Source organism: Nocardia sp. NPDC102475 (assembly GCF_055584605.1).
On the sequence record NZ_JBVJLS010000005.1, the window covers coordinates 230,687 to 344,273 of the forward strand.

The 113,587-nt window shown below is 65.7% G+C and carries 113 protein-coding genes (2 of these 113 cut by a window edge); 55 read left to right on the forward strand and 58 right to left on the reverse strand.

Going from position 1 to position 113,587, the window contains the following annotated elements:
- The 13 genes from ACZ60G_RS11475 to ACZ60G_RS11535 form a co-directional block, all read right to left on the reverse strand.
- Nucleotides 1–1,521, reverse strand: the 5' portion of a protein-coding gene (locus tag ACZ60G_RS11475) for an NADH-quinone oxidoreductase subunit M (RefSeq protein ID WP_465809490.1). It extends 99 nt beyond the left edge of the window; 1,521 of the gene's 1,620 nt are visible here — the first part of the coding sequence; the start codon lies at nt 1,519–1,521; the stop codon falls past the left edge of the window.
- Complete coding sequence (gene nuoL, locus ACZ60G_RS11480) at nt 1,518–3,404, reverse strand: NADH-quinone oxidoreductase subunit L (protein WP_465809492.1); 1,887 nt, start codon at nt 3,402–3,404, stop codon at nt 1,518–1,520. The genes ACZ60G_RS11475 and nuoL overlap by 4 nt, the downstream gene beginning before the upstream one ends.
- Before the next feature lies 1 nt (nt 3,405).
- Nucleotides 3,406–3,705: an NADH-quinone oxidoreductase subunit NuoK gene (gene nuoK / locus ACZ60G_RS11485; protein ID WP_387283521.1), complete on the reverse strand. Its 300-nt coding sequence runs from the start codon at nt 3,703–3,705 to the stop codon at nt 3,406–3,408.
- Nucleotides 3,702–4,586 carry an NADH-quinone oxidoreductase subunit J gene (locus ACZ60G_RS11490; protein WP_465809494.1) on the reverse strand — a complete coding sequence of 295 codons (885 nt, stop codon included), beginning with the start codon at nt 4,584–4,586 and terminating at the stop codon, nt 3,702–3,704. Before ACZ60G_RS11490 ends, nuoK begins: the two co-directional genes overlap by 4 nt.
- Entirely contained in the window at nt 4,583–6,391 is a 1,809-nt protein-coding gene (nuoH, locus tag ACZ60G_RS11495; protein ID WP_465809496.1) for an NADH-quinone oxidoreductase subunit NuoH, read from the reverse strand. The genes ACZ60G_RS11490 and nuoH overlap by 4 nt, the downstream gene beginning before the upstream one ends.
- On the reverse strand, nt 6,384–8,906 hold the full coding sequence (locus ACZ60G_RS11500; protein WP_465809498.1) for an NADH-quinone oxidoreductase subunit G: 2,523 nt from the start codon (nt 8,904–8,906) through the stop codon (nt 6,384–6,386). The genes nuoH and ACZ60G_RS11500 overlap by 8 nt, the downstream gene beginning before the upstream one ends.
- The gene (gene nuoF / locus ACZ60G_RS11505; RefSeq protein ID WP_465809499.1) at nt 8,903–10,216 is read right to left on the reverse strand and encodes an NADH-quinone oxidoreductase subunit NuoF; all 1,314 of its coding nucleotides are present in this window, start codon (nt 10,214–10,216) and stop codon (nt 8,903–8,905) included. The genes ACZ60G_RS11500 and nuoF overlap by 4 nt, the downstream gene beginning before the upstream one ends.
- A 2-nt stretch (nt 10,217–10,218) precedes the next feature.
- Complete coding sequence (gene nuoE / locus ACZ60G_RS11510) at nt 10,219–10,926, reverse strand: NADH-quinone oxidoreductase subunit NuoE (RefSeq protein WP_465809501.1); 708 nt, start codon at nt 10,924–10,926, stop codon at nt 10,219–10,221.
- Nucleotides 10,923–12,257, reverse strand: coding sequence for an NADH-quinone oxidoreductase subunit D (locus ACZ60G_RS11515; RefSeq protein WP_465809503.1), 1,335 nt, complete (start codon nt 12,255–12,257; stop codon nt 10,923–10,925). The genes nuoE and ACZ60G_RS11515 overlap by 4 nt, the downstream gene beginning before the upstream one ends.
- A complete protein-coding gene (locus tag ACZ60G_RS11520) occupies nt 12,257–13,027 on the reverse strand; it encodes an NADH-quinone oxidoreductase subunit C (protein ID WP_465809504.1) in 771 nt (256 codons plus the stop codon). The genes ACZ60G_RS11515 and ACZ60G_RS11520 overlap by 1 nt, the downstream gene beginning before the upstream one ends.
- On the reverse strand, nt 13,024–13,578 hold the full coding sequence (locus tag ACZ60G_RS11525) for a NuoB/complex I 20 kDa subunit family protein (RefSeq protein WP_040690435.1): 555 nt from the start codon (nt 13,576–13,578) through the stop codon (nt 13,024–13,026). Before ACZ60G_RS11525 ends, ACZ60G_RS11520 begins: the two co-directional genes overlap by 4 nt.
- 77 nt (nt 13,579–13,655) lie before the next feature.
- A complete protein-coding gene (locus ACZ60G_RS11530; protein ID WP_373283164.1) occupies nt 13,656–14,024 on the reverse strand; it encodes an NADH-quinone oxidoreductase subunit A in 369 nt (122 codons plus the stop codon).
- A gap of 417 nt (nt 14,025–14,441) precedes the next feature.
- Nucleotides 14,442–14,852, reverse strand: a complete 411-nt coding sequence (locus ACZ60G_RS11535; protein ID WP_063046111.1) for an Rv3143 family two-component system response regulator — start codon at nt 14,850–14,852, stop codon at nt 14,442–14,444.
- 154 nt (nt 14,853–15,006) lie between these two features.
- On the opposite strand from ACZ60G_RS11535, the gene ACZ60G_RS11540 reads away from it, so the two are divergent.
- From ACZ60G_RS11540 to ACZ60G_RS11550, 3 genes are read left to right on the forward strand one after another with little or no spacing between them, the layout of a single operon-like run.
- The gene (locus ACZ60G_RS11540; RefSeq protein WP_465809506.1) at nt 15,007–16,548 is read left to right on the forward strand and encodes a hypothetical protein; all 1,542 of its coding nucleotides are present in this window, start codon (nt 15,007–15,009) and stop codon (nt 16,546–16,548) included.
- A gap of 3 nt (nt 16,549–16,551) precedes the next feature.
- Complete coding sequence (locus tag ACZ60G_RS11545) at nt 16,552–16,995, forward strand: hypothetical protein (RefSeq protein WP_465809508.1); 444 nt, start codon at nt 16,552–16,554, stop codon at nt 16,993–16,995.
- Entirely contained in the window at nt 16,992–18,416 is a 1,425-nt protein-coding gene (locus tag ACZ60G_RS11550) for an FHA domain-containing protein (RefSeq protein WP_465809510.1), read from the forward strand. Before ACZ60G_RS11545 ends, ACZ60G_RS11550 begins: the two co-directional genes overlap by 4 nt.
- A 44-nt stretch (nt 18,417–18,460) precedes the next feature.
- Here ACZ60G_RS11550 and ACZ60G_RS11555 read toward each other — a convergent pair whose 3' ends face one another.
- The 3 genes from ACZ60G_RS11555 to ACZ60G_RS11565 form a co-directional block, all read right to left on the reverse strand.
- Nucleotides 18,461–18,766 carry a hexameric tyrosine-coordinated heme protein gene (locus ACZ60G_RS11555; protein WP_465809867.1) on the reverse strand — a complete coding sequence of 102 codons (306 nt, stop codon included), beginning with the start codon at nt 18,764–18,766 and terminating at the stop codon, nt 18,461–18,463.
- 77 nt (nt 18,767–18,843) lie between these two features.
- Nucleotides 18,844–19,701 carry a class I SAM-dependent methyltransferase gene (locus ACZ60G_RS11560; RefSeq protein WP_465809511.1) on the reverse strand — a complete coding sequence of 286 codons (858 nt, stop codon included), beginning with the start codon at nt 19,699–19,701 and terminating at the stop codon, nt 18,844–18,846.
- Between the two features lie 268 nt (nt 19,702–19,969).
- Entirely contained in the window at nt 19,970–20,836 is an 867-nt protein-coding gene (locus ACZ60G_RS11565) for a LysR family transcriptional regulator (protein ID WP_465809869.1), read from the reverse strand.
- Nucleotides 20,837–21,072: 236 nt separating this feature from the next.
- Between ACZ60G_RS11565 and ACZ60G_RS11570 the strand changes: the two genes are divergently transcribed.
- The 7 genes from ACZ60G_RS11570 (at nt 21,073) to ACZ60G_RS11600 (ending at nt 27,915) form a co-directional block, all read left to right on the forward strand.
- Nucleotides 21,073–22,515, forward strand: a complete 1,443-nt coding sequence (locus ACZ60G_RS11570) for a form I ribulose bisphosphate carboxylase large subunit (protein WP_465809513.1) — start codon at nt 21,073–21,075, stop codon at nt 22,513–22,515.
- A 17-nt stretch (nt 22,516–22,532) separates the two neighbouring features.
- Nucleotides 22,533–22,955: a ribulose bisphosphate carboxylase small subunit gene (locus ACZ60G_RS11575; RefSeq protein ID WP_387283486.1), complete on the forward strand. Its 423-nt coding sequence runs from the start codon at nt 22,533–22,535 to the stop codon at nt 22,953–22,955.
- Complete coding sequence (locus ACZ60G_RS11580; protein ID WP_465809515.1) at nt 22,945–23,967, forward strand: AAA family ATPase; 1,023 nt, start codon at nt 22,945–22,947, stop codon at nt 23,965–23,967. Before ACZ60G_RS11575 ends, ACZ60G_RS11580 begins: the two co-directional genes overlap by 11 nt.
- A gap of 15 nt (nt 23,968–23,982) precedes the next feature.
- On the forward strand, nt 23,983–25,047 hold the full coding sequence (locus ACZ60G_RS11585) for a class 1 fructose-bisphosphatase (protein ID WP_465809517.1): 1,065 nt from the start codon (nt 23,983–23,985) through the stop codon (nt 25,045–25,047).
- A 16-nt stretch (nt 25,048–25,063) separates the two neighbouring features.
- Nucleotides 25,064–25,942: a phosphoribulokinase gene (locus ACZ60G_RS11590; RefSeq protein WP_465809519.1), complete on the forward strand. Its 879-nt coding sequence runs from the start codon at nt 25,064–25,066 to the stop codon at nt 25,940–25,942.
- A 122-nt stretch (nt 25,943–26,064) separates the two neighbouring features.
- Complete coding sequence (locus ACZ60G_RS11595) at nt 26,065–27,231, forward strand: thiolase family protein (RefSeq protein WP_465809521.1); 1,167 nt, start codon at nt 26,065–26,067, stop codon at nt 27,229–27,231.
- 45 nt (nt 27,232–27,276) lie between these two features.
- On the forward strand, nt 27,277–27,915 hold the full coding sequence (locus ACZ60G_RS11600) for a Uma2 family endonuclease (protein WP_465809523.1): 639 nt from the start codon (nt 27,277–27,279) through the stop codon (nt 27,913–27,915).
- A gap of 7 nt (nt 27,916–27,922) precedes the next feature.
- Here ACZ60G_RS11600 and ACZ60G_RS11605 read toward each other — a convergent pair whose 3' ends face one another.
- The 3 genes from ACZ60G_RS11605 to ACZ60G_RS11615 form a co-directional block, all read right to left on the reverse strand.
- On the reverse strand, nt 27,923–28,300 hold the full coding sequence (locus ACZ60G_RS11605) for a PLD nuclease N-terminal domain-containing protein (RefSeq protein WP_465809525.1): 378 nt from the start codon (nt 28,298–28,300) through the stop codon (nt 27,923–27,925).
- 119 nt (nt 28,301–28,419) lie between these two features.
- Nucleotides 28,420–29,673, reverse strand: coding sequence for a DNA polymerase IV (gene dinB, locus ACZ60G_RS11610; protein WP_465809527.1), 1,254 nt, complete (start codon nt 29,671–29,673; stop codon nt 28,420–28,422).
- A 68-nt stretch (nt 29,674–29,741) separates the two neighbouring features.
- Complete coding sequence (locus ACZ60G_RS11615) at nt 29,742–30,293, reverse strand: dihydrofolate reductase family protein (RefSeq protein WP_465809529.1); 552 nt, start codon at nt 30,291–30,293, stop codon at nt 29,742–29,744.
- 262 nt (nt 30,294–30,555) lie between these two features.
- Between ACZ60G_RS11615 and ACZ60G_RS11620 the strand changes: the two genes are divergently transcribed.
- From ACZ60G_RS11620 to katG, 3 genes are all read left to right on the forward strand, one after another.
- Nucleotides 30,556–31,290: a dienelactone hydrolase family protein gene (locus tag ACZ60G_RS11620; RefSeq protein WP_465809531.1), complete on the forward strand. Its 735-nt coding sequence runs from the start codon at nt 30,556–30,558 to the stop codon at nt 31,288–31,290.
- A 481-nt stretch (nt 31,291–31,771) separates the two neighbouring features.
- Nucleotides 31,772–32,176 carry a Fur family transcriptional regulator gene (locus ACZ60G_RS11625; protein ID WP_465809871.1) on the forward strand — a complete coding sequence of 135 codons (405 nt, stop codon included), beginning with the start codon at nt 31,772–31,774 and terminating at the stop codon, nt 32,174–32,176.
- Nucleotides 32,177–32,221: 45 nt separating this feature from the next.
- Nucleotides 32,222–34,453, forward strand: a complete 2,232-nt coding sequence (katG, locus tag ACZ60G_RS11630; protein ID WP_465809533.1) for a catalase/peroxidase HPI — start codon at nt 32,222–32,224, stop codon at nt 34,451–34,453.
- A gap of 39 nt (nt 34,454–34,492) precedes the next feature.
- Here the strand turns inward: katG and ACZ60G_RS11635 are convergent, their stop codons facing one another.
- Nucleotides 34,493–35,710, reverse strand: a complete 1,218-nt coding sequence (locus ACZ60G_RS11635) for a metallophosphoesterase (RefSeq protein ID WP_465809535.1) — start codon at nt 35,708–35,710, stop codon at nt 34,493–34,495.
- A gap of 338 nt (nt 35,711–36,048) precedes the next feature.
- On the opposite strand from ACZ60G_RS11635, the gene ACZ60G_RS11640 reads away from it, so the two are divergent.
- The 9 genes from ACZ60G_RS11640 to ACZ60G_RS11680 all read left to right on the forward strand — a co-directional run bounded on the left by ACZ60G_RS11640 (nt 36,049) and on the right by ACZ60G_RS11680 (nt 41,284).
- Nucleotides 36,049–36,195 (forward strand): BBE domain-containing protein, encoded by a 147-nt coding sequence (locus ACZ60G_RS11640; RefSeq protein WP_465809537.1) that lies wholly within the window; start codon nt 36,049–36,051, stop codon nt 36,193–36,195.
- 73 nt (nt 36,196–36,268) lie between these two features.
- Complete coding sequence (locus tag ACZ60G_RS11645; protein ID WP_040690485.1) at nt 36,269–36,649, forward strand: BlaI/MecI/CopY family transcriptional regulator; 381 nt, start codon at nt 36,269–36,271, stop codon at nt 36,647–36,649.
- Complete coding sequence (locus tag ACZ60G_RS11650) at nt 36,646–37,593, forward strand: M56 family metallopeptidase (protein WP_465809540.1); 948 nt, start codon at nt 36,646–36,648, stop codon at nt 37,591–37,593. The genes ACZ60G_RS11645 and ACZ60G_RS11650 overlap by 4 nt, the downstream gene beginning before the upstream one ends.
- Nucleotides 37,594–37,662: 69 nt before the next feature.
- Complete coding sequence (locus tag ACZ60G_RS11655; RefSeq protein ID WP_465809541.1) at nt 37,663–38,775, forward strand: winged helix DNA-binding domain-containing protein; 1,113 nt, start codon at nt 37,663–37,665, stop codon at nt 38,773–38,775.
- A gap of 214 nt (nt 38,776–38,989) precedes the next feature.
- Entirely contained in the window at nt 38,990–39,346 is a 357-nt protein-coding gene (locus tag ACZ60G_RS11660) for a GNAT family N-acetyltransferase (RefSeq protein ID WP_465809543.1), read from the forward strand.
- A 169-nt stretch (nt 39,347–39,515) separates the two neighbouring features.
- Complete coding sequence (locus ACZ60G_RS11665; RefSeq protein ID WP_465809545.1) at nt 39,516–40,007, forward strand: winged helix-turn-helix transcriptional regulator; 492 nt, start codon at nt 39,516–39,518, stop codon at nt 40,005–40,007.
- A 25-nt stretch (nt 40,008–40,032) separates the two neighbouring features.
- The gene (locus ACZ60G_RS11670; RefSeq protein WP_465809547.1) at nt 40,033–40,449 is read left to right on the forward strand and encodes an NUDIX hydrolase; all 417 of its coding nucleotides are present in this window, start codon (nt 40,033–40,035) and stop codon (nt 40,447–40,449) included.
- A gap of 39 nt (nt 40,450–40,488) precedes the next feature.
- Nucleotides 40,489–40,986: a hypothetical protein gene (locus ACZ60G_RS11675; protein WP_465809549.1), complete on the forward strand. Its 498-nt coding sequence runs from the start codon at nt 40,489–40,491 to the stop codon at nt 40,984–40,986.
- Between the two features lie 124 nt (nt 40,987–41,110).
- Entirely contained in the window at nt 41,111–41,284 is a 174-nt protein-coding gene (locus ACZ60G_RS11680; protein ID WP_465809551.1) for a hypothetical protein, read from the forward strand.
- A 6-nt stretch (nt 41,285–41,290) separates the two neighbouring features.
- Here ACZ60G_RS11680 and ACZ60G_RS11685 read toward each other — a convergent pair whose 3' ends face one another.
- The 7 genes from ACZ60G_RS11685 to ACZ60G_RS11715 form a co-directional block, all read right to left on the reverse strand.
- Nucleotides 41,291–41,899: a GTP-binding protein gene (locus ACZ60G_RS11685; protein WP_465809553.1), complete on the reverse strand. Its 609-nt coding sequence runs from the start codon at nt 41,897–41,899 to the stop codon at nt 41,291–41,293.
- Entirely contained in the window at nt 41,880–42,254 is a 375-nt protein-coding gene (locus ACZ60G_RS11690; RefSeq protein WP_063046087.1) for a DUF742 domain-containing protein, read from the reverse strand. The genes ACZ60G_RS11685 and ACZ60G_RS11690 overlap by 20 nt, the downstream gene beginning before the upstream one ends.
- The gene (locus ACZ60G_RS11695; RefSeq protein ID WP_465809554.1) at nt 42,251–42,646 is read right to left on the reverse strand and encodes a roadblock/LC7 domain-containing protein; all 396 of its coding nucleotides are present in this window, start codon (nt 42,644–42,646) and stop codon (nt 42,251–42,253) included. Before ACZ60G_RS11695 ends, ACZ60G_RS11690 begins: the two co-directional genes overlap by 4 nt.
- On the reverse strand, nt 42,624–45,080 hold the full coding sequence (locus ACZ60G_RS11700) for a sensor histidine kinase (RefSeq protein WP_465809556.1): 2,457 nt from the start codon (nt 45,078–45,080) through the stop codon (nt 42,624–42,626). The genes ACZ60G_RS11695 and ACZ60G_RS11700 overlap by 23 nt, the downstream gene beginning before the upstream one ends.
- Nucleotides 45,081–45,196: 116 nt before the next feature.
- On the reverse strand, nt 45,197–45,388 hold the full coding sequence (locus tag ACZ60G_RS11705) for a hypothetical protein (protein WP_465809558.1): 192 nt from the start codon (nt 45,386–45,388) through the stop codon (nt 45,197–45,199).
- A gap of 194 nt (nt 45,389–45,582) precedes the next feature.
- Entirely contained in the window at nt 45,583–45,735 is a 153-nt protein-coding gene (locus ACZ60G_RS11710; protein WP_465809560.1) for a hypothetical protein, read from the reverse strand.
- A gap of 242 nt (nt 45,736–45,977) precedes the next feature.
- Nucleotides 45,978–46,346 carry a DoxX family protein gene (locus ACZ60G_RS11715; protein ID WP_465809561.1) on the reverse strand — a complete coding sequence of 123 codons (369 nt, stop codon included), beginning with the start codon at nt 46,344–46,346 and terminating at the stop codon, nt 45,978–45,980.
- Between the two features lie 174 nt (nt 46,347–46,520).
- Between ACZ60G_RS11715 and ACZ60G_RS11720 the strand changes: the two genes are divergently transcribed.
- Nucleotides 46,521–48,074 (forward strand): succinic semialdehyde dehydrogenase, encoded by a 1,554-nt coding sequence (locus tag ACZ60G_RS11720; protein ID WP_465809563.1) that lies wholly within the window; start codon nt 46,521–46,523, stop codon nt 48,072–48,074.
- A 151-nt stretch (nt 48,075–48,225) separates the two neighbouring features.
- On the opposite strand, the gene ACZ60G_RS11725 is transcribed toward ACZ60G_RS11720, so the two are convergent.
- The 3 genes from ACZ60G_RS11725 to ACZ60G_RS11735 form a co-directional block, all read right to left on the reverse strand.
- Nucleotides 48,226–48,630, reverse strand: a complete 405-nt coding sequence (locus ACZ60G_RS11725; protein ID WP_465809564.1) for a DUF779 domain-containing protein — start codon at nt 48,628–48,630, stop codon at nt 48,226–48,228.
- Nucleotides 48,630–50,147: an acetaldehyde dehydrogenase ExaC gene (gene exaC / locus ACZ60G_RS11730; protein WP_465809566.1), complete on the reverse strand. Its 1,518-nt coding sequence runs from the start codon at nt 50,145–50,147 to the stop codon at nt 48,630–48,632. Before exaC ends, ACZ60G_RS11725 begins: the two co-directional genes overlap by 1 nt.
- A gap of 88 nt (nt 50,148–50,235) precedes the next feature.
- Entirely contained in the window at nt 50,236–51,456 is a 1,221-nt protein-coding gene (locus ACZ60G_RS11735; RefSeq protein WP_465809568.1) for a transcriptional regulator, read from the reverse strand.
- Between the two features lie 146 nt (nt 51,457–51,602).
- Here ACZ60G_RS11735 and ACZ60G_RS11740 point away from each other — a divergent pair, with 146 nt between their 5' ends.
- Nucleotides 51,603–52,028, forward strand: coding sequence for an MmcQ/YjbR family DNA-binding protein (locus ACZ60G_RS11740; RefSeq protein WP_465809569.1), 426 nt, complete (start codon nt 51,603–51,605; stop codon nt 52,026–52,028).
- 23 nt (nt 52,029–52,051) lie between these two features.
- Here ACZ60G_RS11740 and ACZ60G_RS11745 read toward each other — a convergent pair whose 3' ends face one another.
- The 3 genes from ACZ60G_RS11745 to ACZ60G_RS11755 are packed head-to-tail and all read right to left on the reverse strand — an operon-like array spanning nt 52,052 to nt 54,240.
- Nucleotides 52,052–52,939 (reverse strand): TIGR03621 family F420-dependent LLM class oxidoreductase, encoded by an 888-nt coding sequence (locus ACZ60G_RS11745; protein ID WP_465809571.1) that lies wholly within the window; start codon nt 52,937–52,939, stop codon nt 52,052–52,054.
- A 26-nt stretch (nt 52,940–52,965) separates the two neighbouring features.
- A complete protein-coding gene (locus ACZ60G_RS11750; RefSeq protein ID WP_465809573.1) occupies nt 52,966–53,181 on the reverse strand; it encodes a hypothetical protein in 216 nt (71 codons plus the stop codon).
- A 9-nt stretch (nt 53,182–53,190) separates the two neighbouring features.
- Nucleotides 53,191–54,240 carry an SDR family oxidoreductase gene (locus ACZ60G_RS11755; protein ID WP_465809575.1) on the reverse strand — a complete coding sequence of 350 codons (1,050 nt, stop codon included), beginning with the start codon at nt 54,238–54,240 and terminating at the stop codon, nt 53,191–53,193.
- 111 nt (nt 54,241–54,351) lie between these two features.
- Between ACZ60G_RS11755 and ACZ60G_RS11760 the strand changes: the two genes are divergently transcribed.
- The 4 genes from ACZ60G_RS11760 (at nt 54,352) to ACZ60G_RS11775 (ending at nt 56,956) form a co-directional block, all read left to right on the forward strand.
- Nucleotides 54,352–54,966, forward strand: coding sequence for a TetR/AcrR family transcriptional regulator (locus tag ACZ60G_RS11760; protein ID WP_465809577.1), 615 nt, complete (start codon nt 54,352–54,354; stop codon nt 54,964–54,966).
- Between the two features lie 85 nt (nt 54,967–55,051).
- Nucleotides 55,052–55,363 carry a nuclear transport factor 2-like protein gene (locus ACZ60G_RS11765; protein WP_465809579.1) on the forward strand — a complete coding sequence of 104 codons (312 nt, stop codon included), beginning with the start codon at nt 55,052–55,054 and terminating at the stop codon, nt 55,361–55,363.
- Between the two features lie 106 nt (nt 55,364–55,469).
- Nucleotides 55,470–56,570 carry an alkaline phosphatase family protein gene (locus ACZ60G_RS11770; RefSeq protein ID WP_465809581.1) on the forward strand — a complete coding sequence of 367 codons (1,101 nt, stop codon included), beginning with the start codon at nt 55,470–55,472 and terminating at the stop codon, nt 56,568–56,570.
- A gap of 71 nt (nt 56,571–56,641) precedes the next feature.
- Complete coding sequence (locus tag ACZ60G_RS11775) at nt 56,642–56,956, forward strand: hypothetical protein (RefSeq protein ID WP_364351237.1); 315 nt, start codon at nt 56,642–56,644, stop codon at nt 56,954–56,956.
- Nucleotides 56,957–57,035: 79 nt separating this feature from the next.
- Here ACZ60G_RS11775 and ACZ60G_RS11780 read toward each other — a convergent pair whose 3' ends face one another.
- The 3 genes from ACZ60G_RS11780 to ACZ60G_RS11790 form a co-directional block, all read right to left on the reverse strand.
- Nucleotides 57,036–57,242 (reverse strand): DUF397 domain-containing protein, encoded by a 207-nt coding sequence (locus ACZ60G_RS11780; protein WP_465809584.1) that lies wholly within the window; start codon nt 57,240–57,242, stop codon nt 57,036–57,038.
- An 80-nt stretch (nt 57,243–57,322) separates the two neighbouring features.
- Nucleotides 57,323–57,529 carry a DUF397 domain-containing protein gene (locus ACZ60G_RS11785; protein ID WP_465809586.1) on the reverse strand — a complete coding sequence of 69 codons (207 nt, stop codon included), beginning with the start codon at nt 57,527–57,529 and terminating at the stop codon, nt 57,323–57,325.
- Nucleotides 57,519–58,430, reverse strand: a complete 912-nt coding sequence (locus tag ACZ60G_RS11790; RefSeq protein WP_465809588.1) for a helix-turn-helix domain-containing protein — start codon at nt 58,428–58,430, stop codon at nt 57,519–57,521. Before ACZ60G_RS11790 ends, ACZ60G_RS11785 begins: the two co-directional genes overlap by 11 nt.
- A gap of 296 nt (nt 58,431–58,726) precedes the next feature.
- Here ACZ60G_RS11790 and ACZ60G_RS11795 point away from each other — a divergent pair, with 296 nt between their 5' ends.
- The 4 genes from ACZ60G_RS11795 to ACZ60G_RS11810 all read left to right on the forward strand — a co-directional run bounded on the left by ACZ60G_RS11795 (nt 58,727) and on the right by ACZ60G_RS11810 (nt 61,881).
- Nucleotides 58,727–58,936 (forward strand): hypothetical protein, encoded by a 210-nt coding sequence (locus ACZ60G_RS11795; RefSeq protein ID WP_465809590.1) that lies wholly within the window; start codon nt 58,727–58,729, stop codon nt 58,934–58,936.
- A gap of 2 nt (nt 58,937–58,938) precedes the next feature.
- Nucleotides 58,939–59,169 carry a hypothetical protein gene (locus ACZ60G_RS11800; protein ID WP_465809592.1) on the forward strand — a complete coding sequence of 77 codons (231 nt, stop codon included), beginning with the start codon at nt 58,939–58,941 and terminating at the stop codon, nt 59,167–59,169.
- A gap of 185 nt (nt 59,170–59,354) precedes the next feature.
- A complete protein-coding gene (locus tag ACZ60G_RS11805) occupies nt 59,355–61,640 on the forward strand; it encodes an ATP-binding cassette domain-containing protein (protein ID WP_465809594.1) in 2,286 nt (761 codons plus the stop codon).
- A gap of 100 nt (nt 61,641–61,740) precedes the next feature.
- Nucleotides 61,741–61,881 carry a hypothetical protein gene (locus ACZ60G_RS11810; RefSeq protein WP_465809596.1) on the forward strand — a complete coding sequence of 47 codons (141 nt, stop codon included), beginning with the start codon at nt 61,741–61,743 and terminating at the stop codon, nt 61,879–61,881.
- A gap of 261 nt (nt 61,882–62,142) precedes the next feature.
- On the opposite strand, the gene ACZ60G_RS11815 is transcribed toward ACZ60G_RS11810, so the two are convergent.
- Entirely contained in the window at nt 62,143–62,715 is a 573-nt protein-coding gene (locus ACZ60G_RS11815) for a CGNR zinc finger domain-containing protein (RefSeq protein WP_465809598.1), read from the reverse strand.
- 103 nt (nt 62,716–62,818) lie between these two features.
- On the opposite strand from ACZ60G_RS11815, the gene ACZ60G_RS11820 reads away from it, so the two are divergent.
- Nucleotides 62,819–63,997, forward strand: a complete 1,179-nt coding sequence (locus ACZ60G_RS11820; RefSeq protein WP_465809599.1) for an epoxide hydrolase family protein — start codon at nt 62,819–62,821, stop codon at nt 63,995–63,997.
- 79 nt (nt 63,998–64,076) lie between these two features.
- On the opposite strand, the gene ACZ60G_RS11825 is transcribed toward ACZ60G_RS11820, so the two are convergent.
- Together ACZ60G_RS11825 and ACZ60G_RS11830 are read right to left on the reverse strand one after the other, a co-directional pair.
- Nucleotides 64,077–64,808, reverse strand: a complete 732-nt coding sequence (locus ACZ60G_RS11825) for an arginase family protein (RefSeq protein ID WP_465809601.1) — start codon at nt 64,806–64,808, stop codon at nt 64,077–64,079.
- 133 nt (nt 64,809–64,941) lie between these two features.
- Nucleotides 64,942–65,850: a Rossmann-fold NAD(P)-binding domain-containing protein gene (locus tag ACZ60G_RS11830; protein ID WP_465809603.1), complete on the reverse strand. Its 909-nt coding sequence runs from the start codon at nt 65,848–65,850 to the stop codon at nt 64,942–64,944.
- 81 nt (nt 65,851–65,931) lie between these two features.
- On the opposite strand from ACZ60G_RS11830, the gene ACZ60G_RS11835 reads away from it, so the two are divergent.
- Nucleotides 65,932–66,342 (forward strand): winged helix-turn-helix transcriptional regulator, encoded by a 411-nt coding sequence (locus ACZ60G_RS11835; protein ID WP_465809604.1) that lies wholly within the window; start codon nt 65,932–65,934, stop codon nt 66,340–66,342.
- A gap of 60 nt (nt 66,343–66,402) precedes the next feature.
- Complete coding sequence (locus tag ACZ60G_RS11840; protein WP_465809606.1) at nt 66,403–67,059, forward strand: hypothetical protein; 657 nt, start codon at nt 66,403–66,405, stop codon at nt 67,057–67,059.
- A gap of 18 nt (nt 67,060–67,077) precedes the next feature.
- On the opposite strand, the gene ACZ60G_RS11845 is transcribed toward ACZ60G_RS11840, so the two are convergent.
- Together ACZ60G_RS11845 and ACZ60G_RS11850 are read right to left on the reverse strand one after the other, a co-directional pair.
- Nucleotides 67,078–67,431 (reverse strand): VOC family protein, encoded by a 354-nt coding sequence (locus ACZ60G_RS11845; RefSeq protein ID WP_465809608.1) that lies wholly within the window; start codon nt 67,429–67,431, stop codon nt 67,078–67,080.
- Nucleotides 67,432–67,701: 270 nt separating this feature from the next.
- Nucleotides 67,702–68,550 carry a helix-turn-helix transcriptional regulator gene (locus tag ACZ60G_RS11850; protein ID WP_465809610.1) on the reverse strand — a complete coding sequence of 283 codons (849 nt, stop codon included), beginning with the start codon at nt 68,548–68,550 and terminating at the stop codon, nt 67,702–67,704.
- Nucleotides 68,551–68,651: 101 nt separating this feature from the next.
- Here ACZ60G_RS11850 and ACZ60G_RS11855 point away from each other — a divergent pair, with 101 nt between their 5' ends.
- Nucleotides 68,652–69,371 (forward strand): SDR family oxidoreductase, encoded by a 720-nt coding sequence (locus ACZ60G_RS11855; protein WP_465809611.1) that lies wholly within the window; start codon nt 68,652–68,654, stop codon nt 69,369–69,371.
- A 162-nt stretch (nt 69,372–69,533) separates the two neighbouring features.
- On the opposite strand, the gene fabG is transcribed toward ACZ60G_RS11855, so the two are convergent.
- Complete coding sequence (fabG, locus tag ACZ60G_RS11860) at nt 69,534–70,286, reverse strand: 3-oxoacyl-ACP reductase FabG (RefSeq protein ID WP_465809613.1); 753 nt, start codon at nt 70,284–70,286, stop codon at nt 69,534–69,536.
- Between the two features lie 35 nt (nt 70,287–70,321).
- The gene (locus tag ACZ60G_RS11865; protein WP_465809615.1) at nt 70,322–71,470 is read right to left on the reverse strand and encodes an acyl-CoA dehydrogenase family protein; all 1,149 of its coding nucleotides are present in this window, start codon (nt 71,468–71,470) and stop codon (nt 70,322–70,324) included.
- A 129-nt stretch (nt 71,471–71,599) separates the two neighbouring features.
- On the opposite strand from ACZ60G_RS11865, the gene ACZ60G_RS11870 reads away from it, so the two are divergent.
- Nucleotides 71,600–72,247 carry a TetR/AcrR family transcriptional regulator gene (locus tag ACZ60G_RS11870; RefSeq protein WP_465809617.1) on the forward strand — a complete coding sequence of 216 codons (648 nt, stop codon included), beginning with the start codon at nt 71,600–71,602 and terminating at the stop codon, nt 72,245–72,247.
- On the opposite strand, the gene ACZ60G_RS11875 is transcribed toward ACZ60G_RS11870, so the two are convergent.
- Nucleotides 72,244–72,843, reverse strand: coding sequence for an HAD family hydrolase (locus ACZ60G_RS11875; protein ID WP_465809618.1), 600 nt, complete (start codon nt 72,841–72,843; stop codon nt 72,244–72,246). The genes ACZ60G_RS11870 and ACZ60G_RS11875 overlap by 4 nt on opposite strands.
- Nucleotides 72,844–73,019: 176 nt before the next feature.
- Here ACZ60G_RS11875 and ACZ60G_RS11880 point away from each other — a divergent pair, with 176 nt between their 5' ends.
- On the forward strand, nt 73,020–75,128 hold the full coding sequence (locus tag ACZ60G_RS11880) for a serine/threonine-protein kinase (protein WP_465809620.1): 2,109 nt from the start codon (nt 73,020–73,022) through the stop codon (nt 75,126–75,128).
- Here the strand turns inward: ACZ60G_RS11880 and ACZ60G_RS11885 are convergent.
- A complete protein-coding gene (locus ACZ60G_RS11885; RefSeq protein ID WP_465809622.1) occupies nt 75,125–76,249 on the reverse strand; it encodes a BTAD domain-containing putative transcriptional regulator in 1,125 nt (374 codons plus the stop codon). The two genes, ACZ60G_RS11880 and ACZ60G_RS11885, sit on opposite strands and share 4 nt — an antisense overlap.
- A gap of 183 nt (nt 76,250–76,432) precedes the next feature.
- On the opposite strand from ACZ60G_RS11885, the gene ACZ60G_RS11890 reads away from it, so the two are divergent.
- Nucleotides 76,433–77,821 (forward strand): phenylacetate--CoA ligase family protein, encoded by a 1,389-nt coding sequence (locus tag ACZ60G_RS11890; protein WP_465809624.1) that lies wholly within the window; start codon nt 76,433–76,435, stop codon nt 77,819–77,821.
- A gap of 5 nt (nt 77,822–77,826) precedes the next feature.
- Here ACZ60G_RS11890 and ACZ60G_RS11895 read toward each other — a convergent pair whose 3' ends face one another.
- The 3 genes from ACZ60G_RS11895 to ACZ60G_RS11905 all read right to left on the reverse strand — a co-directional run bounded on the left by ACZ60G_RS11895 (nt 77,827) and on the right by ACZ60G_RS11905 (nt 80,953).
- Nucleotides 77,827–78,867, reverse strand: a complete 1,041-nt coding sequence (locus tag ACZ60G_RS11895) for a crotonase/enoyl-CoA hydratase family protein (RefSeq protein WP_465809625.1) — start codon at nt 78,865–78,867, stop codon at nt 77,827–77,829.
- 108 nt (nt 78,868–78,975) lie between these two features.
- Nucleotides 78,976–79,389, reverse strand: a complete 414-nt coding sequence (locus tag ACZ60G_RS11900) for a YybH family protein (RefSeq protein ID WP_465809627.1) — start codon at nt 79,387–79,389, stop codon at nt 78,976–78,978.
- 139 nt (nt 79,390–79,528) lie between these two features.
- On the reverse strand, nt 79,529–80,953 hold the full coding sequence (locus ACZ60G_RS11905; protein WP_465809629.1) for an APC family permease: 1,425 nt from the start codon (nt 80,951–80,953) through the stop codon (nt 79,529–79,531).
- Between the two features lie 368 nt (nt 80,954–81,321).
- On the opposite strand from ACZ60G_RS11905, the gene ACZ60G_RS11910 reads away from it, so the two are divergent.
- Complete coding sequence (locus tag ACZ60G_RS11910; RefSeq protein WP_465809631.1) at nt 81,322–82,839, forward strand: flavin-containing monooxygenase; 1,518 nt, start codon at nt 81,322–81,324, stop codon at nt 82,837–82,839.
- A 21-nt stretch (nt 82,840–82,860) separates the two neighbouring features.
- On the opposite strand, the gene ACZ60G_RS11915 is transcribed toward ACZ60G_RS11910, so the two are convergent.
- Both ACZ60G_RS11915 and ACZ60G_RS11920 read right to left on the reverse strand, forming a co-directional pair.
- Nucleotides 82,861–83,823, reverse strand: a complete 963-nt coding sequence (locus ACZ60G_RS11915; protein WP_465809633.1) for an NADP-dependent oxidoreductase — start codon at nt 83,821–83,823, stop codon at nt 82,861–82,863.
- Between the two features lie 577 nt (nt 83,824–84,400).
- Complete coding sequence (locus ACZ60G_RS11920; protein ID WP_465809635.1) at nt 84,401–85,012, reverse strand: TetR/AcrR family transcriptional regulator; 612 nt, start codon at nt 85,010–85,012, stop codon at nt 84,401–84,403.
- Between the two features lie 49 nt (nt 85,013–85,061).
- On the opposite strand from ACZ60G_RS11920, the gene ACZ60G_RS11925 reads away from it, so the two are divergent.
- Nucleotides 85,062–88,328 carry an acetyl-CoA carboxylase family protein gene (locus ACZ60G_RS11925; protein WP_465809873.1) on the forward strand — a complete coding sequence of 1,089 codons (3,267 nt, stop codon included), beginning with the start codon at nt 85,062–85,064 and terminating at the stop codon, nt 88,326–88,328.
- 21 nt (nt 88,329–88,349) lie between these two features.
- Here ACZ60G_RS11925 and ACZ60G_RS11930 read toward each other — a convergent pair whose 3' ends face one another.
- Entirely contained in the window at nt 88,350–89,516 is a 1,167-nt protein-coding gene (locus ACZ60G_RS11930; protein ID WP_465809637.1) for a serine hydrolase domain-containing protein, read from the reverse strand.
- A gap of 321 nt (nt 89,517–89,837) precedes the next feature.
- Between ACZ60G_RS11930 and ACZ60G_RS11935 the strand changes: the two genes are divergently transcribed.
- The 5 genes from ACZ60G_RS11935 to ACZ60G_RS11955 are packed head-to-tail and all read left to right on the forward strand — an operon-like array spanning nt 89,838 to nt 93,292.
- Entirely contained in the window at nt 89,838–90,506 is a 669-nt protein-coding gene (locus ACZ60G_RS11935; RefSeq protein ID WP_465809638.1) for a DUF998 domain-containing protein, read from the forward strand.
- A 51-nt stretch (nt 90,507–90,557) separates the two neighbouring features.
- Nucleotides 90,558–90,962, forward strand: coding sequence for a YciI family protein (locus ACZ60G_RS11940; RefSeq protein ID WP_465809875.1), 405 nt, complete (start codon nt 90,558–90,560; stop codon nt 90,960–90,962).
- Nucleotides 90,963–90,971: 9 nt separating this feature from the next.
- A complete protein-coding gene (locus ACZ60G_RS11945; protein WP_465809640.1) occupies nt 90,972–92,216 on the forward strand; it encodes an RNA polymerase sigma factor in 1,245 nt (414 codons plus the stop codon).
- A gap of 10 nt (nt 92,217–92,226) precedes the next feature.
- Nucleotides 92,227–92,592, forward strand: coding sequence for an NYN domain-containing protein (locus ACZ60G_RS11950; protein WP_465809642.1), 366 nt, complete (start codon nt 92,227–92,229; stop codon nt 92,590–92,592).
- 55 nt (nt 92,593–92,647) lie between these two features.
- Nucleotides 92,648–93,292: a pentapeptide repeat-containing protein gene (locus ACZ60G_RS11955; protein ID WP_465809644.1), complete on the forward strand. Its 645-nt coding sequence runs from the start codon at nt 92,648–92,650 to the stop codon at nt 93,290–93,292.
- Here ACZ60G_RS11955 and ACZ60G_RS11960 read toward each other — a convergent pair.
- Nucleotides 93,289–94,668: a bifunctional lysylphosphatidylglycerol flippase/synthetase MprF gene (locus ACZ60G_RS11960; RefSeq protein WP_465809646.1), complete on the reverse strand. Its 1,380-nt coding sequence runs from the start codon at nt 94,666–94,668 to the stop codon at nt 93,289–93,291. The genes ACZ60G_RS11955 and ACZ60G_RS11960 overlap by 4 nt on opposite strands.
- Nucleotides 94,669–95,198: 530 nt before the next feature.
- On the opposite strand from ACZ60G_RS11960, the gene ACZ60G_RS11965 reads away from it, so the two are divergent.
- Entirely contained in the window at nt 95,199–96,059 is an 861-nt protein-coding gene (locus tag ACZ60G_RS11965) for an SDR family oxidoreductase (RefSeq protein WP_465809648.1), read from the forward strand.
- Between the two features lie 243 nt (nt 96,060–96,302).
- Nucleotides 96,303–96,452: a winged helix-turn-helix transcriptional regulator gene (locus ACZ60G_RS11970; protein ID WP_465809650.1), complete on the forward strand. Its 150-nt coding sequence runs from the start codon at nt 96,303–96,305 to the stop codon at nt 96,450–96,452.
- 5 nt (nt 96,453–96,457) lie between these two features.
- On the opposite strand, the gene ACZ60G_RS11975 is transcribed toward ACZ60G_RS11970, so the two are convergent.
- On the reverse strand, nt 96,458–97,180 hold the full coding sequence (locus ACZ60G_RS11975; protein WP_465809651.1) for a CAP domain-containing protein: 723 nt from the start codon (nt 97,178–97,180) through the stop codon (nt 96,458–96,460).
- A gap of 123 nt (nt 97,181–97,303) precedes the next feature.
- On the opposite strand from ACZ60G_RS11975, the gene ACZ60G_RS11980 reads away from it, so the two are divergent.
- A complete protein-coding gene (locus ACZ60G_RS11980; RefSeq protein ID WP_465809653.1) occupies nt 97,304–98,644 on the forward strand; it encodes a serine/threonine-protein kinase in 1,341 nt (446 codons plus the stop codon).
- Between the two features lie 366 nt (nt 98,645–99,010).
- On the opposite strand, the gene ACZ60G_RS11985 is transcribed toward ACZ60G_RS11980, so the two are convergent.
- The 5 genes from ACZ60G_RS11985 to ACZ60G_RS12005 are packed head-to-tail and all read right to left on the reverse strand — an operon-like array spanning nt 99,011 to nt 105,318.
- The gene (locus ACZ60G_RS11985; protein WP_465809655.1) at nt 99,011–101,467 is read right to left on the reverse strand and encodes an ATP-binding cassette domain-containing protein; all 2,457 of its coding nucleotides are present in this window, start codon (nt 101,465–101,467) and stop codon (nt 99,011–99,013) included.
- A gap of 14 nt (nt 101,468–101,481) precedes the next feature.
- Nucleotides 101,482–102,570, reverse strand: a complete 1,089-nt coding sequence (locus ACZ60G_RS11990) for a hypothetical protein (RefSeq protein ID WP_465809657.1) — start codon at nt 102,568–102,570, stop codon at nt 101,482–101,484.
- Between the two features lie 9 nt (nt 102,571–102,579).
- Nucleotides 102,580–104,037, reverse strand: coding sequence for a protein phosphatase 2C domain-containing protein (locus ACZ60G_RS11995; protein WP_465809658.1), 1,458 nt, complete (start codon nt 104,035–104,037; stop codon nt 102,580–102,582).
- A gap of 6 nt (nt 104,038–104,043) precedes the next feature.
- Nucleotides 104,044–104,778 carry a vWA domain-containing protein gene (locus ACZ60G_RS12000; RefSeq protein WP_465809660.1) on the reverse strand — a complete coding sequence of 245 codons (735 nt, stop codon included), beginning with the start codon at nt 104,776–104,778 and terminating at the stop codon, nt 104,044–104,046.
- 12 nt (nt 104,779–104,790) lie between these two features.
- Nucleotides 104,791–105,318, reverse strand: coding sequence for a hypothetical protein (locus tag ACZ60G_RS12005; protein ID WP_465809661.1), 528 nt, complete (start codon nt 105,316–105,318; stop codon nt 104,791–104,793).
- A 386-nt stretch (nt 105,319–105,704) separates the two neighbouring features.
- On the opposite strand from ACZ60G_RS12005, the gene ACZ60G_RS12010 reads away from it, so the two are divergent.
- The 6 genes from ACZ60G_RS12010 to ACZ60G_RS12035 all read left to right on the forward strand — a co-directional run.
- Complete coding sequence (locus ACZ60G_RS12010; protein WP_465809662.1) at nt 105,705–106,574, forward strand: IclR family transcriptional regulator; 870 nt, start codon at nt 105,705–105,707, stop codon at nt 106,572–106,574.
- A gap of 99 nt (nt 106,575–106,673) precedes the next feature.
- Entirely contained in the window at nt 106,674–107,945 is a 1,272-nt protein-coding gene (locus tag ACZ60G_RS12015; RefSeq protein ID WP_465809663.1) for a hypothetical protein, read from the forward strand.
- The gene (locus ACZ60G_RS12020; RefSeq protein ID WP_465809664.1) at nt 107,942–108,931 is read left to right on the forward strand and encodes a glutamate ABC transporter substrate-binding protein; all 990 of its coding nucleotides are present in this window, start codon (nt 107,942–107,944) and stop codon (nt 108,929–108,931) included. Before ACZ60G_RS12015 ends, ACZ60G_RS12020 begins: the two co-directional genes overlap by 4 nt.
- A gap of 4 nt (nt 108,932–108,935) precedes the next feature.
- Nucleotides 108,936–110,114: a hypothetical protein gene (locus tag ACZ60G_RS12025; protein ID WP_465809665.1), complete on the forward strand. Its 1,179-nt coding sequence runs from the start codon at nt 108,936–108,938 to the stop codon at nt 110,112–110,114.
- Nucleotides 110,111–112,534 (forward strand): serine/threonine-protein kinase, encoded by a 2,424-nt coding sequence (locus ACZ60G_RS12030; RefSeq protein ID WP_465809666.1) that lies wholly within the window; start codon nt 110,111–110,113, stop codon nt 112,532–112,534. The genes ACZ60G_RS12025 and ACZ60G_RS12030 overlap by 4 nt, the downstream gene beginning before the upstream one ends.
- Nucleotides 112,531–113,587: the 5' portion of a PP2C family protein-serine/threonine phosphatase gene (locus ACZ60G_RS12035; protein ID WP_465809667.1), read on the forward strand. It continues 5 nt past the right edge of the window; the window shows 1,057 of its 1,062 coding nt (coding positions 1–1,057); it begins with the start codon at nt 112,531–112,533; its stop codon lies beyond the right edge, outside the window. The genes ACZ60G_RS12030 and ACZ60G_RS12035 overlap by 4 nt, the downstream gene beginning before the upstream one ends.

The following is a 113,587-nucleotide window of genomic DNA, read 5'->3' on the forward strand; positions in this document are numbered from 1 at the left end:
CGCGGGATTGATGAAGTCCAGCACCGGTTTCGGATAGATGCCGAGGAACAGCAGCGCCGCGATCAACGGCACCACCACCGCCAACTCGCGCGGCACCAGATCATAGAGGCGCTCGTTGCCCTCCTTGACCGGTCCGGTCATCATCCGCTGGTACATCCACAGCACGTACAGCGCGGCCAACACCAGCGCTCCGGTCGCGATCACCGCCGCGAACCCGTACCGGCTGAATGTGCCCAGCAGCACCAGGAATTCGCTGATGAACGGCGCCAGACCGGGCAGTGACAGGGTGGCGAGACCGGCGATGAAGAAGGTGCCCGCCAGCACCGGCGCCACCTTCTGCACCCCGCCATAGGCGGCGATGGCCCGAGTTCCCCTGCGCGACACCAGGAATCCCGCGATCAGGAACAGTGCCGCGGTCGAGATGCCGTGATTGACCATGTACAGCGTGGCCCCGGTCTGGCCCTGACTGGTCATCGCGAAGATGCCCAGAATGATGAATCCGAAGTGCGAGATCGAGGTGTAGGCGATCAGCCGCATCACATCGGTCTGCCCGATGGCCAGCAGCGCGCCGTAGATGATGCCGATCACCGCGAGCGTGATCACCAGGGGCGCATAGGTTCCCGAGGCATCCGGGAACAGCAGCAGGCAGTAGCGCAACATGCCGAAGGTGCCGACCTTGTCGACCACCGCCATCATCAACACCGCACTCGACGGCGTCGCCGCGACCGCCGCATCCGGCAGCCACGTGTGCAACGGCCACAGCGGCGCCTTCACCGCGAAGGCGAACATGAACCCGAGGAACAGCGCATTCAGCACCGCCGGACCGGCGCCGAGCTGTCCGGCATTGGCCGCCGCCACCACGGTGCGGAAGTCGAAGGTCCCCGACGATCCGGATCCGAGGCCCTGCCGCGCGGTGAGCACATACAACCCGATCACCGCGGCCAACATGATCAGACCGCCGAACAGGTTGTACAGCAGGAATTTCACCGCCGCCCGCGAGCGCTGCTGACGATGCGCCAGATCGGCACTGCGCGGCCCGAATCCGCCGATGAGGAAGTACATCGGGATGAGCATCGCCTCGAAGAACACGTAGAACAGCAGAATGTCGAGCGAGACAAAGGAAATCAGCACCATCGCCTCGACGAGCAACGTCAACGCGACATAGGTGTGCGACACCCGCCGCCCGCTGCCGACCTCGCGCTCATCGTTCCACCCGGCCAGGATCAGCAGCGGTACCAGCGCCGCGGTGAGCAGCACCAGCACCAGCGCGATCCCGTCCAACCCGAGCGTGTAACCCGCGCCGAAGGCCGGAATCCACTCGTGCGATTCGACGAACTGATATTGCGCCCCACCGGGTTCGAAGCGCACGGCCAATACGATGCCGAGCACCAGCACCGCCAATGCGACAACGAATGCCAGCCCGCGCGCCAGGGTGCGCTGCGACGCGGGCAACAGCAGCACCACCACCGCGCCGACAACCGGCAATAACCACAGTGTGGTCAACCAGGGAAAGTCACTCACCAGAGCCTCACTGCCAGCAGGGCGGCGGCCACCAGTGCCGCGCCGGTGAACATGGACAGGGCATACGACCGGACGAAGCCGGACTGCACTTTCCGGATTCGCCCGGACAGTCCGCCGATCAGCGCGGCGGTCCCGTTGACGATGCCGTCGATGCCGCGATTGTCGAGGAAGACCAGCGATCGGGTCAGATACGCACCGGGACGCATGAATACGCCCTCGTTGACCGCGTCGCCGTAGAGATCCTTGCGAGCCGCGATCGTCAACGCCGACACCGCTTCCGGTGCGGTCTCGGGAATCTCACGCTGCGCGAACTGGTTGTAGGCCAAGCCGATTCCGACGGCGACCACCAGCAGCGCCAGGACGGTCACCACGCCCGCGGGCACGACCTCCTCGCCGTGATGCGCCCCGACCACAGGTTCGAGCCAGTTCTGCAGCGACGACCCGAAGACGAACAGCCCACCCGCTGCCACCGAACCGATCGCGAGCAGAATCATCGGGCCGGTCATCACCGCGGGCGCCTCGTGCGGATGGGTGTCAGGCTTCCAGCGACGCTCGCCGAAGAACGTCAGCATCATCACGCGTGTCATGTAGAACGCGGTCAGCCCGGCACCGAACAGCGTCACCGCGCCCAGTGCCAAGCCGCTTGCGCCGCCCTGGTTGAACGCGGCCTCGATGATCCGGTCCTTGGAGAAGAATCCGGCGAACGGCGGCACGCCGATGATCGCCAGATAGCCGAGCCCGAAGGTGACGTAGGTGACCGGCAGCAGTTTGCGCAGTCCGCCATAGCGGCGCATATCGGTCTCGTCGTCCATCGCGTGCATGACCGATCCGGCACCGAGGAACAGCCCGGCCTTGAAGAAACCGTGGGTGAGCAGATGCATGATGGCGAACGCGTATCCGGCCGGCCCGAGGCCTGCGGCCAGCACCATATAACCGATCTGGCTCATGGTGGAAGCCGCGAGTGCCTTCTTGATGTCGTCCTTCGCGCAACCGACGATCGCACCGAACAGCAGCGTCACCGCGCCCACGAGCACGACTCCGAGCCGCGCATTGGGCGCGAGATCGAAGATCGGCCCGGAGCGCGCGATCAGATACACACCCGCCGTCACCATGGTGGCCGCGTGGATGAGCGCGGAGACCGGTGTCGGACCCTCCATGGCGTCACCGAGCCAGGACTGCAGCGGCACCTGCGCGGACTTACCGCACGCCGCCAGCAGCAGCAGCAACCCGATCGCTGTCAGTGTGCCCTCGCCCGCCTGCGGTGCGGTCGCGAACACCGAGCCGAAGTCGATCGAGCCGAAGGTCGCGAACATGGTGAACATGGCGATCGCCAACCCCATATCACCGACCCGGTTGACCACGAACGCCTTCTTGGCCGCGGTCGCCGCGGTCGGCTTGTGGTACCAGAAACCGATCAGCAGGTAGGAGGCCAGACCGACGCCTTCCCAGCCGAGGTACAGCACCAGGTAGTTGTCCGCCAGCACCAGCAGCAGCATGGCCGCGAGGAACAGATTCAGGTAGGCGAAGAACCGCCGCCGTCCCGGATCGTGATTCATATAGCCGACGGAATAGATGTGGATCAGCGATCCGACGCCGGTGATCAGCAGCGCGAAACACACCGACAGCTGGTCCAATTGGAGGCTGAAGTCCACCTGCAACCCGTCGACCGGCACCCAGCTGAAGAAGTCCTGGTGGATTGCGCGGGCGGCATCATCACGGTCGAGCATGTGGAAGAACGCGACCACGGCGAAGCCGAACGAGGCCAGCGCGGTGGCACAGCCGAGCAGATGCCCCCACTTATCGCTGTAGCGCCCGATCAGCAGCAGCACGACGGCACCGGCCAGCGGCAGTGCGGGCAGCACCCAGAGCGTTGCGGTATCCACGTCAGAACTTCAGCAGGTTGGCGTCGTCGACCGAGGTCGAACGGCGGGTGCGAAAGATGGTCATGATGATGGCCAGTCCGACGACGACTTCGGCCGCGGCCACCACCATGGTGAAGAACGCGAACACCTGACCGTCCAGATTCGAATGCAGCCTGGCGAAGGTGACGAAGGTGAGATTGACCGCATTGAGCATCAGCTCGATGCACATGAACACCACAATGGCGTTGCGCCGCAGCAGCACACCGGCCGCGCCGATGGTGAACAGCAGGGCGGACAGGAACAGGTAGTTCTCAGGATTCACCGCTTGCCTTCCTCGTCTGCCTCGCGGGCGGGGGTTTCGGGCTCCTCGACTTCCGAGGCGAAGGTCGGGGTCGTGCCGACCGAGATGACCGCCGCCTCGGTGAGCGCCCTGGTGCGGCGATGCCGCAGGATGGTGCTGACCGACAGCTCCTCGAAGGATCCGTCCGGCAGCCGCGCCGGAATATCGACCGCGTTGTGCCTGGCGTACACACCGGGCGTCGGCAGCGGGGTCGCGCGATCGGAGGGCCGGGCCGGGTCGTACGTGGCGCGGAAGCGGCGGCGTGAGAGCTCCCGCTGATCCAGGCGCGGCCCGAAATTCTCCCGGTGCGCCAGGATCATCGCGCCGATGGTGGCGGTGATGAGCAGTGCGCCGGTGAGTTCGAAGGCCCACACATAGCGGACGAAGATCAGTTCGGCGAGTCGGCCGATCACGTCTTGATATGCGAATCCCTTTGCCGGATAGGTTATTCCGGAGTTGCGGATGCCGTTGGCGATACCGCTGATCAGCAGCAGCCCGAAGCCGAGTGCCACCGCGCCCGCGGCGAGCCGCTGCCCGCGCAGTGTTTCCCCGAGCGATTCGGGGGAGTCGACGCCGACGAGCATGAGCACGAACAGGAACAGCATCATGACCGCGCCGGTGTAGACGACGATCTGCACTACGCCGAGGAACAGGGCGTCCTGTGCCATATAGAAGGTCGCGAGCACGATCATGGTGGTGGCCAGGCAGATCGCCGAATGCACGGCCTTGCCCGCGAATACCATGCCGAGGGCGCCGATCACGGCGAGCGGGCCGAGGATCCAGAATTGGACGGCCTCGCCGATGGACGTATGAGTCAGTGGCTCTGCCGCTAATGTCTGGGCGGCCAGAATGAGTTCGGTCACCGCACGCCTCCTTCCGCGCCCGCGGCGGCGGGCTTCCTGGGATCGGAACCGCTTTCACCGCCGGGGACATTGCCGCGGTAGTAATCGCCTTCCGTGGCACCGGGATACATCGCGTGCGGCGGTGCGGTCATGCCGGGTTGCATCGGGGCGAGCAGCCGGTCCTTCTCGTAGATCAGGTCGGCGCGATTGTCATCGGCCATCTCGTACTCGTTGGTCATGGTCAGCGCCCTGGTCGGGCATGCCTCGATGCACAATCCGCAGCCGATGCAGCGCAGATAGTTGATCTGATAGACCTGTCCGTAGCGCTCGCCGGGCGAAAAGCGTTCGGTCTCGGTGTTATCGGCGCCCTCGACGTAGATCGCATCCGCGGGGCAGGCCCACGCGCACAACTCGCAGCCGATGCACTTCTCCAGCCCATCCGGATGCCGATTGAGCTGGTGGCGGCCGTGATAGCGGGGCGCGGTCGGCACCTTCTGTTCCGGATAGGACTCGGTATTGGGCTTCTTGAACATGGTCAGGAAGGTGACCGCGAAGCCGGTCAACGGTTCCAGCAGTCCCGCCTTGGGTTCCGGGCGCCGCGTCGATGGATCCGGCAGCGGTGGCGTCGGGAAGCCCAGGAATACCGCGCTGCCCGATTCCGCCGAGGCGGGTTCCTCGACTGTCGGCGGCGCACTCTGTTTGCGTCCGGCCCGCAGGAACATCAGCACGATCAGTCCGGAAATGATGATTCCGCTGATCACCAGCAGCGGCGTCTGGATCCCGTAGCCCTCGTTCTGCAGCACCCGGGCGGTAGCGACCAGCATCACCCACAGCAGCGAGGTCGGAATCAGCAGCTTCCAGCCGAGATTCATGAACTGGTCGTAGCGCAGGCGGGGCAGCGTGCCGCGCAACCAGATGAACACGAACAGGAACGTCCACATCTTGGCGATGAACCACAGCGCCGGCCACCAACCGGAATTCGCGCCGTCCCACAGGTTGATCGGGAACGGTGCGTGCCAGCCACCGAGGAACAGCGTGGTGGCGAGCGCGGAAACCGTTGCCATATTGATGTATTCGGCCATCATGAACATGGCGAATTTGAGCGAGGAGTATTCGGTGTGGAAGCCGCCGACCAACTCGCCCTCGGCCTCGGGCAGGTCGAAGGGCGCACGGTTGGTCTCACCGACCATCGACACGCAGTAGATCAGGAACGACGGCAGCAGCAGGAAGACGTACCAGGTGCCCTCCTGGGCCTTCACGATCCCGGAGGTAGCCATGGTGCCGCCGAGCAGGAACACCGTCGCGAAGCACAGCGCCATCGCGATCTCGTAGGAGATCACCTGCGCGGTCGAGCGCAATCCGCCCAGCAGCGGATATGTCGAACCCGACGACCAACCCGCCAGCACGATGCCGTACACGCCGATCGAGGTGATGGCCAGGATGTAGAGCACCGCGACCGGCAGATCGGTGAGCTGCAGAGCGGTCCGGTGGCCGAGGATCGAAACTTCCGGCCCGATCGGGATGACCGCGAACGCCATGAACGCGGGCACCACCGAAATGACCGGCGCCAGAATGAAAATCGGCTTGTCGACGATGGCCGGGACGATATCTTCCTTCAGCGCCATCTTCACGCCGTCGGCGACGGCCTGCAGCGTGCCCTTGGGGCCGACCCGGTTCGGGCCGATGCGCATCTGCATCCAGGCCACGATCTTGCGCTCCAGATACACCGCCATCATCGGCGTGAGCAGCAGGAAGGCGAAGATCGCCAGGGATTTCCCGATGACTAGCCACAGCGGGTCGTGGCCGAAAAGAGAGAGATCACTCATGGCGGTGTTCCTTCATCCTCTCGTCGGCGCGGTGCAGTTGCACCACGCCGCCCGGCTGGGTGGCGAGCTGTTCGTTGACCGAGCAGCCCGGCGAGTTCAGCGGCAGCCACACCACCCGATCGGGCAGGTCGGTGATCAGCAGTGGCAGCGTGATGGTGCCGCGATCGGTGGCGACGATGATCGGATCGTCATCGGCGGCACCGATTTCGGCAGCGGTGGCGGGGGACAGCCGCACCACCGGCGGCCGCGCGACACCCGCCAGATTCGGCTCGCCGTCCTGCATGCGGCCCTGATCCAGCAGCATCCGCCAGCCGGACAGGATGGCCGTGGCGGGATTGGGTTGGGTCACCGGATGCGGCCGATGCGCGGGGGCGGGCACCGGCGGGCCGTCCCAGGCGCCGAGTTCGGCGAGTTCGGCGCGCGCGGATTCGGTATCGGGGAGGCCGAGCGCCACCGTCATCTCGGTCGCGATGGCCTGCAGCACCCGCTGATCCGACAGTGGTGCGGGTTCGCGGCGCACCATCGAATCGCCGAGTGCCGCATCGAATTGCCGCGGCCTGCCCTCCCAGGTGCGGAAGGTGCCGGATTTCTGCATTGCCGAGGCCACCGGGAAGACGACATCGGCGCGTTCGGTGACCGCGCTGTGCCGCAACTCCAGGCTGACCACGAACCGTGCGGCGTCGATGGCCTCGAGCGCTGCCTTGGGGTCCGGCAGGTCGGCGATCTCGACGCCGCCGATGACCAGTGCGCCCAAGGTCGGCGCGGCCTCCAGAATTGCGGCGGTATCGCGACCGGCGGTGACCGGCAATTCCGCGACATTCCAGATCGTGCGGACCTCTTGGCGCGCACGGGGATCCACGACCGGTCGACCACCGGGCAGCAGGCCGGGCAGCGCACCCGCCTCGACCGCACCGCGTTCACCGGCGCGCCGCGGTACCCAGGCCAAGGCGGCACCGGTTTCTTCGGCGAGCCGGACGGTCGCGGACAGTGCGCCGGGGATTCCGGCCATCCGCTCACCGACCAGCACCACCGCACCTGGCTGACGCAACAGCTGTGCGGCCGTGGCCAAAGCGGCGGCGTCCGTCTCGCCGGTGCGCATGGCATCGAGCAGATGAGGCTCGGCCCCGGGAACGGCTTGCAACAGCGTGCCCGACATCCGATCCAGCCCGCGCGAGGAGTAAGCGGCGAGCGAGAAGATCGGCAGACCGCGCTTGCGCGCCGCCTTGCGCAGCCGCAGGTAGACGATCGGCGACTCCTCTTCCGGCTCGAGTCCGGCCAGCAGTACGACCGGTGCGTTCTCCAGGGCGTCGTAGTCGACGGTGACACCTTGTCCGGCGATACGGGCGGCGAGGAAGTCCGCTTCTTCGGCGGAATGCACTCGGGCGCGGAAGTCGATGTCATTGGTGCCCAAGGCAACTCGGGCGAATTTGGCGTAGGCGTAGGCGTCTTCCTCGGTGACGCGACCGCCCACCAGTACGCCCGCGCTGCCGAAGGCCGATGCCAGACCCTCGGCGGCTGCGGCCAATGCCTCGGACCAGGACGCGGGGGCTAGGTTGCCGTCCCAGCCGCGCACCAGCGGTGTGGTGAGCCGGTCACGTTCGGTCGCGTAGGTGAATGCCCACCGGCCCTTGTCGCAGTTCCACTCCTCGTTGACCTGCGGATCGTCACCCGCCAAGCGGCGCAACACTTTTCCGCGCCGATGGTCGGTGCGCTGTGCACAGCCCGATGCGCAGTGCTCGCAGACGCTCGGGCTGGAGACCAGATCGAACGGGCGGGCCCGGAACCGGTAGCTGGTGCCGGTGAGCGCACCCACCGGGCAGATCTGCACGGTATTGCCGGAGAAGTAGGAGTCGAACGGCTCGGCCTGTGCGGTGCCGACCTGTTCGAGCGCACCGCGATCCATGAGTTCGATGAACGGATCCCCGGCGACCTGCTGCGAAAAACGGGTGCAGCGGGCGCACAGCACGCAGCGTTCCCGGTCCAGCAGAACGGCCGTGGACAGCGGAATCGGCTTGGGATAGGTGCGTTTCACGCCGTCGAACCGGGTTTCGGGCCGACCACTGGACATCGCCTGGTTCTGCAGCGGGCATTCACCGCCCTTATCGCAGACCGGACAGTCGAGGGGGTGGTTGATGAGCAGCAGCTCCATCACCCCCTCCTGGGCTTTGGCGGTGGGAGCTGAGGTCAGCTGGGTGCGCACGATCATGCCTTCGGCGACGGCCATGGTGCAGGACGCGACCGGCTTGCGCTGCCCCTCCACCTCGACCAGACACTGACGGCACGCGCCGACCGGGTCCAGCAGCGGGTGATCGCAGAAGCGCGGGATCTGGATGCCGATGAGTTCGGCGGCCCGGATCAGCAGTGTGCCCGCGGGCACACTGACCTGGGTGTCATCGATGGTGACGGTGACCAGGTCAGCGGGTACGAGTCCGCTGGTATTGGTATTCACAGTGGCGGGCCCACCCGTCACCCGGCCGCCACCCCCCACGGAATCGCTGCGCGATGCTGTACTCATTTGACTCCTTCGGCCCAGGCGGTGGATCGCGCGGGATCGAACGGGCAGCCGTCGAGCCGCAGATGGTCGACGTATTCCTCGCGGAAGTACTTCAGCGAGGAGATGATCGGGCTGGCCGCACCGTCGCCGAGTGCGCAGAACGATTTGCCGTTGATGGTGTCGCTGATATCGAGGAGCTTCTCCAGATCCGATTCGGTGCCGCGGCCCGCCTCGATCCGCTTCAACAGTTGGACGAGCCAGTAGGTGCCCTCCCGGCAGGGCGTGCATTTGCCACAGGATTCGTGGGCGTAGAACTCGGTCCAGCGCAGCACCGCACGCACCACACAGGTGGTGTCGTCGAAGATCTGTAATGCTTTGGTGCCCAACATGGATCCCGCTCCGGCCACACCCTCGTAGTCCAGAGGGACGTCGAGGTGCTCGTCGGTGAACAGCGGCGTCGACGAACCGCCCGGGGTCCAGAACTTCACCTGATGTCCGGCGCGCACACCACCGGCATAGCCGAGTAGTTCGCGCAGCGTAATGCCCAGTGGCGCTTCGTATTGCCCCGGCCGGGTGACATGTCCCGACAGCGAGTACAGCGTGAAGCCCGGTGACTTCTCACTGCCCATGGACCGGAACCAGGCCGTGCCGTTCAGGATGATGGGCGGCACGCTCGCAATGGATTCCACATTGTTGACCACCGTCGGGCAGGCATACAGACCCGCGACGGCCGGGAACGGTGGCCGCAGTCGAGGCTGACCGCGCCGCCCCTCCAGCGAATCCAGCAGCGCGGTTTCCTCACCGCAGATGTAGGCGCCGGCGCCCGCGTGCACGATGAGTTCCAGGTCATAGCCGGACCCGAGAATGTTCTTCCCGAGGAATCCGGCCGCGTATGCCTGCGCGACCGCGGCCTGCAGTCGCCGCAGCACCGGTATGACCTCACCGCGCACATAGATGAACGCGTGTGCCGCCCGAATCGCATACGCCGCGATGATGACGCCCTCGATGAGGGTGTGCGGAGTGGCCAGCATGAGCGGAATGTCCTTGCAGGTACCAGGTTCCGACTCGTCGGCGTTGACCACGAGATAGTGCGGTTTGGTGACGCCGTCCTGGCCCGTGCCCTGCGGGATGAAGCTCCATTTCATCCCGGTCGGGAAGCCCGCTCCGCCGCGCCCGCGCAGACCGGCGTCCTTGATGGTCTGGATGACCTGATCGGGTTCCATCCGCAAGGCCTTGCGGATGGCCTGATAGCCGTCGTGGCCGCGGTAGTGCTCGATGGTCCACGACTGCGGGTCGTCCCAATACCGGGTGAGTACGGGAGTCAGTGCCATGTTCACTCCTCGCCCGGCGTCGGTTCCGGCGCTTGCATATTCTGTTCCTGCGCAACCCGCAGACCGGCCAGCGTCGCCTCGCCCGCCGCACCGTCGAGCACCCCGGGGCGCTCGTCCGGGAAGCCCGCGAGGATGCGCGCGGTCTGCTTGAACGTGCACAGCGGCGCACCGCGCGTCGGTGTCACCTGCTCGCCGCGGCGCAGCGAATCCACCAGTGCGGCAGCCGATTCCGGGGTCTGGTTGTCGAAGAACTCCCAATTGACCATCACCACCGGCGCGAAATCGCAGGCCGCATTGCATTCGATGTGCTCGAGGGTGATCGACCCGTCCGCCGAGGTCTCGCCGTGCCCGATGCCGAGCCGGCGCTGCAGGGTTTCTAGAATGGCGTCGCCACCCATCACCGCGCAGAGCGTGTTGGTGCAGACACCGACGTGATAGTCGCCGGTCGGAGTTCGTCGATACATCGAATAGAAGGTCGCCACCGCGGTGACCTCCGCACCGGTCAGCCCCAGCTGTTCGGCGCAGAATTCGATGCCGGTTCCGGTGACGCAGCCCTCCTCGGACTGCACCAGATGCAGTAGCGGTAGCAGCGCCGAGCGCGGCTCCGGATAGCGGGCGATGATCTCCTTGGCATCGACCTCCAATCGCTCGCGCACGAACGGCAAGAAAGGCTGCGGCCGGGTGGACAGCTTCAACAGGATCTCGGTCATCGGTCAACTCCGCCCATCACCGGGTCGATGCTGGCGACGGAGGCGATGACGTCGGCGACCATCCCGCCCTCGCACATCGCCGCCACCGCTTGCAGATTCGTGAACGAGGGGTCGCGATAGTGAACCCGATACGGTCGGGTGCCGCCGTCGCTGACCATATGCACACCGAGTTCGCCACGCGGCGACTCCACCGCCACATACACCTGCCCCGCAGGGACCCGAATGCCCTCGGTGACGAGTTTGAAGTGGTGGATGAGCCCCTCCATGGACGTGCCCATGATGCGGCCGATGTGCTTGGGGGAGTTGCCGAGCCCGTCCGGACCCAGCTGCAGATCTGCGGGCCAGGCGAGCTTCTTGTCGTCCACCATCACCGGACCCGGCCGCAATTTGTCCAGGCACTGTTCGACGATCTTGAGTGATTCCTTCATCTCCGCGACCCGAATCCAGTAGCGGCCGTAACAGTCACAGCCGGTGGTCGTTGGCACATCGAATTCGTAGTTCTGGTAACCGCAATACGGCGCTGACTTGCGCAGATCGTGCGGCAGCCCCGTCGAACGCAGCACCGGACCGGTGATGCCGAGGGCCATGCAGCCCGCGAGATCCAGGTAGCCGATGTTCTGGGTGCGTGCCTTCCAGATCGGATTCTGGGTGAGCAGATGATCCATATCGCGCAGCCGCTTGGGCAGAAGCTTCAGCAGCTCACGGACCTTGGCGACCCCGTCGTCGGGCAGATCCTGGGCCAGACCGCCGGGCCGGATGTACGCGTGATTCATGCGCAGTCCGGTGATGGTCTCGAAGACATCCAGAATCAGCTCGCGTTCCCGGAAGCCGAACAACATCGGGGTGAGAGCGCCCAGTTCCATACCACCGGTCGCCAGCGCGACCAGGTGGGAGGAGATCCGGTTGAGCTCCATGAGCATGACGCGCACGATGGTGGCGCGCTCGGGAATCTGGTCCTCGATATCGAGCAGGCGCTCGACGCCCAGGCAGTACGCCGTTTCGTTGAAGAACGGGGACAGATAGTCCATCCGGGTGACGAAGGTGGTGCCCTGCGCCCAATTCCGGAATTCGAGATTCTTCTCGATGCCGGTGTGCAGATAGCCGATGCCGCAGCGGGCCTCGGTGACCGTCTCGCCCTCGATTTCCAGGATCAGCCGCAGTACGCCGTGCGTGGACGGATGCTGCGGACCCATATTGACGACGATGCGTTCCTCGCCCGCGCCGTCGAGGGTTTCGGTGACCGCGTCCCAGTCCTGGCCCGCCACCGTGACCACAGCGGGTTCGGGCCCGGTGTCGTTGTGGACGCCGGGCCGGGTGTCGATGTCGTTCATTACTTGTACGCCCTCCGCTCGTCGGGCGGCGGGATACGCGCGCCCTTGTACTCGACCGGGATCCCGCCGAGCGGGTAGTCCTTGCGCTGGGGGTGGCCACGCCAGTCGTCGGGCATGGTGATGCGCGTCAGCGATGGGTGGCCGTCGAAGATGATGCCGAAGAAGTCGTAGGTTTCCCGCTCATGCCAGTCGGTGGTCGGGTACACGCTGAACAGCGACGGAATATGCGGGTCGGCGTCCGGAGTGGAGACCTCGACGCGCAGGCGCCGGTTGTGGGTGATGGATATGAGGTGGTAGACCGCGTGCAATTCGCGGCCCGCGTCATCCGGGTAGTGCACGCCGTTCACGCCGAGGCAGAGCTCGAAACGCAGTGCGGCGTAGTCGCGTAACGCCTTGGCGACCGTCACCAGATGTTCGCGGCGCACGTGCAGGGTGAGTTCGCCGCGGAAGACGATCACCTTCTCGATGACGGTCTCCCAGCTCGTGCCGACCGCGCCGAGTGCGGCATGCAATTCGGTGACGAGCTCGTCGAAGTAACCGCCATAGGGTGCCGGGGTGCTGCCGGGCAGTGTCACCGGACGGACCAGACGGCCGTAACCGGAGGTGTCGCCGGAGCCGGTGACACCGAACATGCCGCGGCGCACGCCGATCACCTCGGCCGATGGCGAATCCTCTTCCGGCGGTGTGCCTTCCGGGCCCGCGGTAGCCGCGGCGTCGACGAACTCCTGCGGTGTCCTGATTTCGGTATTTTCGGGGGAGTCGAAAGTCATCGCAGCAGACCCTCCATCCGGATGGTCGGCGTGGACGCCAGCGCCGCCGCTTCGGCGGCGCGGATGGCCTCCTCGCGGTTGACGCCGAGCGGCATCTGCTGGATCTTCGCGTGCAGTGTCAGGATCGCGTTCAACAGCATCTCCGGCCGCGGCGGGCAGCCGGGCAGATAGATATCGACCGGCACCACATGGTCCACGCCCTGCACGATGGCGTAGTTGTTGAACATGCCGCCCGAGGACGCGCAAACGCCCATGGCCAGCACCCATTTCGGTTCGGTCATCTGGTCGTATACCTGGCGCAGTACCGGCGCCATCTTCTGGCTGACCCGGCCCGCGACGATCATCAGATCGGCCTGCCGCGGTGAGGCGCGGAACGCCTCCATTCCGAAGCGGGCGATATCGAAACGTCCTGCGCCGGTGGCCATCATCTCGATGGCGCAGCAGGCCAGCCCGAAGGTGGCCGGCCACAGCGAGCCCTTGCGCAGGTATCCGGCGAAATCTTCTACCGTGCTCAGCAGAAAGCCGCTGGGCAGTTTTTCCTCGAGACCCATGTTCGACTAACTCTCACTTCCACTGTGCGTACGGCCCGACGCGGCGAAATGCCTTGTGGGCCAGTGCGTATGGGCGATCAGTCCCAGCTGAGACCGCCGCGGCGCCATTCGTAGGCGTAGGCCACCGAGACGTTGAAGATGAACAGCGCCATCGCGGCGAGACCGAAGAGACCGAGCGCATCGAAGTGGACAGCCCACGGGTAGAGGAACACGATCTCGATATCGAAGATGATGAACAGCATTGCGGTGAGGTAGTACTTCACCGGAAAGCGCTGTCCGGTAACGCTTCCCGGCCCACCCGCGACGGCGTGCGGTGTCGGTTCGATGCCGCACTCGTAGGCCTCCTGTTTGGCCCGGTTGTAGCGCTTGGGGCCGACGAGGGCCGAGAGGATGACGGAGAACACCGCGAACGCGGCGGCGACCGCGCCGAGGACCAGAGTGGGCATCTCGATATTCACGACTGCACTTCCCCTCCTTGCGAGCTGTAGCTGGCGGTTGGGCGTCATGTCCCCCGACTGCGGCCCGGGGATGTGATGGTCGGCGTCGGAATCATGACGGCAGCTTCCGAGGCGGGCTGACGTCGTTGTCCGCCTCGGTCAGACTCGCCTCATGGCCTGCTCGCACCGCGCGGGTCTGTCATATCGAGGCCCGCGCTCATGTGAGCTACGGCACAGCCTACAACTGACGCGGCGGTTCGACCGTTTATTCGATTGGGGTCTTTGATCGAAAACGGGACTGCTATTCATGACTGAATCGGGGGTAATCCGACCCGTCGGATCGCTAAGTGATAGCGCTGTCGCGTGACACGAAAGTGCCCGCGCCCCTGGGGCGCGGGCACGATGTGACGAATGGGGAAGATGAGGTCAGGCTGCCGGTCGGTTGTGCAAAACCGTGACGACGGCCTCGGTGAGCCGGATCGGATCGATCGGATGGGCCACGGCGGCCTCGGCGCGCGACCAGTTCGCGAGCCAGGCATCGTCGGGGCGGCCGGTGAGCACCAGAACCGGTGGGCACTGGGCGATCTCGTCCTTGAGCTGTTTGGCGATACCGAGCCCACCCGCCGGGGCTGATTCCCCGTCCAGGATGGCCAGGTCGATACCGCCCGCATCCATCTGCTCGATGACTACGGGTGCGGTCGCCACCTCGAGGTATTCGAAGGCGGGCAGCTCGGGGTGCGGGTGTCTGCCCAGTGCCAGCATTACTTGACGCCGGGTATCGGCGTCGTTGCTGTAGACCAGGACCCGCAGTGGGGTGGAACGAATCGCGTCGGCCACGCAGGGATGGTACGTCGGGGCGGGGGTGCGGCGTGGCAGGTTGGCGCAGATTGCTCCGCGCGCGTCGCGCTGTCGCCGGTCGGCGGTGTGGAATCAGTGCCGGGGCAAGGTAATCGAAAGCGGTTGCTAAGTTTCGGCCGGTAGCATCCCGAAAATGCGGGGAGATATCACGCGCGAACTCGTCGAAACCGACGTGTGGACCGACGAGATGGTGGGCCGGGCGGGCATTCCGGTGGTTGACGTTCCGTTCGTGACCATCGGTAGCGGGATCGGATCCTTCGTCACCTACGACACCCTGCGGATCTACGGCGTTGCGGCGGCGGCGATGGCGGTGCTCGGGCCGCAGGAGGTGCCGTGGTCGTCCTATGAATATCTGACGCGGGTGTCGCAGATTCCACGCGGGCAGCGATTGCGCAGCGACTCGGCCTCGATGCCGGACAATATCTGGGGCTTTCCGTCCTATGCGGTGCGCGAGGCGCTGGCGGAGAAAACGATCCGACCGCTGTGGAATGTGTTCACCGAGCCGATCTTCAGCAATTACTACACGCCAAGGGCGGGGCAGGCGTTCCTCGCGATGGAACGGGAGTTCCATCGGATCGGATATGCGGGTTCGTTGCGTAAAGGGCATGTGCGCATGGTGCGCAAACGCTACGGCGGTGGGTATTTCAGCGTCCTCACCCCGCCCGCCGGTGCGGCCCCGACCAAGCGGATCGCGTATCGCAGCACGTATGTCCACGTGGGCGTGGGTTATCCGGGGCTGAAGTTGCTGCCGGATCTGCAGGAATATCGGGAGAAGTACCGGGATCCGACGCGTGTGGTCAATGCGTATGAACCGCATGAGCACGTGTATCAGGCACTGCAGCGCAGGCCGGGGAAGGTAATGATCCGCGGCAGCGGGATCGTGGCCAGCCGGGTGTTGCAACGGCTCATCGATGACCGGGACAAGCTGCGGCTGAATACCCAGATCCTGCATCTGTTTCGGCATTATGTGGCCGCTGCGCACGGACGGAATATTTTCAGTCGGCGCAAGGGCGGCGACGGATGGTCATATCAGGGATTCAACTACCCGAAGTCGGTATGGGGCGGGCAGCTCAAAGCGAAAATGCGCACGCTGCAAGGGGAACAGCGCGCGCAGGCCTACCAGGAGATGGGCGGGACCAACACCCCGGTGCGCTCGAATTGGCAGGAGCAGTTGCGCCGCGGGCGTAAGGAGGGGTGGTATCAGGTGATGGCGGGCAGTGCGCGTGATCTGCGGCCCGTGCGGGGGCAAGGTGGGGTGATCACCACGATCGTGCCGGATCCCACGGCGGCGCTGCCGTTTCCGCCGCCTTCCCAGCCCTTCGATATTTCGGCCGATTACATAATCGACTGCACCGGGTTGGAGGCCGATGTGCGCGAACATCGGTTGCTGGCGGATCTGCTGGATCATGCCGGTGCCGGTCGTAATCCGGTGGGGCGCATGGATGTGGCGACCACCTTCGAGTTGATCGGCACGCGGAGTGGCAGCGGACGCATCTATGCATCAGGTAGTGCGACGCTGGGTGGACCGTTTCCGGGAGTGGACACCTTCCTGGGGTTGCAGATCGCGGCGCAGGAGATCGCGGACGACCTTGCGGCGCTGGGTTTCTGCCAGCGGATGGGGCCGCTGCGGTCGACTCGGCAATGGTGGTTGTGGGCGACGAACAAGAAGATCTGATCGATGCTGCTTACCCTGAACGGGCGGATTCAGACCCGCATACTCGTGCTCGGCGTTATCGGTTTGCTGGTGGCGGTGATCATTACGCCGGTCTTGCCGACCGGATCGCTATCACTCGGCGATGCCTATCGGGTGACGTTGTCGGTGCTGCTGGCGACCGTGCTCGTCGGCGTACTGTGGGAATTGCTCTACCATTTTCTGCAGCAATTCCGGTGGGAGAAGGACTGGCCCACGCTGTTCGGCTTCTGGACGGTGATCAACGAGGCGGCGCTGATGTGGGTCCTCGTAGACCATACGACCATCGTGCTGCCGCGCGCGTTGCATCCGTCGCTGACGGCATTCCTCATCCAGTTCATCGTGACGTGGATCGTGTTCTGGCTCGTCGTGAACGGGCCGATGCGCGTGGTGTTCCATCGCTGGCGGTTCCAGGGTGGGCGATTCCTGTGAGTCGGCAGCTCGAGGTGCTGCCGGGTGGTACGCATCTGATCGCGAACAGTGACGGCGTCGTGCTCGTTGTCGCGCACCGTTCGGAGATTGCGGCCGATGCCGAATCGCCTGCGGCGCGGACGATGACGGCATTGCTCGAGCTGGTGCGAGAAGCGGGTGTCTCGGAGATACCGCGCAGCGGACGCATGTTTGCACGACTTGCCACCACCTGGTTGATGAGCCTGGACGACGAGGACCAAGTGGAATTCGGGGTGATCACCCCTGGCGCGACGGGGGTGGCGTTATTTCTGCACGGCGGTGTGACTGCGGTGCTGGAGAGCTCGGATCGCACAGAAGTATTGCGCGGCAAGGATGCCGGATTCACGGTCGATCGCGTGGTGATCCCGGCACCCGAGATCGGGATCGGGCTGTTCGTGGACGAGGACGGGATGACCGAGTCGGCGCTACCGGGTCGCGGTATCGCGGGACTCGGTGCGGGAACGGTGCCCGGTGCCGGGGCGGTGTTGTGGTTGGGAGTGCCTGTGTCGGCTCGTGTACCTGCGGTGCGGAGGTCTCCTGGCGTCGAGTCGGTGCGCGATGGTGTGCTTCAGGTCGTGGTATCGGCGGACGGTGTGGGAGCAGCGCCGAGTGTCGAGGATGTTGAACGGGGCGAGTTTGCGAGGCAGCCGGTCGAAGTCATCGATCCGGTGACGGTCAGGTCGGGAGGCGAGGTCGAGCCACAGCCGGAAGGCGGTGCGGTGCGCCCGCCGATCGGGGGCGGATCAGCGGGGAAGGCGGCACCGTGGGAGCGCGCGTCCGCGATGGGCATGGGAAACCTGCCGCCGAGGAATGCGGTGTCGAGCGTCGGGGAACGGCGACGAGTCGGGCTGCAGAAGGGTGCGCAGTATGAGAACGGTGTGGCCGGAGCGTCGCCGAAGCAGTTGGACAATGGGGTGGCCGGGAGCGGTAGGGCTGTTGTTCGGGGGTTCATGTGTTCGCGGCAGCATTTGAACGATCCGCGGGTGTCGTTCTGCGCGGTGTGTGGGATTCGGATGGATCAGATGACTTGCGTGTTGACCGAGGGAGTGCGTCCACCACTGGGGTTGCTCATGCTCGATGACGGGACGTCGTTCGTACTCGATAACGACATCGTCCTCGGGCGGGAACCCGAACTTGCCGAGGCGGTGCGGCGCGGTGCGCGGCCGATCCGGTTGCCGGACAGCTCGGGGGCGATGTCGCGGGCGCATATGGAGGTTCGGCTGGTCGAATGGGATGTCGCCGTGGTCGACCATGGCTCGGCCAACGGCACCTACATCCGGATGCCCGGCCACCAGGAATGGCTCCGCGCCATGCCGAACCAGCTGACCACCCTCGCCGCCGGTGCCCAGATCCTGCTCGGCGGCCGCATCCTCACCTTCGACTCCCAGCACAGCCAGTTCTGAAACCGCGAGGAACCTGTGTGTACTTCGCAGGGCAGCTGGCAGGGTCAGCTCCGCCAGTAGTTGTCGGCGGCTGCGATGGTTTGGAATTTCAGCGCGACCACCGGGGCGGTGGCGTCAGGCTGTCCGGGTTCATCTGCGTCGTCGTCACCGTCACGGGCGGGCGGCTGCCACGGCGGATTCGATGAACTGCCGGAGCAGCGCCGTTGCGGCTGTCGGGAGGAAAACGAGGTATACCGGGACGGTCGAGGCTCCCGACAGTGGAAGGAACCGAACGGCCGGGTGGTTGCTGCGGCGTGCTGCGGTCTCGGGGACGACCCCGATGCCGCTACGGCTGCGTCTATGCTCCCGATGCATAGCTCGCGGCGTACGGCCCGTCATTCACGAGATGTGAGCCCGGTGTGGTCCAGAATGAGGCGCCGTAACGGCACTAGTCACGCTCGAAGCGGACGATTCCGGACCAGGGGTTACGGCCCGGTTTGCGCGGGTTGGGCTGGGGGAGATAGGTGAACGGGCGCAGGTACCAGGGTGCGCGGTGAAGTTTGCGGGCGTGCACGAGGAGGTGTTCGATTTCGCGGGGGTGCCAGCCGAGATCTTCGAAGTAGGCGATGCCGTTGGCGGGTTCGAATTTGAGGGGCGCGTTCTCGAACATCGAACTCGAGCGCATGCGATTCATCGACACGGTGACGTCCATGACCCACCAGCGGATCCGCGGCCGGGACAGGGCGGCCGCGATGGTGCGGACCGTCTCCTCCTCCAGGTACATCAGCAGACCCTCGGTGAGCACCAAAGCCTTTGTGGCGGGGGTATTTTCGGGACCGAGCGGGCCGAGTGCCCAGTCCAGGAAATTCGTCAGCGCGGCCGGATCGGCCAGGTCGACACCACGGCGGATGAGCACACAGTGCGGCTTCTCATGCGCGAGAGCGGCCTCCTTCTCCGTGGTGAGTGCGGGCAGATCGGCCTCCACCCAGACGAAATCGGCGGGCAGGCCCAGGCGGTAGGGGCGGGTGTCGAGTCCGGCGGCGAGATTGAGCACACGGTCGCAACCCTCGGCGATGGCGGTCGCGATGAGGTCATCGATGATTCTGGTTCGGGTGACGACCGGCCAGCCATTGCGCAACATCCGCGGTGCGGCCGCCACCATGGCGTATCCGCGCTCTCCGGCCAGACGTTCGGCGAGCGGATCGTGGAACAGCGCATCTTCGCGCGCGGTCTCCATTGCGCGGTAGGCGGCCACCCAGCGCGCGGTATCGGACACATTCGAAATCAACGCTTCCCCACCAGCCATGCGCGCCAGTCTGGCACAGCGTTGCTCCCTTGTCGGGGCAGGGTGCACCGCTGGCGTGGCGATGCCATCCGATAGAATTCGGGTGCGGAATCGGGCCGTGCGGAACACGATATTCACCGGCCTGTAACAGTGAAACGTCCTGCTGAGCGGGCATTCGGTCCACAATCAACCCAATGGCGAATTCATCGCCGAAAACCTGCGCGATCATTTCGATCGCCAGTTGGGTGGAGCCCGGGTGTCGTGTCCCCGGACTCCACCGCCCAGGGTTCTAGCCGGGGTGGAAGGCGTGGGCGCCCACTTCGGCTGGATCGAGGATGTGGGCGAGGAAGAGGCGGGTTGTGGGGGTGGGGGTGCGAGTGGTGACGGCGTGCCATGGACGGTCCATGGGGGTGCCGTCGACCGGAAGTACTTGCAGCAGACCTGATTCCAGGTCTGCTGCAAGGGCGTCGGTGTGGATGAGCGTCACGCCCAAGCCTTCACGGGCGGCGGCCAGTACCGCACCGTGGCTGCCGAGGGTGAGGGTGGGCGGGGAGATTTCGAGGCGGTCGATGAGGCTGAGGGTGGCGTCGCGGGTGCCGGAGCCGCGACCGCGTAGCAGCCAGGTGCTGCGCAGCGGATCGGGACAGTCGGGCGCGCCGACGACCACGAGCTGACTGGGGCGACGAGCACGGATGACCAGCCCGGTGTCGCGCGGTGGGCGGCCCGCGATGACGAGATCTGTTTCGTGGTGGTGCAATTCGAGGAACAGCACGTCGCGCGGGTGCACCGACAGGCTCAGTTCGATATCCGGATGGCGATTCCGGAATGACGCCAGCGGCCCCAGCAGCACATACTCACCCGCCGTAGCGACGACTCCGATCCGCAGCTTGCCGGTTTCGGCCCGGCGTACCGCGGCATTGGCCTCCTTCATCAGGCCGAGGATGGTGCGGCAGTATTCGGAGTAGATGCGCCCGGCCTCGGTGAGCGCGATACCGCGCCCGGCCTTCGCGATGAGCTTTGCGCCGAGCTGCTTTTCGATGTGCGCGACGGCCGCCGAGACGGCGGCCTCGGTGATGTGCAGCTGGGTGGCGGCGCGGCGAATGCTGCCGTGGCGAGCCACGGCCAGGAATGTTTCCATCCTTGCCGCACTCACCATGCCCACAATTCGACGGTATCAAACTCAATGAATCCGTTGAGTATTCCGAGGAACAATCAAATTGTTTGTCATCGACAACGCCGTCATCCTTGAACTCAGTAGGCGTTCACCCCACGTCTCAGGCGCAGCATCCCGCACAACACCCGAGCCGAGGTGTCCTGCCCGATATCCGGGCGCGGGTGCCTCGCGCGACAGTTCCCGAGCGCGGATCACCCGCAAAACCGAGCGGAGCAATGATGACCGACGAAACCGAACCCAATCGCTGGGATCCGGGTGTCCACTCCTACGCCTCGATGGGGTACTACGCCCCGGATTATGTACCCAAAGATACCGATGTCCTCGCCGTCTTCCGGGTGACCCCGCAGAAGGGCGTGGATCCGATCGAAGCCGCGGCCGCCGTCGCGGGCGAATCATCCACTGCCACATGGACTGTCGTATGGACCGACCGTCTCACCGCGCACGACCGCTACCAGGCCAAGTGCTACCGCATCGATGAGGTTCCCGGCCGCCCCGGCGAGTACTTCGCCTATATCGCCTACGATCTCGACCTCTTCGAAGAGGGTTCGATCACCAACCTCACCTCCTCGATCATCGGCAATGTCTTCGGGTTCAAGCCGCTTCTGGCACTGCGCCTGGAGGACATGCGGATTCCGGTGGCCTACGTCAAAACCTTCCAGGGCCCGCCGCACGGCACCGTGATGGAGCGCGAGTACCTGAACAAATACGGCAGGCCGCTGCTCGGTGCGACGGTGAAGCCGAAACTCGGTCTGTCCGCGCGGAATTACGGCCGGGTGATCTACGAGGCGTGCAAGGGCGGCCTGGATTTCACCAAGGACGACGAGAACATCAACTCCCAGCCGTTCATGCGATGGCGCGACCGGTATCTGTTCGCCATGGAGGGCGTCAACCGCGCCACGGCCGAAACTGGTGAGATCAAAGGCCACTACCTCAATGTCACCGCGGCGACCATGGAAGACATGTACGAGCGCGCCGAGTTCGCCAAGCAGCTGGGCAGCGTCGTGATCATGATGGACCTGACGGTGGGATTCACCGCCATGCAGTCGATGTCGCACTGGGCGCGGCGTAACGGCGTGCTGCTGCACCTGCATCGGGCCGGGCATTCCACCTACACTCGGCAGAAGACGCACGGCGTGAGCTTCCGGGTACTGGCCAAATGGTGTCGGCTGATCGGCGTCGATCACCTGCACGCGGGCACCGTGGTCGGCAAGCTCGAGGGCGATCCGGCGACCACCAGGGGCTTCTACGACACGTTGCGGGAGAACCACATTCCGACCAACCCGGGCAACGGCATCTTCTTCGACCAGTATTGGGCCAGCCTCGGCGGTGTGATGCCGGTCGCCTCCGGCGGGATTCATGCCGGCCAGATGCACCAGTTGCTCGACCTTTTCGGCGATGACGTGGTCTTGCAATTCGGCGGCGGCACCATCGGACATCCGCTCGGTATAGCGGCAGGCGCGGAGGCGAATCGGGTGGCGCTGGAGGCAGTGGTGAAGGCCCGCAACGAGGGGCGCGATTTGCTGAAGGAAGGTCCGGATGTGCTGCGCAAGGCCGCCGAGATCTGCCGCCCACTCGATGTCGCGCTCTCGACCTGGGGCGATGTCACCTTCGACTACACCTCCACCGACGCGCCGGATGCCGTGCCGACGGCCAGCCACTGAACGACAGGACTCCGCACATGTATCTGCGCCACGGAACCTTCTCGTATCTGCCCGAACTCACCGATGCCGAAATCGCGGCGCAGGTGCGTTACGCCCTGCTCAACAACTGGCCGGTGTCCATCGAATACACCGATGATCCGCACCCCCGCAACGCCTATTGGGAGATGTGGGGGCTGCCGCTGTTCGATCTCGACGAGCCCGACGGTGTGCTAGCCGAGGTCGACGCATGCCGCAATACCTTTCCGCGTCACTACATTCGGGTGCTCGCCTACGACGCCCGCTACGGCAGGCAGACGACCGCACTGAGCTTTCTGGTGCAGCGTCCCGTCGACGAGCCCGGATTCGTGTTGACCCGCACCGAGGGACCGGACCGGCGCCAGACCTACGGTCTGCACTCGTATGCCACCGACGAAAGGCCGGGTACCCGGTATGGCGGCTGAAAGGTCGAGCGCGGCAAGCGGTTTCCGATTGCACCGGCCCGGTGCGGACGACGGCAGGCCGGTGCGGGCGGTGCCGGCGGACGCACCGCCGGAGGAGCTGCTGGCCGAGGATGCGGTACTGGATCTGTCCACCGATATCGCGGGCAATGACGTCGCGGACGTATTGACCAGGCTCGATGCCGAACTCGTCGGTTTGGCGAATGTGAAGCGGCGGGTGCGCGAGATCGCGGCGCTGCTGCTGATCGATCGGGCCAGGCAGCGCTTCGGCTTGGAAGCCTCCCGGCCGACCATGCATATGAGTTTCACCGGCGGCCCCGGCACCGGCAAGACCACCGTCGCCCTGCGGATGGCCGAGATGCTGCATGCGCTCGGCTATATCCGTAAACCCAAGGTGCATACGGTAACTCGTGACGATCTGGTCGGCCAGTTCATCGGGCACACCGCACCCAAAACCAAGGAGGCCCTGGCCAAGGCGGCCGGGGGAGTGCTGTTCATCGACGAGGCCTACTACCTGTTCCGCCCGGAGAACGAACGCGATTACGGACAGGAAGTCATCGAAATCCTGCTGCAGGAGATGGAGAGCGAGCGCACCAGCCTGGTGGTGATCTTCGCGGGCTATCCGGACCGGATGGACAAGTTCTTCTCCGCGAATCCGGGATTGTCCTCGCGGGTGGCCCATCATCTGGAATTCAGCGACTACACCCACGACGAGTTGGTGCGCATCGCCGAACTCATGGTGGCACGGGACAACTTCCGGTTCGACGACACCGGATACGCCGCCTTCGGCGAATATCTCACACTGCGAATGAGCCGCCCCCGATTCTCCAATGCGCGCAGCGTGCGCAATGCCCTGGACCGCTGCCGGTTACGGCAGGCCAAACGGCTGGTCGAGCTGCGGCGACCGCTCACCAAGACCGACCTGATCACGCTGACCGACCGAGATGTATACGGCAGCAGCGTATTCGGGACAGGACAGCAGCCGGATGGGCCGACCGCAAGGGCCCCCGCGTGACGAGATCGAGAACTCATGCCAGAAGGACTGAAGACCCTCACCCGATACACGATCGAGGAGGAGCACCGGCATCCCGGATCGTCCGGTGAATTCTCCGCTCTGGTGAATGTCGTCGCGACCGCGACGAAAATCATCGCCAACCAGGTGACCAGGGGTGCCATCGTCGGCTCACTGGGCGCCTCCGAACCCGATAACCTGCCGCCGACGGTGCACCGCAAACTCGACGCCATCGCCAATGACATCATGGTCGCCGAGACCCAATGGACGGGGCATCTGTCGGCGCTGTTATCGGAGCAGATGACCGATATCCATCCGGTGCCCGACGTGCACCGGCGCGGCAAATATCTGCTGGCCTTCGATCCATTGGACGGATCCTCGAATATCGATGTAAATCTGCCTGTCGGAACGATTTTCAGTGTGCTGCGGGCACCGGACAACGCTGCGCCGAGTACCGCGGACTTCTTGCAGCCGGGGGTGCGGCAGGTTTGCGCGGGATTCACGCTGTACGGGCCGGCGACCATGCTGGTGCTCACCACCGGCAGTGGCGTCGACGGATTCACCCTGGATCGGGAGATCGGTGCTTTCGTATTGACCCACCCGCGGATGCGAATCCCGGAGGATACTTCGGGATTCGCGATCAATGCCGCCAATGAGCGGTTCTGGGAACGACCGGTGCGGCGGTATGTCCACGAATGTCTCGACGGTGTGGACGGGCCACGGGGGCGGGATTTCAATATGCGCTGGGTCGCGTCATTGGTCGCCGATACCTTCCACATCCTCACCCGCGGCGGGGTCTACCTCTATCCATACGACACCCGGCGACCGGGGCGGGTGTCGTTGCTGTACGGCGCGAATCCGATCGCCTACATCGTCGAACAGGCCGGGGGCTGGGCGACCACCGGCGGTGATCGCGTGCTGGAGGCCGTGCCGGAGCAGGTGCATCAGCAGGTGCCGCTGATCTTCGGTTCGCGCAATGAGGTCGCGCGGATCGAGCGCTATCACAGCGAGCCCGAGGAAGGGCCCAGCTTCGACAGTTCACTGTTCGGGTCGCGGTCGCTGTTCCGTCCGGCCGGGCGCTGACAATCGAGGAGATGTCATGTCGGTCAAACATCCTGTCGTCGCCATTACCGGCTCATCCGGTGCGGGCACGACCAGTGTCACGCGGACCTTTCAGGAGATATTCCGCCGCGAAGGCATCAGTGCGGCGATCGTGGAGGGGGATTCGTTCCACCGCTACGACCGCAACGAGATGAAGCTCGCGATGGCCGAGGCGGAGCAGAGCCACAATCGCACCTTCTCGCATTTCGGTGAGGAGGCGAATCTGTTGAAAGAGCTGGAGACGCTCTTCCGTGACTACGGTGAGACCGGCGTCGGTTCGGTGCGGAAATATCTGCACGACGAGCTGGAAGCCAAACCCTATGGGCAACCCGCGGGCAGCTTTACGCCGTGGGAGGATCTGACGCCGGGCAGCGATCTGCTGTTCTACGAGGGATTGCACGGCGCCGCCGTCACCGATTCGGTGAATGTCGCGCAATACGCGGATCTGCTGGTGGGGGTGGTGCCGATCGTCAACCTCGAATGGATCCAGAAGGTGATCCGGGACAAGACCGAACGCGGCTATTCCAGTGAGGCCGTCATCGATACGATCCTGCGCCGCATGCCCGACTACGTGAAATACATCTGCCCCCAGTTCTCCCACACCTACGTCAACTTCCAGCGCGTCCCTACGGTGGACACCTCGAACCCCTTCATCGCCCGCACCATTCCCACCGCGGACGAAAGTTTCGTCGTCATCCGCTTCGCCGACCCCAAGGTCATCGACTTCCCCTACCTGCTGTCCATGCTGCACGACTCCTTCATGTCCCGCCCCAACTGCATCGTCGTCCCCGGCGGGAAGATGGATCTGGCCATGCAACTCATCTTCACCCCGCTGATCCTGCGGTTGATGGACAAGCGCCCCAAGCGTTCTCGCTGATCGATGTAGCAGTATGCCGGCGCACGACCATCGTGGGTCGCGGGGGTGAGACGTGGCGGCGTACAGTGTTATAAGTTAATCATCATTCACATAGGCGATCGCAGACACAGTAGGGAGCCGTCATGACATCCGCGGTCATCGTCGACGTTGTTCGCACACCCTCCGGGAAGGGGAAACCCGGTGGCGGGCTGTCGGATGTGCACCCGGCGACACTGCTGGCCGATGTGCTGCGGACCCTGATCGAGCGCAATGACCTGGATCCGGCACTGGTCGATGATGTGATCGGCGGTTGCGTCACTCAAAGTGGTGAGCAGGCGTTCAATATTTCGCGCACCGCTGTGCTGGCCGCCGGGTTCCCGGAGTCCGTGCCCGCGACCACTGTCGACCGGCAATGTGGATCCAGCCAGCAGGCCGCGCATTTCGCGGCGCAGGGGGTGATCGCCGGGGCCTATGACATCGCGATCGCCTGCGGCGTGGAGTCGATGAGCCGGGTTCCGATGTTCTCCAACGCCCAGGGGAAGGACGCCAACCGAGGTCCGCTGGCCCATCGCTTCCCGGAAGGTCTTATCGGACAGGGCATTTCGGCCGAAATCATCACCCAGCGCTGGAAACTGGACCGCGAGACCCTCGACGCCTTCGCCGCCCGCTCGCACCGGTTGGCCGCCGAAACCGCCGCGGACGGCGGGTTCGACAACGAACTCGTCCCCGCGGGCACGCTCACCGCCGATGAGACCATCCGCCCGAGCACCACCGCCGAAGGTCTGGCCGGACTTCGCCCCGCCTTCGCCGACGATGAGCTCGCGGCACGCTTTCCGGAAATCGAATGGTCCATCACCCCGGGCAATTCATCCCCGCTCACCGATGGCGCATCGGCCGCCCTGATCATGAGCGAGGAAAAAGCGAACGCCCTCGGTCTGCGCCCACGCGCCCGCTTCCACTCCTTCGCGGTCACCGGCGACGATCCGCTGCTCATGCTCACCGCCGTGATCCCCGCGACCCGCAAAGTCCTCGCGCGCGTCGGGCTGACCATCGATGACGTCGATGCCTACGAAGTGAACGAAGCCTTCGCCCCCGTCCCACTTGTCTGGCAGCACGACCTCAACGCCGACCCCGCCAAACTGAACCCCCGCGGCGGCGCCATCGCCCTCGGTCACCCCCTGGGCGCCTCCGGCACCCGCATCCTCGCCACCCTGGTCAACCACCTCGAGCAGTCCGAAGGCCGCTACGGCCTGATGACCATGTGCGAAGCAGGCGGCCTCGCCAACGCCACCATCATCGAACGCCTCTGACGCGACATCGATGGTTGCGACGATCGTGCTGTGCTGCCGCGTAGCATGACCGGTGATCTGATGACCCGTTCGCGAGTGAGGCAACCTGTGACCGTACTTCCGGTGTGGGCCGACGACCCTGGGGCATTAGAGATCTCGGAGGCGGAGTACGACCAACTCCCCGATGATCTCCGCAAGTTGATCGAGGTGATCGACGGCAACATAATCCGGTGCCAGAGCGGCTCGGCCGAGCACAGCGATGTTGCGCGTCGTTTGGCGAACAAGCTCGAAGGGGCCAAACCCACGGATCCGTGCACCAGAGTGTCGACAGACATCGACCTGCACTTCGCCAAGCGGCGAAATCGCGATCAAGGCTTCTCGTTTCGCCGTCCCGATGTAACTGTTTACCGTTGCGTCGAGCGCGGGACGAAGGTGACGACCGGCGACGCCCTCCTGGTTGTCGAAGTCGTTTCCCCCGGATCGGTGTACACCGATACCGTCGACAAGCTCGCCGAATATGCCTATGAAGGCATCCCTGTCTATCTCGTCGTCCATCTCGACGCCAACCTCTACGTGAAGATGATTCAGGAATACCGGCTCGACTGGGCCGCGCGGATGTACCGATCGGCCGAGACCCACCAGGAAATCGTCATCCTGGAAAGCCCGTTCGCCGTGAGCATTCCGTTTGCCGAACTCGACGGCTAGGAAAGCTCTAGAGCTCGCCCTGTTCGCGGCGCTGGTCCAGGTCGCGCTGGCGCTCTTCCTCTTGGCGGCGGGCCTCGCGGCGCTGGGATTCGGCGCGTTCGCGCAGTCCGCGCAGGAAGGCTTCGTCGTCGTCCGGATTCTGCGAGACGTAGCGGCCGGGGCGGTCGTATTCGGCGTAGCGGGTGGTGGAATGCGGGCCGCGTTCGTGCAGTGGGCGGCCCGCGAACAGCCATAACAGTGCGCCCACGGTCGGCACCAGGATGACGACGATGAGCCACGCCAGCTTCGGCAGATTCCGGATGCCCGCATCGGGGCAGGTGATGATGTCGACCAGGCAGTAGACCCACAGGGCCAATGTGATCAGGCCGAGTACTGCGTATGGCATCGAATCTCCTCGAGCGCAAGGCAACAGCTATGGCCTGCTCATCCGTGGTTTCCGAAAGTTCGATGGTCACCCCCCGCCGAACCGGCCTGCATGGACGATACACGCCGCGTTCGAGCGCATCAGTCCGGCAGCAGCGGAACCGAGAGGCCTTCGCCGCGACCGATGAGGGCGGCGCGGGTGACGGCGGCCGAGCCGAAGCGGCGGCGCAGGTCGTCCAGGGTGGCATCGAGAGTGTTGGTGGCGCGGGGTTCCAACGGCAGGGTGAGTTGGACGGTGTCGGCGTTGTCGAGGTTGGTCAGTGCCAGACCGATGAGGGTGAGGCCGCGCTCCTGGATCATGGGCATCGCGGTGCTGAGCAAGGTGCGCGCGGCGTAGAGGATGGTTTCGGTGTGATCGGTGGCCTCGGGCAGGGTGTGCGAGCGGGTGGCGCGCGTGAAATCGTCGAAACGCATGCGCAGCACCACGGTTCGGGTCACCCGGTCGGCCGCGCGCAATCGGCGGCCGAGGCGGTCGGTGAGGCCGTGCAGGTAGGCCTCGATCTCGTCGGGTGGTCGGTGCCGACGACCGAGTGCGCGTTGCGCGCCGATGGAGCGGCGGCGGACGCCGGTTTCGACGCGACGTGGGTCGCGCGCCCAGGACAGGGCGTACAGGTGCCGGGCCGCGGCGGGTCCGAGGATGGCACGCAACGGTGATTCACCGAGTTCGGCGAGCTGCCCGATCCGGGTGATGCCGTGTTCGTGCAGGGTGCGGGAGGTGACCTCGCCGACGCCCCATAGTCGTTCGACCGGCAGCGGATGCAGGAAGTCGAGTTCGAGTTCCGGCGGCACCAGGCGCAAACCATCGGGTTTGGCGACCGCACTGGCCACCTTGGCCAGGAATTTCGTCCGCGCGATGCCGACCGAAATCGGCAGCCCGACCTGCTCGCGCACCGCATCCCGCAACCGCCGCCCGATCTCGACGGGTTCGCCCGCGATCCGGCGCAGCCCACCCACGTCGAGGAACGCCTCATCGATCGAAATGCCCTCGACCACCGGCGTCGTGTTGTGGAAGACCTCGAAGACGGCCTTGCTCGCCTCGGCATAGGCCGACATGCGTGGCGGCACCACAATCGCATGCGGGCAAAGTCGCAGCGCCGCACCACCATTCATCGGCGTACGCACTCCGAACGCCTTAGCCTCATAGCTGGCCGCCAGCACAACTCCGCCACCGACGATCACCGGCCGCCCCCGCAATCGCGGATTATCGCGCTGTTCCACCGAGGCATAGAACGAGTCGAGATCCGCGTGCAGGATCGACGCCTCCGCCCGCGCCTCGATCCGCGGCCGTCGGGAACGCGGCGCAATCGTTGGGTGGACGAACTCGGACACGAACATATGTTCGCATAGATCCGCATCTAGCGAGTCGAACTTTCTGGCAGGGCAGGGCTACGGTTGAACGGACCTCAGCCGGCGAGATAGCGCAGCATCACCACGGTGTTGAAGTGCCTCGTCTCGGCCAATCGGAGCTGGATGCGCTTGTCCAGCAATGGGAACAGCGGTGTGCCGCCGCCGAGCACCACGGGCGAGAGGAACAGCTGGTATTCGTCGATGAGCCCGTGTGGCATCAGCGAGGCCGCGAGGCTCGCGCCACCGACCTCGATGACGCCATCGCCTCCAGCCTTGAGCCTGCGGACCTCCTCGACCGCGTTCTCACTGATCAGCGTGCTGTTCCAGTGGACCTCGGTGAGCGTCCGGGAGAAGACGACCTTCGGCTTCTCCGTCCAGAGCGTGCCGAACTCGCGCTCGATGCGCGACGCGTTCTCGGGCACGTGTGGCCAGTACTCGGCCATCAGTTCGTAGAGGCGACGGCCGTGCAGCGAGACCTCGAGCTCGCGGTAGCGGTCGTTGTGGAACTGGTGCAGTTCCTCGTCCGGGGTGGTCCAGTCGATGTTGCCGTCGCGGTCGTTGATGTAGCCGTCCAGGGACACGCTGAACCCGTAGATCAGTTTCCTCATGACCGGGTAGACGTCCTACGCGCTCGAAACTCATCGGCACTATCGGACAAAAGGAGTGGCTCCGGGCATCCGGTCCGGAGCCTCCGCAAAAACCAGTTGGCGGATGACTGCGGCCACTGCTAGCTTTCCGGAGGCCGTGCCAGAGAACGAGGAGGTGGTATCCGTGAACGCAGTATCGACATGGGTGCTCCCCTCCGGGGTCACGGTCGGGCGATAGATCGTCCGGGAGCGCCGTTCAGCAGCACTCCCGAAAGGCACGACCGTGCAATTCATTACCGAACAGCGCCTCGACGACGACATCCTTGAGCGCGAATTCACCCTCGGCGAGATCCCCGGCATCCTGTGGACGCCCGGATCCGCATCGAAACCGGTGCCGCTGATCCTGGTCAGCCCCCCTCCCCTCGGGCTGCGCAAGGCGTACCCGCGACTGCTGGCCAGGGCCCGGCAGGCCACGGCGGAGGGCTACGCCGTGGCCACCATCGAGCTCCCCTGGAGCGGTGACCGGCCCCGTTCGGCCACCGCTGATCAGGCCCTCACCGACCTACACCGGGCGCTGGCGGCCGGCGGGCCGGTCGAGGACGAGATCGTCGACCGGCTCATCCTCCCGCTGGTCGACAAGGCGGTCCCGGAATGGCGGGCCACCCTGGATGCCCTCCTCGCGCTGCCCGAGATCGGCGGCCCGGTCGGCTACTCGGGCGGGGTCATCTCCATCGGCACCCGGCTGGCGATGGTCGAGCCACGCATCGCGGCCGCGGTTCTGTTCGCCGGTAGTTTCGTGCCCCGCGCCATACTCGAGGAGGCCCGACAGGTCACCATTCCGCTGCATGTCCTGCTGCAATGGGACGACGAAGGAAACGACCGGCAGATGGCCCTGGACCTGTTCGACGCCTTCGGCTCCAAGGAGAAGACGCTGCACGCCAATATGGGCGGGCACACCGGCGTCCCGCAGTACGCCGGGGAGGAGGCGAACCGGTTTTTCGCCCGTCACCTGAAGTGAGGCCAGGCCCTCAGGCCAGCTGCAGACGATAGAGCGGTCGGCCAGGAGCCGCTATCGAGGACAGTCCCGGCCCTCCTCGATAGCGGTGGCCAGCAGATGCACAACTGCCCTGACCGGCGGGTACCGGCCGGTCGCGGCGGCGCTTCTCAGGATTGTCAGGCCAGGCCGTTCGACGGTGGTGCTGGTCTTTGTCGACGTAGATTCGTTCGTCGCTGCGGCCCGGCTTCGGCGAGGGACAGACGACTCCCTGGCGTCGGCTCACGAAACCGGCGGGTGCAGCCTCGTATCGTCCCTCACCGTCCAACTAACGTCCGGCACGGCGAGCGCGAGCTCGAGGTCCCCGATGGTGCGCAAGTCGCGTGCCAGCCGCTCGACTTCGCCCCGAGGTTGCTGGCACCCCCCGCCGGCGCGGCGATGCTTGACTCGTTCCAGAAAGCGGACGAGACTCCTGGGCGTGTCCACGGCCACGGAATTCCAGCAGATGCTGCGGGGAGTTTCGCTTCGCGTGACCGCTCCCCGTATCGCGGTATTGAGTGCGGTGCACGACCATCCACACGCCGACACGGATTCGATCATCCGCGCCGTGCGATCTCGCCTGTCAGCAGTGTCGCACCAGGCGGTGTACGACTCGTTGCGCGTGCTCACCACCGCAGGCCTGCTTCGATGCATTCAACCGTCCGGCTCGGTCGCGCGGTACGAAACGCGGGTCGGTGACAATCACCATCACCTCGTATGCCGGGGGTGCGGATCGATCGCCGATGTCGACTGCGCGGTCGGCGAGGCCCCGTGCTTGACCGCGTCCGACGACCGCGGCTTCGCCATCGACGAAGCCGAGGTCATCTACTGGGGCGTGTGTCCCGATTGCGCCGCATCCCACGCCGATTGATCACATCCCGATCGCAGCCCGCTTACCTATTCAGGAAGGAATGTCATGACATCTGACAGCCGCCCACCCACTCCTGAGACCGGAACTCGAAGCGCAAGCGAGAGCGAGAACCCGGCCATCCCGTCCCCGACTCCGAAGACCGACCAACGCCCCCGCACCAACATGGACTGGTGGCCCGAGCAGATCGATGTCTCGATGCTGCACGCACATTCGTCCAAGTCCAACCCGCTGGGCGAGGATTTCGATTACGCCGAAGAGTTCGAAAAGCTCGATGTCGACGCTCTGAAGGCCGATGTCGCCGCGGTCCTGACCGACTCGCAGGACTGGTGGCCCGCGGACCACGGCAACTACGGTGGCCTGTTCATCCGGATGAGCTGGCATGCGGCGGGCACGTACCGGATAGCCGACGGGCGCGGCGGCGGCGGTCAGGGCGCACAGCGCTTCGCGCCGCTCAACAGCTGGCCGGACAACGCCAATCTGGACAAGGCGCGTCGGCTGCTGTGGCCGGTCAAGCAGAAGTACGGCAACAAGATCTCCTGGGCTGATCTATTGGTCTTCGCCGGCAATGTCGCTCTCGAATCGATGGGTTTCCAGACCTTCGGCTTCGGTTTCGGCCGCCCTGACATCTGGGAGCCGGAAGAGGTGTACTGGGGCCCGGAGGACACCTGGCTCGGCGATGAGCGCTACAGCGGTGACCGAGATCTGGCGAAACCTTTCGGCGCTGTCCAGATGGGCCTGATCTATGTGAATCCGGAAGGGCCCAACGGCCGCCCGGATCCGGTGGCCGCCGCGCGCGACATCCGAGAAACGTTCGCCCGGATGGCGATGAACGATGAGGAGACCGCCGCACTGATCGTCGGCGGCCACACTTTCGGCAAGACCCACGGGGCCGGCGATCCCGACCTGGTCGGTCCCGAACCCGAAGCGGCCCCGCTCGAGCAGCAGGGCCTGGGCTGGAAGAGTTCCTACGGTACCGGCAAGGGTAAGGACGCCATCACCAGCGGTCTCGAGGTCGTCTGGACCGCCACTCCGACCAAGTGGGACAACGGCTTCCTGCAGAATCTGTACGGCTACGAGTGGGATCTGACCAAGAGCCCAGCCGGGGCGTGGCAGTGGAAGCCGAAGGACGGTGCGGGGGAGGGCGCCATTCCGGATCCATTCGGCGGGCCTGCCCGAACCCCGACCATGCTGACTACGGACCTGTCTCTGCGGGAAGATCCGATCTATCGGGAGATCACCCGCCGGTGGCTGGATCACCCCGAGGAACTGGCCGAGGCGTTCGCCAAGGCGTGGTACAAGCTGCTGCACCGTGATATGGGCCCGCTCAGCCGCTATCTCGGGCCATGGGTTCCCGAGCCGCAGCTGTGGCAGGATCCGGTTCCGGCGGTCGATCACGAACTGATCGATGAACAGGACATCGCGGAGGTAGGGCGCAAGGTCCTCGACTCCGGCCTCTCGGTCACGCAGCTGGTGAAGACCGCTTGGGCGGCGGCGGCGAGCTATCGCAGCACCGACAAGCGCGGCGGTGCCAACGGCGCCCGGATTCGGCTCGAGCCCCAAAAGGATTGGGAGGTCAACGAACCCGCCGAGTTGGCGAAGGTACTTCCCGTGCTCGAGCAGATCCGGCAGGAGTTCAACGATTCGGCCGTCGGCGGCAAGAAGGTCTCGCTGGCCGACCTGATTATTCTCGCCGGGTCGGCGGCGGTCGAGAAGGCGGCCAAGGACGCCGGCCACGACATCACGGTGCCGTTCACACCCGGACGGACCGACGCCACACAGGACGACACCGACGTGGAATCGTTCGCGGTGCTCGAACCGCGGGCGGACGGGTTCCGCAACTACGTGCGGTCCGGCGAGAAGGCTCCACTGGAGCGTCTGCTGCTCGACCGCGCGTACATGCTCGACGTAACGGCTCCGGAGATGACAGTACTGGTCGGCGGCCTGCGCGCCCTTGGCGCCAATTACAGCGGCAGCAAGCACGGTGTGCTCACCGAGCGTCCGGGCCTGTTGACGAATGACTTCTTCGTCAACCTGCTCGACATGCGCACGGAATGGAAGCCGTCCGAGTCCGCGGAGAACGTCTACGAAGGTTTCGACCGGTCCTCCGGCCAGCCCAAGTGGACGGCCACCGCCAACGACCTCGTCTTCGGTTCGCATTCGGTGCTGCGCGCGATAGCCGAGGTTTATGCGCAGCAGGACGCAGCAGAGAGGTTTGTGAACGACTTTGTCGCCGCGTGGGTCAAGGTGGTCGACAACGACCGGTTCGACCTCGCCTGATCTCGTGGGTCGGCGGTGGTGGGGCGGCCACGTAGCGCGTCAGGCCTGTTTCGCCGCGAGCTCGATCACGGTGATATCCGAGGGTGCGCCGACGCGCACCGGGGGGCCCCACGCGCCCGCGCCGCGGGTGACGTAGAGCTGGGTGTCACCGTAGCGTTCCAGGCCCGCGACGGTCGGATTGGCCAGTGCCGCAAGGAAATTGCCGGGCCAAAGCTGACCGCCGTGGGTGTGGCCGGACAGTTGCAGGTCCACGCCGTACTCGACCGCATCGTGGATCTGCACCGGCTGATGTGCCAGCAGCACCGCGGTACGTGCGAGGTCACGGTCGCCGAGCGCGGCGGCGAAATCCGGCCCCTGCCCGAGACGTCCTCCCTGAATATCGTTGACACCGGCGAGGTCGAAGTACGGCAGCTCGGTGCGGCTGTTCGCCAGCAGCCGCAGTCCGAGTTCCTGCACATGTTCGATCCACTGCTCGGCACCGGAGAAGTACTCGTGGTTGCCGGTGACGAAATAGGCGCCGTGACGTGCGTGCAACCGCGACAGCGGCTCGACCGCCGAGCGCAGGTGCTCGACGCTGCCGTCGACCAGATCGCCGACCACGGCAACGAGATCCGGTTGTGTGCCGTTGATCGTCTCGACCACTCGCTCGGCGAATCCGCGGCCCAGAATCGGACCCAGATGAATATCGCTGACCACGGTGATCCGGAAGCCGTGCGCGGCGCGCGGCAGATTGGCCAGCGGCACCGTCAACTGCTTCACCCGCGGCCCGGCCAGCACGCTGTGGGTGCCATATCCAACCGTGGACACCGCCGCCAGAGTCGCCGCAGCACCCACCGAACGAGATACGAAGAGCCGCCGCGAAACCGGCGTGGGACGGCCTTGCAACGCGCCCCCGATTTCCCGAACCTCGACCGCCTCCTCGGACGAGCGCGCGATCCAGCGCCGGAAAAGCGGCCGGACCAGCTCACCCACCAATAGCCAGAGCACGAGATAGAGGAACAGCGCGCCCCACATATAGCCGGGCCACGCGATGATCTGGGTGAGCAGGAACGGAACCCCGGCCGATTCGGATGCAAACGCGCCGATCAACAGCGCTGTCCCGGCAATGATCACTCCGGTCCCTACCCGGCGGGCGATCGATCCGCGCTCGGTCGTATCCCGCACGAGCCGCCACCACAGATACCAGTGCACGCCGACCACTCCCACAACGACGATTACCGCGCCGACGACGATTCCCACAGCGACCACCACGTCCACGGCAGCACTCTATGCCCGGTCGAGGACAAGGTGCGCGCAGTGCATTACGGCATTCGCTGCATGCCGCTGTGGGCTATCGCGGCCGTAGGGCAGGTCCTGGTGATCTGCCGCTTCATGGACAACACGCCCAGTGCGCCGAGCAACTTCTTCTGCTCCAGCTTCGGCGATGCCGTGCGGCGGGCACCGCCGGATGGGTCGGCGTTTCCGCACCGCGACGCGCTGTTCTACTGCGAGCCGGGCGCGGGCTGGAAGGAACCCGAGCTGAATTCGAAGGCTCTCGGCTGGGTAAGTGAGTTCTGCGCGCGCTGCGCTCCTTCGCCGACGGTGCCTACGTCAATGTGCCCAATGCTGCCGCCTTGGATTGGGAGCGCGAGTACTACGGCGCCAACTGCAAGCGGCTACGTCAGGTGAAGGCCCGATACGACCCGGAAAACGTGTTCAGCTTCGAGCAGAGCGTGCCGCTATCGAGCGAATCTACGGTATGACTACGTAGCAGTAGGCCGAGCCAGCTACCCTGAGACGTCAGAGTGTCCAGTAGTTGATGAGGGAGTCGGCATCGTGCGTGGATTCGGGGATTTGGAGGCGGTGATCATGGACCGCATCTGGGATCGGGACGCGGAGACCACAACGGTCCGCGAAATCTTCGACGAACTGGCCGCCGAGCGCGGTATTGCCTACACCACGGTCATGTCGACCATGGACAATCTGCACCGCAAGGGCTGGTTGGCGCGCGAACGCGCGGGCAAGGCATATCGATATTGGCCGACGCTGACCCGCGAGGAACACAGCGCACGGCTCATGCTCGAGGCGCTCGGCTCCGGCGGGCGCTCGGATCTGGTGCTCAGCCATTTCGTCGATCGGATCAGCGAGGAGGAGTCGGCCGGACTGCGTGCCGCGCTGCGTCGGCTGACCTCGCGCAAAACTCCAGAGGCGCCGTGAACGTAGCCGTCAGCCTGATGATCTACGGCAGCTTGGTGGCCACCTTCGGCCCGACCGTGCTGCGCAGACTGACCCGGCGCGGCGTCGCGCCCCGGCTCGGGGTGCTCGCCTGGCTGGTCGCGATTGTGGGCGCACTGGGTGCGTGGGTCATCGCGGCCGCCATACTGATCGTCGAACTGGCCACCTACTGGCATCCCACCGATACGCTGCGCGACTGCTATAACGCGCTGGCCACACCGATGCGCCTGCACGGCGGCCTGCTGGTCCAATTGGGGACCCTGACCTGCGCGGCCCTGGTCGCAGTCGCGCTCCTCGGCATCCTGGCGCACGCCGCACAGGCGATGCTGTACATGCGACGCAAAACCATCGCACACGGACGCGCTGTTCGCATGGTCGGTCGTCGCATGCCCGGCGTCGGCGCGGTCGTGCTGGATTCGCCGGAGCGCCAAGCCTATTGCGTAGCCGGACGGCCCGACACCATCGTCGTCACCAGCGCGGCCGTCGACGCGCTGACCGAGAAGCAACTCGCCGCGGTGCTCGCCCACGAGCACGCACATCTGAGCGAGCGGCATGCCGGACTGCTCCGGTTCCTGCGCGGCATCGCGATCACGCTGCCCGGGATGCGTCTGGTGACCGACGGGGTGCACGAAATCGGCCGACTACTCGAGATGTGCGCCGATGATACGGCGGCGCGCACGCACGGCCGGGAGCCGCTGCTCGGGGGCCTGCTCGCGATCGTCGGCGCGACCGAACCCCTCCCGGCGGGCGCGTTGAGCGCCGCGGCCACCGCCGTACTGGATCGGGCCGAGCGCTTGGTCACACCGGTCGGCGCGATGCGTCGCGCGACGAACCGGACCGCATTGCTCGCCGTGATGGCGGCAACCGTAGTGGGTCTTCTCGAGATCGCGGTCGGAGTACTGTTCTGCAGCACAGTGCTGGGATGAATCCGGTACTGCACCGGACCCGGTAAGGGGTTGGGTCCGGTCGGTCGGCAGGACAGAGGAGGGGCATAGGTGCACGTCACCTGGGATCAGGTTTTCGCTTGGCGGCTGCGCAGGCAATTCGTCACGTCACCCGACGACGTCGGGGTCGCCCAGATCGTCGAGCGGCTGTGCGGTGTGCAGGCTCAGGTGACCGCGGCCGCGGATCTCGCGGTGGCGCTGCGGCGCAGTAAACCCGATCCTGGTGCGCTACTACCGGAATTGGCGGCGGGCACGCTGATGAAGACCTGGGCCATGCGCGGAACATTGCACGCGCTCGCCCCCGATATGGCGGCCGCAATCCTTTCCTTGATCGGCTCCGCCCGGACCTGGGAAAAGCCCGCTTGGCAGCGCACCTTCGGGGCGTCGCCTGCTGAGGTCGCGGCACTGGCTGATGCGGTGGCGCAGGTGCTCGATGGCGTGGTGCTCAGCCGGGACGAACTGGTCGCAGCACTGGTCGCCGAATCCGCATTCCATCGGCTCGGCGAGGAATTGCGCTCCGGCTGGGGTGCCCTGCTCAAGCCGCTGGCCTGGCAGGGGGCACTGTGTCACGGTCCCGCGCAAGGTAATCGGGTCACCTTCACCAGCCCGGCCCATCTGATCAACGGCTGGCGCGGCTTACCCGACCCCGAAGCCGCCGCGCCCTTGGCCATTACCGGCTACCTCGGCGCGTACGGCCCGGCGACCCCGGAAACCTTCGACGCCTGGCTCAGCCGCAACAGTCTGAAGAAAACGACGGTGCGCCAGTGGTTCTCCGAACTCGGGGACGCACTCACCGAGGTCGATATCGCGGGGCGGCGCGCCTACATACTCACCGAACACGCCGACGAACTGGCCGCCACGAAACCGGCCGCCACCTCGATACACCTGCTGGGCGCCTTCGACCAATACATCCTCGGTCCGGGCACCGGCGACACCGAACTGCTCCCCACCGAACATCGCGCGCGGGTGAGCCGGGCAGCGGGCTGGATCTCTCCCATCCTGGTCATCGACGGCCGTATCGCGGGCACCTGGGAGACCAACACCGACGATCTATCCGTCACCATCTTCGACGGCTCACTACCCCCGACCCGCGACCTGAAAGCCGCCGCCGACCACGTCGCCGCAGCAATGGGCCACCCGGGATTCACCGTCCACGTGGCGTAGCGACCACACCTGGTCATGATCACCATGCGTGGGTGGCGGCGTCGCCAAGCGAGAGACCCACAACACCAGCGCATGGTGATCATCCGACCAACCATGTCCGACGCTGCGATGCATAGGGGGACACGGGGATTCAGCCAGAATGGCCGGATGAGCCCGCTGTCAACACTGTCCACCTCCGAAATCACCGCGGATCGTCTCCTGCTGCGGAAGGCGCATGACGGCGACCGCGAGGGGTTCATCGAGTTGCAGACCGATCCGGAGGTTCGGACATATCTGGGAGGCCGCCGACCAGCCCGGCCACCTCACCGATGATGGCGAAGAATTGGAACTGACCTATCTCCTGCGCCGCGATTCCTGGGGCCGGGGTCTGGCATTCGAAGCGGCGACAGCCGCACTACATGCAGCTGCCGCCGAACTCCCGGACCAGCCGGTCCTGATCATCACCCAGACAGGCAACCAGCGCTCACTGAAACTCGCTGCCCGCCTTGGTTTCCAGCCGATCAGCACCTTCGAAGCCTTCGGCGAGCGGCAGACCCTGGCGACTGCCCCTCTATATACCTATAGAGCCTGAGTCTCATGCTGTGGCGGGCTCGCTCACCGACGCATGTGGCGCCGCAGCCGTTTTCGGCATCTGCGCACCGAGCCCGATGAATCTCGCCATCACCGCGATGGCGGCGATGTGGCCCGGGGGCCGGTCGGATTCAGTGAGTTCTTTGAAGCAACCAACTATGCTGAGGCTCATGCGCAGGACCAGTTTCGACGAGATGAACTGCTCGGTCGCCCAGTGTCTGGAGGTGGTCGGCGAATGGTGGACGCTGCTGATCGTCCGCGACGCACTCTTCGGCGTGACCCGCTTCGACGACTTCCGCGCACGCCTCGGCATCGCCCGCAATGTGCTCACCCAGCGCCTGGAACACCTTGTCGCGCACAGCATCATGGTCAAGGTGCCCTATCAGGAGAATCCGGTCCGCTACGACTACCGGCTGACCCCCAAGGGCCGCTCGCTGTGGCTGGTCGTCAATGCCATGCGGCAATGGGGTGACGAGTGGGCCGCACCCGACGGCCCGCCGGTGCAGGCCGTGCACGAATCCTGCGGTAAGACCACGGTGATCGAACCGGTCTGCGCCGAATGTGGCGAGCGGGTACGGCGGCCGGACCTGCGCCCCGTCGATGGTCCCGGCGCGGCGGGCGGGCGCTCCATCCTGCCCGCCGACCTCCAGCACGCCCACTGATCGATACGTCCATTAGGCTGCGGCGGTGGCGGATGGGCGAGTGCGGAAGCTGATCGACACGGTCGCGTGGGTACGCATCGAAGACGGCCGCATCCTGTGCGCGCGCCCGAAGGGCAAGGACATCTTCTACATTCCGGGCGGCAAACGCGAAGGCGCGGAGTCGGATCTGCAGACGCTGCTGCGTGAGATCGAAGAGGAACTGACCGTCGCGCTGCTCCCGGAAACCGTCGCCCACGTGGGCACCTACGAGGCCGCACTGCACGGACCGGCCAGCGATGTGGTCGTCCGGATGAGCTGCTACACCGCCGACTACCGCGGCACCCTCGCGGCCAGCAGCGAGATCGAAGAGGTCGCCTGGTTCTGCTATGCGGATCGCGCGCTGGTGCCGCCGGTCGATCAACTGCTGTTCGACGACCTCGTCGATGCGGGCCGATTGGCCTGAGGTGCCCGCACATCCGCCGCGCGGGATACGGTCGATGGCATGACCACGGTTCGCTCACTGTTGCGTTGGGCCGCATATGCGTTGGTTGCGCCGGTGATCGGTATCGGCCCCATAGCGAGCCGGTTTCGGGTTCCGCGCCGGTTGCTGGGCATTTTCATCGCACCGCGAGATTCCCTGGCAGTGCGTGCGGTCGTGCATTCGGTGCTGGCCGGTGCGGTCGGCCTGCTGGCCTGGCTTCTTGCCTTCCTGGCAACAATCGCGGCGGTGCGCGGAATCTTCTATCCGCTGATCGCTGACAACGATCTCGAGCACTCGTGGGGCGGTCCTACGCTGGCCGGAGCTTGGGCGGTGCACGCACTGCTCGGGGTCGGGCTACTGCCCGTATGGGGTCTAGCGCTGGCCGGACTCGGTGCGGTGCAGGTGCGCCTGACCCGCCGGTTGCTCGGTCGGCACGGTCCCTGGTGGCCGATTCCGGTATCGCTGCTGCTGGCCGTCGGTGGCGTACTGCTCTTCATCTCGTGGTTGCATCAAGCCTGAAACTCCGATAGATCACCGCAGCCCCGCATCGTCGAACTGAACGATCCGCGCGCGGGTGACCCCGAATTGACCGGCGCCAAAGCCGCCGCACTGGCCAGAGCCGCCGTCTGCGGCCTGCCCGTCCGTGAATCATGTGCGGATCGTGGCGGGGCCGGTGGATCGTGCGGGCACTTGGCTCCTCACCCTCGAACCGGCGCTCGGTGAACACACCGAACGCCGCGTCGTCGGCTGCCTGAACGACTGGAAGGTCGACGGCATCACCGGCCACCACATCAGCACCAGGCTGGAATACCGCTAGCCGCGATCAGGTGACGGCCGGAGCCCGCCCGGCCCGTTCGATGAGGTGCTGCACCAGGTTCAGGAGCACGTCCTTGCAGGAGGCGCGGTCTCGGGCATCGCACAGCATGACCGGGATGTGATCGTCGAGGTCGAGCGCGTCGCGGACCTCATCGACGGTGTAGACCGGTGCGCCCTCGAAACAGTTCACCGCGACCAGGAATGCCAGTCCACGTCGTTCGAAGAAGTCCACGGCGGCAAAGGAATTGCCGAGTCGTCGGGTGTCGGCGATGACGACGGCGCCGAGTGCGCCGCGTGAGAGTTCGTCCCACAGGAACCAGAATCGGTCTTGGCCTGGTGTGCCGAACAGGTAGAGCACCAGATCGCGGTCGATGGTGATCCGCCCGAAGTCCAGCGCCACTGTCGTCGTGGTTTTTTGTTCGACGCCGGATAGGTCGTCGACTCCGGTGCTGACCTCGGTGATCAACTCCTCGGTGCGCAGTGGCGCGACCTCGCTGATCGAGGACACCATGGTTGTTTTGCCGACGCCGAATCCACCGGCGATGAGAATTTTGACCGAAGCCGCCAGCTGCGGTGTCGCAGCCGGCCGGGTCGGATCAAAGCTTTCGGATGCCATCCAGTACCGCTCGCAATATGTTGAGATCGCCGGGACCCGCGTCCGGCTGCACCGGCGCCCGGAAGATCAAGTGGCCCTCGCCGATCAGATCGCCGACGAGAATCTTGGTCACCGCCAAGGGAAGTTTCAGATACGCCGCCACCTCGGCGACCGACTGCGGTGCCCGGCACAGTCGTACGATATCCGCGTATTCCGGATCTGTCCGCCGCAGGGTGGGCGGCGGATCGGCCATGACGACCACGGTGAGCATGTCCAGGTCATGGCCTGCCCCCATCACCCGCCCGCGGGTGACCGCATAAGGCCGGACCAGCGGACCAGCCTCGTCGTCGAACCATTGCCCACCGCTGTGTGTCATGGCATGCGCGCTGGGGTGGATAGGTAGGTGCCGACGCGTTGGACGGTGACGTTCATTTCGTAGGCGACCATGCCGAGGTTGGCAGATTCGGCTGCTTGTAGTGCTAGGCAGGCGTTGTCGCCCGCGGAGGTGACGAACAGGACCGCTCGGTCGAGTTCGATGACGGCTTGGCGGACTCCGCCACCGTCGAAGCGGCTGCCGGCGCTGCGGGCGAGGCCGTAGAGGGTGGAGGACATGGCGGCGAAGTGTTCGGCGTCTTCGCGGCTCATGGTGGTGGAGCGGCCGAGGAGCAGGCCGTCGGTGGACAGCACCACCGCGTAGCGCACGCCGGCCAGTCGGTCGACGAGATCGTCGAGGAGCCAGTTGAGATCACCGGGGCTGGAAGAAGTCACCGTTGCCTTCCTGTTCATCGGAGTGTTTACCGCTCGGTCCCTGATAGGTGCTGAATTGCTCGGCGGCCGCCACTTCGGGCACTACGGCATCGGGGGCGGCGCGGCGGCCCTGCCGGGTCCCGTTTTCGATGGCGGACATGAGGTCTCGGGCCTGCTCCGCCGAGCGCTCCCGCTCCGGCGGCTGCTCCGCTTCGGGCTCGGCCTGGGTCGGCTGCGCCAATTGCGGTGCGATGCTGGCCTGCCGGTTCCGGCGCGGTAGCGCGGGCCTGGTATCCGCGGCGGTTGGCTGCGGCGCCTCGAACGAGGGTCGCGGCGCCGGTGCCTCGATGGCGGGCGGCGCCACCGGCGGCGCGGTGAGCACCGCGGACTCGGCTTCCGCGCCACCATAGGGGGAGGAGTCGACGAACGGGACCGGATGCCGTCGCCTGCGCGCCGACTCCAGCGGTTCGGAATCCGTTGTCAGAGCTGGTGCTTCATTGGCCAGCAGGGCCGACGGGATGAGCACGATGGCGCGGATGCCGCCGTAATCGGACTCCGAGAGCCGAATCGAAACCCCGTGCCTGGCCGCCAGCTGCGCGACCACGAACAGTCCGAGCCGGGAGTCCGAGGACAATGCCGCGACACCGAAATCCGGTGGATTGCGCAACATCTCGTTGGCCCGGGCGATCTCGGACTCGGTCATGCCCATGCCCTGATCGCTGATCTCGATGACCACGCCCTTGCCGACCACATTCCCGCTCACCTCCACCCGCGACTGCGGCGGCGAGAAGGAGGTCGCATTGTCCACCAGTTCGGCCAGCAGGTGGATAAGGTCGGCCACGACGGTGCCGAGCACATGGGTTTCGGGCAGTCGCGACACGCGCACCCTGGCATAGTCCAGGGTTTCGCCGACCGCACTGCGCACCAGATCGATCAGCGGCACCGGATTGCGCCACTGCCGGCCAGGCTGACCACCGCCGAGAATGATCAGATTCTCGGCATTGCGACGTTCGCGGGTGGCGAGGTGATCGAGCCGGAACAGGGTGTCCAGCAGGGCCGGATCCTCCTGGCGGTCCTCGGCCTTGTCGAGAATTTCCAGCTGCCGGTGCACCACGATCTGACTGCGGTGCGCGATATTCAGGAACACCGCCTTCACACCCTCACGGGTGCGGGCTTCGGTCACCGCCCCCGCCACGGCCGCGGCATGCGCGTGCTGGAATGCCTTGGCCACCTGGCCGATCTCATCGTCACCGTAGTCCAGTTCCGCGGATTCGGCCTCCGGATCGATGAGCTCACCCTTACCGAGGCGGCGCATCAGCTCGGGTAGCCGCTCGTCGGCCAGGGCGAGGGTCTCACCGCGAAGCCGCTTGAGCCGGTTGATGACTCGGTTGGCCAGCACGATCGCGATCAAGAACGCCAGCAGGCTGACCACAACGACCCCGCCACCGGCCCACGCGGATCGCGCGGTGGCATCGGCGGCCTTGTCCTCGGCCAACCTCTGTGAGTACTTGTTCTGGGCGATCCACACATCGATCAGCCCGCGGTTCACCTCGGCGGCCGCGCTGTGCCACTCCTGGGTGCTCAACGGCAGAGCGGGCGGCGTCGCCTGTTTGGTGCTGCTGCTCGACGAACTGGATGAACTGGATGAACTGGAGGTGGTGCTCGTCGCCGTCGTAGTGCGTTGGGCCAGCGCGTTTTCCATGGCGCTCAGCTGCTGCCAGGCCTGGCTCGACATCAGCGTGTGCAGGCTCTCCTGCTCCTTCGGATCCAGTTCGCCGGCCAGATTGGCGGCCTCGGCGTGATAGAAGCCGATCTGGCGCAGGAACTCCTCCACCGGAATGGGGGTCGGCCCGTTCGCATTGACGATCATGCCCGCGAGTGCGGTGCTGCGCGACATCGCTTCGGCCACCAGGAAGATCCGCATACCGTCGGCGATCTGCACGCCGATCTCGGCGTCCGGCGCGGACCGTTCGGCGAGTTCGGTGCCGAAGGTGATGATGTCGAGCAGTCGGTTGTAGAAGTTGTAGGCGTCGGCGACCGGGAGCGTCCCGGCATCGGTGAGCGTGCGGACCTGGCTCATCGACGTCGACAGCGTCATGAAGTTCGCGGCGTTGTCGCCGATCTTCGAATCGTCCACCGCCCGTAGGCCGGCGGAGGCATCGATCAGGCCCTTCAGCGCGCCGTCGAGGCGCATCCGGGCCACACCGAGCGCGGGGGTGGCCGTATCGTCGCCGGTCAGCGCGGCCACCGTAAGCTGACGTTCGCTCTGGACCGCCTCCAGCAATTCGCGGGTCGAGGGTATCGCCTGCTGATTCTGCGACGCCCAGTCCTTGGCTTTATTTCCCTCGGCAACCAGATATCCCGCCGCGCCCACGCCGACCACGAGCAGAGTCAGGCTCGGCACGAGCGCGATCGCCAGAATCCGCGTTCGGACCCCGAGCCTCGCTCTGAACATCGCCATAACCTAAACCAGTTGTGACCATTTCGTTGCTCATGTCCCGCTGAGCGGGACTCGAGTTGACATACCTGTAGCACTTGCGCTGGCCCGTTCGATGAGGTGCTGAACCCGCGTCAGCAGGGTGTTCTCGCAGGACTCGCGGTTTCGGGCGTCCCGAGCAGTACCGGGATGTGGTCGTAGAGGTCCAGCGCGTCGCGGATCTCCTCGACCATGTAGACCGGTGCGCCGTCGAAGCAGTTGACCACCACCATGAACGCCGATCCGCGGCGGTCGAAGAAGTTCGCGGCGGCAAAAGAATTGCTCAACCGCGGGTATCAGCGAGCACGGCGGCCCCCAGCGCGCCGCGTTAGAGTTTCGTCCCAGAAGAACCAGAACCGGTCCTGGCCCGGTGTGCCGAACAGGTAGAGCGGGCCAACCATGCGAAGTGGTCCGTCACGATGAGCCCGGAAGCCGTTGTCAACGTGGGGGTTTCGCTTGCTCTGCGCGAGCCGAATGTCGGTCAGCCCTCGGCGGTGGAGTTGTGCCATTCCTGTGTGCTCAGCGGGAGCGGCGCCAGGGCCGACGCTGTCGTATTGCGTTGAGGCAGAGCGCTTTCCGTGGCCGCCACCTGCTGCCCGCCGTGCTCGCCTGCGGGGACCGCGGACCGTGCCATCGGAATCGCCCGCTGATTCTGCGCGGCCCAATCCTCGGCCCTGTTTTCATCGGCCGCCAGATATAGCGCTCACGCCGACCACGAGCAGCGTCCGGCTCGGGACGAGCGCGATCGCCAGAATCCGCATCCGGACCCGGAGCCGCGCTCTGAACATCGGCACACAGTAATACATACTGTGGCCCTCTCGTAACCCCTTCGGTATACCGGACTGGACCGGCAGCTCCTGGGGCGCGCCACCACGGTCACAGGCCCGCGAAACGGCCGATGGCGACCAGTACGGCAATGATCAGGATCGTCGTGGTGATCGCGATATTGCGGGGTTCGCGCAGACGGATGTGCGAGCTGATCGCGCCGATCATCACCGCGGCGAAACCGACCGCTGCCAATGGGGTGAGCACCGGCGCGATCCCGGTCCACCACGGCACGATAATGCCGATGACACCGAGCAATTCGGCGTAGGCGGTCAAGCGCACCACCGTCTTCGGGAACACCGCGACGCCCGTCTGGCCCATCTCGACCAACTTCTCCTTGGATTGCGTGGCTTTCGCGATCCCGGATGCGGTGAACACGACGGCCAGCACGATCTGTCCGATCCACAGCGCGATATTCATGATTCCTCCCTCGATTGGGTTCAGGTGCCCATGAGACAAATCGGTTCTCGCGAACGTGACAATTTCGGACGAATAGGCGTCGTCATCCGCCAAACCCGGCTAGTGGCTGCTATGGCTACCGCAGGCGGCGTATGTTGTGTGTATCCCGGGGTTACTCACAAGTAGGAGGCACCGATGCCCGCGCCGAATGCCGAAGTCTTCGACCGTCTGAGTGCGCTCGCCGCGATCGCTGATCCGGACACCCGTGCGCGCAAAACCATCGCCGAAACCTTCACCGGCACCGCACTCGGCAGCGTACCCGTGGGCACCGCCGATGATGTGGCCGCCGCACTCGACAAGGCCAAGGCCGCGCAGGCCCGATGGGCCGCGCGCTCGGCCAAGGACCGTGCCGCGGTACTCGAGCGATACCGCGAATTGGTCATCGAACAGCGCGAATTCCTGATGGACGTGATCCAGGCCGAAACCGGTAAAGCGCGCTGGGCCGCCCAGGAAGAGATCATGGGCCTGATGTTCGCGGCCCGCTATTTCGCCAGGGTCGCCCCCGATCTGCTCGACGCGCATCGCGTGCCCGGCGCCTTCCCGGTGCTCAACCGGGCGACCGTGCGCCACCACCCCAAGGGCGTCGTCGGTGTGATCGCGCCGTGGAACTATCCGATGCTGCTGTCCATCGGCGATTCGATCCCGGCGCTGCTCGCGGGCAACGCGGTGATCGTCAAACCCGATAGCCAGACCCCGTTCTCCGCACTGGCCAGCGCCGAACTGCTCTACCAGGCCGGACTGCCCCGCGATCTGCTCGCCGTCGTCCCCGGCCCGGGCACCGTGGTCGGCACCGCCATCGTGGACAACTGCGACTACCTGATGTTCACCGGCTCCTCCGCGACGGGGCGCACCCTGGCCGAACAGTGCGGGCGCAGGCTCATCGGGTTCTCCGCCGAACTCGGCGGCAAGAACCCGATGATCGTCACCCGCGGCGCGAAGCTTGACAAGGCCGCCAAGGCCGCGGTGCGCGCCTGCTTCTCCAATGCCGGTCAGCTGTGTATTTCGATCGAGCGGCTTTATGTGGAGAAGGCGGTCGCCGCGGAGTTCACCGAGAAGTTCGTCGCCGCCGTGCAGGCCGCGAAACTCGGTGCGGCCTATGACTATTCGGCCGATATCGGCAGCCTCATCTCCGAGGCGCAATTGGAGACCGTCTCCAAGCACGTCGCCGACGCGACCTCCAAGGGCGCGCAGGTGCTCGTGGGCGGCAAGGCGCGCCCAGATCTGGGACCGCTGTTCTTCGAACCCACCGTGCTCGCCGATGTCACCGACGAGATGGAGTGCGGCCGCAACGAAACCTTCGGCCCGCTGGTCTCGATCTACCCGGTCGAGAGCGTCGAGGAGGCGATCGGGCTGGCCAACGACACCGAATACGGCCTGAACGCGAGCGTCTGGGCGGCGAGCAAGGACGCGGGGGAGCGGATCGCCGAGCGACTGCACGCGGGCACCGTCTGCGTCGACGAGGGTTATGCCCCGGCCTGGGGCACCACCGCCGCCCCGATGGGCGGTATGGGCATCTCCGGTGTCGGGCGCAGGCACGGCCCGGACGGGCTGCTGAAGTTCACCGAACCGCAGACCGTTGTCGTCACGCGATTCATGAATCTCGATGCGCCGCCGGTGATTTCGCAGGACAAATGGCAGCGGCTGCTGATGACGCTCACCCGCGGCTTCCGTTTCCTGCCCGGCCGGTAAGACACCGACCCCGCCGTCCCGGTCTGCAGCGGGACGGCGGGGCTTCGTGGTGTCGGCCCAGGGCTGCGGACCCCCGGGCCGATCACCCGTTGGCCGCCCGCGGACGCACCCGCGGGCGTGAATCAGGTACCGGCGACTGCTTTTTCGGCAGTCAACTCATCCGATCGGCTCCCGTCCGCGGTGGCGGGCCCGCCGCCAGGACCGCCGTCTCCTCATCGGTCAGCAGTCGCGATCTGATGATGAACCGCACGCCCTCGGGCGCCTCCAGCGAGAATCCGCTGCCACGACCGTTCACCACGTCCACGGTGAGATGGGTGTGCTTCCACAGTTCGAATTGATCGCCGCTGATCCAGAATTCGGTATGCCACGGCAGCCGGCCCAGCAGCACATCCGCGCCGCCGACCCGGAATTCGCGCACCCCGAAACACATCGGTGAACTGCCGTCGCAGCAGCCGCCGGATTGGTGGAACAGCACCGGTCCATGCTGTTCTATCAACCGGCGCAACACTTCTCGCGCCCGCTCGGTGATCGCGACGCGGGCTACTCTGCCATGCATCAGAAAAATCCGAGTTTTGTCGGTGAATAACTGACCAGCAGATTCTTGGTCTGCTGGTAGTGCTCGAGCATCATTTTGTGGTTTTCCCGGCCGATGCCGGACTTCTTGTACCCGCCGAAGGCGGCGTGTGCGGGGTACGCGTGGAAACAGTTGGTCCATACTCGCCCTGCCTTGATTGCCCGGCCCATCCGGTAAGCCGTGGTGATATCCCTGGTCCACACCCCGGCGCCGAGGCCGTAGAGGGTGTCGTTGGCGATCATGGTCGCCTCTTCGACGGTGTCGAACCTGGTTACCGCCACCACCGGGCCGAAGATCTCCTCCTGGAAGATCCGCATCGTATTGGTGCCCTCGAAAATCGTCGGCTGGATGTAGTAGCCACCCGGAAGTCCGTCCACCTTGCGTGCTTCTCCTCCGGTGAGCACACGGGCGCCTTCCCGCCTGCCGATGTCGATATAGGAGAGGATCTTTTCGAATTGGTCGTTACTGGCTTGGGCTCCGATCATGGTGGTGTCGTCGAGCGGATTGCCGCCCCTGATGGCTCTGGTTCGCTCGATGCAGCGGGCCAGGAATTCGTCGTAGATCGACGAATGGATCAGTGCGCGCGAGGGACAGGTGCACACCTCGCCCTGGTTGAGCGCGAACATCACGAAGCCCTCGACGGCCTTGTCCAGGAATTCGTCATCGGCTGCCATGACATCGGGCAGGAAGATATTGGGGCTCTTGCCGCCCAACTCCAGACTGACCGGGATGATGTTCTCGCTCGCGTACTGCATGATGAGCCGTCCGGTGGTGGTCTCACCGGTGAAGGCGACCTTGGCCACGCGCGGACTCGCCGCCAGTGGCTTACCCGCCTCGACACCGAAACCGTTGACCACGTTGAGAACTCCGGGCGGCAGGAGATCGGCGATGAGCTCGATCACCAGCAGAATCGATGCCGGGGTCTGCTCAGCGGGTTTGAGCACCACACAGTTGCCCGCCGCCAGGGCCGGGGCCAGCTTCCACGCGGCCATCAGAATCGGGAAGTTCCACGGGATGATCTGACCGACCACCCCGAGCGGTTCGTGGAAGTGGTAGGCGATGGTATCGACATCGATTTCGGCGATGCTGCCCTCCTGGGCGCGGATGGCGCCGGCGAAGTAGCGGAAGTGATCGACAGCCAAAGGCAGGTCGGCGGCGAGAGTTTCGCGAACGGGTTTGCCGTTGTCCCAGGTTTCGGCGATGGCGAGGGGTTCGAGGCTGTGCTCGATCCGGTCGGCGATCTTGTTGAGGATATTCGCGCGCTCGGCGGGCGAGGTGGCGGCCCATTTCCCGGCGGCGAGGTGCGCGGCTTCGAGGGCCATATCGATATCGGCCGCGGACGAGCGCGCCACCGAGCAGAAGGTTTCGCCGTCGACCGGGGACGGGTTCTCGAAGTACCTGCCCTCGATCGGAGCCGCCCAGTCACCACCGATGAAGTTGTCGTAACGACTGGCGTAGGTGACGATGCCGGTGGCGGACCCCGGTTTGGCGTAGATCATCTGTGGGCGCTCCTCGCGAATCTTCTTGCCGGGCCACTATGTCCCGAGAAGGTTGGTGCGAGGTTGGTGCCGTTGTGGCAGGGGTGACTCAGGAACGCAGCGCGGTGTACAACCGGGCGACGACCACCGCCCGGCGCACATCGTCGGCGGGCAGCAACCGCAGCGCGTGTTCGTGCACCTCGATATCGCCGGGGGAGCGCTCGCCGAAAGCCACGGCGTGATCGGCGCGGTCACTGGCCAGTACCGCCGTGCGCACCCCGACATCGAGATGGTTGCGCCACTGCAGCACACCGGGGGTGTCCGACCCGGGCAGCAGCGGTCCGCGGTACAGCCAGACCGCCGAGGTGGTGTCGCCCGCCTGGATGGCGGCGAGTAGATCGACCGCATCGCAGGAGACCGGACCGGTGAGCATGTAGCGGCGGTTGCTGATCTCACCACCGGTGGTGCGCCGCAGATGCGAAACATCTGCCTTGAGCGTGCTGGAAGAGACCGGACGGTCGCCGTAGACCGCGGCCTGCAGTTGCTCCGGAGTGAACCCGTCGGGCTCCAGCGCGAGCAGCGCCAGGATTTCCAAGTGGCGCGGCGGCAATGGCACCGGCCTGCCGTCGCGGACCAGCCGTGCGCCGCCCAGACATTCGAGCCGCACACCGCGCGCCGGTGTCGGTGCGGCCGCCCGCAACATCGTCTCGACCGCGGTGACCAGCGCACGGACCGAGGTCAGCACCATCGGATGCGAACGCTCCCAGGAACTGGACAGATCGAGCACACCGACCTGGCGGCCGTCGGGTGCGTGGATCGGCGCGGAATAGCAGACCCAGCCGTGCAGCGCGGCGACCAGATGTTCGGCGGAGAACACGGTGGTCGGGCGGTCGCTGTGCAGGGCGAGCGACAATCCGTTGGTGCCCATATGGCTTTCGTCCCAGCAGCCGCCGGGCGCGAAGTTCACCGCCTCGGCTTGGCGGCGCAGCGCGCGATCGCCGCAGGACCAGAGAATGGTGCCCGCGGAATCGGTGACGACCGCGAGGTAGCCGGAGTCCTCGGAGATGTCGCGCAGATCACCGGCCAGCTCGGTAATCGGTTGGCGCAGTGGGGATTCGGTCCAGCGATCGCGGACATCGTCCAGGCCGGGGGCCTCGGTGCAGCTCGGATCGACGGTCGTCAGCGACCGCTGCCAGGACTCGGCGACCTCGTTGCGTAGCGAGGTCGAACCCGCGGGTATGCCGATAGTGCTACTCGGAGCCGTCGCCCAACGCGCCCATTCTTTTTCCAGTGCGGCCCGTTGTTGGGTGAGGGTGCGGAATTGTGCCACCTCGTCAACCCCATCGTCAGTGTGAGCTCACATTCGCTATCTCATGATGGCGTACGCATTAGCTCGAGTCGAGGGTTCGACAGCAAACCGACCGTCCTCCATTGAAGATTCAACTCCGATGTGCGATCGCGGTCTACGCTGCTGATATGGCGAAGGTTTCGCGACGAGCCAAGGTGGCCGACGTGCATGAACTGGCCACCGGCATGCCGTTCGTCAATCGGGTGGACGGACCGCACGGCAATGCGGTCTACCAGGTAGGCGGTAAATCCTTCGTCTTCTTCCGCAATCCGCGCCCCGACGCGTTCGATCCGGACACCGGTGAGCGCTATACCGATGTGATCGTGATCTGGGTGCCCTCGGAGTCGGACAAACTCGCGCTGGTGCAGGATCCGGATTCACCGTTTTTCACCACCCCGCATTTCGACGGGCATCTATCGGTCCTGGTGCGCGGCAGTCGCATCGGTGAACTCAGTAAGCAGGAGTTGGCCGAGGTCATCCAGGACGCCTGGCTGAGCCGGGCCTCCCGTAAGCGGGCGGCCGACTGGCTGGCCGCGCACAATGTCGCGGACTGACCTGCCGTGGCGTGTCCCCGCATTCAGCGCAGCAGTTCGATGACCGCGCCCATCGGCTCCATGCTGCTCTCCAGCACCGAGACGTAGCTGAATCCGAACCTTTCCCTGCGCTCTTCCAACTGCCGCGCCATTTCCTTCGGCGTGCCGATCAGCAATGCGGGCAACTCCTCTGGCCGGTTGGCGACATCGGTGGGCAGATGCGGCCCATACAGTTCCAGTGCGGCCGACCGTTCCTCCGGTGGAATTACGCGCTGCAGCAGGATATTCAGCTCGACCTCCTCGGCCCGTGCCCCGAGCAACTCCCGCAGGTACACCATCCGCGCATCGGTGGCGGCGGGTCCGACGAACTGCAGCGGTCCACCGTTGTACGCCGGAGCGGCACCGGGCAGCGCGACGATATCGGCATATTCGGCCGCGACCCCCAGCAGCCGATCGCCCCAACCGGCGATGACCAGCGGCGGACCCGAGGGTTGCGCGGGCCGGGGCTGATACTCGGGATCGGCGAACAACCGCCGCAATGTCGCCGCGGTCGTCGCCAACTGCTCGACCCGCTTGCGCGCGCTCTCGAAAGTGATTCCGGCCGTTTCGAATTCCTCCCGGACATATCCGGCTCCGAGGCCCAACTCGACCCGTCCATCGGTGAGTTGATCGGCCGTCGCGGCCTCGCGCGCCAGGAGCGCCGCGTTGTAGAACGGCGTATTCAATACGAACGTCGTCAGCCGAACCCGCTCGGTCGCCTCGGCCGCGAGAATCATTGCCGGAAACGGTGCGGGCAACCCCAGATGGTCGGCCACACCGACCACGTCGTACCCGAGTTCCTCGGCCCTGCGGCACTTTCGTATCCACTCCGCCCGCGAAGCGGGTGCGAGCAGAGTGACACCGAACCGGAACTTGCCTCGCGCAGCCGTCACCCTTCCTGTCTACCAGGCCGAACCGATCAGCACGGCGCGAGCGCCAGTCCCACCCAGACCATCCCGGCCAAGGTCACCGCCGCCGCCAATACCGGACCCGGTCGCCACAACCTGGCCGACCCGATGATCCGCCGCACCGCATTTCGCCGTTGCGGCGCATCGGATTTCGTCTCCACCGTCCGCCTGCCCAACCAGCGTCGTACCAATCCGATGGTGCCGATGATGAGTGTCGCGATCAGCATGGCCCCGTCCTACGCATTCACCGCTGTCCGACGCGCCGACGCACCGGCAGCCCGTGGCACGACGCCGAACTCGATCAAACTCTCCGCGGTATCCAGCACCGTCTCCCGCACCGGCCGCATCGACCATCCGAGCTCACGCCGCGCCTTCTCGGAGCTGAGCTGCTCGGTACGGCCCAACGTGGGCACCGTCAATCGAATCCCCTTGTCGAACAAGGCAATCGTCCGCACGAGAATATTCGGGATCACCCGTGCCGGTATCCGGTATCCACGCGGCCCGAACTCCTCGGCCAATGTCCGCCCCATATCCGCCATCCAAACATGTTCGCCCGCGCAGATATACCGATTTCCGACCGCTCCGGGAGCCTCCAGCGCCAGCCGATGCGCCACCGCGAGATCCCGCACATCCACCACTGCCCATCCGACCCGAGGCGAACCCGGCGCATCACGGGCGAGTAGTCGGCGCACCGGTTCGTGCGAGGTGCTCGTCGCCGCGGATTGCAATGGTCCCAACACCATTCCGGGATTCACCACCACCAATTCGAGCTCCGACTTCGCGGCGAAATCCCATGCCGCCCGTTCGGCCAGCGTCTTGCTCTTCTGATAGGCCGCACTGCGTTCGACCACCGACCAATCGGCCTCGGTGCGCACCGCATCCGTCTCGTGACCATAGGTGATCGCGGCGATCGAGGAGGTGAGCACGACGCGTTGAACACCACCGTCGGCACACGCCCGCAACACCCGCAATGTCCCGTCGACCGCGGTATCGATCAGTTCCCGTTCGTCGTCCGGTGGCGTCGCCGGAAACGGTGATGCCACGTGCAGGACGAAGGTGCAGCCCGAAACGGCCGCCGCCCACCCCGCATCATCGTTGAGATCGGCCGCCACGAACTCCAACTCGCCACCGAGCCGATCCGCAAGTGCCACCAGATGTGCGCGTTTATCCGCTTTTCCGAGATCGCGAACCGTGCCACGCACGGCGTATCCGTGCTCGAGCAGTTCGGCGATGACGTGTCCGGCGACGAATCCTGTTGCGCCGGTGACGAGTACCCGTGAGCTCATATGCTTACCCGCTTCGAAGAAGGGAATGCGGCCAACCCATCTGAGCGCCGCTCAGATAATCTAAGCACTGCATAGTTAGGCTGTCCAGCAGGCGTCGAATACGCTCGATTGGTGACGCGGACCAGTTACCACCACGGCGCGCTGCGCGACACGCTCCTCGCCGCCTGCCTGCGGCTGATCGAAACCGAGGGCCTCGGCGCGGTGAGTCTGCGGCGGGTGGCCCGCGAGGCGGGCGTGAGCACCGGCGCGCCGTACCACCATTTCGCTGATCGCTCGGCCCTGCTCGCCGCACTGTCGACCCAGGGTTTCCGACAGCTCGGCAGCGACTTGGCCGACGCGCGCGCCGCCGCCGGCGCACCGCTGCAAGCATTGACCGCGATGGCCGAAACCTATGTGCGGTTCTCCCAGGAAAATCCCGGCTACTTCCGCCTCATGTTCCGCCCGGAACTCTCGCAACCCGATAAGCATCCGGATGCGCAGGCGGCGGGCGACGCGGCCTTCGATGTCCTCGCCGGCACCATCGCCGAAGCCGTCGCCGCAGGATTGCTGCCCGCCGACAAAGCCGACACCCTGGCCGTCATGTGGTGGAGCCTGGCGCACGGCATGGCCTCGCTGTGGCTGGACGGTCAGCTCGAAAAGCGCAGCATCCAACTCGGCACCACCGTGCCCACGCTGGTCGAGGACATCATGCGCACCTTCACCGCGCTGGTCGGCCCCGGCGCGTGACAACCACGCGAGCGCACCCGCCACTAGAGTGAAGCCGAACGTTTGCTCCTCCGATGCACCCGCACTCTTCGAGAGGGATGTTCCGATGACACAGCAGCTCGATCCCACCGTCCAGAAATTCGTCACCGCGCTCAACGACGCCGATCAGGACCGCTTCTACGCCGTCCTCACCGACGACGCGACCATGTCCGATGACGGTGTGGAGCGCAACCTCGTCCAGTGGACCGACTCCGAGATCTTCGGCAGCAACGGGCGCATGAATGTCGAATCAATCGGCGACAACGGCACCGAACTGGTTGCCGACTACACGAATTCCCGCTGGGGTTCGATGCGCACCGCGTGGCGCTTCATCGTGCGTGACGGCAAAATCAGTCGATTCGAGACCGGCCAAGCCTGAGTAGCCTGAGTTCGTGTTCAGCCCACCCGCCACCCGACCGCCACCCCCCACGGAGTCGCTTCGCGACGCTGTGATCCCTCGCTACGGCACGGGCTCTCTAGCTGATTTGTTCCCTTCCATCCTCGCCGGGCTCGGCGTACCCGGCGAGGTCGACCGGCTCGGCCTCGAGCTCGCCACCGACCGGATCTGTGTGCTGCTGATCGACGGTCTCGGCGCGGACGCACTCGCCGCGAATTCCGATGCGGCGCCATTCCTGTCGGCGCTGGCGCAGCGCACGTTGACAGCGGGCTTCCCGAGCACGACGACGGTCAGTCTGAGTTCACTCGGCGTCGGTGTGCCGCCCGGCGAACACGGGTTCACCGGATACCTGATACATGTGCCCGGCTACGACCGCTTGGTGAATGCGCTGACCTGGCGGCTGCACGGCGCGGGACCGAAGATCGACCTGCTGCACGATCTGGTGCCGGAGCAATTCCAGCCCACCGCCACGGTTTTCGAGCGCGCCGCGGCCGACGGTATCGCGGTGGCCCAAGTTGCGCCGCGACTGCAGGCGGGGTCCGGGCTGACCAGGGCGGTGCTGCGCGGCTGCGAATTCCGCCCCTATGTTTCTGTCGGCGATTTCGTCGACGGCGTCGCCACCGCACTGCGCGCGGGCCCGCGCTCGCTGGTCTACGCCTACCACGGCAACCTCGACACGACCGGTCACGTGCGCGGACCATCCTCGGACGCTTGGCTTTTGGAGCTCGCGCACGTCGACCGGCTGGCCGCCACCATCGCCGAATATCTGCCACCCGATGCCGCGCTCGTCGTGACCGCCGACCACGGCATGGTGGAACTCACCGACCGCGTCGACTTCGACAAGACCGAGCCACTGCGCGAGGGTGTACGCCTACTCGGCGGCGAGCCGCGCGCCCGCCATGTCTTCACCGTCGACGGCGCGACCGTCGATGTGGCGGCGACCTGGCAGGAATACCTCGGCGCCGACTTCGATGTCATCTCCCGCGCCGAGGCGATCGACCGCGGCTGGTTCGGCCCCACCGTCGCACCGCATATCGCCCAGCGCATCGGCGATCTCGTGGTCGCGGCCCGTGGTCTGCGCGGCGTCGTGCGCACCGGCGCCGAACCGCTGGAATCCATGCTGATCGGCCACCACGGTTCGCTCACACCCGCGGAGATGAATGTGCCGCTGCGCACGTTCCGACCGTAACCGTCCGTTGCCCTAGGCTGTTACGCGTCATCGCGGGCATGGTCGCCCGCCGAAGCGCCAGGAGGATCTCTATGAACGCCACGCTCTTACGCACCGGACTCGGGGTCGCGGCGGTCGCGGCACTGCTGGCCGGTTGCACCGAAATCGAGCGGGCGCTGAACCAGGGTGGCGACACCACCTGCCGCGATTACGTCAAACAGGATCAGGACACCAAGCGCACGACGATCACCAAGTTCATCAAGCAGCAGACCAACGACGATCACGAGCCCGCGGGCACGGCGGTGGATGCCACGATGATTCAGGTGGACCTGCTGTGCGGTGCCCAGGTCAATCAGGACACCCCGATCAAAAAAGCCGATATCGCAGGCATTTTCCTCAACAAGTAGTCCGGATCCGCGGCAGGCGGACACGCAAAACGGCCCCCAGCCAAAGCGTGGATTCTGGGGGCCGCTCTACTACCTCGACCTATGTCTGGTCGAACTCGCCGTCGCTCACACTTGCGGTGAAGGCGTCCCACGCGGACGGAGTGAACACCAGCGCCGGGCCGGTCGGGTTCTTCGAGTCCCGCATACCGACGTTGCTGCCGTCAAGGAAGGCCACCTCAACGCACTCCTTACCAGCGTCGCTGCGTCGGGACTTGAACCACTGCGCGCCACTTGGGTCAACGTTCACGGTAATAACTCCTAACGGGCTGGACACTCCGGGAATGCAGACGGCCCCAGAGAACCTGGGGACCGATCTAATTCCTCGGCCTACGTCAAGTCGAACTCGCCGCCGTTGACGCCAGCGGTGAAGGCGTCCCACTCGGATGGAGTGAACACGAGCGCGGGACCGTTCGGGTTCTTCGAGTCCCGCATGCCGACCTGGCCGCCGTCGAGGAAGGCCACCTCAACGCAGTCTTTACCGGCTTCGCTGCGTCGGGACTTGAACCACTGCGCGCCGGTTAGGTCAACGTTCACTCGCATAGCTCCTTGCTAACTCTCTCAATCGAATGCGACTTGGGCCAACGTCGAGCGTCGCCCGCGTCACAGTACGGAACGCACGCTGGAACCGGTGCAGATCCTCACGCTTCTCAAGATACGCATCACCAGTGAAGCTCTCCGCATAGATAACCGAAGGCTCTACCGGCCTGCCAGCCGAATCCTTGGGAAAGGTCAGGATGGTGAACGGCGCAATCACGCGGCCAGTCGGGAAACCCGCATGATAAGGCAATAAACGGATCTCGATGTTGTCGCGGGTGCTCATGTCCGCGATGTGACGCAATTGATCGGCCATCACGGCAGATCCGCCGACTACGGTCCGCGTGACATTTTCATGCAGCACGGCCACAAGTCTGGTTGGGTGCCGTGCCCGCGTGATCAAGTGCTGCCGATGGGTCCGCAATGCCGCAAGCCGGTCTAGATCCTCATCCGGAATTCGAGGTTGGGTCGCTTGGTTCATCGCGCGGGCATACTCATTGGTTTGGAGCAGACCTGGAATCACAAGCGGCTGAAAGATCGCCAATTCGGCTGCCGCAGACTCCAGTTCGAGATAGGTGTCGAACTTCGTTGCCAGCACATCACTGTAGGCACGCAACCAGGAACGGACCGGAGCCTGTTTAGCGAGATCCTTCCAGGCGACCAGATCCTCGTCATCGACTCCGTACAACTCCGCCAGCGCATCAAGGTCACGTGGTCTGACCTTTCCTGTCTTGCCGTTCTCGAGACGGCTCAATGTCGCTTTGCCCCAGTCCATCAAGCGTGCCGACGATTCCAAGCTCAGACCCGCCGCTGTCCGTGCGTCGCGCAGCAACCGGCCCAACTGCCGTCTCGGCAGGGTGCTACTGGTGTCTTCGGGATCGTCATCGTTTGTCAGAATCAATGTGCCTTCCCCCTGTTCCGTTCCACCACATGGGTTTCTTCCGAACCGGAAGGATCATAAGCGCAGAATTGGCCCGTTCTTAGGGGATTCGCGGAGATTTCGCCAGGTCGCGAACGCGCCCCGACCGCCATCGGCCCTTGACACACCCTTGCGGCATGTCCACGCCCAAACCAGAACTTCCGCAACGAGACCCGTTCACCGGGCCACCAGCCGCGTACACCGGCGCACCGCCCGATCTGGTCGAGCAGGTTGCGCTCGCAGTCCGTGAGTGGGCTGGCCCACGGATAGATCCATCCGTGCCTCGTCTGCTCGCGGACTTCCATGAAGACACCCACCAGAAACTCGACCGCGCTCCAATCGACAGCCGTCCGATTTTTGAGGGCACGGACGGCTCGCTGCTGCTGGTCGACGAGGACGGATGGATTTCCGACTCGGACGCCGATCTCGACCAGGCCGACGCAATCACCGTCCAGCCCACCGATGTTCGCGACATCGAGGAATCGTGAGCATGAAACCGTCAGACCCCGAAGATGTTTCGCCTCGGCCCAACGAACCGGATGTACATCTCAGCGTGTTCCTGCACGGCGTGCGCCTCGACTACGCCGCCTGCCTTACCGCGGCGTTGATATTCACGCGTGAGCACCAGAGGCGGCACTACGCCGACGCGGTCACCATCGATCTCGGCGACACCAGTCGCTATCCGCGCCTGCCGTGCGAACGCCTCTTCCTCGGCTCATGAGATGAGACGGAGGGCGAAATTCAAGAGCGTCAACGGAATCCGCCGAGCTGTTGGACCCTCCCGGCGGCAGCCGAAGAAAGTGCTGGTCACGGCGTGCTCGCCATTCTATGTGCATAGCACATTAATGTGATCTGTATCACATTCCGCCGGGCATTTTGTCGGTGGTGCATGGCATGGTGGGCGACATGCCTTTTGCCGATTCCGTCGTCGCCACGGATGTCATCCGTGTGCTCGGTGCCCGTGAGCACAATCTGCGCAATGTGTCGTTGGAAATCCCCAAGAACAAGATCACCGTCTTTACCGGCGTCTCCGGGTCGGGCAAATCGTCGATTGTCTTCGACACAATCGCCGTGGAGTCCCAGCGTCAGCTGTATGCGACATTCCCGGCATTCATTCTCAACTTCCTGCCGCGCTATGAGCGGCCGCACGCCGAGGCGATCGAGAACCTGACGGCTCCGGTCATCATCGACCAGCAGCCTGTCGGCGGCGGGCCGCGCTCGACCGTCGGGACGATGACCGATATCTACTCGATGGTGCGAGCGATGTTCGCCCGATTCGGTTCGCCCTCAGCCGGATTCGTCTACAACTACTCGTTCAATGTGCCGCAGGGCATGTGCCCGGACTGCGATGGACTCGGAGTCGCGGTGCGGGCCGATCCGGATCGCTTGGTCGACCGGAGCAAATCGCTCAACGAGGGCGCGATTCTGCTGCCCGGTTATGCGGTGGACAGTGGCGAGTGGCAGATGTACGGCAAATCCGGGCGCTTCGACCCGGACAAGAAATTGGCCGATTACACCGAGGACGAGTTCACCGACCTGCTCTACGGCACCGGCGGCAAGGTGGAGCTGACCTTCGCCAAGGGCACCTGGAAGGCGAATTACGAAGGGCTGGCGGCCAAATTCACGCGCACCCGGTTGCAGCGCGACACCTCGACGCTCAGCGAGAAGACGCGCGAACAGATGCAGAAGTTCCTCACCGAGGGTGTCTGCGCTACCTGTCGTGGTGCTCGGCTCAACGAAGCGGCATTGGCGACGAAGATCGGTGGCCGCAATATCGCCGACTGGTCCGGACTGCAGATCACCGATCTGATGGCGGTGCTCGATGAGATCAGCGATCCGGCCGCACTCGGACTGGCCGCCGCGATCCGGACCGCGCTGCAGCGGGTGACCGATATCGGACTCGGTTATCTGAGCCTGGATCGGCCGACCTCGACGCTGTCCGGTGGTGAGGGGCAGCGGCTCAAGATGATCAAACATCTGTCGAGCACGCTGATCGGGATGACCTATGTTTTCGACGAGCCGAGCGTCGGATTGCATCCGCGTGATGTCGGCCGGTTGAACAACCTGCTGAAGGCGCTGCGCGACAAGGGCAATACGGTGCTGGTGGTCGAGCACGATCCCGATGTCATCCAGATCGCCGACCATATCGTCGATGTCGGGCCGCGTGCCGGTCTGCACGGCGGGCAGGTGGTATTCGAGGGCACCTTCACCGAACTGCGGACCGCGGATACGCCGACGGGTGCGGGATTGCGCAGGCCGTTCACGGTGAAGGAAACCTTCCGTAAGTCGAACGGCGCGTTGCTGATCGAGCATGCGAATGTGCACAACCTGAAAGATGTGACCGTCGCGGTGCCGACCGGCATCCTCACCTCGATCACCGGCGTCGCCGGTTCCGGTAAGAGCAGCCTCATCCGCGATGTGTTCGTCCGGGAGCATCCGGATGCGATCTTCGTCGACCAGTCGGCGATCGGGGCATCGTCGCGGTCCACGCCCGCAACGTATCTGGGCCTGATGGACCCGATCAGGAAGCTGTTCGCCAAGGCGACGGGGGAGTCGCCGGGCCTGTTCAGTTTCAACTCGACCGGAGCCTGTAAGCAGTGCGAGGGGCGCGGCGTGATCATCACCGAGGTCGCCTATATGGACCCGGTGACCACCCACTGTGATGCCTGCGATGGACGGCGCTTCTCCGATGAGGTGCTGGCACTGACCTTGCGCGACAAGTCGATTGCCGATGTGCTGGCAATGTCGGCCGAAGAAGCCCTCGGTTTCTTCACCGAAAAGGCACTGTCCACAAAGCTGCGCACAATGAACGAGGTGGGCCTGGACTATCTCAGCCTCGGCCAGGCCATGAGCACCCTGTCCGGCGGCGAACGCCAACGCATCAAACTGGCGACCCAACTCCAGAACACCGGCACCGTCTACGTCCTCGACGAACCGACCACCGGTCTGCACATGTCGGATGTGGACACCCTGCTCGCCCTGATGGACGGTTTGGTCGACCGCGGCAATACGGTGGTGGTGATCGAACACAACCTCGACGTGGTGGCCCACTCCGACTGGGTGATCGATCTCGGCCCCGATGGCGGTAAGGACGGCGGTGAAATCGTCTTCACCGGAACCCCCGCCGAATTGCTGACCCACCCCACCTCACTCACCGGCGAATACCTGCGCAAGTACAAGGCCGCCGGGTAGGACAATTTCATCGGAGTCGTCTGTCGCGCAATCGATTTCGGTGACAGAACACGGCCCGAAGTGGAATGATGGAGTTGGCGAATCTGCCCGATCAGCGGTTGTGGCGGTTCGACCCGGCCGCAGACTACGGCCCGCTCAACCACGCCGCGCGGGGCGCATCGACACCGACAAGATCGCCGCGCACTGGGAGGAACTCGACGACTACGACCTCAGTCTGGAAGACCCTGTCATCGATGACTGACTACCGATACTCACGGGGCGCATCGAGCCAGGACTGCTCAGAGTGCACATAGTGCGCCGCTATCTGCGTAACTGCTTAGCGCCGGATCGGGCGGATTTGCTCCTCGCCCCCCGATCTGGCCGATGGTCACGATGCCGTGAGCTGCTGGGGCTGCCCGAATGAGCTGGGCGCCAATGCCCACCCGCACAGTTCTCGAAGTGCGCGAGGACCGCCGGTCGGGCCCTCGGGACGGGTGCGGCTGCTGATCGGCGAGGGTAACGACTACTTTGCTGATCTGGGGTTTTTGCGCTCGGCATTGAAGCGCGCCTTCTTCTGACGATTCCCGCACGTGTTCATGTCACACCATTTGCGGGTGCGACTTTGGCTGGTGTCGAAGAAGGCGGCTTGGCAGGTTGGCGATGCGCACAAGGCCAATTTTCCGTCTCGTTCGCCTGCGATGATGCTGATCGCGTCCGCGGCGATCACGCCTAAGGCATCTTCTACGCAGGAAGCCGAGCTGAGTCGCCATCGCCGATCGCCCTCGGGCGTCAGGATTGCCGCGGCCCGACCCTGAATGCTGCAGTCATTGATGACTTGGACAGCAGACGCCGGGAGAGCGGCCTGAGTCGCGGCCGCTGTCGCGGCGGCGTGAATCGATTCCCTGAGTTCCCAAGCGAGTTCGAGCTGGGCGGTGGTGCAGGACTCCACGGTGAGGCCGTTCACTGCCAGCCAGTCGACGAGTCGGTGCGGCGTGGGAATGCGTTCCACAGCGTTGCCACGGCGCTCCGTCAGAGTCGCCGTGAAGCTGGTCGCCAGCACGTTACCCAGACGGAAGTCGGGGAACTGAGCACGCATGGAACCACCTTAGCTGGTTGCACGCTGACATCGAGACATGTTAGAACCGTCTTAGCCGGTTCGTGACAGGTCTTAGCCGGTTCCACGAGGACCAGGAGGTCTCATGCCCACACAACGTCCAACCAGCGACGTGCAAGCATTTGAAGCCCACGCAACTGACGCTGACCTCGACGATCTGCGCGCGCGATTAGCCGCGGCACGACTGCCGGAAGCTGAGACGGTCTATCGCGCCGCGCCCGGCCCTCGCCGATGGGACCAGGGCGTTCCTCTCGCCGACCTCGTCGATGTCGTGAACTACTGGCGCACCGAGTACAACTGGCGGTCGTTCGAAGCGCGCCTCAACCGGATCGGCCAGTTCCGCACGACCATTGATGATCTGGGAATCCACTTCCTACACCGCCGATCCGGGCGCGCAGATGCCACTCCTCTGATCTTGACGCACGGCTGGCCGGGCAGCATTGCCGAGTTCATCGATGTAATAGACGAACTCGCAGATCCGAAAGATGCAGACGCGCCAGCGTTCCACGTCGTGGCCCCGTCGCTACCAGGCTTTGGTTACAGCGACAAGCCGGCCACCACCGGGTGGGGAACCGAAAAGATCGCTGCCGCATGGGTCGAACTGATGGGAAGGCTCGGCTACAGCAAGTTCGCAGCCCACGGCGGCGACTGGGGAGGTGTGATCACCACGGTCCTCGGCGGCAGGTTCCCGGCGCACGTTCTCGGCATCCACACAACGACCGCGCAGGCACCGCCCGGGTTGACAACGGACGCGCTGACGGCGACCGAGCGCAAATGGACCGAGGAAACCCGCGATTTCTGGCGCCACCACGCGGCGTACGCGAAGCAGCAGGCGACCCGACCGCAGACCATCGGCTACTCGCTCGTCGACTCACCAGTCGGGCTTCTCGCCTGGATCCTCGACAAGTTCGCAGAGTGGACAGATACCGAAGACAGCCCGTTCGAGACGATTTCCAGAGACAGGATTCTCGATGACGTCACCCTGTATTGGCTGACGCGGACCGGCGCATCGTCGGCCCGCATTTACTACGAAAGCCACAACTCGCTCGACCCCGAACTTCGGGTCGACGTCCCCTCAGCAATCACCATGTATCCCCGCGACATCGAGAAGTGTCCGCGCCCCTGGGCACAGGAGCGGTACCGACAGATCGTCCGATGGAGGTCGCCCGAAACCGGGGGACATTTCCCGTCGCTGGAGGTTCCCGAGTATTTCGTCAAGGATCTGCAAGAAGGCCTCGCGGCAGTGCTGGCCGCTGATCGGTGAAGCGACCACGTCTGCCTGAGCGTGGTTTGCCCTTCGTTCTCGGCGGGAATACGAGGCCCTACCAGTACGAATCCCCGAATCAGGCGGAGTCGACGAGGGGGCGGACGTGCGCGGCGGCGGTGGCGTCGTCGCGCCACGTGCAGGCCAGGCCGAAGGCGGCGACTCGGCCGGTGGCGAGAACGGCTCGTACGGCGGCTGAGACCTCGGCCAGGGTGGGGCTGTCGGGCGCGGGGAAGAGCAGGCCCGGGAGGTCATCCGGGGTGACCACGTCGAAATCGATGTGAAGGTAGACCGGGCCGTCCGGGAGGTCGCCTATGTCGCCGACCGGGCGGTGCCGGATCTGCGCGGTGCGCAAGTATTCGACCTCCGGTGGGTCGAGGTCGCGGCCGCCGACCAGGACGGCGCGGTCTTCGGGGATGTCGCGCAAGCCGATTCGGTCGGCTATGAGGTGACGGCCGTAGCCGACGAGCATGCGCAGCGGGAAGCCACCGAGGTAGCCGGACGCGGAGGTCTCGAGGGTTTGCACATCGCCGTGCCCGTCGAACCAGACGAGCGCGGGATCCAGTCCGGCCCTTTGCAATCCGGCCACCGTGCCGAGCGCGGTCGTGCAATCCCCAGACGCGACGATCGCACGTTCACCGCGAATCGCGGACTCCGCAACCCGATCCGCGACTGCGTCATAGAGCACGGCCATCCGCGCCCATGGATCATCGACATCAGGCAGCTCTGCCGTGACCACCGCATCCGGGGTGATCGGAGCATCGATCTCCGGCCGGTATTCATCGAGGTGGTACGGCACGAGCAAGCGCATCTACCGAGGCTATTCGGGGCCGAAGCGCGCGGCCACCGTTTTAGAGGTCCCTGAGGCCGTGCAAGCGTGCGTCCGCCCAGCGCGCAGGGGCCGCCTCGATCCGTGCACACCGAGAGGGCTGCATGCGGCTTGCTCAGCCCGCCGCGTTCACCGATAACGACCGATACCCGCCCGCCTGCACCGCGCCAGTGACGAGGGCCCGAACATCGCGCGGTGCACTCGGCAGCAGCTCGAGCAGGTCGGTGCTCGATGCTTCGAGGAGTCCGGCACCGAGATTCGCGAACAACGAGAGTGTGTGCGTGATCTGATAGGGCTCCAATCCACTGTCCTGCAACATATTCCGCATTTCGCCGAGCGAGATGGGCGCGTATCGCACCGGGCGACCGAGGGATTCGCTCAGAATCTCGGCGATATCCGCACCACCGACCGCGGTCACGCCCTCCAGCTCGTACACCTTGCCCGCATGCCTGCTCCGCCGCCCCGCGGCCAGATCGCGCTCGGTCTCGGCGGCCACCCGCACGGCCACCTCGGCCAGATCCTCGCGCGCCACAACCGAGATCCGGCCGGTGCCGAAGGCCGCGGCGAAAACCCCGGATTCGGCCGAGGCGGCCGCACCGGCGACGGCGAGCCCGACCGGCACCTCCGCATACAGGCCGTTGCGCAGGACGGTCACGTCGAATGGTGCTGCGGCCAGCCGCTTTTCGGTCCACCGATGCGGCAGGGCAATCGTCATCAGATCGCCGGAACCCGCAAGGCTGGTGTAGATCACGTGCCGGACCCCGGCGGCCGTGGCGGCGTCGATCACCGCGCCGTGTCGTGCCAAGACCACATCGTCTTCGGCATATCCGGCCGAAATCAGTACCAGGACATCGACATCCCGCAGTCCCGCGGACAGCGTTGCCGGATCGTCGAAATCGATTCGACGCGTGGCGGTGTCGTCACCGGAGCGGCTGCCCGCCGCTACTGTCAGGCCGTCGAGGGCGGACAGGCCGCGGTGGACGAGGCCGCCGAGGGATCCGGAGATGCCGGTTACCAGGATCATGACAACGCTCCCGATTGTTGTAGTTGCTGAATTCGTCCCCAGCATCGGTCGCCGCGACGCGCGGCATAAGGAGGCACTTTCATGTCGGTCACGAACACGGCGATCACCGCGCAGGTCACGGGCACTATTCCCGACGGGCCCTGTGGCGATGACGACTGCGGCATCCGCGATGTGCTCGACCGGCTGGGGGATCGGTGGACGGTATTGGTGATCGTCGAATTGAGTAAGGGAGTACGGCGTTTCCGCGAATTGGAGCGGGCGATTCCCGGCATCTCACAGCGCATGCTGACACTGACCACCAAGCGGCTGTGCCGCGACGGCATGGTCGAGCGCATCGCGTATCCGACGATTCCACCGCAGGTCGAGTACCGGCTCACCGAGACCGGTCAGAGCCTGGCGGAGGCCATCGGCGCACTCGCCGACTGGTCGCGCGATCACAAGGACCGCATCGCCGACGCCCGCCGACACTGGGATGCCGAGCACACCGACTGAACACCTGTCGCCCGCGGGCGAACAGCGCTTGAATGGAAGCATCCCCACAGGGAGGTTCCGATGACCCTTACCGCTCGTGACCTGCTCGACGGGATCCAGGCCGAGCTGGCCCCGCACGACGACGGCAACCGCATGGTTCCGCTCATCTCGGTGGGCAAAGCGCCGCGCGCGGTCTTCGCCGCGATCGCCGCCGAGGAGCAGCGCATCGTCAGCAGCGACTGGCGCAGCTTCCACGCCTTGGCGGCGCGGACGGACGAACCGCACGTCAGAGCGTTCCTCGACGGCCTCCCACCAGGCGAGCGGCAGGCACTCGCACTGCTGGAGGCGCTCGTGGCGGCGGCCGGACCCGACCAGGGCATGGAGCTACCCAGAGCGGGTTGCCAGGCCTACCCGGCCTATGTCGCCTGGTTGGCGCTGAACGCCGAGCCTTCCGCCGCCGCGGCCGGTATCTACGCGAATGTCGCCGCATTCGGCCGCTACTGCCGGGCCGTCGCCGAAGGCATGCGCGCGCACTACGAGTTCGACGACCCCGCCTGCGCATTCTTCGACTTCTTCGCCGCCGACACCCCCGAAGCCGAACAGCGGGCCCTCGCCGCAATCCAGGCCGGAATCGACAGCGGACGCTCGAATCCGAACGACGCACACTTGTACGCCAGACTTTTTCAGAACTACGAACTCATGTTCTGGAATACCCTCGCCGACGAGTTCTCCGGATAGCACCGCGACCGGATGGCCTCAGGCGGGCTGCCACAGTTCGACCCGATTGCCCTCAGGATCGGTGACCCAGCCGAATCGGCCGACACCCGCCATGTCCTGCGTTTCTTCAGCCACGTCCGCTCCCATGGCACGCAATTGCGCAAGCATCGCATCCAGGTCGCGGACCCGGAAGTTCATCAGGGTTTGCTGGGCGCGGGACCCGAAGTAGTCGGTCTCGGACTCGAACGTCGCGAACACCGTCGGCCCGGCTCCCTGACGCCACAGGCCGTTCTCATCGGCGTCCAGGCCCAGGCAATCGCGATACCACGCGCTCAGGGCCGCGGGGTCGGCGGCCCGCATGAAGTATCCACCGATTCCGAGCACACGTTCCATGCCGCTATCTTGCCAAGACCGCGTGCAAGTCGTCGCCGAACTGCCGCTGCACCCTCGGCGGTGACGACGGCCGGCGCCCCGTCCAACACGTAGCCTTGGCACTCCGAGCCGTCGCGCGCAGCAGTCGTCGGCCGCTCCTCGCAAAGCTTCGTGTCCGTCGCACATCTAGTGACTACTTCGCAGAAGGTATCTACCTTGTGCGAGGTTCTCGAAAGCTATGCGGGCGAAGGCGTCTCGGCCGTCGAGCAACATCGCGCGATCGGGCTTCCCCTATCGCTGCTCGCTCAGCTGCTGCGTCCCCGTGATTCGGAGCAGTTCGAGTGCCGAGGCGGCGGGGGTGTCAGGTGCTGCGGAGTACACGACCACGGCCTGGTCGCTGTCGGGGACGAACAGGGCGTCGCAATCCAGGACCAACCGTCCGACCTCGGGATGATCGATGGTCTTGGTGGCGCTGCGCCAGTTGCCGGTGCTCCCTTCGCACCACAGTCGGTCGAATCGCGTACTGCGCGAACGTAGTTCGGCGACGAGACGAGCCAGGTCCGGATCGTCGGGATAGGCCGCCTTCGCGCTGCGCAGCGAGCTGACCCAGGATTCGGCGGCCGCCTCGGCCTCGGTGGGGGTGAAGACCACGCGGGAGGGTTCTATCCCGAGGAAGGATTGCCAGATGATGTTGCGCCGGGCGGGCGACCACGCGGAGAAGTCCCCGAGCAATGCCGCTGCCATCGGATTCCAGGCCAGCACATCGGCTTTCGCGGAGATCACCAGTGCGGGCAGATCTGACATCCGGTCCAGCAGTCGCAGCACGCTCGGTCGCACCACCATGTTGATGCGGCCTTCCTGCGGTGGCGCGGAACCGGCCAGCCGGAACAGCAGATCGCGTTCGGGATCCGCGAGCCGTAGGGCGCGGGCGAGCGCGCCGAGCACCGCCACCGACGGTCGCGGTCCACGTCCCTGTTCGAGCCGGACCACATAGTCGACACTGACACCGGCCAGTTGCGCGACCTCCTCGCGCCGCAGCCCCGGCACCTGGCGGCGCGAACCGCTGGGCAGCCCGACATCGCGCGGCCGCACCCGGGCCCGGGCCTGCCGTAGCAGCTTGGCGAGTTCGGCGCGATCCATGCCTCGATGATGCCGCAGGACACGGACGCCGGGGTGGTACTGCCGGTCCCAGGAGTTGTCAGCCCTGGAGCGAGATTCGGGTGGCGGGCCAAGGTCGAGTCATGACCAACACGACAACAGCCCTGGTCACCGGGGCGAACAAGGGAATCGGCCGCGAAACGGTCCGCAGGCTGGCCGAACTCGGCTGGCGGGTATTCCTCGGTGCCCGCGACGCGGAGCGGGGCAAGGCGGCCGCGTTCGAACTTGCCGAACAGGGTTTAGACGTCGAGTTCGTCCAGTTGGATGTGACGTCCGTCGAATCGATCGCGGCCGCCGCTCAGACCATCGCGGGCCGGACGCCGCACCTGGATGTTCTGATCAACAATGCGGGTATCGGCGGTACGCGCGCCACTCCCGCCGATACCGTGGCCGCCGATTTCCGAAAGGTCTTCGAGACCAACGTTTTCGGGCCCGTGCAGGTGACCCACGCCTTTCTGCCGCTACTGCGCGCGGCCACCAATCCGCGCATCGTGATGGTGTCCAGCGGCATCGGTTCGATTGCCATCACCTCCGATCCGAGCCGGATCGAATCGCAGATCCTCGGGCTGGTCTACCCCTCCTCGAAGACCGCACTGAACATGATCACCACGCAGTACTCCCGCGAACTGCCGCGGATGCGGGTCAATGCCGCCGATCCCGGTTACACCGCAACGGATTTGAACGGGAATTCGGGCCATCAAACGGTCACCGAGGGCACCGATGCCATCGTGCACCTCGCGACCATCGGTGCCGACGGCCCCACCGGCGGCTTCTTCAACCGCGTCGGTCGGGTGCCCTGGTGAGCACCGACACACCCACTGTCCGTCTTCGCCGCAGATGCACAGGTAGGGTCCTCGGACCTGAGTGTCCCCGACCTGGCAGCCCTGCGTCCGCTCCGACGGTGGCGGTTCGGCCACGGCGAACACCTACCCGTCTCGCATGCCAACCGGTCGCTAGCAGCGCATTCAGCGGGCCCCACCATTGACGTACAACGTCTGGCCGCTGACGTAGGACGCCTCACCGCTGGCCAGAAAAGCGATCACCGCGGCAACCTCCTCGGGCTGTCCAACGCGGCCTAGCGGAGTCCGCTCGGCCACAGCCTTCTGGTGGTCTTCGGCCGTGACCCCGACCCGGTTCGCGGTCGCGGCCGTCATCGCGGTGGCGATGTAGCCGGGCGCGACGGCATTGACATTGATGTTGTACGGTCCGAGCTCGATGGCCAGCGTCGCGGTCAGGCCCTGGATGCCGGCCTTCGCGGCGGCATAATTCGCCTGACCGCGATTGCCGAGCGCCGAGCGGCTGGACAGCGAGACGATCTTGCCGTAGCGCTGGGCGACCATGTACTCCTGGGCCGCCTGGGTGCAGTGGAAAACACCGGTCAGATTGACCGAGAGCACCGCATTCCAGTCGTCCTCGGAGAGCCGGAAGAACAGATCGTCGCGGGTGATGCCCGCATTGTTGACCAGAATGTGCGGACCGCCGAGATCGGTTGCGATATCGGCGAATACGGATTCCACCGAGGCGCGGTCGGTGACATCGCAGACATAACTGCGCGCCGCGCCGCCCGCCGCGACGATTTGCTCTGCGGTGTCCTCGGGTGCATTGCGGTCGAGCACCGCGACCTGTGCGCCCTGGGCGGCGAGCAGCTGCGCGGTGGCCGCGCCGATACCCTGTGCCGCGCCGGTGACCACGGCGACCCGGTCGGTGAATCTGGTCATCGAACGTCCTCCTCGGGAGTTTGATACGGCGGTCATCAGAATGCGCTGACTCCGGTCAGCGCACGACCGATCAGTAGCTTCTGGATCTGGCTCGTGCCTTCGTACAGGGTCATCACCTTGGCGTCGCGCAGATATTTGCCGACCGGGAATTCGTCGATATAGCCATAACCGCCGAAGACCTGCAGCGCCCGATCGGCGGCCCGCACCGCGGCCTCACTCGCGAACAATTTGGCCTTCGACGACTCGACGCCGAATTCGGCACCACGGTCGATCAGATCGGCCACCCGCCACACCAGCAGCCGGGCCGCGTCCACATCGAGGGCGATATCGGCGAGCAGCTCCTGCACCAACTGATGCCCGGCGATCGGCTTGCCGAATTGTTCGCGCTCGGTGGCATATCCGACGGCGGCGTCCAGGCAGGCCTGTGCGATACCGACACAACCGGCGGCCACCGACATCCTGCCCTTGGCCAGCGCCGCCATCGCGACAGTGAAGCCCTTGCCCTCATCGTGCAATCGGGCGCTGTCGGGGACCCGGACGCCGTCGAGTACGAGTTCGGCGGTGGCCTGTCCGCGCAGTCCCAGCTTGCCGTGGATGGCGCGGGCGGTGAAGCCGGGGGAGTCGGTCGGGACCAGGAATGCGGTGATACCGCGATGCCCTTCGCCGCCGGTGCGGGCAAAAACGAGGGCGACATCGGCCCAGGTGCCGTTGGTGATGAACATCTTGGTCCCGGACAACACCCAGTCGTCACCGTCGCGAACCGCGCGGGTGCGCAATTGCGCCGCATCCGAACCGGTCCCCGGCTCGGTCAGGCCGAAGCAACCGAGTGCGACACCCGCGGTCAAGCGCGGCAGCCACCTGCGCTTCTGCTCCTCGGTGCCATAGTGATTTATCGACTTGGTGACCAAACCCAAAGAGACCGAGACGATTCCGCGCACAGCGGAGTCACCGCGCCCGAGTTCCTCCAGTACCAGACAGTAGGTGAGATAGTCGCCGCCGCTGCCGCCGTACTCCTCGGGAATGGTCAGGCCGAGGAAGCCGATTTCACCCAGTTCGGCCACGATCGCGGTATCGACGGATTCGGTCCGGTCCCACTCCATCGCATGCGGCACGATCTCGCGGTCGACGAATTCGGCGGCGAGGCGCTTGGCGGCGGCCTGTTCGTCGGACAGTTCCAGGTTCATCACGACTCCGGGGCAAGAAAACTAACAGCGAAAGTTTCTCGTATGCTAACCATCGATAAACTAGCGATGCAAGTTTGATGGTGTGGGTACCCGCCGTGCGACACTGGATTGATCGACCAGGAGGTTTTCGTGGGAAGACCCCGCCACCCCTTGCTCAGCCGCGATCGCATCGTGTCGGCCGCGCTGGATCTGGTGGATGCCGAAGGACTGGAGGCGGTTTCGATGCGCCGACTCGCCACCGAACTCGGCGTGCAGGGCCCCTCGCTCTACAACCATGTGGCCACCAAGGACGATCTGCTGGACGCGATGGTCGATGCCGTCCTCGGCCAGATCGATCTGTCCATGTTCACCGATATCTCGGATTGGCGGGTGGCACTGCGCGATTGGGCCAGGTCGTATCGGGCGGCCCTGGCGGCGCATCCGAAGGTGGTGCCCGCCCTGAACCAGGGCATGGGCCGACGGCCGAATGCGTTGCGCCAAGCCGATGCGGTCTTCGGAGGCCTGGTCGCGGCGGGCTGGCCGCGCGGCGAGGCCACCCAGGTGGGTGCGCTCATGCGGTTCTTCGTCACCGGGTCGACGCTGGGGTCGTTCGCGGGCGGGTTCCCGGAGGACGCGGCGGTCTATCGCGGAAATTATCCGCATCTCGACGAGGCGCACCTGTTGTCGGGGCGGCAGCGCGATATCGATGACGCCGCCTTCGAAACCGGGTTGCGCGCGTTGCTGGACGGGTTGTCGTTGCGGTTCGAGACGCTGGAGGGTGCGGCAGGCGGGCGCTAGCGTGCGGCCAGCCAGTCCGGGAATTCGGTCAGCTCGCCGAGGACGAAATCCGCTCCCGCCGTGCGCAATTCGTCGGCATCGCAGGGTCCGGTGGCGACCCCGAGCGCAAACACGTCTGCCGCCCGCGCCCCGCGCATATCGCCCTCGTGATCGCCGACGAACAGATCCGCGCCGTGCTCGCGCAATGCTGCCGCCTTGCCGTCGGACCACAGATCACCGACCACCTTATCGATCCGCCATCCGAGTTCGGCGACGTGCAGCCGGGCCAGCGGTTCGTGTTTACCGGTCACGATGAGCACCCTTCCGCCGCGCGCACGGACGGCGTCCAATGCGGCATCGGCACCGGGCATGGCAGGAATGTAGGGCACGATCGATGGATAGATCTCGCGGTAGCGGGTCACCAGTGCCGGAATGAGCTCCTCGGGCGCACCGGCGTCTGCCAGCAGCATCGCCAGCGGCGGCCCGAGCCGGTCGGCCAGTTCAGCACTACGCAACGGCAGACCGAACTCCGTGGCCAACTGCTCGATCGCCTTGCACACACCCGGCCGGGAGTCGATCAGCGTCATATCGAGGTCGAAACCGACGGTCCAGGTCATCCCATGACTCTATCGTCGGCACTCGATCCGCCGCGCGACAGGACCAGCGGTTAACCAAACAGGGCACGGCGAAGATCAAACAGGGGGAACATTTCCGCAGGCGGCGCGAAAAGCCGGTCGCCGAACTTACAGTTGACCGACAGCGAAGGGCTCCGGTCTGCATCGCGGAGGACGAGATGACGAGCCAGCGCCAGCCACCGACCGTGGGCTCGATATTCGGGCACTACCGGTTGGATCGGCTGCTCGGGCGCGGAGGCATGGGCGAGGTCTACCAGGCCTACGACATGCGCAAGCGCCGCAGTGTGGCGATCAAGGTGCTCCTCGAACGGCTCGCGCAGGACGAGGGGTACCGCGAGCGGTTCCAGCGCGAGGCCGACGCCGCCGCGCGACTGCGCGAACCGCATGTCATCCCGATTCACGATTACGGAGAGATCGACGGCCACCTGTACATCGACATGCGCTTGGTGGACGGTGTCAGCCTGCCGTCGGTATTGGAGAGCAAGGGACCGATGCCTGCGCAGCAGGCGGTGGCGGTGATCCGCCAGATCGCGTCGGCATTGGATGCCGCGCACGCGGAAGGACTGGTCCACCGCGACGTCAAACCGGACAACATCCTGCTCACGCCGGAAGGTTTCGCCTATCTGGTCGACTTCGGTATCGCGCATTCCGATGCCGATCACGGGTTGACGACCCACGGTGCGGTGATCGGCTCGTTCAGCTACATGGCGCCGGAACGGTTCCGTGCCGAGCACACCACGCCCGCGGTCGACGTCTACTCGCTGGCGTGCGTGCTCTACGAATGCCTCACCGGCGCACGACCGTATGCGGGCACCACCGACGCCGAGATCATCAGCGCGCATCTGTTCGGGCCGGTGCCGCGACCGAGCACGAACCAGCCGGATGTGTCGCCCGCGCTCGATACCGTCATCGAGCACGGTATGGCCAAAAACGTGCGAGAACGTTACCGGGCGGCGGGGGACCTCGCGCATGCGGCGGAGGCGGCGCTGACGAGTGCCGGTGCGGTCACCGAGGGGCGCACGGCGGTGTCCGCGATCGGGGTGCACGATGAACGAACCTCGAATCGTGAAGCCGGACAAGGCAGCTCGACCGATACCGCGACTCGTGACGATCTGTTATCCGTTGCCCGGAAACCCGATACGGAGCGATCCGATGTCGAGCAGCCCGAAGCCGAGACACGCGATACACAGGGTGTCACGGTGGCCGAACCGCGCCGCCGACGCCGCAGGCTGACCGCGCTCGTCCTGGCGCTCGCCGCCGTGATCGCCGCCGGGGCCGGATTCGGAGCCTGGACCTTGCTCGGCGATCGCAAGGGCACCGCGGTCGCCGACGCCACCGCACTGCGCGACGCCGATATCGATCTGCTGAAGATCGTTGCCCAGACCGGCCGCAAACGATCCACCTGCCAGCACGAGCCGCCCGATACCTCCACTACCGTCGCGGTCATCTTCTGCCCGGACCACCCCGCGGCCAGTGAGTCGGCGGTCCGATACATGCGGTTCCGCAATCTCGACGCACTGCGCGACTACTACAACCTCCTGATCCGCACCTTCCAGGCCACCAACTGCCCGGGCGACCCCGCTGGACCGGACGGCCCGGTGATGTACGAGGGCAAGGAGATCGGCCGCAAGGCGTGCCTCGCCAACCGCGCCGATGACCCCAACGCGCCGAAACCATCTCTGCTGGTGACCGATGAGCCCCAGCTCGCACTGGCCTTCTTCATCTGGCCGTCGCCGAGCGACCAGCCGCTGCGCGACTACATGTCCAAGTTCGCCGCCAGCCAGTTCCTGACCGCCGAAGCCGCCCGTGACCCGGACTTTTTCACCCCCGAGGACCATGTCGTCCTCGGGCATCTTGGCAATGCCTTCGGTCCGGCGAACTGTCGGCACGTGCCGCCGCCCGGCGGCACGGTGAACGCCGCCATCGTATGCAGTACCCCGCCCGACTATCCGTCCGCACAGTTCTTCGGATTCCCGGACGCCCAGTCGGCAGAAACCTTGTACCGGGCCGACGTCGGGGTACTCGGCGGACACGCCTGCGGTGGCGGGGGCGCCGACGAGGTGTGGCGCAGCGGGGGCAAGGACATCGGCCGATTCTTATGTTTCCTGGACAACGATCCGGATATCGGCACCCGGACCTGCCTGATCGCCGTGCACTCCGATGCCCACCTGATCGCCCAGTTCTGCACACTGTTGCCGGAAAACCCGCTCCCCGGACCGAAAACCGAAGCCCAACTGCGGGACTGGTTCGATAAGCACGTCACCTAGTTGTGCGGCATGACGCCGAAGGTGAATTCGGTGTCGCCGATACGGATCGTCACACCATCGGTGAGCGCGGCGCCGTCGATGACCCGAACCCCGCCGACGAACACACCGTTGGAGGACAGCAGATCCTTCAGCACGCACGTCACCCCATTGCTGACGATCACCGCGTGATGGCGGCTGACCTTGCCGTCGTCGAGCACGATGTCGTTATCGGGGAGTCGGCCGATGCGGGTGAACGGGCCGGTGATCGGAAACGTCTGCCCGGTCGAATCCCGCAGGTACGCTTGGGATCCGGGCGCTATCAGATCGACGACGGTGGTGGCGCGCAGTGCCGATGCGACGGCATCGGCGGGCGGGGTGAGTGGTTCCTGGCGCAGCATCTTGGCTTCGAGTTCGCGAATCGATGCCAGCGGATCGATGCCGAGTTCATCGGCGAGGGTCACCCGCAACCGGCGCAGCGCCTCGAGTGCGTCGCTCTGTCGACCGCTGACATACAGCGCGGTGATCAGCTGCTCCCACAGCGGTTCGCGCAGCGGATACCTATCGGCCAATTCGGCCAGCTCGGCGATGACGCCGTCGGCCCGGCCCTGCGCGATCTCGGCTTGGGCGCGGGCCTCGATCACACCGATCCGTTCGTCGTCGAGAGCGGTGGCGAAGGCATCGGCGAAGCCGAGGCCCTGCAGGTCCGCCAGTGCCGTGCCGCGCCACTGCGCGAGCGCGCTGGAAAGCACCTCCCCGGCCACCGAGAACCGGCCCGCGGCCATGGCCCGCAATCCGGATTCCTTGCGCGTACGGAACCGCTGGACATCGCAGCTGTCGGCGGGCACCGTGATCCGGTAGCCCGTGCCGGCGCGCGAAAGGATCGTACGCGCGTCGAGTCCGGCATCCCGCAACGGCTTTCGCAGATTCGACACGATGGTGTGCAGGCTGATCCGGATATCCGGTGGCGGATTCTCCTCCCATACCGCCTGTGCCAGCGCCTCCGTCGACACCGGCCGGTTCGCATTGACCACCAGATACGCCAATACCGCACGCTGTTTGACACCACCGAGCGGTTGCGCGACCTCATCGATCGTCAACTGCACCGGTCCGAGTACCCCGAACCCCGCCCTCATTTCCGACATCCCCCAGCCCTCCCGTTCTCGAAATACCCATCGAGCGCAACGACCCCGCTGTTTCCGGTATCAATCGTCGCAGCGGGTGCCGCGTTCGGGGACCACGCCGTGGAAGAAGTATCGGACGATCACGCATGCCGCGCATCCGACAGCGGTAGCGTTGAAGCGGCGCACGGGGAGAGAGGTCGCCAGATGTCAGTCGATCCGAATCAGCACATTCTCGACTCGGTGGCACGGACCGCGGCCACCGTGCCCGCGTATCGGGCATTTCTGGACGCGCACGGCATCGATCCGGAGAAGATCACCGATGCCACAGCCTTCGAGCAGCTGCCGTTGACGACCAAGGCCAATTACCACCACCGCTATCCGCTACCCGAACGCTGCCGCGGCGGCGATCTCACCAACTGCGATCTGATCGCGGTGTCATCGGGATCGACCGGTACGCCGACCTTCTGGCCGCGCACCGCCGCGGACGAGGCGGCCTCCACCCGCCGGTTCGCGCAGGTGCTCGTCGACGGCTTCGGTGCCGCGACGACGCGCACCCTCGCGGTGGTGTGTTTCCCGCTGGGTACGTGGGTCGGCGGGCTGTACACGCTCTCCTGCCTGCGGACACTGGCGGCGGAGCTGCCGTTGACGATCGTCGCGCCGGGCAATAACAAAGCGGAGATCTTGCGGGTGATCCCGGAACTGGGTTCGCACGTCGATCAGGTTGTGCTGCTGGGATATCCGCCGTTCCTCAAGGACGTCATCGATACCGGACTACGCGCGGGGGTCGAGTGGTCGGGTTACTCGGTGAAGCTCGTACTGGCCGGTGAGGTGATCAGTGAGCAGTGGCGTGATCTGATGGCACAGCGGACCGGGCTGGATCCGGTGCGGGATGTGGCCTCGCTGTACGGAACCGCAGACGGGGGAGTGCTCGGCAACGAGACGCCGTTGAGTGTGCGAATCCGGCGCTTCCTCGGCGAACATCCCGCCGGAGAAGAACTGTTCGGGAGTCGGCGATTGCCCACGCTGCTGCAGTACGATCCGGCGGATCGGTATTTCGAATCCATCGACGGCACACTGGCATTCACCACCGATTCCGGGGTACCGCTGATCCGCTATCACATCGCCGACGACGGTGGCGTGGTCTCGCACGCGGATATGCTCAGGTTCTGTGCCGCCCACGGCCTCGATCTCGGTGCCCAAACCGGACCCGAACTGCCGTTCGTCTATGTCTTCGGGCGATCGCTGCACGCGGTATCGATATTCGGGGCGAATGTCTTTCCGGAGACGGTGACGATCGGGCTGGAACAGCCGGGTGTCAGCGAATGGGTGACCGGCAAGTTCGTGCTGGAGGTGTGGGAGAACGCCGATCACGATCGGACATTGCGCGTCACGGTGGAACTGGTCCCCGACGAACCGAATACCCCCGAACGCATCCGACGCGTCGCCGAATCGATTCGCGACGAATTGCTGCGCCGCAATAGCGAATACGCGCATTACGTTCCGCCCGAACGTCACCTGCCGCATGTCGAGCTGCGCCCCACCGGCGATCCGGACTACTTCCCGATCGGGGTGAAGCACCGCTATACACGCTGAGCGCGTTATTCCTCGGCGCGGAACTGGGCGCGCTTGTAGTCGCCGTACGGTTCGTCGCGTTCGCGGACTGCCTCGCGGAAACCCACGGTGGCCGAACGCAGTTGGAAGGCGTAACCCTCGCGTGTGTGCCGCGAGATCCCGTCGAATACCGTGCTGATCATCGCGGAATTCGTCACGCCCTGCGAATGCAGCGCCGAATTCAGCGCCAGTTTGGCCATCATCAGCTGGTTGATCGGCATGCGCGCGATGCGTGCCACCAATGCCTCGGTGCGCTCGTCGAGTTCATCGGCCGGACACGATTCGACCGCGAGGCCCCACTCTTCGGCCTGCTTTCCGCTGATGCAGTCACCGGTGAACAGCAGCCGCTTGGCGCGCTGATCGCCGAGGCGATGGGCCCACATGCCCGCCGCCGGAATACCCCATACGCGGGTGGGCGGGTAGCCGATTTTGGTGTCGTCGGCGCAGATGATCTGGTCGGAGTAGAGCGCGATATCGGTGCCGCCCGCGATGGCGAAGCCGTGCAGTTTCGCGACCGTCGGCTTGTTCGCGTTCATCAGGCTGGCGAAACCGCGATTGAACCGGCTCATCATGGCGTAGTCGATCATCGGATCCCAAGTGCCCCAGGGATTGTGATTGACCGCCTGGACCACCGGATCGGCCACCGTGCCGGTGGTGTCGATCGAGCCGTCGACGCCGTGGCTGCCCTGTTCGGCGAACATATCCAGGTCATAGCCGCCGCAGAAACCCTTGCCGCGCCCGGATACCAGGATGACGTGCACCCGCGGATCCAGATCGGCCCGCTCGACCGCGTGCGCGAGATCGACCGGGGTGTCCGGGGTGATCGTATTGCCCTTCTCCGGGCGATTGAAGGTGATGCGCGCGATGCGCCCGTCGCGCTCATAGGTGAGCGTGCGGTACTCGCGTTCGCCGACGGGCTCGGGCCGATCCCGCCACGGCGAATCGGGCACCTCCGTCCAGTTCTCGTACCAGGCCGCGGGGCGGGTGCCCGCATGGTTCGAAAAGGCTTCGCTATCAGGCTGATTCACGTGGAACTCCCGGTGCACTCGATGCCGTATTCGCGGCAACGGTGCACCACGCCACCGGCGGTCGCTGCATCGTTGCGCTCGATGCCACCGTAGCGAACCGGGTCGAGCTCAGGCCTCGGGTGTCGCAGTGTCGTCGGGGAAGGAGTGGTGTTCGTGCACCACGACCCAGCGTCCGTACTGTTTGCGCAGGCCGAAGGTGATCCGCAGGCGTTTGGCCGGATCGCGGGCGAAATCCTCCGCGGTGCCGCACAGCAGCAGCGCATGCGCGAATGCCACGTCTGCGCCCGCCTCTACCTCCAGCGAAACGATGTCGAATGTCGCACCCGATGCCTGCCATTCGAAGAAGCCGGGCCAGGTCTCCCGATAGGCGTCGATGCCGCGCACGCCTTCATTCGGCGGGGGCACATCGAACATCACGATATCGTCGGCATGATCGGTGACTACACCTGCCAGGTCGCCGGTATGCACCGCCGCCGCCCACCGCTCGATCAGGATTCGGATCTGCTTCTCGTCATCGGACATATCGGGTCGTCGTCCTCTCCGGCCCGGCCGCCGGGGTGTGCGCCGTGGCTCTTACCCAGAGAGCGTGCCGAATTCACCACGCGGACGCAATGACTCGGAATGCATTCGTGCAAGATCCCAATGGCGAATTTCGCGCCGGTTACCGCTCGGCAGAAACCATTGAGTCAGTTATGGTCGGGGCGGCGAGGGTGGAGCGTTTACGGCCGTAGCCCAGGTAGACCACAATGCCGACGAGTACCCAGACAGCGAAACGCACCCAGGTGAGGCCGTCCAAGGTGGTTGCCAGCAGTACGCAGCCGATGAGGGCGAGAATCGGCACCAGCGGCACCAATGGGGTGCGGAACGGCCGTTCCCGATTCGGCTCCAGCTTTCGCAGCACCAGCACTCCGACACAAACAACGGCGAAAGCCGACAGCGCGCCGATATTCACCAATTCCACGACGATATCGATCGGCAGCAGACCGGCAATGGTCGCGCAGACGACGCCGAGCAGCAGCGTCAGCCGGACCGGAGTGGCCCGCTTGCCGGTTTCGGCGAGACCGCGCGGCAGCAGACGGTCGCGGCACATCGCGAACATCAGCCGCACCTGTGCGTAGACGATCAGCAAAAGGCCCTTCGTGAGAGCGATGATCGAGGCGATGACGATGACATTGCCGATCCAGCCGACGCGCAGATTCCCGAAGGCGGTCGCGATCGGCGAGGCGTTGTTCAGGGTGGCGAACGGTGCGATGCCGGTGAGTACGGCGCTGACCAGCGCGTAGAGCAGGGTAGCGATCAGGACCGTGCCGATTATCGCGAACGGGATATCGCGGCGGGGGTTGCGCGCCTCCTCAGCGGATGCGGCGACGACGTCGAATCCGAGGAAGGCGAAGAAGGCGATCGCGGCGCCACCGACGATGCCACCGAAGCCGAACGGCGCGAACGGGGTCCAGTTGCCGACATCGATATGCGATGTGCCGATCGCGACGACCAGGACCAGCACGCCGATCGTCACCGCGACCAGCGCCTTGGTGATCCGGGCCGTCAGCGATACCTCGCCGACGAGGACCGCGACGATAACGCCGATGATGAGCACGGCGGGCAGGTTGACGATGCCGCCCTCGGACGGACCCGCCGTGATCGCGGTGGGCAGAGTGATGCCGAACATGGAGTCCAGCGCCGAGACGACGCTGCCGGACCAGCCGATCGCCACGGCCGCCCCCGCGATGACGAATTCGAGCAGCAGATTCCAGCCGACCAGGAACGCCGGACCTTCGCCGAGGGTGGCGTAGGTGTAGGTATAGGCACTACCGGAGACCGGCACCATGGCCGCGAGTTCGCTGTAGCAGAGCGCGACCAGCACACAGACAGTTCCGGCCAGCAGGAACGACAGCACGATCGACGGCCCGGCCTTCTCGGCGGCCGCGACACCGGTGATGACGAAGATGCCCGCCCCGACAATCGTGCCCACACCCATGGCCGTGAGGTCGATCCGCCCCAGACTGCGCTTCAGGGTCGGCGACCCGGCTGCGGGGCTCGTCGCGGTGTCGGGCAGGCGGCGGCGCCACCGGGTTGGGCTGGTCATGAACTCCCTTAATACATGCTCTGACTCCGGCCGACCGCCGGAGTCGGCTATCCATTGTGGTCGGCGGAGTTGGCGAGGTCGACGCCGGGGCGATCAGCAAGCAATCCATGGCCGCGAATGCATGGCGTGCAGTTGCGCGCTGTGTGCACTGCTGCAACGCCCGCAACCCGCGCTACGCCGCAATCGCCAGGCAAGCGACACTTGGACGGTTGATCACTATGTAACCGTGGCGGCAAACGTCGAGAGAGGCCCGCCGCAAGCGCATTCTCGAAAGCGGACGGCTAGACGTTACTGGAGATAACAGGTAATATTGGGGGGCGGTCGGGCAAGGGTGCTCGGGTGAGAGCAGAACGAAACGGATTACCTCAATGACGCGGCATGTCGACGTACTGATCATCGGCGCGGGCCTGTCCGGCATCGGGATGGCGTGCCATCTCACCCGCGAGCAGACCGGACGCAGCTATACGATCCTGGAACGCCGTACCGCAATCGGCGGGACCTGGGATCTGTTCCGGTACCCGGGCATCCGCTCCGACTCCGACATGTTGTCCTTCGGCTTCGGCTTCCGTCCGTGGATCGGCACCAAGGTGCTCGCCGACGGGCCGCACATCCGCCGATACATCGAGGACACCGCCGCGGAATACGGCGTCACCGAGCACATTCGGTTCGGGCGCAAGATGACCAAGGCCAGCTGGTCGAGCGAAGCCGAGCTGTGGACCGTCGAGGCACTCGACGAGCAGACCGGCGAGACCGAGATCTACACCAGCAACTTCCTCGTCGGCTGCACCGGCTACTACGACTACGACAACGGATACCGCCCGCAGTTTCCGGGCGAGGCGGACTTCCGCGGGCAGATCGTGCACCCGCAACACTGGCCGGAAGGTTTGGACTACCGCGGTAAGCGCGTCGTGGTGATCGGCAGCGGTGCGACCGCGATCACGCTGGTTCCGGCGATGGCCGACGACACCGCGCACATCACCATGCTGCAGCGCTCGCCCACCTACATCACCGCACTGCCCGCCGATGACCCGGTCGCGGTCGGCATGAAGTACGCGCGGGTGCCGGAGAAGCTCGCCTATCGTGCCGGGCGGGCACGCAATATCGCGTTGCAGCGGGCCAGCTTCCAGCTCTCGCGCACCAATCCCGAGTTGTCGAAGAAGCTGCTCCTCGCCGCGGTGCGGATGCAACTCGGCAAGCAGATCGATATGCGGCACTTCACGCCGTCGTACAACCCGTGGGACCAGCGGCTGTGCGTCGTCCCGAACGGCGACCTGTTCAAGGTCCTGCGCAGCGGTAAGGCATCGATCGTCACCGAGCACATCGACCGCTTCACCGAAACCGGCATTCGGCTCGCATCCGGGGAAGAACTCCCCGCCGATATGGTCATCAGCGCAACCGGTCTCACCGTGCAGATCCTCGGCGGCGCGGCACTCGATGTGGACGGCGAGCCGGTGTCGACCCGTGAGCACGTGGTCTACAAGGGCACCCTGCTCGACGGCATCCCCAACGCGATGCTGGTCCTCGGCTACACGAACGCATCGTGGACGCTGAAGGCGGATCTGGCCGCCGAATACTTCTGCCGTCTCCTCAACCACATGCAGGCCAACGGCTACACCAAGGTCGTCGCGATCGCCGAGGACGCCGACCGCTCCGATCAGTCACTGATGGGCGGCGCCCTGACCTCCGGCTACATCCAACGCGGCGACGGCGTCATGCCCCGCCAGGGCTCCCGCGGCCCCTGGCAGGTCATCAACAACTACTTCCGCGACCGCGCGCTACTACGCAAGGCGCCGTTGGAGGACGGGGTACTCACCTTCGACGGTGCTGCAGGCGCCGCCCGGCCCGGCCGCAAACCGAGAGGCCAGGCGCGCAAGCGGATCGCCTAGCCGCGGCAGCCGAGGGGCCGGTCAGGGGATCAGCACGAGCTTGCCGGGTGCGTGTCCGGCGATGCCGACCTCATGGGCGTTCGCGGCCTCGGCGAGCGGGAAGGTGGTATCGACGATGACGCGCAACGCGCCGGACCCGGCGCGCTCGACGAGCTCACCGCGCGCGGCGCCGCGGACTTCGGTGCCCGCGTCCTGCCCCGGCCCGTAGCCGAGCAGCTTGATACCGGCTTCTGCGCGTCGTGGCGACCCGGCGATCGAGGCGATCCGGGTGCGGTCGGCCACCAGCTCCAGCGAGACGTCGAGGGCCTCGTCGGTACCGGCGAAATCGACTGCGGCGGTGATGCCCTGCGGCGCGGCGGCGCGCACCCGGTCGGCGAGTCCGGGGCCGTAGACGACGGGTATGGCGCCGAGCTCGCGCAACAGTGCGTGGTTGCGCTCGGCGGCCGTGGCGATCACCGTCGCGCCCTGAGTGGTGGCCAGCTGCACGCCCATCAGGCCGACCCCGCCGGACCCGCCGTGGACGAGTACCGTGTCGCCGGCACCCACGCCGGCGGCGTGCAGCGCGTGGACAGCGGTGGTGCCGGTCAGCATCAGCGACCCTGCCTGGGCCCACCCGATCTCGGCGGGCTTGGTGAAGATCGAGGTGGCCGGGGCCGTGACGTAGTCGGCGTAGGCGGCCGTCACGGGGTACACGATGACCTCGTCCCCGACCTGCACACCGGTCACATCCGCACCTACCTCGGTGATGACGCCCGCGCACTCCAGACCGATCGAGGGCATCGAGGCGGCGACCCCGGCGGCGTCCTTGTGGTCGTCGTCCACGGCATGGAAAGCCCCGCTGTAGAGCTTCCAGTCGATCGGGTTGACCCCCGCGGCTCGGACCTCGACGACCACGCCGTCGGCGGCCGCGCACGGAGTAGGCACCTCGGTCACGGCGAGCACATCGGGTGTGCCGTAGGCGGTCGGACGCACGATTCTGGGCATGACTGGGCTCCTGTCCTGGTGGGGTGGCAGTCGACACTGCCCGGTGAGGGGTGGCGCGACTGATCGGTTGTCTCGTCGAGAGCGGCACATCCGCTGCCGAGAACTCCTGAGGATCAGTATTGATCCACCAAGACATGATTTCCAGTGCAATATTGGTAATGCATACTTGCGTCACACGCAAGAGTGGGCACGGTTACGGCGGCTTACAAAACAGAGTTTGCAAGGACTCTTTGCGCACTATCGACACGACCAGGCATTGACTCGAATCCAGCCATCGAGCGGTGGGACCGCCGTTCTCGCTGTACTCCGAACCGAACTCGGGCGCGGGGCTCGGACCGCCGGCCGTGGCGGACGCCGGTGTGCAGGCCCGAGAGCCGACCTGCGCCAGTGAGTTGACAGCGGCTACGCCAGATCCGTTGGATTTCAGTGATTACTACCGGGACCCTATTACCGTTGAACCTGGTGGCGCGAGTCGATCCATATGGGTCAGGTTGAGCTCCAGCGCGTTTCGGCAACGATGCCTGCAGGGGCTGTGGATCCAGCTGGCGGCGACGGGGCACATCCGGATCCGGGTGAATCAGGTTGGGGACAAGAGGGTTTCGGCAACCGTCTGCATGTGGGCCAGGTAGGTGGCGCGGGCGCGTGGGGTGGCGTCTGCGCGGGTGAGGGTGCCGCGGGTCAGGGCGTAGCCGATGGTTTCGGCGATGATTCGCGGCGGGACGGTGGGGGAGATGCGGCCTGCGGTGTGGAGGCGTTCGAGGTAGCGGGTGAAGCGGCGGATGGGGCGTTCGGCGATTTCCTGGGCGAGGACGGCGACTCGGTCGTCGACGGCACCGCGTTCATCGATGAGGCGCAGCATGGGTCCGGCTGTGCGGACCGCGGCGGCGAAGGCATCGATGGTGGCGGCCAGCATCGCTCGGGGATCGTCGGTATCGATATCGGGTTCCTGGGCATCGAGGAAATCGTCGCGGACCCGGGCCGCGAGGGCGAGGAAGATTTCGTCCTTGGAAGCGAAGTAGACATACATCGTCGCGCGGGAAACGCCTGCGGCGGTGGTGATATCGGCGACGGTGGTCCTGTCGTAGCCGCGCTCGGCGAAGACGTGTGCGGCGGCATCGAGCAACGCGCGATGGCGGTCGGTATCGGATCGTTCCCGCGCCGCACGCACCGACCAGCCTGCCTGTGTCATGGAATCATCGTCTTTGACATTGACGTCAATGTCAAAGCAGACTGTCGACATGCATGTGGTGGTGGCGAACAGGGGTGAGGTTGCGGTCCGGGTGATCCGGACGGCACGCGAGCGGAATTACTCCACCCTTGCGCTCTATACCAGTGCAGAGGCGACGGCCCTGCCGGTGCGTTTGGCTGATGACGCGGTCCAGTTGCCGGGCATCGGTGCCGCCGCATATCTCGACATCGCCGCTGTAGTCGCCGCGGCCAAGGGGGCAGATGCCGATGCATTGGTGCATCCCGGCTACGGATTCCTCAGTGAGAGTGCCGATTTCGCGGCAGCATGCGCGGCCGCCGGTCTGGTATTCGTCGGGCCTTCACCCGAGGTGCTGCGCACTTTCGGCAATAAGCTCTCGGCACGCGACGCCGCACGACAGGTCGGTGTCGCGGTCCTGCCCGCAACGTCCGTCGGCGTGGACCTGGCGGAAATTTCCGCTTTCTTCGCCGACCACCCGAACGGTGTGATGCTGAAGGCCACAGCCGGTGGCGGCGGACGTGGCATGCGTGCGGTCTATACCGCGCACACACTCGCCGAATCACTCGAGCGCTGCCGAGCCGAAGCTCGCGCCGGTTTCGGCGATGACACCGTGTACGCCGAAGCGCTGGCCGACGACGCGCGCCATATCGAGGTCCAGGTCATCGCGGACGGACACCGAGCCATCACCCTCGGCGACCGCGACTGCAGCATCCAACGCCGCCACCAGAAACTCGTCGAAATCGCCCCGGCCCCGAATCTGCCTGCCGCCCTTCGAGAACGACTCCACCGCGATGCCGTCCGCATCGCCGAATCGGTCTCCTGCCGCGGCGTGATCACCGTCGAATTCCTGGTCACCGCGACCGACGCCTGGTTCCTCGAGGTCAACCCGCGCCTCCAGGTCGAACACACCGTCACCGAGGCGGTAACCGGTGTGGACCTGGTGGCAGTCCAACTCGATCTCGCCCGCGGCGCTACCCTGCACGACCTCGCTCTCGGCGACCTCGTGCCGGACACGACGGGTCGTGATGTTCGAGCGAATGGCTTTGTGCGGGGGTTCGCGGTGCAGGCGCGCGTCAATGCCGAGATGGTCACGGCGGGTGGGGAGGTTCTGCCGAGCACCGGTGTGCTGACGGAATTCGCTGCCCCGACCGGGGTGGGCGTTCGGGTGGATACCGCGGCGTGCACGGGCATGCGGCAGGGGGCGCAGTTCGATTCGTTGCTGGCGAAGGTTGTCGCGCAGGGGCCGACGTATTCGGCTGCGGTGCGTCGGTGTTCGGATGCGTTGGCGGAAACCGTGATTGCCGGTGTCGATACCAACACGAGTTTGCTGCGAGCGGTGTTGGATCAGCTCGCCGATGGGACCAGTGTTTCCACTTCGTGGTTCGAGGACAGTATCGGCGAACTTGTCGGTCGAGCAGGCGATTACGCGTCAACTACGGCCCGGCGCGCGGTCGACTCAGAAGGTCCGGCGCATCAGCTCGCCGAGCATCGAAACCCGGCGGCAGCCGCAGCCGATCTCCAGGTAGCCCTCGAAGACGATGAGCAGGTCATGCGATCGCCGATGGGCGGTGCCGTCGTGAGCTTGGCGGAGCCGGGCAGCATTGTTCCGGCCGGTGCGGAAGTCGTCGTGCTCGAGGCAATGAAGATGCAGCACGTGCTGCGGGCCGAGCAGCCGCTGCGGGTATCGCGCCACCTGGTGAGACCGGGCGCGACGGTCGATCCGCATGCATTGCTGTTGACTTGGGTCGCGACCGATCATGACGGTCCGGCCGCCGACAAAGAGGCGATCGACCTGGATACCGTGCGTGCCGATCTGGCTGAAGTGCGCGAGCGGCATCGAATCGGACTCGATGCGGGCCGTCCGGCCGCCGTCGCGAAAAGGCATAAGCTGGGCCGCCGTACCGCCCGGGAGAACATCGCCGACCTCGTCGACGACGACAGCTTCCTCGAATACGGCGCGCTTGCCGTCGCCGCACAGCGACTACGCCGCAGCCCTGAGGATCTGATCGCCAACACACCCGCGGACGGGCTGATCGGCGGCATCGCCACCATCAACGCCGACCGATTCGGCGCGGAAGTCGCTCGCGCACTGGTCATGTCCTACGACTACACCGTGCTGGCCGGCACCCAGGGCATGCGCAATCACACCAAAACCGATCGCATGCTCGAACTCGCACGCGAACAGCGCATGCCCGTGGTGTTCTTCACCGAGGGCGGCGGCGGACGACCGGGGGACACCGACTACGCGGGAATCTCCGGCCTCGACGTGACCACCTTCCGTGCGATGGGTGCACTGTCGGGTCGAGTTCCGCTGGTAGGCATCGTGTCCGGACGCTGCTTCGCGGGAAATGCGGCGCTGCTCGGCATGTGCGATGTGGTCATCGCGACCCCGGATGCCAATATCGGCATGGGCGGTCCAGCGATGATCGAGGGCGGCGGACTCGGCGTGTACGCACCCGAAGACATCGGCCCCATCGATGTCCAGCGCCGCAACGGTGTCGTGCACATCGTTGCCGCCGACGAGGCCGACGCGGTCGCCGCGGCCCGTCGTTATCTCTCGTATTTCCAAGGGCCACTGCAGGATTGGACCGCACCGGATCCGCGCGTCGCCCGCCACGTGGTGCCCGAGAATCGGCTGCGCGCTTTCGATATCCGCGAAGTCATCGCCGCTGTAGCCGACGTCGGCTCGGTCCTGGAACTGCGCCGGGACTGGGGCGTCGGTGTGGTCACCGCTCTCATTCGCGTCGAAGGCCGCCCCTTCGGTCTCATCGCCAACGACTGCCACCACCTCGGCGGTGCGATCGATGCCCCCGCCGCCGATAAGCTCAGCGCATTCCTGCAACTCTGCAACGCGCACGGCCTGCCGATCGTATCGCTCTGCGACACACCGGGTTTCATGGTCGGTCCGGAGGCAGAGAAGGAAGCGACTGTCACCAAGTTCAGCAAGCTGTTCATCGACTCCGCCGCGCTCACCGTTCCCCTGGGCACCGTCATCATCCGCAAGGGCTACGGTCTCGGCGCACAGGCAATGGCCGCGGGCTCCTTCCGTGCCCCTCGCTTCGTAATCGCCTGGCCCACCGGCGAAATCGGCGGCATGGGCCTGGAGGGTGCGGTCCGGCTCGGCTTCGCCAAGGAACTCGCGGCCATCGAAGACCCCGACAAGCGCCAGGAAGCCTTCGACAACCTCGTCCAGCTCGCCTACGCAAACGGCAAGGCCCTGACCGCCGCCACCGTCCTGGAACTCGACGACGTCATCGACCCGGCCGACACCCGGCGTTGGATCCGCACCCTGCGCTGAACCGCACGGCCGGTGCGCCGCTTAGGCGATGGCGTTGGTTACCGCATCGACCAGGTTGCGGGCACGCAGGTCAGGAGCGCCTTCGATGATGTAGTTGGTGACGTAGGCGAAGGCGATGCCGGTGTCCGGATCGGCGAAGGCGAGGGAGCCGCCACGGCCCGGATGCCCGAAGGACTCAGGGCCTCCCAGTGCGAAACCTTCGGTGGGGAGCATGTATCCGGAGGCGTAGCGGTCGGGCAACATCATGACGCGGTCGATGCCGGCGGCTTGTTCGAGGGTTGCGGCGGCGAGAGTTTCGGGGGTCAGCAGGCGGGCGCCGTCGACCTCGCCGATGGTTGCCGCGTAGAGCCGGGCGAGGCCGCGCGCGGTGCCGATGCCGTTACTCGACGGGATCTCGGCGGCATGCACCGCTGGGTCGTTGAAATCGATATCGGCCGGATCGGTGACCTGGAATGCGCGGTTGACCAACGCCTCCGGATCACGCATCGCGAGGACCATCGGCCGGAATTCCTCCGGCACGAATTCGTCCGGAACCGTTGTCAAATCGATCTTGGGTGCGAACACAAGTCGGCTGACGCGATGCCGTTCGGAGTCGGGCAAACCGATGAAGAAGTCGACACCGAACGGTTCGGCGATGTCCTCGGCCAGGATCCGCCCGACGGTGCGCCCGGTCGCGCGCTGGATGACCTCACCGACGAGCCAGGCGAAGGTCCGCCCGTGGTATCCGTGCGCGGTGCCGGGCGGCCAGTTCGGGGTCTGCGCGGCGAGCGCCTCCACCATCGGCCCCCAGACGAGTGCATCCGCCAGGGGTACCGGCTTATCCAGCGCAGCCAGCCCCGCCTGATGGGTCAGCAACCAGCGCACCGGGATATCGCTCTTACCCGCCGCGGCGAATTCCGGCCAGTACTGCGCGACCGGCGCGTCCAGGTCGAGCTCGCCACACTGGGCGAGCAGATGCGCGACGGTCGCGGTGACGCCCTTGGTCGCCGAGTAGACCAGCTGCAGCGTGTCGCGCTCCCACGGCCGCTCACCCTCCGGATCGGCGAGCCCACCCCACAAATCCACCACCGGACGGCCATCCCGATACACCGCGACCGCCGCTCCGACATCCCCCTGCTCGGCGAAATTCGCCGCGAATACCTCCCGCACCGCCTCGAACCCGGACACGACAACTCCATCGATCACCATGTCCCCCAGCATGTCACGCGTCGCGCCGCCTACGGTGGCCGTAGACCTACCGCGGCAGCTCGGATGATGGATGATCGTCAACTTTTGCGGCGCGCAGAACGCCAAAGGCGGGGCGGCCATCGATGCACGGCGTCCAGACGCCATCGACCGCTGTCGCTGAGCGATGTCGCCAGATCAGCTGCTCGATGTCAGCCTCCACCGCAGCGGGGTCTCACCAGCATCGGGCCCGAATCATGCGATCAGTCGCGCACAGCATGTCCGCCGGCGCATGATCGCTTCGACGTCCCCTGATGAATCACGCTATAAGTCAGGGAGACCTCGATGTCATACAAAGAAAGCGCCTGGAGCCGGGCACTACTTGCCTGCGGCATAGTGGTCGGACCGCTATTCGTGCTGGCCGTGTTGCTGCAGGCGGGCACACGCGCCGGATTCGATCTCGGCCGCCATCCGATCAGTCTGTTGGGACTCGGTCCGCTCGGCTGGATCCAGATCGTGAACTTCGTCGTCGCGGGTGCACTGTTCCTCGCGTGTGCGGCCGGAATGCGGCATGAGCTGCGAAATACCTTGGGCGGCACCGTGATTCCGCTCGCCGTGGCGGCACTCGGGATCGGTTCGATCATTGCCGGAGTTTTCGTCACCGATCCGGGCGCGGGCTTTCCGCCGGGCGCACCCGATGGTGCTCCGGAACGGGTCAGCTGGCACGGCGTGCTGCACGAGGTGGGGTTCGGGGTGGCGCAGCTCGGGTGGCTCGTATTCGTCATCGCGATGATGCGCGGGTCGAAGCGGGGGCGCGGCCGGCCATGGGCCATCCCGTTGATCGCCGTACTCATGCTGGTCGCGTGGCCGTCGCTGGACGGATTCAGTGTGCGCCTGCTGCTCGCCACGGCCGTCGAATTCGGCGCGGTGGCCGTGCTGGCGGCCCAACTGCTGCGGTCGGAAGTTTTTTCGGCGGACATGTCCGAGAATGGTCAGCGGCTGCGACGTATCTGACGAGCGGCGCCACCAGGACGCCGCCGGAGCGGAGGAGTTGTCGTGAAATACATGATCCTGAGCTACGGCTCGCAGCAGGACTACGACGGCATGGTCGGCAAGGGCAGCGGCAAACCCGCATGGAGTGCCGAGGATTTCGCGGCCATGGCTGAGTTCATGGGCAACCTCAACAAGAAGTTGGAGGAGTCCGGGGAGCTGGTCGAGACGCGCGGTCTGGTCGAACCGGTGCACACCCGCCGCATCACCACCAAGAACGGTGCACCGTTCGTGACCGACGGTCCCTACGCCGAAACGCAGGAGGTGCTCGCCGGATATTGGATCGTCGAATGCGAGAGCTTCGACCGCGCCACCGAAATCGCGGCCGAGCTCAGCAAATGCCCGGCCCCGCCGCATATCGCCGATAGGGCCTACGCCGATGTCCGGCCCATCGCGGAGTCCGCCCCGGAATTCGGCTGAGCCCTTCCGATGTCGGATACCGAGGTCGAGGACCTGCTGCGCGCCTGCGCGCCGCAGGTCCTCGCCGCGCTCGTTCGGCGCTACGGTCATTTCGACACCGCGGAGGACGCGGTGCAGGAGGCATTGCTCGCCGCCGCGACTCAGTGGCCCGAAGCCGGCATTCCGGACAACCCGCGCGCCTGGCTGATCACGGTGGCCTCGCGGCGCCTGACCGACCTGCTCCGAAACGAACAGGCCCGCCGCAGGCGCGAGGACACCGTGGCCCGCTGGGCACTGCCCGAGGACTGGCTCACCCCGCCCGCCGACCGCGACCCGACCGACTCCGACGACACCCTCGTCCTGCTGTTCCTGTGCTGCCACCCGTCGCTCTCGCCCACCGCGCAGGTGGCACTCACGCTGCGCGCGGTCGGCGGCTTGACCACCACCGAAATAGCCCGCACCTTCCTGGTGTCCGAGGCGACCATGACCAAACGCATCGCCCGGGCCAAGAAGACGATCAAGGACAGCGGTACCGGCTTCGCCCCACCCGCCGTCGCCCACCGCGACGCGCGCCTGGCCGCCGTGCTGCACGTGCTGTATCTGATCTTCACCGAGGGCTATGCCAGCACCTCGGGACCGAGCCTGCACCGCGTCGAACTGTCCGCCGAGGCCATCCGCCTGACCCGTCTGCTGCACCGCCTGCTGCCCGACGATGCCGAAGTCACCGGCCTGCTCGCACTGATGCTGCTCACCGATGCCCGCCGCCCCGCCCGCACCGGACCCACCGGCGAACTCATTCCGATGGAAGACCAGAACCGCGCACTCTGGCACACCGAAGCCATCACCGAAGGCATCGCGCTGATCACCGAGGCGCTCCCCAACGGCGTACCCGGTCCGTATCAGCTGCAAGCCGCCATCGCGGCGCTGCACGATGAGGCGCCGACCTACCAGGCCACCGATTGGCCGCAGATCATGCTGCTCTATGAACGACTGCTGGCACTGGTCGACAATCCGATCATCGCCCTCAACCACGCCGTAGCCGTAGCCATGGCTCGCGGACCACTGGCCGGTTTGCAGCTCGTCGACGATCTGGTCGACGGCGGCAAGCTGGCGGGGGATCACCGCCTGGCAGCGGTCCGTGCCCATCTGTTGGAATCAATGGGGGACCGCGCCGGTGCCCGCGAGGCATATCTGCTTGCCGCACAAGAGACGATGAGCCTTCCGCAACAGCGCTACCTGCACACCCGCGCCGCCCGCCTCAGCACCGATGGGTAGAAAGGAAGCGATGCTGATCGTCGTCGATGCCGCCAACGTCGTGGGCTCGCGTCCCGATGGCTGGTGGCGCGATCGTGCGGGTGCGGCTCGGCGACTGCTCATGGGGTTGAGCACGCTGGACCTCCCACGACGCGCCGAAGTGGTCGTCGTACTGGAGGGTGCGGCGAAGGCCGCGGGATCGGAGAAATTCGAAGGCGTGCGCGTGGTGCTGGCGGACGGTTCGGGAGACGATGCGATCGTCGATGTGGTGGCCGCGGCCACCGAGGAGGACAGGATCACCGTCGTAACGGCCGATCGTGGACTCCGCGAGCGAATCGAGGCCCTCGGCGCCGAATCGGTGGGCCCGCGCTGGCTGCTGGACCGCATCGACTCCTGACCTGTCGGATCCGACTGGTAGACAAGGAGAACCGTCGCCGAACCGGAGGTCAACCGTGCCCAACGAACTCGAGGATCTGCCCTACGCGCGCTATCTCACGCCGCTGGAGAGCGATCTCGAATCCGAGGGTGACTACGACTGTGTGCACATCACCGGCGACGACCTCGATGACATCGAGGCAGGCAATTCCAGGTTCTCCGAGACAGTCTTCACCTCGCTCGCGATCAACCGCGGCAGCCTGCGGTTCTCCCGCTTCACCGATGTCTGGCAGCGCAACGTGCGCTGGGTCGGCACAGACCTGTCCGATACCTCCTGGCAGGACGTCGAATTGATCGCCGGTGCACTGTCGGGTGTCGATGCGGGCGGTGCCAACTTGCGCCGAGTGCGCTTCGAGGGCTGCAAATTCGACTCCGTGAACTTTCGCAAGGCCAAACTGCGCGAGGTGCAATTCGTCGATTGCGTGCTGCGCCACACCGACTTCGGTGATGCCGAGCTGACCAAGGTCACCTTCCCCGGCACCACCGTGGAAGGCCTGCTGATCAACCGTGCCCGACTGCAGCAGGTCGACCTGCGCGGTGCGGTGCACCTCGATGTCGCCGAGGGCCTCGATGCCTTGCGCGGGGCAACCATCACCCCGATTCAACTGATCGATCTGGCACCCGAATTCGCCAAGGCGATCGGCATTACCGTCCGCGACTAATACTGCTTGCGGTGCGGCACGAACTCCAAGGTGAGCAGGGCCGCGGCGGCCAGCAGCACCTCGCGCCAGCGGATCAGCACGAACCGCTGATCCGACATCGCTTGGAATTTGCGCAGGAATCGGTACAGCGATTCCAACCGGATCAACGGATCGCCCAGGTGCACGAGCGCATAGATCAGCTTCCCGGTCCGCGACCGCTCCTTCTCGGCGAACAGTTCCGGGAAAGGGGCGAATGCCAGCGAGATCCGTTCGATCCCCTGGGTACGGGCGTGGTCGACGAGATCGATGATCATCCGCTCGTCCAGCCCGTTCGGGGCATCTTTGCGCCGCCACGGCACATCCAGGCTCAGCTCGCGGCCCCGCCCGGAGACGCAGTAGCGCTGGAAGCCCGCCACGCGCCCGTCCTCATCGCGGGCCAGCACCAGCAGCATGCCCGGATTCCGCCCGTCCAACAGATGGTCGAGGATCATCGAGAAGCCACGATTCTGCCGACCGGTACGCCACTCGTCGACGATATCCAGCAGTTCGGCCCGCAACGGTTCGGTCAGATCGGTCTCGCTGATGACCTCGGTGGTCACCCCGAAATTCCGGGTGCGGCTAACGCCCTGGCGCAGATTGCGGAAGGAGCGCCCGACCATGGCGAATGTCCCGACATCGATGATCACATCGCGGCCGACCGGAATCGCCCGCAACCCCCGATGCTCGATCGCCCGATGCCGCCACATCTCGGCCAGATCCGGACTGGCACCGAGCACTGCGACCCGCCAGCCGTGATTCGCCGCGAATTCGGAGAAGTCCGTGAGCAGTGCCGGGAAGCCGGCGCGATCGCCGATCGGATCACCGGCGACCACCGCGACCCCGAAGCGGGCTCGATAGCCGATCGCCGCGGTCGAATTCGTGTTGAAGTAGTAGGACTTCGACGAATGCAGCGCGAAGGCAGCGAGGGGATCGCGGTGGGATCGGCCGACGAGTTCGGCGACCCGGTACAACTGCTCGGGCTGGGGTCGACTCGATTGCGGCAGCATCAGGATGAATCCGGTCGCGGCCAGGAAGACGAATCCGAAGCCCGGATGCGAGGCGCGATAGGCGGCATTGGCCGCCGCAAGCACGAAAACCGCGATGGTGAAATGCGGCAGGGTGATCGGGCGGCGCAGATGCAAGCCGCGGACCACGAAGAGTCCGGCGATCGACACGGCGACGAACCAGCCGTGGTTCTGTCCGGGGGCGGCGCGACCGGCCTCGTAGACCAGCGCGACACTCATCAGCAGCAGGGCTATGGAGATCACCGGGCGGACGGCCGGTGTGGTGGTGATCGAGGCATCGCGATAGCCGGCGAGCGTGGAATTCCGTGCCGTCGTTTCGCGTCCCTCAGCCACGTCTGCCCCCCACTAGGCCGGTGGGTCCGAACAGGTTCCCCATGTGGTCCTCCCGATAATCCTGTACACGCAACAATATTGGGAACATGGGATGAGTGCTCGAACATTCCTGGCGCACCAAGATCATTGGAGTCCGCGAGTGTTCGCCTGGCAACCATGCCATGCTGAGGCTGGTGCGTCGGTATCGATCGGATCGGGGCGAGCGCGCCGCTGGCCACTCCAATCGAGTATGGCACCACAGTGCACACGGACAAGGGCCTTTTCGTGGCCATATTCCCGACCGTCGGCCCTGGTATCGATGCGATGACATCATCCTCACTGCTGGTATATCGCCTCGATTCCGGTCTGTGTGAACGGCGGCGATGCAACGGCGGGTCCGAGATGAGCACAATTCGTGGTCGACAGCTATCGTTCAGCGAGCCGTGTATCAATCGCATCTCGGTATCTGTCGACCGGTGACCGAATATTGCGTCCGAGATGGATATCAGGTCTATAGACAACAGTGTTCGTAATTGTCTATCGTTTGGTTCATGACGAAGTTCCACGGTAAGAGCTGCCTGATCACCGGAGCGGCGAGTGGATTGGGGCGCGCTACGGCGCTGGCGGTTGTTGCCAAAGGCGCATCGGTCATCCTGACCGATATCGATGATGCCGGACTGCAGAACACCGCCGATGAAGTGCGCGCGCGTGGTGGCGTCGTGCACCTGGCCGCGCCCGCCGACGTCAGCGATTACGACGCCGTGGTGGCGCTGGCCGCGAAGGCGCACGCCGAGGTGGACAGTGTCGATATCGTGATGAACGTGGCAGGCATTGCCACCTGGGGGACCGTCGATCGGCTCACGCACACGCAGTGGCGGCGCACCATCGATATCGATCTGATGGGCCCGATCCATGTGATCGAGGAGTTCGTGCCGCGCATGATCGAGGCCGGGCGAGGTGGACATCTGGTCAATGTGGCCTCGGCCGCGGGGCTCTTCGGGCTTCCCTGGCATGCGCCCTACAGTGCGGGAAAGTTCGGATTGCGTGGCGTTTCGGAGGTGCTGCGCTTCGATCTGCGGCAGCACCGGATCGGTGTCAGCCTGGTCTGCCCCGGCGCGATGGCGACACCGATGGTGGACAGCGTCGATATCGCGGGCGTCGATCGGCAGGGCGCGGCGGTGCAGCAGGCGGTTTCGCTGTTCATGCGGCATGCGGTAACCCCGGAGCAGGCGGCCCGATCAATCGTGCGCGGGGTCGAGCGCAATAAGTACATGGTCTTCACCTCCCCGGATATCCGGGTCGGCTATCTCGCGCAGCGCTACTTCCCGCCGTCCTACAACCTCGCGATGCGCGGGCTGAACTGGGCGATGAGCCGCTATATCGACAAGGCATCCGCGGCGACCGAGGTGTAACCGACCACGTCTCCGCCGAACCGCTGCCCGCCGCGGGGAATAGTTGGACCATGATCACCATGCGCTGGTGTTGGCGGTCTCGGTCGATGCCGCCACCGGCGCATTGGTGATCCCTTGACCAAATGTGTTGGGGGCAGCGCTATTTGAAAGCTGCGGCGTCGCGTGCGGTCCAGGCGGTGAAGGTGCGGGGTGGGCGGCCGAGGAGTCGCTCGACATCGGGGCTTACTTGTTGCTCGGCGGCCGATGGGGAGCCGGGTACCGGCCCGGGTGGAGTACGAGATCACCGACCTCGGACGCAGCCTGGCACCGCTGTTCGCGTCGCTCGCCGAATGGTCGGTCAACCTGGACCAGGTCGAACAGGCACGGCTGGGCTACGACGCGAAGCAGCGGTAGGGCGATCACTTGCACGACGCGAAGTGCTGGACGTACAGACCTGCCTGGTCGGGGGCTGTGCCGGGTTGGGCCAGGCCATAGACCGCGCCTGGGCCGAGCAACGTCGAGTCTTTGTCGAGGATGTTGGCTCGGTGGGTGTCGGAGTGCATCCAGGCGTCCACGATGGCGCGGGCGGTGGATCGGTTGCCGGTGCCCCAGGCGGTGTTCTCCGCCCAGTGCGCCAAAGTCTTACCGGGGGCGCAGGGTTGGGCGGCGGCGATGCGCTTGCCGATCTGCACCGTCGCCTCCTGATTGTCGTCGGCGGTGGTGCGTGGGGTCTCGGGGTGGATGTGCCATTTCACCGTTTCCTGCTTGGTGCTGCCGACCCACCAGTTGAGGCGGTCGGCTTCGGTGCCGTACTTTTCCGCCGAGTCGACGAGAAGCATGTTCCATTCGAGGGCGGGGATGCCGCGTTGGCTGCGTTCGGCATTGGTCAGGCACAGGACCGCCTTTTCGATCTCGTGGCGGTAGGCGAGGTCGGGGAACAGATCCCGCAGGCGGCTGCGTGAGCCGGAGTTGCCGGATGGCGCCTTGTCCGGCGGGATTACCGGGTCATCGGCGTGCGCGCAGTCGGGAGCCGCTGCGGCCGTTGACAGTTCGGTGAGGGGGAGTACTGCGATCGTCAGGCCCGCGATGGCGGTCAGTAAGGCTGCGGCGGGGCGGCGGATCGGGTGTTTCGATGGGCTCATGCCCATGAGATTCGCGGCGGCGACCAATGAAACACCAACGAGGAACCAATGTGGTCGGACAATACCCTCGAACAGTGCTAAACTCCGAAAACTACGACAGCTCAGCGTAATCGGCGAGGGAGAATGCTGAGACCATTGTTGCCGGATGATCCGACGGCTATCGGTACGTTCGTGTTACACGGCCGCCTCGGCGAGGGTGGAATGGGTGTCGTATTCCAGGGATTCGGCCCGGACGGCAGTGTGGTCGCGATAAAGATGCCGCATACCCAATTGGCGCGGGATCCCGAGTTCCGGGCCAGATTTCGGCAGGAGGTCACCGCGGCCCAGCGAGTGCACGGACGGCGCATCGCGGAGGTGGTGGACGCCGATATCGAAGCGGAGCGGCCGTGGCTGGCGAATTCCTACGTATCCGGGGAATCGATGGCAGAGGCCATTCGGGAACGCGGCGCTATGTCATCGGCACAGCTCTACGATTTCGCGAGTGGGCTGGCCGAAGCACTCGAGTGCATACACGGCGCGGATGTCATTCATCGGGATTTGAAGCCGGACAACATCATTCTCACGTGGGATGGCCCACGGGTCATCGATTTCGGTATCGCCCGGATTGTCGATGCCACCCGCCTCACCGAACCGGGACGCATCATCGGGACACTGGCGTGGATGCCGCCGGAAATGCTCGGCAACCAGGAGGTAGGTCCGCCTGCGGATATCTTCGCCTGGGGCGCACTGGTCGCCTTCGCGGCGACCGGTCGGCCACCGTTCCACGCCGATACCCAGGCGGCGGTGATAGCGCGGATCATTCGGGACGATCCGGATCTCACCGAGGTGCCCGGCCGGTATCGGCGCATGGTTCTCGCTGGAATGACCAAGGATCCCGATGCTCGGCCGACGGCCCGTGAATTGGTGAATTTCCTTATGGCACAAGCCAAGGACGAGCGGAGCAGCCGACGCAGACAAACGGTTGCGGAACCGGCCGACGAGGGCACCGCACCGAACGAGGAGGCGGACGCGATCACAGCCGTCAATGAAGTCGCCTCGCTCGAGCTGGACAACATGCCCGAATCGGACAAGGTCACCGAACTGGCGGAGGCCGAGGAAAAACGGACGATGTCCATACCGCCTCGGCGCAACCATTCGACCTCGTCTCCGCGCAATATCATGGCAACCCCACCTGATCGGCCTGCCATCACTCACCTGCCGCCGGGTCCGCCGGTCCCCAAGCGCGATTCAGCTCTCCGAATAATGATCGGAGTGACCACAATTCTCTTGTCGCTCCTGGGGTTCGGCATCGCGCTCGGTCCGATCGCGATCGTGCGCGGACACCGACAACGCTTTCATGCTCGCCGTGCATTCGTCGCACCGCCCGCATCGGCCGCACGCCTGATCTGGCTCGGCTGGATTTCTCTAGCGATATCCGTAGTGGTAGTCGTGATCGGATCCGTACTGTCCGCAATGCCTCGATGATCCGCCGCGTGCGTATCAGTTCGGCGATTCGATCTCCGAATTGAAAGTGATACTCGTCAACTCTCCGGACATCTATCGCTCGCAGCGATTTGCCACGAAGAATTTACAGACCGCAGACATGCGACCGGAGCCGGATCGCACATTCGCGACATCAGGAAAGATCTGGGTGCCACCGACTTTCGCGGATGCTTACCAGTAGGTCACCGGCAATTCCGCTCCTCCTGCGTACCGAATCCAGGGGTGCGATTCCGCTCAGCCACACGGTTTCTCTGGTGCGCAACTTGAATCCGGCACCATTGGTCGTGCAGTACCGCAGCGAATTCGGTTCGAAGGTGACCCGTTGATTCGTGATGTCATACCCAGCTCCTATTTCAGGGCCATCAGCTGCCGCCGCAGCACCCGAATGGTCGACGCGGTGGCGATGATCGCGATCACGACGAGCACCGCCGCGGCCGTCGCGACGTGATGCAGATCGTGGGTCCAGATCAGATCGGCGAACGGCTTCTGCTGTCCCGCTGGAGGATCCGCCCCATCGGTGAGTCCGACATCGGCACCGATCCCAGCCGCCGCCCACCGCGACGGCGCGGCATAGGCGAACGTCCGCAGTACCGCACCGGGCGTACCTTCGAACGGGGGTGCGAGCCCGGTCATCACCACCTGCAACGCCAGCACGCCCATCAGCACGAAAACCGCCTGGCGCAATGATTTCGAACATGCCGACACCAGCAGTCCGAGCGCCATCGCAGCCAGCGGCAGTGTAATCGCGAACAGCAGCAGTCCGTAGGGTTCCGGCAGCACCGGTTTCGTGGGCCCGGACTTGATACCGAGATATCCGATGGTCGATGCGACACCCAGCAGCACCGCGAGCGGTGTGCAGGTGATCGCACGCGCCAACACCACCGATGCCGCCGAAATACCCCAGCGCGCCTCGCGTTCGATGACCACGCGATCGTCGACGATGGCGGCGAATGATTGCGCCATCGAGAAGAAGGTGAGACAGACGATCAAGGCGATCATGACCGAACTGATCGCACGCGGATCACCGCCGAGCCCTTCGTCGGAAGCGGCGGCACCGAGCATGGTGGTCAAGCCGATGCCCGCCGCCGAACCCAGTGCGAGCGTGCGGATTCCATTGCGCTGGCGGGCCCATTCCCGGCCGATCAGGCGTGGCAGATGCCGGTGCAGGGAACCGCGCGTCGGCGCGGGCACCGCGTGCTCGGCCGGTTGCGGGGTCGAGGGTGCGGCAGGCTGCCCGGCCTGCCGGTCGGCGCGCAGCCGGTCCATTACCTCTGCGTAGCTGTCGACACCGAAGGCGCGCAGCAAGTCGCGGGGTGGCCCGAAGAATCCGAGTCGCCCGCGACCGGTCACCGCGAGCACCTTGTCGGCGCAGTCGACGTTGACCATCGAATGGGTGACGACAATGACCGCGCAACCGGTTTCGGCGACCACTCGCAACCGCTGCATCATGGCGCGGTCCAAGCCCTCGTCCAAGCCGGAGGTCGGCTCGTCCAGGACCAGCAACTGCGGATCGCTCAGCAATTCCATGGCGGTCGAGACGCGCTTGCGCTGACCGCCCGACAGCGTGTCGATCCGCTTGCCGACCTCCCCCGCAAGTTCCATCTCGGCGATCACGGTGTCGACCCGGGTCGCCCGCTCGGTTCGGGTGGTATCGCTGGCCGTTCGCAGACCCGCAACCCACAGCAGTGCGTCGCGCACCGCGAGGTCGCCGAACATCGCGGGCTGTTGCGGCACAAAGGAAACCAGATGACTGGCCTGCATGCGCGAGGCGACCAGGTCGACTTGCCCAAGCCGCAACGAGCCCGCTGCCAGCGCGACCTCCCCGAGCAGCCCCGCGCACATGGTGGACTTCCCGGCCCCGGACGGTCCGATCACGGCAAGAACCTCACCGCGTCCGAGTTCGAAGGTCAGATCACGCAGAGTGGGTTCGGTGCGACCCCGATACCGCAGGCTCACCGCGTCGAAGCGCAGCAGCGGCTCCCGCGCGATCACGGCGGCAGGCACCAGTGTCAGTTGCGCCGGGCCCGATACTTCGAAGACATGGTGCGCCAACATGAATTGCTCGCCCACCCGCAGCCGAGCGTGCAGTACGGGCTTGCCGTCGACGAACGGACGCGCATTGGTGGCGAGTCCGCGCAGCTCCACAGCGCGCCCGGTCCAGCGCACTGTCGCATGCCGATGCGCCAGATCCAGTCCGGGCAGGGCGATTTCCGCGTCACCGCCCTCGCGGCCGATCGCGAGGACCCGGTCGCTCGGCACCGACCAGGATCCCGCGCGTCCCGAGGATGGCGGGACGGGTTGTCGTGGGGGAGTCCGATCGACAATCGGCGGTGATTGCGGCGGCGCATCGATGATCGTCCGGTCGGCGCCATCGACGACGCGCGCCCGCCGAGGAGGCATCTGGGGTGGCGTGCGTTTCGGTTGTGGCGGGTCGGATGGCCGCGGTTCCTGCGCGGCCCCACCCACAACGGTCGGCGGCGTGACATTCCCATTGCCGTCCGCATTCGCCACTACGATGCGAATTATTCGACCGCGCACGATGATCCGCAGTTCGTGCACCCCCGCACCTTCGATCGCCGTCCAGTTCCGTGGGCCGATCGGCACATCATCGAGGATCGCCTCGATCGTCGGATCCACGGCGCGGATCGCCCATCCGTTGACATGTCGGAACCGAAGCCACTGGCCTGCCGGGCCGTCGTCGCTGACCGAAATGTCGGCGCCGGATCCGGAGCCCAGGGAATGGGTACGCCCAGCGATCCGGTGGCGGATCGCACCGGTGGTGAGCAGGAGTGCGGGTTCGGACATCGGTTCGTTCCTGATCAGGCGAGCGCGATAACGACGGTGAGCAGCACGATGAACAGCGCGATCCACGCGACGACCACAATGGGTGAAATACCGTGAGACGGTGCACTACTCGTCGGCGCCGGCACGGCGAACCCGGCGAAGTGCGCGGCGCGAGTGTGCTCGTTCCAGGGTTCGCGCAGCGCGAAGTCGGTCCGCCGGTACACCCGACCGTCCGGCCGCACCACCGACTGCCAGGCCAGCGCAAGCGCCCGCAGGTCGGAGGAGGTCAGATCCGGGTGCGGGGTGGTCAGCAGCCGGTCGACCTTCTGGAAATCCCCGCTGGGCAGCAACTGGGCGTACTGCCGATAGTCGAGCTGATTCGCGGCCAGATCCTCGGCGAGGCAACGAATCATCAGCAGCGCGAATTTGAACAGATCGGTGGTCGCGGTGAACTGCTGCACCGGATACGGCGGCCGCCACGGCAGCGGATCCAGGCGCGGGGTCGCGCCGCGGCCGCCGATGAGGAAGGAATCGCAGTCCAGGAAGTAGTTGTGCGCCGAGACGATGCCGTCGACCGGGCGTGCGTCGGTGGTCAGAATGTTGTTGGGCTGTAGATCCCCGACCACGATGTCGTTGTCGTGCAGGAACTGCAGATCCACCAGCAACTGCCCGAGCCGTGCGATCTTGTGCGGGAAGTCGAAATAGGTGTGCCGGCGCTTCTGCGCATCCGACACCCGCACCGCGACCCGGGTGAAGGCGCGCGGCTGCGGCCCGCTGTGCGATTCGAAGAAGAATTCGCGCGGTGCCAGCGGCATGAGAATGCCTACCACCGTTCGGTCTTCGACGACCACGGCATGCGGCCACGCACACAGCTCCAGCATCCGCTTCCGGTCGTCCTGATCCAGCCGGTGCGGCCAGCCGACCAACTCGCGCAGCACCTCCGGCCGCAACTGGCGCACCGTATCCCGGTCATAGCGCTTGAAGGCGACCGATACCTCATCCGGTGTCGTACACCGCCATACCTGCGCGGAACCGCCCTCACCCAAGGGGAAGTCGCCCACGATGCGCAGTTCGTCCACGCGGTACTCGGTACGACCGGCTGCCGACCACCCCGGCATTGTCATTGCCCCCACCTACCGTCTTTCCCGGGCGGGCCCGCGCCCGCGTGTCGGCCAGGCCGCGACGATGGTGCGGTCATCGTGCAGGCCGGGCAGGTCGAAGCCGACGAGCTGACCGAAAACATGCTCGGCGGGCCGCGGCCCGGCGATCTGCGGCAGCAGTGTGGCGAATTGTTCGGGCACCAGCCGGATCGCATCCGCCATACCGTCACTGGCCAGCACCACCATCAGATTCGACGGCACGAACGTGAATCCGGCGATCACGCGATCGGCATCGCGTGGCAGCGACGGCGTGACATTGCTGATCATCCCGCGCTTGGTCGCGTGCTGGGTAAGCCATTTGGTGGCACCGGAATTCAGATCCACCAGCAGCAGATCGCAATCGCCGACGGTCGCCCAGGCGAGCGGATAGCCATCCGCCGATACCGGGCCGAGTGCGGCGAAGGCCAAGGTGCAGGCGGGGATCGAGGTGCGCTTGCTATCGCCTGCGCCGTGCGGGCTGCGGTAATCGAGTTCGGCGGCCAGTCCGTCGACCGATCCCGCGTCGAGTTGGGCGGCGACCTTCGCGGTGATCTCGGCGGCGAGCGGCTCCCAGGTGGACGGATAGCCGATGCGATCGAGCGAACTCGCGTACAGGTGCAGCAGCGTCAGGCAGGTGCGGGTCGCACGCTGGGCGGCGGCATGGGAATTGGCGGCCGAACCGAGCCCGTCGGCGACCGCGAGGTAGACCCAGCCGCGATCCGGATCACCGCCGATGGCGTAGGCGTCCTCGCGGGTGTTGCCGTCCTTCGCGTGCGAAAGTCCCACCTGCGTCGCGGCATACACGTCGTAGCGGCCGCTGCGGCCGCGATCGACCGTGAGTCCGCTCACGCCGGAGGTGGTCAGTGCGGGCAGTTCCACCGGGCGGGCGGACTGGGTGTGCTCGGCGTCATCTCTTCGCGCGGTCTCCTCGTGTTCGGGTGCCCGGACGTCAGCTCCAGGTCGCACCAGCAGGACCGCGGCTCCGGACGCCGTCGCGGCGAGGAAACAAATGAGAGTCGCTGGTAGCAACCACCATCCGGACCGCTCGTGCGCGGGCGCGACGATCGAAACCTCCAGCAGATCACCCGCATCACCGGAGGGCCGGATGTCGACATCGTTACCGCCGACATCCCGGTGCGTCCCCGGCGACAGCTTGAACCCCGGCGGAAAAATGATGGGCGTACCCGAAATCAGCGCACAGGTGTCACCCTGCCTATTGACAAGTCTTGCGCGGATCGGCGAATTCGATACGCCGACAGCACTTTCCGGCTCGCTCGACGGCGGTGGGCACCCGGAGACGCTCTTGGCGACCCGTCGGGCAACCGCGTCCGTCGTCCAGCTGTCGGCCCCGCTGTCACCCAGCCACTGCACAATGATCGACACCAATGCGCCCAGCAGTGCGATCCCGGCCACCAGCAGAATGGGTCGGCGGCGAAACGTATCCAGCGTCATGGCTATTCAGTCCAGTTCCCGCATACCGAGGGGCGTGCGGAACAGGAACCTGCCCTGCCCGACACTGCTGCTGATCGAGAACTTGATGCTGTTGATGATGGCGCGCAACAGATCTCCCGGCGCCACACTGCCCTGGGCGACACAGGCGACGCCGACCGGATTGCGGGAACGCAACTGCCGTACCGTGTCCTCGCGCACATCACCGATGCCCAGGGCCACCACCACCGGGCGGAACGGGTGGCTGGGCGCCTCCAGTCCGGCGCGTACCGGCACCCAGACCTCGTCGGGCTGGAATTTGCCGCGCACCTGGGGATTTCCGTCGGTGAGGAAGAAGATCACCGGCGTGTAGGTGTCCAGTCGGGCGCTGGCGAAGCGCTTGTGGTCGGAGCGCAATTGCCGGTCCAGATAGCGGAATACGTCCGCGTAGTCGGTCGCGCCCTGGCGTGGCAGCGCCGGAATGGACGGATCGATGCGCAGCGGAGTCAGCGGCAACACCGCGACGGCGGAATCACCGAAAGCAACGACCGAAAGATGTGCGGTGTCATAGGTGGTCGGATCTTCCTCGAGCACATTGAGCATATCCGGCAGCGCCTGCTCCACCGTCTCGAGCGGCGTGATCTTCTGGTTGGTCCACGCGGGATCCCACATCGACCGGGAGACATCGCAGACGACATAGAACGGGAACACCCGGCTGGCGCTCACTCCGGCCTGGGTGAGTTGGAAACGAGTATCCTCACGCATTCCTGGCTCCGATTAGTTGGAAATTTCTGCGCGGCACAACATTCCGCGAGCAGTGGCTTGTTGGTCGGCGACGACCTTGCCGTCGACGGTGATCTTGCAGTGGGCCGCGCCGACAGGATCGGGCGTGCCGTCGACAAAGACGACAAAGCCGCCGGTCCGGTTGCTCACCAGAGTTCGCGAATACGGCAGCGGTGTAGCGCCCGCAGCGAGGTAACTGCTGGCGCCGTCGCTCCAGCTGAGGTCGCGGACCTTGCCGCTGCCGGTCACGTCGAAGACGACGGTGTGCTTCTTGGTCTTGTCCGGTGTTCCGGTGGGACCGGTCGGGCCCGTGGGTCCGGTGGAACCGGAATTGTTGTTTCCGTTCGAATTACCGTTTCCGCCAGCGGATCCGGTGCCCTTGCCGGTGGGCTGATCCTGATTCGAGGCCTGATCCACCTGCGGCAGGTGAATATCGAGATTCGACCTGCCGACCGCGAAGAAAACCGCGGCCGCCGCGACCACCGCGAGAACGGCGGTGAGTAGGTACTTCACTGGGTTCACTTTCCTGCTCGCCAAGCCCGGTGGACGGGACCTGGAATCAGCGTCCGGCAAATCCGGTGCGGAAACATCCCCGCCGTATCAGTGAGTGACACGTTCATCGAAATCGGCTGTGCATGCATTGATTACGGTCGCCTAGGGGAGGGTTGGTCAGGGGTGTGTTGGGGATCGGTACCGAACACGGGTCGGTACGTTTCGGGCCCCTTGAGATTCGCGGCACCGACCAACGAATAACCAACGGCTGTCCAACGAGGTGTCGGTTTGACACCTGTGGCGATGCGGTCGCACACTCATCGCGACCGCGCATTTCTCGCGCGGCCGGTTCCCACTTCCCGAGAAGGTCGACATGATGTGTCGCCGCTGTGCTCCGGTCGCCTCGGCGGTGCGATGTGCCCGATGACAAAACCGTGGTGGGACGCGCCGTCGCGATTATCGAGGCGGTCGCCGATTCCCGGGATCCGGTCTCGCTGGCCACCTTGACCAAGCGCACCGGCATTCCGAAACCCACCGTCCGCCGCATCGCCAACGATCTGGCCCGACGCGGCATGCTCGAACTGACCTCGGACGGCTATCGCGCGGGCACGCTGCTGATCTACCACGGTTTGCGCGCGGCCCAGCAGCACGGCTTCGTTCTCACCGCGCAGCCCTACATCCAGGACCTGTACATGCGCACGCGCGGCGAAATCGTCTGGTGCGCAAGCCTGTACGGCGGGGAGCTGACCCTCAACGGTTCGGCGTTCGGCCGCAACTACGCCGAGGTGATGAAGCGCCAGAACTGGCCGAGCCTGGCCTCCTTCGGGCCCAGTATGGTCCTCACCGCGGCGGGGCGGCTGCAGATCGCCGCCCATGAGGAACAGGCCGAACAGATCTTCGCCATGCGCTGGGCGCCGCTGACCCAGTATTCGGTCACCGATCCGCGCAAACTGCGGGCATTGCTCGACGAGGCCCGCGACACCGGATTCGTGCACGAGCGCGAGCAAACCCTCGTCGGATGGAGTTGTGTGGCATCGGCCGTGCGCGACGGCTCGGGTGCGTTCATCGGTGCGATCGGGATCACCGGCCGCAGTGCCGTTATCGAACAGCGCGGTCTGCACACCGGCTTGATGCGCTCGGTGGAGTCGCTGCAGCACGAACTGCGCGAAGACAGCTCGGCAGGCCTGCCGCTCGGCAAACCGATGAAGTCCTTCGGGGAGATCTTTTCCCAGTACCCGCGCTGGACGCCGAATCTCGCACCGCTGCTCGATGCGACCTCGGATTGACCTCGGATTTCGATGCCCCCGAGGCGATGGGCAGCAAACCCGAATTCCCTCCCGTACTATCGCGATCGGGAACACCGGCCGGGTAGATGAAGGGGGACGGTGTTGGAGATTCGCCTACCGGCGACCATGCGCAACGGGGGTGCGTGGTTACGGCGCTTCGCCGGGACGACTCCGGGTGCCATCGGCGCGGTCGCCGTCGTCACCGTGGTGTTGTGTCTGCTTGCCGGGTTGACCTCGGCCGATCAATTGAGTGGCAAGATCGCGCGGCGCGATACCGTGCTGGAACACACCGAACCGCTGGCCTACGCCGCGCAGACCCTGTACGTCGCGCTGTCGGCCGCAGACGCGTCCGCGGCCACGGCCTTCCTGTCCGGCGGCATCGAATCACCTGAGGTGCGCGGGCAGTATCAGCAGGCGCTCGCCGAAGCGGCGTCCGCACTCGCGGAGGCGACCGCCGGTGCCTCGGATCAGCAGACCAGGAATATCGTCGCCAAGATCGCCGCCGACCTGCCCGCCTACACCGGCCTGGTCGAAACTGCACGGGCAAACAACCGGCAGGGGTTCCCCGTCGGTTCGTCGTATCTGCGCGAGGCCTCACTGCTGATGCAGAATTCCTTGCTGCCCAACGCCGAAATGCTGAGCAAGGACCGCATGGCCGCGGTGCGCCAGGATCAGCACGATATCGGCGCGCTGCCGTGGACGACCGTCGTGCTGCTGATGCTGGTTCTCATCGGTTGTGGCGGTGGCACTTTCGTCCTGCTGCGGCGCACCAATCGCCGGATGAACCTCGGCCTCGCGGTCGCCGCGGGAGCGACCGCCCTCGCGCTGTTCTGGGTGGTCGCCGCGACGGTCATCGCCGCGGCCGCACTCGATACCGGCAAATCCGGGGCGACCAGCCGCTTCGAAATCCTGACCCAGGCCAGGATCCTGGCCCAGCAAGCGCGCACCGACGAAACCCTGGAGCTGATCACCCGCGGCGATATCACCATGAGCGAAACCGATTACCGCAAGCACACCACCGAACTGGCGGACCGGTTGGCGAGGGTAACGTCCGATTCCGCGGCCTCGCGCAGCGTGCTGGGCTGGACCGCCGGACATGCCAAACAGCGTGAGGCCTACGAGGCGGCGAACTATCCCGGGGCCGTGGCGCAGGCCATCGGCACCGGTACGGACACCTCGGCGACGCTGTTCGCCCATCTCGACCAGCTGTTGCGCGACAACCTCATCCAGGAACGTGGTGAGTTGCGCGACGGCGTCGACTCGGCGGGTGCGACGTTGACGCTCAGCCCCACGGGGACACTGGTATTGCTGTTCGGCGCCGCGGCCTCGACCGTCACCGGCCTGTGGCCACGGCTGAAGGAGTTCCTGTGAGACGGCGAATCATCCTGCGGCGGGCCGGTTTCGGATGGATGGCGCTGGTCGCGGTGGGCGCGCTGGTGACCGCATGCGGTTCCGGCATCCAGGCCCCGGCCTCGACGAATGTGGCCGCGGTCAACCCCAAGCCCGACCTCGTCGAGATCACTACGCCACCGCAGACCGAATCCGGCGGCAATTGCGATCCGGAGGCCACCCTGCGTCCCGGGCCGTTGCCGAGTCCCGGTGCGATGCCATCGGGTTCGGCCATGGCGGCCATCGTCGCCAATGGCAAACTGCGGGTCGGGGTGGATCAGAACACCTACCTGTTCGGCTTTCGCAATCCCAGCACCGGACAACTCGAGGGCTTCGACATCGATATCGCGCGCGCGATCGCCCGATCCCTTTTCGGTGATCCGGACCGGATCGAATTGCGTTCGGTCACCGCGGCCGAGCGGATACCGGCCCTGCAGAACAAGCAGGTCGACCTGATCGTACGCACCTTCTCGGCGACCTGTGAGCGGCGTCGCGATGTCGACTTCTCCGGGGTCTATTACCGTGCGACCCAACGCCTTCTGGCCATCCGCAACTCCGGCATCCGTACGAGCGCGGATCTGGGTGGTAAGCGGGTGTGCGTCACCCGGGGCACCACCTCACCCGGGCCGCTGTTCAGCCTGCCCAAGCGTCCCGTCGTCCTGGGCGCGTCGAACTGGACCGACTGTCTGGCCGCGCTGCAGCAGGGGCACGTGGACGCGATCAGCGGCGACGATCCGATCCTGGTCGGTCTGGTGGCCCAGGACCGGAATCTGGAGATCGTCGGCGAAGTGATCGGCACCGGCGCATACGCGGTCGGCATCGCGCAGGGGCATCCGGATCTGGTCCGCTTCGTCAACGGCGTGCTGGAACGCATCCGCAGTGACGGCACCTGGCAGCAGCTCTACAACGCCAGACTCAGCGCCCTCGGCCCGTCGCCGGGTCCACCGGACCTCCGCTACAAAGAGTGAAACCATGCAGCTACTCACTCTCGCCGAAATCGACGCCGAATTGACTACCCGCACAATCGAATTCGATGCCATCACCGCCACCCTGCTGGAACTGGACAAACATCCGGGCCACACACTGCTGCAGCGGTATCCACCGATCGGGGTGACCGAACAGCGCTGGCTGCCGGTCCGCGCCGCGCTCGCCCTGATGTGGGAGGACTACAGCCGTCTGCAGATCATCCTGGAATCGGCGCGCAAGGTGCGCGGCACTCGGGCTCGCCTCGACGACGGTGAGCGCGCCGAACTCACCCGGCTGTTGCGTGGGCGTCCCTACGAGGCCGCGCGCACGCCGATACCGATGGCGCAACGTTCGCTCACCGGACCCGCCGAAGAGGTTCTGTTCGTCGGACTCGCCGATACCGTTGATCGCATGCGGGCGACCTTCCCGGAAATCGCCGAATTCCTCGAGGCGATCGATGCGGTGAACACCCGGGTGATGTCGGGCCTCGCGCCACTGCAGGACACCCTGGACAGAGCGGGGGCGGCCGGGGACGAGACCACGCAGTTGCGCGCGATCGGCGACGGCATCGCCGAATTGCTGAGCCGATCGGCGACCGATCCGCTCGCGTTGACAGTGCCGGAGATCGATGCGCGCATCGCGGAGTTGTCGGGGGAGTTGCGGCAGGTTGCCACCATTCTCGCCGAACTCGATGCGGTCGCTGCGGATTGGACCGAGGCGGTCGTCGAAACGCGCAGGCGCTTGGCGGTGCTGCGGGCCACCCGAGCCCGCGCGGTGGAGGCGCGGACGCAAGTCGAGGCGAAGATCCTGGCCGGACCGCTGCCGGTGAACGAGGACAACACCGCCGCGCTCGAAGCCGAACTCGATGCGTTATCCGCGAAATCGGGTGCGGCAGCGGAGTTGGTCCGGTTGCGCACGCAAATCGCGGACGCGACCGCGAGAGCGGCCACCGTGGAGGAATTGGCTCAGGGACTGCTCGATCGGCGTAGCGAATTGCGCGGACGACTGGCCGCCTACCAGGCGAAGGCGGCTCGTCTCGGCGTCAGCGAGGACCGAGATGTCCTGGCCTCCAATCAGATCGCGGCGGGTCTGCTCGCGCGGCGACCGTGCGATCTGGCGGCCGTTACCCGGGCGGTCGCCGACTTCCAGCAGATCATCGGGGAGAAATCGGGGCGGGGCAGATGACCTGTAATGAGCCGGGATGCGGCGGCACGATCGAAGACGGCTACTGCGCGGTGTGCGGCACCGCACCCGCCGAAGCGACCACGGTTTCGGCGGAAATACCTATCCCGCATGAGGTTTCGAGCAAGGCCCTGACCTGTGCCGAACCGGGCTGCACTGGAACCGTTGCCGGTGGATATTGCGACGCCTGCGGCACGGCTCCGGCTGAATCGCAGCAGGCTATCTGTGCCGAGCCGGGCTGCGGCGGAAACATCGTCGACGGCTACTGCGATGCTTGCGGCACAGCTCCGGCCGGAAATTCCGGAACTTCCGCACTGTCGGCCCGCTCGGGAAGCACTCGCGCCTCCGGACGTTCGGTGCGCACCGGCCGGTCCTCGTCGAAATCCAGCGCTCGCGGTCGGCTCGGCGCGGGCATGGTGGAAGTGCCGCGGATCCCGCGCATCGACCCGGCCACCGCGGTCCTGGCCGATCCACAGGTCGCCGAGGGAAAGCGGTTCTGCGGCAAATGTGAACGACCGGTCGGCCGCGGCCATGATGGTACGCCCGGCCGCACCGAGGGCTTCTGTCCCAACTGCGGCACCCGGTTCTCCTTCACACCGAAGCTGAGCAAGGGCGTCCTGGTCGGCGGACAGTACGACGTGGTCGGCTGCTTGGCGCACGGTGGGCTCGGCTGGATCTATCTGGCCACCGACCGCAATGTCGCCAACCGCTGGGTGGTGCTGAAAGGTCTACTCAATTCCGGGGATCTGGACGCGATGGCCGCGGCGGTCGCCGAAAAGCGATTCCTCGCCGAGGTCGAACATCCCAGCATCGTCAAGATCTACAACTTCGTCGAGCACCGCGGCGCCGACGGTGTCGCGGTCGGCTACATCGTCATGGAGTACGTCGGTGGGACGTCGCTCAAACAGATCCTGCGCGCCCGCCGCGATGTCGACGGCAGCTATCTGCCGCCGCCGCAGGCGATCGCCTACATTCTGGAGATGCTGCCCGCCCTCGGCTATCTGCATTCGCTCGGCCTGGCCTACTGCGATTTCAAGCCGGACAATGTGATGCAGACCGATGAGCAGCTCAAGCTCATCGATATGGGCGCGGTGATCGCCATGGACGATCAGGACAGCCCCATCTACGGCACCATCGGCTATCAAGCGCCGGAGATCTCCGAAACCGGCCCGACCGTCGCCACCGAGGTCTACACCGTCGGCCGCACCCTGGCCGTGTTGCTCATGCATGTGCCGCAGGAGGGCGGACATTTCGGCGCCCTGCCCGATCCGGACGCCGAACCGCTACTGGCGAAATACGATTCGCTGCACCGATTCATCCTGCGCGCCACCGAGGCCGATCCGGAGGCGCGCTTCTCCTCGATGGAGGAGATGGCCGATCAGCTGACCGGCGTGCTGCGCGAGGTGCTGAGCATCGATGACGGTGTGCCACGTCCCGGAATGTCGGCCTACTTCGGGCCGCCGCGTGGCGTATTCGGCATCCAGGAGGCACCGACGCCGACGAGTATCGTTGCGGCACTGCCGGTTCCGCTGGTCGATCCGAACGACAGCGGTGCGGCGCTCCTGGCCACCACCGGCGGAACTTCACCCGCCGAACTGGAACCTGCCTTCGAGGCGGGACTGCGATCGGTGCTCACGACCCGCGGTCCGTCCGTGGAGATTCCATTGCGGCTGGTGCGCGCCGCGCTCGAGCTCGGCGATCCGGCCGACGCGCTGCGCCGACTCGACGAACTCGCCGACACCCTGCCCGGTGATTGGCGGCTGGCCTGGTATTGCGGTCAAGCCGAACTGCTCGCGGGCAATACGGATGCGGCATATGCCGAATTCGATGCCGTGTACGCCGCATTGCCCGGTGAGGCCGCGCCGAAGGTCGCACAGGCGGCCGTCGCCGAACTCGCGGGCGCGCAGTCGGATCGGCAACAGGCCGCGCGCTACTACGACACGGTCTGGCGCACCGACCACGGCTTCGCCAGCGCCGCCTTCGGACTGGCCCGGCTGCGCAATGCGGACGGCGATCGCGACGGCGCGGTCGCCGTACTCGACCAGGTGGATTCGGCCTCGGCGCTCTACACCGAGGCGCGGCTGACGGCCGTGGAGACCATGCTGGCCGACCGCACAACCGATGAACTGTCGGAAACGCTGCTGCGCGATGCGGGCGGACGGGTCGAGGCATTGCGGATCGAATCGAAAAGCCGTGGCGCACAGGTGCGAATGCGCGTGCTGGACGCCGCATTGAACTGGCTGCGCGCGGGTAAAGCACCGACAACACATGGGGCGCTGCTCGGCGCCAACCTCGATCAGGACGGAGTACGAACCGGTTTGGAGCGCTGCTATCGCGACCTCGCCCGCGAAACCGAAGATATGTGGGCCCGATTCGAGCTGGTGGATCGTGCCAATGCGATCCGGCCGAGGACGAACCTATGACCGGACCTGATACCGCGGTGCCGCGGTGCCCGGAATGCTCGGCGCGGGTCGGAGTGGCCGACCGGTTCTGTGAAGCCTGCGGCCGCGAACTCGGCGCGCGCAGAATCGCGCTGCCGCGGTCGGATCCGGATGCGGCACCGACGTGTGAGGGTTGTGGCGGCACCCGATACGACGCCGACGGCTACTGCGGCGGCTGCGGTCAATTGCGGCCGCAGCCGGACCGATTCGAGGCCGATCTCGGCGCGGTGTATGTCATGACCGATCGCGGTATCGCGCACGCGCGCAACGAGGATGCGGTCGCGGCGGCGGTGTTGGAAGACGGGGCCAAGCGCCCGGTCGTCACGGTGATCGCGGTCAGCGACGGCGTTTCTACCTCCGACGATCCGCAGGCGGCCTCGGGCGCGGCGGCGCGTGCGGGCGTCGATGCCTGCCTCACCGCATTGGCCGAAGCACGCTCGGGCACGGCGGTGGTCATGGCCGGGCTCACGGCCGCCTCGCAGGCCGTGCGCGATATCGCGACGCACGACGGTCATGCTCCGTCGTGCACCTACGTTTCGGCCATCGTGCGCGGATACGGTGGCGACGGCGTGGAGATCACCGTCGCGAATGTCGGTGACAGCCGGGCATATTGGTTGCAGGGCGTCGGCATCGAGCCGATCACGGGCGGGAACCTGCCGTCGACGCGGCTGACCGTCGACGACTCGTGGGCGCAGGCGCTCGTAGATGCAGGTGCCATGGACGAGCAGGCCGCGATGCGGGATCCGCGTGCGCATACCCTGCTGCGCTGGCTCGGTGCCGACAGCGAGGACAAAGCGTGGTCGGACCGATGTGTGAAGACCTTTCACACCACGGGTCCCGGGGTGCTGTTGCTGTGCAGTGACGGACTCTGGAACTACGTGTCCGATCCGGCGGCGCTGGCGCGGATGGTCAGCGGGTTACCGCGCGAGGAGGCGGCGCGGGCGCTTGTCGAATTTGCACTACGGTCCGGGGGGAGCGACAACATCACCGTCGCGCTGGTGCCGATCGGGCCATCGGTCGATCCAGGAGTAGCAC

Coding starts and splice junctions, on each gene's coding strand:
- nuoH (WP_465809496.1), bottom strand. CDS start 6,391: ATGAGTGATCTCTCTCTTTTCGGCCACGACCCGCTGTGGCTAGTCATC.
- ACZ60G_RS11500 (WP_465809498.1), bottom strand. CDS start 8,906: ATGAGTACAGCATCGCGCAGCGATTCCGTGGGGGGTGGCGGCCGGGTG.
- nuoF (WP_465809499.1), bottom strand. CDS start 10,216: ATGGCACTGACTCCCGTACTCACCCGGTATTGGGACGACCCGCAGTCG.
- nuoE (WP_465809501.1), bottom strand. CDS start 10,926: ATGACCGAGATCCTGTTGAAGCTGTCCACCCGGCCGCAGCCTTTCTTG.
- ACZ60G_RS11515 (WP_465809503.1), bottom strand. CDS start 12,257: ATGAACGACATCGACACCCGGCCCGGCGTCCACAACGACACCGGGCCC.
- ACZ60G_RS11520 (WP_465809504.1), bottom strand. CDS start 13,027: ATGACTTTCGACTCCCCCGAAAATACCGAAATCAGGACACCGCAGGAG.
- ACZ60G_RS11525 (WP_040690435.1), bottom strand. CDS start 13,578: ATGGGTCTCGAGGAAAAACTGCCCAGCGGCTTTCTGCTGAGCACGGTA.
- ACZ60G_RS11530 (WP_373283164.1), bottom strand. CDS start 14,024: ATGCCCACTCTGGTCCTCGGCGCGGTCGCCGCCGCGTTCGCGGTGTTC.
- ACZ60G_RS11540 (WP_465809506.1), top strand. CDS start 15,007: ATGCGGGGAGATATCACGCGCGAACTCGTCGAAACCGACGTGTGGACC.
- ACZ60G_RS11545 (WP_465809508.1), top strand. CDS start 16,552: ATGCTGCTTACCCTGAACGGGCGGATTCAGACCCGCATACTCGTGCTC.
- ACZ60G_RS11560 (WP_465809511.1), bottom strand. CDS start 19,701: ATGGCTGGTGGGGAAGCGTTGATTTCGAATGTGTCCGATACCGCGCGC.
- ACZ60G_RS11565 (WP_465809869.1), bottom strand. CDS start 20,836: ATGGTGAGTGCGGCAAGGATGGAAACATTCCTGGCCGTGGCTCGCCAC.
- ACZ60G_RS11570 (WP_465809513.1), top strand. CDS start 21,073: ATGACCGACGAAACCGAACCCAATCGCTGGGATCCGGGTGTCCACTCC.
- ACZ60G_RS11575 (WP_387283486.1), top strand. CDS start 22,533: ATGTATCTGCGCCACGGAACCTTCTCGTATCTGCCCGAACTCACCGAT.
- ACZ60G_RS11580 (WP_465809515.1), top strand. CDS start 22,945: ATGGCGGCTGAAAGGTCGAGCGCGGCAAGCGGTTTCCGATTGCACCGG.
- ACZ60G_RS11585 (WP_465809517.1), top strand. CDS start 23,983: ATGCCAGAAGGACTGAAGACCCTCACCCGATACACGATCGAGGAGGAG.
- ACZ60G_RS11590 (WP_465809519.1), top strand. CDS start 25,064: ATGTCGGTCAAACATCCTGTCGTCGCCATTACCGGCTCATCCGGTGCG.
- ACZ60G_RS11595 (WP_465809521.1), top strand. CDS start 26,065: ATGACATCCGCGGTCATCGTCGACGTTGTTCGCACACCCTCCGGGAAG.
- ACZ60G_RS11600 (WP_465809523.1), top strand. CDS start 27,277: ATGACCGGTGATCTGATGACCCGTTCGCGAGTGAGGCAACCTGTGACC.
- ACZ60G_RS11605 (WP_465809525.1), bottom strand. CDS start 28,300: ATGCCATACGCAGTACTCGGCCTGATCACATTGGCCCTGTGGGTCTAC.
- dinB (WP_465809527.1), bottom strand. CDS start 29,673: ATGTTCGTGTCCGAGTTCGTCCACCCAACGATTGCGCCGCGTTCCCGA.
- ACZ60G_RS11615 (WP_465809529.1), bottom strand. CDS start 30,293: ATGAGGAAACTGATCTACGGGTTCAGCGTGTCCCTGGACGGCTACATC.
- ACZ60G_RS11625 (WP_465809871.1), top strand. CDS start 31,772: ATGCTGCGGGGAGTTTCGCTTCGCGTGACCGCTCCCCGTATCGCGGTA.
- katG (WP_465809533.1), top strand. CDS start 32,222: ATGACATCTGACAGCCGCCCACCCACTCCTGAGACCGGAACTCGAAGC.
- ACZ60G_RS11660 (WP_465809543.1), top strand. CDS start 38,990: ATGACGGCGACCGCGAGGGGTTCATCGAGTTGCAGACCGATCCGGAGG.
- ACZ60G_RS11665 (WP_465809545.1), top strand. CDS start 39,516: ATGCGCAGGACCAGTTTCGACGAGATGAACTGCTCGGTCGCCCAGTGT.
- ACZ60G_RS11675 (WP_465809549.1), top strand. CDS start 40,489: ATGACCACGGTTCGCTCACTGTTGCGTTGGGCCGCATATGCGTTGGTT.
- ACZ60G_RS11685 (WP_465809553.1), bottom strand. CDS start 41,899: ATGGCATCCGAAAGCTTTGATCCGACCCGGCCGGCTGCGACACCGCAG.
- ACZ60G_RS11690 (WP_063046087.1), bottom strand. CDS start 42,254: ATGACACACAGCGGTGGGCAATGGTTCGACGACGAGGCTGGTCCGCTG.
- ACZ60G_RS11700 (WP_465809556.1), bottom strand. CDS start 45,080: ATGTTCAGAGCGAGGCTCGGGGTCCGAACGCGGATTCTGGCGATCGCG.
- ACZ60G_RS11710 (WP_465809560.1), bottom strand. CDS start 45,735: ATGGCACGGTCCGCGGTCCCCGCAGGCGAGCACGGCGGGCAGCAGGTG.
- ACZ60G_RS11715 (WP_465809561.1), bottom strand. CDS start 46,346: ATGAATATCGCGCTGTGGATCGGACAGATCGTGCTGGCCGTCGTGTTC.
- ACZ60G_RS11720 (WP_465809563.1), top strand. CDS start 46,521: ATGCCCGCGCCGAATGCCGAAGTCTTCGACCGTCTGAGTGCGCTCGCC.
- ACZ60G_RS11725 (WP_465809564.1), bottom strand. CDS start 48,630: ATGCATGGCAGAGTAGCCCGCGTCGCGATCACCGAGCGGGCGCGAGAA.
- exaC (WP_465809566.1), bottom strand. CDS start 50,147: ATGATCTACGCCAAACCGGGGTCCGCCACCGGCATCGTCACCTACGCC.
- ACZ60G_RS11740 (WP_465809569.1), top strand. CDS start 51,603: ATGGCGAAGGTTTCGCGACGAGCCAAGGTGGCCGACGTGCATGAACTG.
- ACZ60G_RS11750 (WP_465809573.1), bottom strand. CDS start 53,181: ATGCTGATCGCGACACTCATCATCGGCACCATCGGATTGGTACGACGC.
- ACZ60G_RS11755 (WP_465809575.1), bottom strand. CDS start 54,240: ATGAGCTCACGGGTACTCGTCACCGGCGCAACAGGATTCGTCGCCGGA.
- ACZ60G_RS11765 (WP_465809579.1), top strand. CDS start 55,052: ATGACACAGCAGCTCGATCCCACCGTCCAGAAATTCGTCACCGCGCTC.
- ACZ60G_RS11775 (WP_364351237.1), top strand. CDS start 56,642: ATGAACGCCACGCTCTTACGCACCGGACTCGGGGTCGCGGCGGTCGCG.
- ACZ60G_RS11800 (WP_465809592.1), top strand. CDS start 58,939: ATGAAACCGTCAGACCCCGAAGATGTTTCGCCTCGGCCCAACGAACCG.
- ACZ60G_RS11805 (WP_465809594.1), top strand. CDS start 59,355: ATGCCTTTTGCCGATTCCGTCGTCGCCACGGATGTCATCCGTGTGCTC.
- ACZ60G_RS11815 (WP_465809598.1), bottom strand. CDS start 62,715: ATGCGTGCTCAGTTCCCCGACTTCCGTCTGGGTAACGTGCTGGCGACC.
- ACZ60G_RS11820 (WP_465809599.1), top strand. CDS start 62,819: ATGCCCACACAACGTCCAACCAGCGACGTGCAAGCATTTGAAGCCCAC.
- ACZ60G_RS11825 (WP_465809601.1), bottom strand. CDS start 64,808: ATGCGCTTGCTCGTGCCGTACCACCTCGATGAATACCGGCCGGAGATC.
- ACZ60G_RS11830 (WP_465809603.1), bottom strand. CDS start 65,850: ATGATCCTGGTAACCGGCATCTCCGGATCCCTCGGCGGCCTCGTCCAC.
- ACZ60G_RS11835 (WP_465809604.1), top strand. CDS start 65,932: ATGTCGGTCACGAACACGGCGATCACCGCGCAGGTCACGGGCACTATT.
- ACZ60G_RS11840 (WP_465809606.1), top strand. CDS start 66,403: ATGACCCTTACCGCTCGTGACCTGCTCGACGGGATCCAGGCCGAGCTG.
- ACZ60G_RS11845 (WP_465809608.1), bottom strand. CDS start 67,431: ATGGAACGTGTGCTCGGAATCGGTGGATACTTCATGCGGGCCGCCGAC.
- ACZ60G_RS11850 (WP_465809610.1), bottom strand. CDS start 68,550: ATGGATCGCGCCGAACTCGCCAAGCTGCTACGGCAGGCCCGGGCCCGG.
- ACZ60G_RS11855 (WP_465809611.1), top strand. CDS start 68,652: ATGACCAACACGACAACAGCCCTGGTCACCGGGGCGAACAAGGGAATC.
- fabG (WP_465809613.1), bottom strand. CDS start 70,286: ATGACCAGATTCACCGACCGGGTCGCCGTGGTCACCGGCGCGGCACAG.
- ACZ60G_RS11865 (WP_465809615.1), bottom strand. CDS start 71,470: ATGAACCTGGAACTGTCCGACGAACAGGCCGCCGCCAAGCGCCTCGCC.
- ACZ60G_RS11875 (WP_465809618.1), bottom strand. CDS start 72,843: ATGACCTGGACCGTCGGTTTCGACCTCGATATGACGCTGATCGACTCC.
- ACZ60G_RS11880 (WP_465809620.1), top strand. CDS start 73,020: ATGACGAGCCAGCGCCAGCCACCGACCGTGGGCTCGATATTCGGGCAC.
- ACZ60G_RS11885 (WP_465809622.1), bottom strand. CDS start 76,249: ATGTCGGAAATGAGGGCGGGGTTCGGGGTACTCGGACCGGTGCAGTTG.
- ACZ60G_RS11890 (WP_465809624.1), top strand. CDS start 76,433: ATGTCAGTCGATCCGAATCAGCACATTCTCGACTCGGTGGCACGGACC.
- ACZ60G_RS11900 (WP_465809627.1), bottom strand. CDS start 79,389: ATGTCCGATGACGAGAAGCAGATCCGAATCCTGATCGAGCGGTGGGCG.
- ACZ60G_RS11905 (WP_465809629.1), bottom strand. CDS start 80,953: ATGACCAGCCCAACCCGGTGGCGCCGCCGCCTGCCCGACACCGCGACG.
- ACZ60G_RS11910 (WP_465809631.1), top strand. CDS start 81,322: ATGACGCGGCATGTCGACGTACTGATCATCGGCGCGGGCCTGTCCGGC.
- ACZ60G_RS11915 (WP_465809633.1), bottom strand. CDS start 83,823: ATGCCCAGAATCGTGCGTCCGACCGCCTACGGCACACCCGATGTGCTC.
- ACZ60G_RS11920 (WP_465809635.1), bottom strand. CDS start 85,012: ATGACACAGGCAGGCTGGTCGGTGCGTGCGGCGCGGGAACGATCCGAT.
- ACZ60G_RS11925 (WP_465809873.1), top strand. CDS start 85,062: ATGCATGTGGTGGTGGCGAACAGGGGTGAGGTTGCGGTCCGGGTGATC.
- ACZ60G_RS11930 (WP_465809637.1), bottom strand. CDS start 89,516: ATGGTGATCGATGGAGTTGTCGTGTCCGGGTTCGAGGCGGTGCGGGAG.
- ACZ60G_RS11935 (WP_465809638.1), top strand. CDS start 89,838: ATGTCATACAAAGAAAGCGCCTGGAGCCGGGCACTACTTGCCTGCGGC.
- ACZ60G_RS11940 (WP_465809875.1), top strand. CDS start 90,558: ATGATCCTGAGCTACGGCTCGCAGCAGGACTACGACGGCATGGTCGGC.
- ACZ60G_RS11945 (WP_465809640.1), top strand. CDS start 90,972: ATGTCGGATACCGAGGTCGAGGACCTGCTGCGCGCCTGCGCGCCGCAG.
- ACZ60G_RS11950 (WP_465809642.1), top strand. CDS start 92,227: ATGCTGATCGTCGTCGATGCCGCCAACGTCGTGGGCTCGCGTCCCGAT.
- ACZ60G_RS11965 (WP_465809648.1), top strand. CDS start 95,199: ATGACGAAGTTCCACGGTAAGAGCTGCCTGATCACCGGAGCGGCGAGT.
- ACZ60G_RS11970 (WP_465809650.1), top strand. CDS start 96,303: ATGGGGAGCCGGGTACCGGCCCGGGTGGAGTACGAGATCACCGACCTC.
- ACZ60G_RS11975 (WP_465809651.1), bottom strand. CDS start 97,180: ATGAGCCCATCGAAACACCCGATCCGCCGCCCCGCCGCAGCCTTACTG.
- ACZ60G_RS11980 (WP_465809653.1), top strand. CDS start 97,304: ATGCTGAGACCATTGTTGCCGGATGATCCGACGGCTATCGGTACGTTC.
- ACZ60G_RS11985 (WP_465809655.1), bottom strand. CDS start 101,467: ATGTCCGAACCCGCACTCCTGCTCACCACCGGTGCGATCCGCCACCGG.
- ACZ60G_RS11990 (WP_465809657.1), bottom strand. CDS start 102,570: ATGACAATGCCGGGGTGGTCGGCAGCCGGTCGTACCGAGTACCGCGTG.
- ACZ60G_RS11995 (WP_465809658.1), bottom strand. CDS start 104,037: ATGACGCTGGATACGTTTCGCCGCCGACCCATTCTGCTGGTGGCCGGG.
- ACZ60G_RS12000 (WP_465809660.1), bottom strand. CDS start 104,778: ATGCGTGAGGATACTCGTTTCCAACTCACCCAGGCCGGAGTGAGCGCC.
- ACZ60G_RS12025 (WP_465809665.1), top strand. CDS start 108,936: ATGCAGCTACTCACTCTCGCCGAAATCGACGCCGAATTGACTACCCGC.
- ACZ60G_RS12030 (WP_465809666.1), top strand. CDS start 110,111: ATGACCTGTAATGAGCCGGGATGCGGCGGCACGATCGAAGACGGCTAC.